At 69.2% G+C, this 114,777-nt stretch carries 101 protein-coding genes (2 of these 101 running past the window's edge); 47 read left to right on the top strand and 54 right to left on the bottom strand.

The features are described from left to right. Positions 1–661, bottom strand: partial view of a glycosyl hydrolase family 18 protein gene (locus tag AB0M24_RS01625; protein WP_363759364.1) — the 5' end (the start) only. The gene continues 3,551 nt to the left of window position 1, outside the view; only the first 661 of its 4,212 coding nucleotides appear in the window; it begins with the start codon at positions 659–661; its stop codon lies off the left edge, out of view. Between the two features lie 137 nt (positions 662–798). On the opposite strand from AB0M24_RS01625, the gene AB0M24_RS01620 reads away from it, so the two are divergent. From AB0M24_RS01620 to AB0M24_RS01605, 4 genes are all read left to right on the top strand, one after another. Next, complete coding sequence (locus tag AB0M24_RS01620; protein ID WP_363759361.1) at positions 799–1,794, top strand: BtrH N-terminal domain-containing protein; 996 nt, start codon at positions 799–801, stop codon at positions 1,792–1,794. Positions 1,795–1,857: 63 nt separating this feature from the next. Continuing rightward, entirely contained in the window at positions 1,858–2,736 is an 879-nt protein-coding gene (locus tag AB0M24_RS01615) for a hypothetical protein (protein WP_363759358.1), read from the top strand. A gap of 51 nt (positions 2,737–2,787) precedes the next feature. After that, complete coding sequence (locus AB0M24_RS01610) at positions 2,788–3,114, top strand: helix-turn-helix domain-containing protein (protein ID WP_363759355.1); 327 nt, start codon at positions 2,788–2,790, stop codon at positions 3,112–3,114. Positions 3,115–3,162: 48 nt separating this feature from the next. Further along, complete coding sequence (locus AB0M24_RS01605) at positions 3,163–4,146, top strand: zinc-dependent alcohol dehydrogenase family protein (protein ID WP_363759352.1); 984 nt, start codon at positions 3,163–3,165, stop codon at positions 4,144–4,146. Here the strand turns inward: AB0M24_RS01605 and AB0M24_RS01600 are convergent. The 11 genes from AB0M24_RS01600 to AB0M24_RS01550 form a co-directional block, all read right to left on the bottom strand. Then, positions 4,143–5,480 carry an FAD-binding oxidoreductase gene (locus tag AB0M24_RS01600; RefSeq protein WP_363759349.1) on the bottom strand — a complete coding sequence of 446 codons (1,338 nt, stop codon included), beginning with the start codon at positions 5,478–5,480 and terminating at the stop codon, positions 4,143–4,145. The two genes, AB0M24_RS01605 and AB0M24_RS01600, sit on opposite strands and share 4 nt — an antisense overlap. Next, positions 5,477–7,162: a tryptophan 2-C-methyltransferase gene (tsrT, locus tag AB0M24_RS01595; protein WP_363759346.1), complete on the bottom strand. Its 1,686-nt coding sequence runs from the start codon at positions 7,160–7,162 to the stop codon at positions 5,477–5,479. The genes AB0M24_RS01600 and tsrT overlap by 4 nt, the downstream gene beginning before the upstream one ends. 23 nt (positions 7,163–7,185) lie before the next feature. Further along, positions 7,186–8,385, bottom strand: coding sequence for an acyl-CoA dehydrogenase family protein (locus AB0M24_RS01590; protein WP_363759343.1), 1,200 nt, complete (start codon positions 8,383–8,385; stop codon positions 7,186–7,188). An 11-nt stretch (positions 8,386–8,396) separates the two neighbouring features. Then, on the bottom strand, positions 8,397–9,596 hold the full coding sequence (locus AB0M24_RS01585; protein ID WP_363759340.1) for an acyl-CoA dehydrogenase family protein: 1,200 nt from the start codon (positions 9,594–9,596) through the stop codon (positions 8,397–8,399). After that, positions 9,593–10,882: an ATP-grasp domain-containing protein gene (locus AB0M24_RS01580; protein WP_363759337.1), complete on the bottom strand. Its 1,290-nt coding sequence runs from the start codon at positions 10,880–10,882 to the stop codon at positions 9,593–9,595. Before AB0M24_RS01580 ends, AB0M24_RS01585 begins: the two co-directional genes overlap by 4 nt. Then, positions 10,879–12,147 (bottom strand): SidA/IucD/PvdA family monooxygenase, encoded by a 1,269-nt coding sequence (locus AB0M24_RS01575; RefSeq protein WP_363759334.1) that lies wholly within the window; start codon positions 12,145–12,147, stop codon positions 10,879–10,881. Before AB0M24_RS01575 ends, AB0M24_RS01580 begins: the two co-directional genes overlap by 4 nt. Before the next feature lie 90 nt (positions 12,148–12,237). Further along, on the bottom strand, positions 12,238–13,476 hold the full coding sequence (locus tag AB0M24_RS01570; RefSeq protein WP_363759331.1) for an ATP-grasp domain-containing protein: 1,239 nt from the start codon (positions 13,474–13,476) through the stop codon (positions 12,238–12,240). Further along, the gene (locus AB0M24_RS01565; RefSeq protein ID WP_363759328.1) at positions 13,473–14,690 is read right to left on the bottom strand and encodes an MFS transporter; all 1,218 of its coding nucleotides are present in this window, start codon (positions 14,688–14,690) and stop codon (positions 13,473–13,475) included. The genes AB0M24_RS01570 and AB0M24_RS01565 overlap by 4 nt, the downstream gene beginning before the upstream one ends. 37 nt (positions 14,691–14,727) lie before the next feature. Then, positions 14,728–15,771: an FAD-binding oxidoreductase gene (locus AB0M24_RS01560; RefSeq protein ID WP_363759325.1), complete on the bottom strand. Its 1,044-nt coding sequence runs from the start codon at positions 15,769–15,771 to the stop codon at positions 14,728–14,730. Next, complete coding sequence (locus AB0M24_RS01555; protein ID WP_363759322.1) at positions 15,771–17,288, bottom strand: class I tRNA ligase family protein; 1,518 nt, start codon at positions 17,286–17,288, stop codon at positions 15,771–15,773. The genes AB0M24_RS01560 and AB0M24_RS01555 overlap by 1 nt, the downstream gene beginning before the upstream one ends. Beyond that, positions 17,288–18,562, bottom strand: a complete 1,275-nt coding sequence (locus tag AB0M24_RS01550) for a SidA/IucD/PvdA family monooxygenase (RefSeq protein WP_363759319.1) — start codon at positions 18,560–18,562, stop codon at positions 17,288–17,290. The genes AB0M24_RS01555 and AB0M24_RS01550 overlap by 1 nt, the downstream gene beginning before the upstream one ends. Positions 18,563–18,971: 409 nt before the next feature. Here AB0M24_RS01550 and AB0M24_RS01545 point away from each other — a divergent pair, with 409 nt between their 5' ends. The 3 genes from AB0M24_RS01545 (at position 18,972) to AB0M24_RS01535 (ending at position 20,519) form a co-directional block, all read left to right on the top strand. After that, positions 18,972–19,685: a response regulator transcription factor gene (locus AB0M24_RS01545; protein ID WP_363759316.1), complete on the top strand. Its 714-nt coding sequence runs from the start codon at positions 18,972–18,974 to the stop codon at positions 19,683–19,685. 166 nt (positions 19,686–19,851) lie between these two features. Next, positions 19,852–20,199 carry a cupin domain-containing protein gene (locus AB0M24_RS01540; RefSeq protein WP_363759313.1) on the top strand — a complete coding sequence of 116 codons (348 nt, stop codon included), beginning with the start codon at positions 19,852–19,854 and terminating at the stop codon, positions 20,197–20,199. Beyond that, positions 20,196–20,519, top strand: coding sequence for a hypothetical protein (locus AB0M24_RS01535; protein WP_363759310.1), 324 nt, complete (start codon positions 20,196–20,198; stop codon positions 20,517–20,519). Before AB0M24_RS01540 ends, AB0M24_RS01535 begins: the two co-directional genes overlap by 4 nt. Before the next feature lie 60 nt (positions 20,520–20,579). Here the strand turns inward: AB0M24_RS01535 and AB0M24_RS01530 are convergent, their stop codons facing one another. Then, the gene (locus tag AB0M24_RS01530) at positions 20,580–21,278 is read right to left on the bottom strand and encodes a trypsin-like serine protease (protein WP_363759307.1); all 699 of its coding nucleotides are present in this window, start codon (positions 21,276–21,278) and stop codon (positions 20,580–20,582) included. Positions 21,279–21,429: 151 nt separating this feature from the next. Here AB0M24_RS01530 and AB0M24_RS01525 point away from each other — a divergent pair, with 151 nt between their 5' ends. From AB0M24_RS01525 to rph, 5 genes are all read left to right on the top strand, one after another. Beyond that, a complete protein-coding gene (locus tag AB0M24_RS01525) occupies positions 21,430–21,762 on the top strand; it encodes a hypothetical protein (protein ID WP_363759304.1) in 333 nt (110 codons plus the stop codon). A gap of 106 nt (positions 21,763–21,868) precedes the next feature. Beyond that, positions 21,869–22,954: a hypothetical protein gene (locus tag AB0M24_RS01520; RefSeq protein WP_363759301.1), complete on the top strand. Its 1,086-nt coding sequence runs from the start codon at positions 21,869–21,871 to the stop codon at positions 22,952–22,954. Between the two features lie 59 nt (positions 22,955–23,013). Continuing rightward, positions 23,014–23,961, top strand: a complete 948-nt coding sequence (locus AB0M24_RS01515; RefSeq protein ID WP_363759298.1) for a LuxR C-terminal-related transcriptional regulator — start codon at positions 23,014–23,016, stop codon at positions 23,959–23,961. A gap of 187 nt (positions 23,962–24,148) precedes the next feature. Continuing rightward, complete coding sequence (locus tag AB0M24_RS01510; RefSeq protein ID WP_363759295.1) at positions 24,149–27,736, top strand: discoidin domain-containing protein; 3,588 nt, start codon at positions 24,149–24,151, stop codon at positions 27,734–27,736. A 102-nt stretch (positions 27,737–27,838) separates the two neighbouring features. Then, a complete protein-coding gene (gene rph / locus AB0M24_RS01505; protein WP_363759292.1) occupies positions 27,839–30,262 on the top strand; it encodes a rifamycin-inactivating phosphotransferase in 2,424 nt (807 codons plus the stop codon). On the opposite strand, the gene AB0M24_RS01500 is transcribed toward rph, so the two are convergent. From AB0M24_RS01500 to AB0M24_RS01485, 4 genes are all read right to left on the bottom strand, one after another. Further along, the gene (locus AB0M24_RS01500) at positions 30,259–30,681 is read right to left on the bottom strand and encodes a nucleoside deaminase (RefSeq protein ID WP_363761538.1); all 423 of its coding nucleotides are present in this window, start codon (positions 30,679–30,681) and stop codon (positions 30,259–30,261) included. The two genes, rph and AB0M24_RS01500, sit on opposite strands and share 4 nt — an antisense overlap. Before the next feature lie 57 nt (positions 30,682–30,738). Further along, positions 30,739–31,566, bottom strand: coding sequence for an LLM class flavin-dependent oxidoreductase (locus tag AB0M24_RS01495; RefSeq protein WP_363759289.1), 828 nt, complete (start codon positions 31,564–31,566; stop codon positions 30,739–30,741). 215 nt (positions 31,567–31,781) lie between these two features. Beyond that, positions 31,782–32,006, bottom strand: a complete 225-nt coding sequence (locus AB0M24_RS01490; protein WP_363759286.1) for a LuxR C-terminal-related transcriptional regulator — start codon at positions 32,004–32,006, stop codon at positions 31,782–31,784. 142 nt (positions 32,007–32,148) lie between these two features. After that, entirely contained in the window at positions 32,149–32,688 is a 540-nt protein-coding gene (locus AB0M24_RS01485; protein ID WP_363759283.1) for a M15 family metallopeptidase, read from the bottom strand. Between the two features lie 100 nt (positions 32,689–32,788). Here AB0M24_RS01485 and AB0M24_RS01480 point away from each other — a divergent pair, with 100 nt between their 5' ends. Further along, on the top strand, positions 32,789–33,598 hold the full coding sequence (locus AB0M24_RS01480) for a hypothetical protein (protein WP_363759280.1): 810 nt from the start codon (positions 32,789–32,791) through the stop codon (positions 33,596–33,598). Here the strand turns inward: AB0M24_RS01480 and AB0M24_RS01475 are convergent. Further along, positions 33,564–34,586, bottom strand: coding sequence for an LLM class flavin-dependent oxidoreductase (locus tag AB0M24_RS01475; protein WP_363759277.1), 1,023 nt, complete (start codon positions 34,584–34,586; stop codon positions 33,564–33,566). The two genes, AB0M24_RS01480 and AB0M24_RS01475, sit on opposite strands and share 35 nt — an antisense overlap. A 37-nt stretch (positions 34,587–34,623) precedes the next feature. Continuing rightward, complete coding sequence (locus tag AB0M24_RS01470) at positions 34,624–35,817, bottom strand: PucR family transcriptional regulator (RefSeq protein ID WP_363759274.1); 1,194 nt, start codon at positions 35,815–35,817, stop codon at positions 34,624–34,626. A gap of 80 nt (positions 35,818–35,897) precedes the next feature. Between AB0M24_RS01470 and AB0M24_RS01465 the strand changes: the two genes are divergently transcribed. Continuing rightward, positions 35,898–37,472: an NAD(P)/FAD-dependent oxidoreductase gene (locus AB0M24_RS01465; RefSeq protein WP_363759271.1), complete on the top strand. Its 1,575-nt coding sequence runs from the start codon at positions 35,898–35,900 to the stop codon at positions 37,470–37,472. Further along, the gene (locus AB0M24_RS01460) at positions 37,372–38,844 is read left to right on the top strand and encodes an alpha/beta hydrolase (protein ID WP_363759268.1); all 1,473 of its coding nucleotides are present in this window, start codon (positions 37,372–37,374) and stop codon (positions 38,842–38,844) included. Before AB0M24_RS01465 ends, AB0M24_RS01460 begins: the two co-directional genes overlap by 101 nt. Position 38,845: 1 nt before the next feature. On the opposite strand, the gene AB0M24_RS01455 is transcribed toward AB0M24_RS01460, so the two are convergent. Both AB0M24_RS01455 and AB0M24_RS01450 read right to left on the bottom strand, forming a co-directional pair. Next, positions 38,846–40,882 carry a phosphocholine-specific phospholipase C gene (locus tag AB0M24_RS01455; RefSeq protein ID WP_363759265.1) on the bottom strand — a complete coding sequence of 679 codons (2,037 nt, stop codon included), beginning with the start codon at positions 40,880–40,882 and terminating at the stop codon, positions 38,846–38,848. A 74-nt stretch (positions 40,883–40,956) separates the two neighbouring features. Then, positions 40,957–41,274, bottom strand: coding sequence for a transcriptional regulator (locus tag AB0M24_RS01450; protein ID WP_363759261.1), 318 nt, complete (start codon positions 41,272–41,274; stop codon positions 40,957–40,959). 70 nt (positions 41,275–41,344) lie between these two features. On the opposite strand from AB0M24_RS01450, the gene AB0M24_RS01445 reads away from it, so the two are divergent. The 4 genes from AB0M24_RS01445 to AB0M24_RS01430 all read left to right on the top strand — a co-directional run bounded on the left by AB0M24_RS01445 (position 41,345) and on the right by AB0M24_RS01430 (position 44,342). Next, positions 41,345–42,502: an MFS transporter gene (locus AB0M24_RS01445; protein WP_363761536.1), complete on the top strand. Its 1,158-nt coding sequence runs from the start codon at positions 41,345–41,347 to the stop codon at positions 42,500–42,502. 144 nt (positions 42,503–42,646) lie between these two features. Next, positions 42,647–43,276, top strand: coding sequence for an RNA polymerase sigma factor (locus AB0M24_RS01440; protein ID WP_363759258.1), 630 nt, complete (start codon positions 42,647–42,649; stop codon positions 43,274–43,276). A 34-nt stretch (positions 43,277–43,310) separates the two neighbouring features. Then, positions 43,311–43,922 (top strand): hypothetical protein, encoded by a 612-nt coding sequence (locus AB0M24_RS01435; RefSeq protein WP_363759255.1) that lies wholly within the window; start codon positions 43,311–43,313, stop codon positions 43,920–43,922. Between the two features lie 135 nt (positions 43,923–44,057). After that, positions 44,058–44,342: a hypothetical protein gene (locus AB0M24_RS01430; RefSeq protein WP_363759252.1), complete on the top strand. Its 285-nt coding sequence runs from the start codon at positions 44,058–44,060 to the stop codon at positions 44,340–44,342. Here AB0M24_RS01430 and AB0M24_RS01425 read toward each other — a convergent pair. The 3 genes from AB0M24_RS01425 to AB0M24_RS01415 form a co-directional block, all read right to left on the bottom strand. Continuing rightward, the gene (locus AB0M24_RS01425; RefSeq protein WP_363759249.1) at positions 44,327–44,734 is read right to left on the bottom strand and encodes a hypothetical protein; all 408 of its coding nucleotides are present in this window, start codon (positions 44,732–44,734) and stop codon (positions 44,327–44,329) included. The genes AB0M24_RS01430 and AB0M24_RS01425 overlap by 16 nt on opposite strands. Then, positions 44,734–50,661, bottom strand: a complete 5,928-nt coding sequence (locus AB0M24_RS01420) for a hypothetical protein (RefSeq protein ID WP_363759246.1) — start codon at positions 50,659–50,661, stop codon at positions 44,734–44,736. The genes AB0M24_RS01425 and AB0M24_RS01420 overlap by 1 nt, the downstream gene beginning before the upstream one ends. Positions 50,662–50,847: 186 nt before the next feature. Next, the gene (locus tag AB0M24_RS01415; protein WP_363759243.1) at positions 50,848–51,399 is read right to left on the bottom strand and encodes a CGNR zinc finger domain-containing protein; all 552 of its coding nucleotides are present in this window, start codon (positions 51,397–51,399) and stop codon (positions 50,848–50,850) included. An 83-nt stretch (positions 51,400–51,482) separates the two neighbouring features. On the opposite strand from AB0M24_RS01415, the gene AB0M24_RS01410 reads away from it, so the two are divergent. After that, complete coding sequence (locus tag AB0M24_RS01410) at positions 51,483–52,427, top strand: EamA family transporter (RefSeq protein ID WP_363759240.1); 945 nt, start codon at positions 51,483–51,485, stop codon at positions 52,425–52,427. Here AB0M24_RS01410 and AB0M24_RS01405 read toward each other — a convergent pair. Continuing rightward, positions 52,418–52,864: a VOC family protein gene (locus AB0M24_RS01405; RefSeq protein WP_363759237.1), complete on the bottom strand. Its 447-nt coding sequence runs from the start codon at positions 52,862–52,864 to the stop codon at positions 52,418–52,420. The two genes, AB0M24_RS01410 and AB0M24_RS01405, sit on opposite strands and share 10 nt — an antisense overlap. A 62-nt stretch (positions 52,865–52,926) precedes the next feature. On the opposite strand from AB0M24_RS01405, the gene AB0M24_RS01400 reads away from it, so the two are divergent. Beyond that, on the top strand, positions 52,927–53,907 hold the full coding sequence (locus AB0M24_RS01400) for a WYL domain-containing protein (protein ID WP_363759234.1): 981 nt from the start codon (positions 52,927–52,929) through the stop codon (positions 53,905–53,907). Here AB0M24_RS01400 and AB0M24_RS01395 read toward each other — a convergent pair. Further along, positions 53,879–54,376 carry a hypothetical protein gene (locus AB0M24_RS01395; protein WP_363759231.1) on the bottom strand — a complete coding sequence of 166 codons (498 nt, stop codon included), beginning with the start codon at positions 54,374–54,376 and terminating at the stop codon, positions 53,879–53,881. The two genes, AB0M24_RS01400 and AB0M24_RS01395, sit on opposite strands and share 29 nt — an antisense overlap. Positions 54,377–54,505: 129 nt before the next feature. Here AB0M24_RS01395 and AB0M24_RS01390 point away from each other — a divergent pair, with 129 nt between their 5' ends. Continuing rightward, on the top strand, positions 54,506–56,221 hold the full coding sequence (locus AB0M24_RS01390) for a glycosyltransferase family 39 protein (protein WP_363759228.1): 1,716 nt from the start codon (positions 54,506–54,508) through the stop codon (positions 56,219–56,221). Here AB0M24_RS01390 and AB0M24_RS01385 read toward each other — a convergent pair. From AB0M24_RS01385 to AB0M24_RS01375, 3 genes are read right to left on the bottom strand one after another with little or no spacing between them, the layout of a single operon-like run. Beyond that, a complete protein-coding gene (locus AB0M24_RS01385; RefSeq protein ID WP_363759225.1) occupies positions 56,216–57,586 on the bottom strand; it encodes an NAD-dependent succinate-semialdehyde dehydrogenase in 1,371 nt (456 codons plus the stop codon). The two genes, AB0M24_RS01390 and AB0M24_RS01385, sit on opposite strands and share 6 nt — an antisense overlap. Before the next feature lie 10 nt (positions 57,587–57,596). Next, positions 57,597–58,007: a GFA family protein gene (locus tag AB0M24_RS01380; protein WP_363759222.1), complete on the bottom strand. Its 411-nt coding sequence runs from the start codon at positions 58,005–58,007 to the stop codon at positions 57,597–57,599. Then, entirely contained in the window at positions 58,004–59,158 is a 1,155-nt protein-coding gene (locus AB0M24_RS01375; RefSeq protein WP_363759219.1) for an MFS transporter, read from the bottom strand. Before AB0M24_RS01375 ends, AB0M24_RS01380 begins: the two co-directional genes overlap by 4 nt. A gap of 118 nt (positions 59,159–59,276) precedes the next feature. Between AB0M24_RS01375 and AB0M24_RS01370 the strand changes: the two genes are divergently transcribed. Continuing rightward, positions 59,277–60,137: a helix-turn-helix transcriptional regulator gene (locus tag AB0M24_RS01370; protein ID WP_363759216.1), complete on the top strand. Its 861-nt coding sequence runs from the start codon at positions 59,277–59,279 to the stop codon at positions 60,135–60,137. A 153-nt stretch (positions 60,138–60,290) separates the two neighbouring features. On the opposite strand, the gene AB0M24_RS01365 is transcribed toward AB0M24_RS01370, so the two are convergent. After that, positions 60,291–60,824: a hypothetical protein gene (locus AB0M24_RS01365; protein ID WP_363759213.1), complete on the bottom strand. Its 534-nt coding sequence runs from the start codon at positions 60,822–60,824 to the stop codon at positions 60,291–60,293. A 112-nt stretch (positions 60,825–60,936) separates the two neighbouring features. Here AB0M24_RS01365 and AB0M24_RS01360 point away from each other — a divergent pair, with 112 nt between their 5' ends. Further along, positions 60,937–61,515 carry a TetR family transcriptional regulator gene (locus tag AB0M24_RS01360; protein ID WP_363759210.1) on the top strand — a complete coding sequence of 193 codons (579 nt, stop codon included), beginning with the start codon at positions 60,937–60,939 and terminating at the stop codon, positions 61,513–61,515. A gap of 74 nt (positions 61,516–61,589) precedes the next feature. After that, a complete protein-coding gene (locus AB0M24_RS01355; protein WP_363759207.1) occupies positions 61,590–62,075 on the top strand; it encodes a glutathione peroxidase in 486 nt (161 codons plus the stop codon). Here AB0M24_RS01355 and AB0M24_RS01350 read toward each other — a convergent pair whose 3' ends face one another. Genes AB0M24_RS01350 through AB0M24_RS01340 form a run of 3 tightly spaced genes read right to left on the bottom strand, consistent with a single transcriptional unit; the run spans position 62,076 to position 65,963 of the window. Beyond that, positions 62,076–63,275 carry a hypothetical protein gene (locus tag AB0M24_RS01350; RefSeq protein ID WP_363759204.1) on the bottom strand — a complete coding sequence of 400 codons (1,200 nt, stop codon included), beginning with the start codon at positions 63,273–63,275 and terminating at the stop codon, positions 62,076–62,078. 60 nt (positions 63,276–63,335) lie between these two features. Continuing rightward, positions 63,336–64,202 (bottom strand): hypothetical protein, encoded by an 867-nt coding sequence (locus AB0M24_RS01345; protein WP_363759201.1) that lies wholly within the window; start codon positions 64,200–64,202, stop codon positions 63,336–63,338. 12 nt (positions 64,203–64,214) lie between these two features. Further along, positions 64,215–65,963, bottom strand: coding sequence for a lipoxygenase family protein (locus tag AB0M24_RS01340; RefSeq protein WP_363759198.1), 1,749 nt, complete (start codon positions 65,961–65,963; stop codon positions 64,215–64,217). 111 nt (positions 65,964–66,074) lie between these two features. Between AB0M24_RS01340 and AB0M24_RS01335 the strand changes: the two genes are divergently transcribed. Both AB0M24_RS01335 and AB0M24_RS01330 read left to right on the top strand, forming a co-directional pair. After that, positions 66,075–66,413 carry an antibiotic biosynthesis monooxygenase gene (locus tag AB0M24_RS01335; protein ID WP_363759195.1) on the top strand — a complete coding sequence of 113 codons (339 nt, stop codon included), beginning with the start codon at positions 66,075–66,077 and terminating at the stop codon, positions 66,411–66,413. Positions 66,414–66,422: 9 nt separating this feature from the next. Continuing rightward, the gene (locus AB0M24_RS01330) at positions 66,423–67,379 is read left to right on the top strand and encodes a threonine/serine dehydratase (protein ID WP_363759192.1); all 957 of its coding nucleotides are present in this window, start codon (positions 66,423–66,425) and stop codon (positions 67,377–67,379) included. Positions 67,380–67,382: 3 nt separating this feature from the next. Here AB0M24_RS01330 and AB0M24_RS01325 read toward each other — a convergent pair whose 3' ends face one another. Together AB0M24_RS01325 and AB0M24_RS01320 are read right to left on the bottom strand one after the other, a co-directional pair. After that, positions 67,383–69,137 (bottom strand): fatty acyl-AMP ligase, encoded by a 1,755-nt coding sequence (locus tag AB0M24_RS01325; protein WP_363759189.1) that lies wholly within the window; start codon positions 69,135–69,137, stop codon positions 67,383–67,385. Next, positions 69,137–70,819 (bottom strand): fatty acyl-AMP ligase, encoded by a 1,683-nt coding sequence (locus tag AB0M24_RS01320; protein ID WP_363759186.1) that lies wholly within the window; start codon positions 70,817–70,819, stop codon positions 69,137–69,139. Before AB0M24_RS01320 ends, AB0M24_RS01325 begins: the two co-directional genes overlap by 1 nt. A gap of 135 nt (positions 70,820–70,954) precedes the next feature. Between AB0M24_RS01320 and AB0M24_RS01315 the strand changes: the two genes are divergently transcribed. After that, entirely contained in the window at positions 70,955–72,235 is a 1,281-nt protein-coding gene (locus AB0M24_RS01315) for a beta-ketoacyl-[acyl-carrier-protein] synthase family protein (RefSeq protein WP_363759184.1), read from the top strand. 274 nt (positions 72,236–72,509) lie between these two features. Here AB0M24_RS01315 and AB0M24_RS01310 read toward each other — a convergent pair whose 3' ends face one another. Together AB0M24_RS01310 and fabG are read right to left on the bottom strand one after the other, a co-directional pair. Further along, positions 72,510–73,130 carry a response regulator transcription factor gene (locus tag AB0M24_RS01310; protein WP_363759181.1) on the bottom strand — a complete coding sequence of 207 codons (621 nt, stop codon included), beginning with the start codon at positions 73,128–73,130 and terminating at the stop codon, positions 72,510–72,512. Continuing rightward, positions 73,130–73,834, bottom strand: a complete 705-nt coding sequence (fabG, locus tag AB0M24_RS01305; RefSeq protein ID WP_363759178.1) for a 3-oxoacyl-ACP reductase FabG — start codon at positions 73,832–73,834, stop codon at positions 73,130–73,132. The genes AB0M24_RS01310 and fabG overlap by 1 nt, the downstream gene beginning before the upstream one ends. Positions 73,835–73,958: 124 nt before the next feature. On the opposite strand from fabG, the gene AB0M24_RS01300 reads away from it, so the two are divergent. Continuing rightward, positions 73,959–74,987, top strand: coding sequence for an AraC family transcriptional regulator (locus AB0M24_RS01300; protein ID WP_363759175.1), 1,029 nt, complete (start codon positions 73,959–73,961; stop codon positions 74,985–74,987). Here the strand turns inward: AB0M24_RS01300 and AB0M24_RS01295 are convergent. Next, on the bottom strand, positions 74,972–75,805 hold the full coding sequence (locus AB0M24_RS01295; protein WP_363759172.1) for a class II glutamine amidotransferase: 834 nt from the start codon (positions 75,803–75,805) through the stop codon (positions 74,972–74,974). The genes AB0M24_RS01300 and AB0M24_RS01295 overlap by 16 nt on opposite strands. A 34-nt stretch (positions 75,806–75,839) precedes the next feature. Further along, a complete protein-coding gene (locus tag AB0M24_RS01290; RefSeq protein ID WP_363759169.1) occupies positions 75,840–77,135 on the bottom strand; it encodes a diacylglycerol kinase family protein in 1,296 nt (431 codons plus the stop codon). Between the two features lie 149 nt (positions 77,136–77,284). Between AB0M24_RS01290 and AB0M24_RS01285 the strand changes: the two genes are divergently transcribed. Next, the gene (locus AB0M24_RS01285; RefSeq protein WP_363759166.1) at positions 77,285–78,118 is read left to right on the top strand and encodes a glutaminyl-peptide cyclotransferase; all 834 of its coding nucleotides are present in this window, start codon (positions 77,285–77,287) and stop codon (positions 78,116–78,118) included. Between the two features lie 86 nt (positions 78,119–78,204). Then, positions 78,205–80,922 carry a BTAD domain-containing putative transcriptional regulator gene (locus AB0M24_RS01280; RefSeq protein WP_363761534.1) on the top strand — a complete coding sequence of 906 codons (2,718 nt, stop codon included), beginning with the start codon at positions 78,205–78,207 and terminating at the stop codon, positions 80,920–80,922. On the opposite strand, the gene AB0M24_RS01275 is transcribed toward AB0M24_RS01280, so the two are convergent. Further along, the gene (locus AB0M24_RS01275; protein ID WP_363759163.1) at positions 80,889–81,407 is read right to left on the bottom strand and encodes a hypothetical protein; all 519 of its coding nucleotides are present in this window, start codon (positions 81,405–81,407) and stop codon (positions 80,889–80,891) included. The genes AB0M24_RS01280 and AB0M24_RS01275 overlap by 34 nt on opposite strands. Positions 81,408–81,591: 184 nt before the next feature. Between AB0M24_RS01275 and AB0M24_RS01270 the strand changes: the two genes are divergently transcribed. Beyond that, on the top strand, positions 81,592–81,957 hold the full coding sequence (locus AB0M24_RS01270; protein WP_363759160.1) for a cupin domain-containing protein: 366 nt from the start codon (positions 81,592–81,594) through the stop codon (positions 81,955–81,957). Between the two features lie 2 nt (positions 81,958–81,959). On the opposite strand, the gene AB0M24_RS01265 is transcribed toward AB0M24_RS01270, so the two are convergent. Further along, positions 81,960–82,664, bottom strand: coding sequence for a TetR/AcrR family transcriptional regulator (locus AB0M24_RS01265; protein ID WP_363759157.1), 705 nt, complete (start codon positions 82,662–82,664; stop codon positions 81,960–81,962). Positions 82,665–82,717: 53 nt separating this feature from the next. On the opposite strand from AB0M24_RS01265, the gene AB0M24_RS01260 reads away from it, so the two are divergent. Next, on the top strand, positions 82,718–84,172 hold the full coding sequence (locus AB0M24_RS01260; protein ID WP_363759154.1) for an MFS transporter: 1,455 nt from the start codon (positions 82,718–82,720) through the stop codon (positions 84,170–84,172). Here the strand turns inward: AB0M24_RS01260 and AB0M24_RS01255 are convergent. Together AB0M24_RS01255 and AB0M24_RS01250 are read right to left on the bottom strand one after the other, a co-directional pair. Continuing rightward, positions 84,114–85,106, bottom strand: a complete 993-nt coding sequence (locus AB0M24_RS01255; RefSeq protein ID WP_363759152.1) for a ferritin-like protein — start codon at positions 85,104–85,106, stop codon at positions 84,114–84,116. The two genes, AB0M24_RS01260 and AB0M24_RS01255, sit on opposite strands and share 59 nt — an antisense overlap. Before the next feature lie 73 nt (positions 85,107–85,179). Further along, positions 85,180–86,553 (bottom strand): hypothetical protein, encoded by a 1,374-nt coding sequence (locus AB0M24_RS01250; RefSeq protein WP_363759149.1) that lies wholly within the window; start codon positions 86,551–86,553, stop codon positions 85,180–85,182. A gap of 169 nt (positions 86,554–86,722) precedes the next feature. On the opposite strand from AB0M24_RS01250, the gene AB0M24_RS01245 reads away from it, so the two are divergent. From AB0M24_RS01245 to AB0M24_RS01230, 4 genes are all read left to right on the top strand, one after another. Beyond that, entirely contained in the window at positions 86,723–86,905 is a 183-nt protein-coding gene (locus tag AB0M24_RS01245; RefSeq protein WP_363759146.1) for a hypothetical protein, read from the top strand. 171 nt (positions 86,906–87,076) lie between these two features. Next, positions 87,077–88,285, top strand: a complete 1,209-nt coding sequence (locus AB0M24_RS01240) for a glycosyl hydrolase family 8 (protein WP_363759143.1) — start codon at positions 87,077–87,079, stop codon at positions 88,283–88,285. Positions 88,286–88,319: 34 nt separating this feature from the next. Beyond that, positions 88,320–89,357: a right-handed parallel beta-helix repeat-containing protein gene (locus AB0M24_RS01235; protein WP_363759140.1), complete on the top strand. Its 1,038-nt coding sequence runs from the start codon at positions 88,320–88,322 to the stop codon at positions 89,355–89,357. A 121-nt stretch (positions 89,358–89,478) separates the two neighbouring features. Next, positions 89,479–90,597, top strand: a complete 1,119-nt coding sequence (locus AB0M24_RS01230) for a VanZ family protein (RefSeq protein WP_363759137.1) — start codon at positions 89,479–89,481, stop codon at positions 90,595–90,597. On the opposite strand, the gene AB0M24_RS01225 is transcribed toward AB0M24_RS01230, so the two are convergent. Next, positions 90,491–91,153 (bottom strand): hypothetical protein, encoded by a 663-nt coding sequence (locus AB0M24_RS01225; protein ID WP_363759134.1) that lies wholly within the window; start codon positions 91,151–91,153, stop codon positions 90,491–90,493. The genes AB0M24_RS01230 and AB0M24_RS01225 overlap by 107 nt on opposite strands. Before the next feature lie 183 nt (positions 91,154–91,336). Here AB0M24_RS01225 and AB0M24_RS01220 point away from each other — a divergent pair, with 183 nt between their 5' ends. Beyond that, complete coding sequence (locus AB0M24_RS01220; protein ID WP_363759131.1) at positions 91,337–93,274, top strand: histidine kinase; 1,938 nt, start codon at positions 91,337–91,339, stop codon at positions 93,272–93,274. Next, positions 93,262–93,894, top strand: coding sequence for a response regulator transcription factor (locus AB0M24_RS01215; RefSeq protein WP_363759128.1), 633 nt, complete (start codon positions 93,262–93,264; stop codon positions 93,892–93,894). Before AB0M24_RS01220 ends, AB0M24_RS01215 begins: the two co-directional genes overlap by 13 nt. Here the strand turns inward: AB0M24_RS01215 and AB0M24_RS01210 are convergent. The 6 genes from AB0M24_RS01210 to AB0M24_RS01185 are packed head-to-tail and all read right to left on the bottom strand — an operon-like array spanning position 93,887 to position 100,719. After that, on the bottom strand, positions 93,887–94,714 hold the full coding sequence (locus tag AB0M24_RS01210) for a pentapeptide repeat-containing protein (protein ID WP_363759125.1): 828 nt from the start codon (positions 94,712–94,714) through the stop codon (positions 93,887–93,889). The genes AB0M24_RS01215 and AB0M24_RS01210 overlap by 8 nt on opposite strands. Before the next feature lie 16 nt (positions 94,715–94,730). Continuing rightward, positions 94,731–95,348, bottom strand: a complete 618-nt coding sequence (locus AB0M24_RS01205) for a glyoxalase (RefSeq protein WP_363759122.1) — start codon at positions 95,346–95,348, stop codon at positions 94,731–94,733. 10 nt (positions 95,349–95,358) lie between these two features. Next, the gene (locus tag AB0M24_RS01200) at positions 95,359–97,740 is read right to left on the bottom strand and encodes a bifunctional salicylyl-CoA 5-hydroxylase/oxidoreductase (RefSeq protein ID WP_363759119.1); all 2,382 of its coding nucleotides are present in this window, start codon (positions 97,738–97,740) and stop codon (positions 95,359–95,361) included. Then, positions 97,737–99,311, bottom strand: a complete 1,575-nt coding sequence (locus tag AB0M24_RS01195) for an AMP-binding protein (protein WP_363759116.1) — start codon at positions 99,309–99,311, stop codon at positions 97,737–97,739. The genes AB0M24_RS01200 and AB0M24_RS01195 overlap by 4 nt, the downstream gene beginning before the upstream one ends. A 29-nt stretch (positions 99,312–99,340) precedes the next feature. After that, positions 99,341–100,228, bottom strand: coding sequence for an acyl-CoA thioesterase domain-containing protein (locus AB0M24_RS01190; protein ID WP_363759113.1), 888 nt, complete (start codon positions 100,226–100,228; stop codon positions 99,341–99,343). An 8-nt stretch (positions 100,229–100,236) separates the two neighbouring features. Then, positions 100,237–100,719 (bottom strand): cupin domain-containing protein, encoded by a 483-nt coding sequence (locus tag AB0M24_RS01185; protein WP_363759110.1) that lies wholly within the window; start codon positions 100,717–100,719, stop codon positions 100,237–100,239. A 40-nt stretch (positions 100,720–100,759) separates the two neighbouring features. Here AB0M24_RS01185 and AB0M24_RS01180 point away from each other — a divergent pair, with 40 nt between their 5' ends. The 6 genes from AB0M24_RS01180 to AB0M24_RS01155 all read left to right on the top strand — a co-directional run bounded on the left by AB0M24_RS01180 (position 100,760) and on the right by AB0M24_RS01155 (position 107,453). After that, complete coding sequence (locus AB0M24_RS01180) at positions 100,760–101,182, top strand: RidA family protein (RefSeq protein ID WP_363759107.1); 423 nt, start codon at positions 100,760–100,762, stop codon at positions 101,180–101,182. 33 nt (positions 101,183–101,215) lie between these two features. Next, positions 101,216–102,055, top strand: a complete 840-nt coding sequence (locus tag AB0M24_RS01175; RefSeq protein WP_363759104.1) for a fumarylacetoacetate hydrolase family protein — start codon at positions 101,216–101,218, stop codon at positions 102,053–102,055. A 13-nt stretch (positions 102,056–102,068) separates the two neighbouring features. After that, positions 102,069–102,908 carry a PaaX family transcriptional regulator C-terminal domain-containing protein gene (locus AB0M24_RS01170; RefSeq protein WP_363761532.1) on the top strand — a complete coding sequence of 280 codons (840 nt, stop codon included), beginning with the start codon at positions 102,069–102,071 and terminating at the stop codon, positions 102,906–102,908. Positions 102,909–102,974: 66 nt separating this feature from the next. Continuing rightward, a complete protein-coding gene (locus tag AB0M24_RS01165; protein ID WP_363759101.1) occupies positions 102,975–103,856 on the top strand; it encodes a hypothetical protein in 882 nt (293 codons plus the stop codon). Then, positions 103,843–106,644 carry a CHAT domain-containing protein gene (locus AB0M24_RS01160; protein ID WP_363759098.1) on the top strand — a complete coding sequence of 934 codons (2,802 nt, stop codon included), beginning with the start codon at positions 103,843–103,845 and terminating at the stop codon, positions 106,642–106,644. Before AB0M24_RS01165 ends, AB0M24_RS01160 begins: the two co-directional genes overlap by 14 nt. Beyond that, positions 106,644–107,453: a hypothetical protein gene (locus AB0M24_RS01155; protein ID WP_363759095.1), complete on the top strand. Its 810-nt coding sequence runs from the start codon at positions 106,644–106,646 to the stop codon at positions 107,451–107,453. The genes AB0M24_RS01160 and AB0M24_RS01155 overlap by 1 nt, the downstream gene beginning before the upstream one ends. A gap of 4 nt (positions 107,454–107,457) precedes the next feature. On the opposite strand, the gene AB0M24_RS01150 is transcribed toward AB0M24_RS01155, so the two are convergent. Genes AB0M24_RS01150 through AB0M24_RS01135 form a run of 4 tightly spaced genes read right to left on the bottom strand, consistent with a single transcriptional unit; the run spans position 107,458 to position 113,141 of the window. Further along, entirely contained in the window at positions 107,458–108,261 is an 804-nt protein-coding gene (locus AB0M24_RS01150) for an HD domain-containing protein (RefSeq protein ID WP_363759092.1), read from the bottom strand. A 46-nt stretch (positions 108,262–108,307) separates the two neighbouring features. Further along, positions 108,308–110,185 carry a hypothetical protein gene (locus AB0M24_RS01145; RefSeq protein ID WP_363759089.1) on the bottom strand — a complete coding sequence of 626 codons (1,878 nt, stop codon included), beginning with the start codon at positions 110,183–110,185 and terminating at the stop codon, positions 108,308–108,310. Positions 110,186–110,229: 44 nt separating this feature from the next. Beyond that, complete coding sequence (locus AB0M24_RS01140) at positions 110,230–112,584, bottom strand: VIT domain-containing protein (protein ID WP_363759086.1); 2,355 nt, start codon at positions 112,582–112,584, stop codon at positions 110,230–110,232. Beyond that, positions 112,581–113,141: a MerR family transcriptional regulator gene (locus AB0M24_RS01135; RefSeq protein WP_363759083.1), complete on the bottom strand. Its 561-nt coding sequence runs from the start codon at positions 113,139–113,141 to the stop codon at positions 112,581–112,583. Before AB0M24_RS01135 ends, AB0M24_RS01140 begins: the two co-directional genes overlap by 4 nt. Positions 113,142–113,243: 102 nt before the next feature. On the opposite strand from AB0M24_RS01135, the gene AB0M24_RS01130 reads away from it, so the two are divergent. Both AB0M24_RS01130 and AB0M24_RS01125 read left to right on the top strand, forming a co-directional pair. Continuing rightward, positions 113,244–114,470: a lysyl oxidase family protein gene (locus tag AB0M24_RS01130; protein WP_363759080.1), complete on the top strand. Its 1,227-nt coding sequence runs from the start codon at positions 113,244–113,246 to the stop codon at positions 114,468–114,470. Positions 114,471–114,635: 165 nt separating this feature from the next. Beyond that, a protein-coding gene (locus AB0M24_RS01125) for an Asp23/Gls24 family envelope stress response protein (protein WP_363759077.1) crosses the window boundary here: on the top strand, positions 114,636–114,777 show its start. 1,340 nt of this gene lie beyond the right edge of the window; the window shows 142 of its 1,482 coding nt (coding positions 1–142); the start codon lies at positions 114,636–114,638; the stop codon falls past the right edge of the window.

Raw genomic sequence — 114,777 nt, 5'->3', positions numbered from 1 at the left:
GGTTCGGGAACGCGAGCCCGTCGTCGGCCTGGTCCTCGGTGTTGTGCATCGAGTTGTGCGTCGTCAGGAACGTGACGTCGTCGAGCTTCGGATCGTTCGGCATCGGCCCGCGCGGCGGGTCGATCGGCGTCACGTACCACGCGTCGTTGGCGATCGAGTCCTCGGTGATCTTGACCTGCATCGCCGAGTTCATGATCGGCTCACCCCAGAGCCGCCGCTGCGTACCCGGCACGAAGATCCGGTAGACGTCACCGGCGTCGTGGCGGAACTCCCAGTTCGTCTTGGGTTCGTCGCACGAGCCGACCACGAGCCGCGGGTCGCCCTCGGGGTTGTTCTGCTCGGTGAGGCACTCGCTGTCCAGCTGGACGTTCTTGACCTTGTAGGTGCCGTCGCCGGTGCGGGAGACCTCCCACTGCTGGTAGTTCTCGTCCCCCTTCGGCCGCCCCATGGCGACCCACTTCAGGTCCGGGTTCCGCGAGGCCTGCATGTTGTAACCGCTGATACGGCTTTGGAGGTAGAACTTGCCTCCATCAGGCGGACTCTCGTCCGACAACGTTGTCACCTGATCAGACCGCTCCGGTGCTGCCACAGCTGGCACGCTCGGTGCCGTGCTCAGCACCAGAACGGCCGCGAGCAGGCCGGATGGCGTCTTGATGCGCATGTTCCCCCTCAAGAACATTGCTTTTCCCGGCGTTTGGACCGGTACGGCCGATGCTGCCAGCCGCTCGGGAGACGCAGAACCGACGAACGGGTGTGAGATCGTTCTCACCGCTCGGTTGACCCTCTCACCGTGTGAGGGTGCAGCCTGAGCACGTGATCATCGAGAACGTCGCGTTCCCCGCGGGTCAGCACTGCGAGACCACCGCGCTCGGCGCCCTGCTGCGGCACGAGGGCGTCGAGTTCTCCGAGCCGATGCTGTTCGGGCTCGGCGAAGGCCTGGGCTTCGTCTACTGGGACGCCAAGAACCTGGACTTCCCGTTCCTCGGCGGTCGCGTCAAACCGTTCGAGCTCACCAGAACAGCCGCCCGCCACCTGGGCCTCACACTGGACGTCCAGGAGACGTCCTCGGCGCGCAAGGCCTGGCAGAACGTGGAGAGCGCTCTCGGATCAGGACGTCCGGTCGGCCTGCAGCTGGACTCGTACCACCTCGAGTACTTCACGGCGAAGGTCCACTTCGGGGGCCACTTCGTCGCGATGCGCGGCTACGACGACACGAACGCCCATCTCGTCGACACCGCCCAGCAGGGCGGCGCTGTGACAACGACGCTGGAGAGCCTGGAACGGGCCCGTGGTGAACGCGGTCCCATGACGGCCCGCAACCTGTCCTACACGATCACCGGATCGGAAAGGACTGATCTGGGTGCAGCCATCCGGAGAGCGATCTCCAACAACGCGGCCACGTTCCTCACCCCGCCGATCGCCAACCTCGGCCACCGCGGCATCGGCAAGGCCGCGAAGCAGGTGCCGAAGTGGCTCGACCGCTCCCGCGACCCGTCCCACGACCTCACACTGGCCGCCACGCTGATGGAACGCGGCGGCACCGGCGGCTCACTGTTCCGCGCGCTCTACCGCGACTTCCTCGCGGAGGCCGCCACAATCGTCGACGACGACAACCTCGTGCGAGGCCATCAGCTCTACGCCGAGATCGCTCCACTGTGGACCGAGGTCGCACAGCACATCGCCAAGGCAGGCGAAACCGGTGAAACCGGCCATCTGACACAAGCCTCGACACTCCTCACCGACCTCGCCGACCGCGAGCACCACGCGATGCAGGTCCTTTCCGGACTCCGCTGACCTTTCAGGCAAACGACCTCCGGCGTGCTGGCCGGAAACGCGTTCCTGTGCCACGTTGGGAAGATGTCGTCCCGATCTTCGGTGCTCGCGAGCCTGCTCGCCGTCACCGCGGCCCTCGTCCCGTCGGCCGCCCACGCCCACACCGACCAGTGGCAGCGGGTCGGCACCGGGATCACCGAAGGCGTCAGCGGGCTCGCCGTGCTCAGCCAGCGCGGCGACCACGTCGAGGCGCTCTCCGTCATCGACAACAAGAAGCCGGGCCAGGAACGCGTCCGCAGGATCGTCCTCGACGACGGCCTGGTCACGGCGGTACGTCCGCTGACGTGGCAGGGCGAGACCCCGGTCGACCTGGAAGCGGTCACCCGCGTGCCGAACCGGCCCGGTGAGTACGTCGCGCTGGCCAGCGGCGCCCGTGCCTTCCACGTGCGCGTCCAGCACGACGTCGTCACGGTCGTCGCCGCGTTCGACCTGCCACCCCACGATCCGGCCGACGACATGGAGAGCTTCGCGCTGAAAGCGGTCGGCTCCCGGCTCGCCGCGGTGTGGGCCGACCGAGGCAAGGGCACTCGACCGGCCACGCTGTACTCGGCGTACTTCTCGTTGCAGAAGCACGAGTTCGGCCCCGTCAGCACCGTCGAGTACGACACCGGCGCACACGACAAGACCGTCCGGCACGCGTCGGACATCGCGATCAAACCGAACGGGGAGCTGCTCGTGTCCTCCGCGACCGACCCCGGCGACGACGGCCCGTTCTCGTCGTCGTTGCGCGAGATCGGCAGGCTCACGCCGCGCAAGGACACCGTCGGCGTCAGCCTGACGACACCGCGGCTGCTCGGGGTGTTCGACGGGTACAAGGTCGAGGCGGTGACCCTCCTGCGCGGCGGCGACGTCCTCCTCGGCACCGACGACGAGAACAACGGCGGCCAGGTCGCGGAGCGCTGAAAGTTCGACGGCGACCGTAGTATCGACGGCGTCGAACCGTGAGGAGTCACCGTGGCACGCCCCCGCACCACCCCGCGCACCGTGGAGCACCCCGAGCTGTCCGAGGTCTCGCTGCAGCAGGCCATGGAGGCGCTCGCGGACCCGGTGCGGCGCATGGTCGTGCGTCAGCTGGCCCGCGACGGCGTGAAGGGCTGCGGCTCGTTCGACACCCCGGTGTCGGACTCGACCCTCACCCACCACTTCAACGTCCTGCGCGAGGCGGGCGTGATCCGGCAGCACTACCGAGGTACGACCAAGCTGAACGAGCTGCGCGAGGCCGACCTTGAGTCCCGGTTCCCCGGCCTGCTCACCGCCGTGGTGACCGCACCTGAAGTTTGATGGGCGTCAAAGTTTGACACTCATCAAAGTTTAGGTCATCGTGACGGCATGGCGAAACACGTGCTGTTCGACCGTCTCGGCGGTCCCGAGGTGCTCACCCTTCGCGACGTCGAGGTCGGCGATCCGGGACCGGGAGAAGTGCGGATCCGCGTCGAGGCCATCGGCCTGAACCGGGCCGAGATCATGTTCCGCGAGGGCGCCTACTACGAGCAGCCGGTGTTCCCGTCCACGCTCGGCTACGAGGCCGCGGGCGTGGTCGAGGTCGTCGGCGAGGGCGTGGAGCACGTCCGGGAAGGCGACCCGATCGCCGTCGTGCCGGCGTTCTCACTGACCAAGTACGGCACCTACGGCGACCAGGTGATCGTGCCCGCCCACGCGGTCTTCCCGCGCCCGGCGAACACCGATCCGGTCGAGGCGGCGGCCGTGTGGATGGCCTACATCACCGCGTACGGCCCACTTTTCGAGTCCGGCGAGGTGCGCCCCGGCGATCACGTGCTGATCACCGCCGCCGCGAGCAGCGTCGGCCTGGCGGCCATCCAGGTCGCCCGCCACATCGGAGCCATCCCGATCGCCACCACCCGTGACGCCGCCAAGAAGCAACGCCTGCTGGACGCGGGCGCCGCCGACGTCATCACGGGCGACGAGGACCTGCCCACCCGCGTCAAGGAGATCACCGGCGGCGAGGGTGTCCGCCTGGCGTTCGACCCGGTCGCCGGCCCCGGTGTGGACACGATCGCGCAGGCCATCGCACCCGACGGACACCTGGTGGTCTACGGCGCACTGGACCCGCGTCCCACCCCGCTGCCCAACGCGAGCAGCTACCCGCGCCTGACCAGCCGGACGTACTCGATGCACTCGATCACGTCCGATCCGGAACGCCTGCGCCGCGCGGTCGCCTTCGTCAACGCGGGACTCGCCACCGGGTCGTTCACGCCGATCGTCGACCGCACGTTCGACCTCACCGAGATCGTGGACGCCCACCGGTACATGGAGGCGAGCGGCCACCTCGGCAAGATCGTCGTCACCGTCTAGACAGCTTGGGAGAACGTGAAGAAACGGTCCGGGTCGTACCGCTTCTTCACCTCGCCCAGCCGGGCCAGGTTCGGACCGTGATAAGCCTGGCGCCAGTCCGCCAGGTCCGGGTCGGTGAAGTTCAGGTACGACGCGTCGTCGGTGTGCTCGCCGATGTCCTCGTGCAACGCCGTGAGCCATTCCAGGTTGTCGCGCACGACCTGCGGGCCGTCCGAGGACGTCCACGACGTGTCCAGCGACACCAGGAACAACGCCTCCCGGTGCGGGAAAGCGCTCTCCGTCGCATCCAGCGCGTTGATCGCGCCACCCCAGCCGAAGAGCGCGGCGCCACCACCGTCCGGGTTGCTGCTGCCGGGCCACTTGGACACGGCCGTGACGAGCGTCCGCACCCCTTCTTCGGGCAGCGGAACGGAAGTCGTGCGAGTACGACCCGCGAAGGCGCCGCCAGCCGTCTCGTGGTGCACGTACTCGACGGCCTCCCAGTACGTCCGGTCCGCGATGTCACACCGCATCGGATTGCTGACCAGCAACGGGGCGAGCAACACGCGCAGCTCGTCCGCCGAACCCAGGTGCCAGCCGATCAAGGACACCATGCCGTTGCTGGTGAGCCCGATCCGCAACGACAGCGCGTCCGGTGCGGTGCGTTGGATCTCCTGCGCCACCAGCACGACGTCGATCGCGTCCGACCACTCCCAGAGCATCAGGCAGGTAGCACTGGCCACCACGGGACGCGCCTGGAACGTGAACGAGGTGTTGACGCCGAAGTTGCCGCCACCGCCACCCCGGCACGCCCAGAACAGATCCGCGTTCTCCGTGGCGGAACACGTGACCGAAGAGCCGTCCGCGAGCACGACGTCGGTGCTGACGAGCGAGTCGCAGGTCAGGCCGAACGCCCGCGACACCGCTGCCACTCCCCCGCCGAGCGTGAGGCCACCGATGGCGACCTCGTCGGAGTTGCCCAGCGGGAACGTCACATCGTGCGGCCGCAACGCCTCGTACAAAGCTTTCATCCGCGTTCCGCCGCCGACCGTGACCAGGGCCGTGTCGGGATCGACGTGCACGGAGTCGAGGCCTTGCAGGTCCAGGACCAGCCCTGTGTTCACGGATGTTCCCGCGTAGCTGTGACCGCCACCGCGCGCCACGAGCGGAACGGAGTTCTCCCGCGCCCACGTGATCGCCGTGGCGACGTCCTCAACGCCGACCGCGGACACCACCGCCGCCGGGACCGTGGACGCATAGCGTTCGTTGAACGGCTTGCTGCGCGCGGTGAAGCCGTCATCACCGGGCAGGAACACCCGCCCGGCGACTCTGGCCGCGAGACTTTCGAACGTCACCGCACGACTCCCGCCAGCTGAGCCTCGCGCAGGATCTCCTCGCGTTCCCGCCAGTGCGACCAGAACGCGCCCTTGTAGCCGAGACTGGTCAGGCCGATGAGGAACGGGTTGTCGGCGTAGTTGTTCTCCGACTCGCTCATGCCCGCGAGCGTCGGCAGCATCACCCGGTGGTAGTCCGCCGGGTCCACCAGCGACCACAGGTACTCCACCGTGCGCGACCAGCGGCCGTTCGGGTCGGTGTTCGTGCCCGCGTCCTCCAGCAGGTCCGGCGAGAAGTAGCAGACGAGCCGGAACTCACCGCGCTCGTCCCACATGAACTGCTTCTCGTACTCGACCAGCCCGGAGCACATCGACAACGGCTTCAGGACGATCGGGCCATTGGCCGTGTTGGACTGCAGGCCCGGCATCGTGCGGACGCCGGCGCACTGCTCGGCGATCGAGATGCCGAGCGGGTGGTGCGGGAACAGCCGCAGCCCCAGCGAGAACGCGGTGACCGTCGCGTCGAGCGCCATGAACGCCTGCACGCAGTCGCGCATGGTCTCCCAGGTCTCACCGGGCATCGCGAACAACGCCTCGACCATGGTCTTGATGCCGCGCTCGTTGCACAGCCGCACGAGCCGTTCGGTGTCCTCGAACGTGTAGTAGGTCTTGCCCTTGCCGGTGACCTTCCACCCGGAGAGCACGTCCTGGCGGATGTGGTCGCTGCCGACGTTCACACCCTGACACCCCGCCGCGGACAGCAGATCCGCGAACTCCTCGTCGAACGGCGAAGGCTGGCAGTACACCCACAGGCGCAGGTCGTTCAACGGGTTCGCGGCGCTCGCGTGCTTACGGCGCACGATCTCGCGCAGCACGTTCTTGGCGTGCTGGATCGAGAGGTTGAACTCGCTGTCCGTGGTGTGCTGGTCGAGAATCCCTTGAGCAGCAAGCGACTGCATCTCGTCCACGACGACGGCGACGTCACGACGGGCGACAGCGCCACCCTTCGCGTCCGGCTCGACGCAGTGCGCGCACCGGTAGACGCACCCGGACTTGGTCAGAATGCCCGCGAGACCACCACGCTTGTAGTACTCGCCGTTGTCCACCTTGTACTTGTCACCCGAGCGACGCACATACGTGCCCTCGCCGTCGACCTGCCAGGTCTTCACGACCGTGGGCCCGACCTGCAGCAGAGGCGTCAGCGCACTCGACGTCCGCACGATCCCGTCCGGCGTGTTGCGCAGCAGCCCGTCCACAGTGGACACGTCGCGTCCGGTCGCCAGCGCGTCGGCGAGGTCGACGACGATCTTCTCGCCCGGCCCCTTCACGCCGTAGTCGACCCCGAAGTAGTCGACCAGGGCGAACGGCATCGTGGAGAAGCCGATGCCGCCCGCGACCAGGGGCGCCTCCGTGAGCCGGGTGATCTCGGTGATGATCTCCTTGTGCTCACCGACGAAAGGGCGCTGCTCGAACGCGTACACGGTGTCGGTGTTGCGGACCGTGATGCCGACCAGCATCGGTTCCCGCGTGGTGAAGTACTCGGTCAGGAACGTCTTCCAGTCGTCGCGGTGGAACGTCAGGTCCACCACCTCGACCTCGAACCCGGCGCCCTCCAACGAGGTCGTGAGCACGTCGAGCGCGTACGGCGCGATCGGCGGGTGCACCTTGTTCGGGTTGACGAGTGTTACCAGGCCTCTGCTCATCGGTTGATCCCCCGCTGCTAGAACTAGACGATGCCGAGGGCGATGCCGAACTCGGGCTTGGCGTTCAGGAGGTACGCGCCGGCGGACTGGAGAATCCGGTCCTGCGCGGCGAGGTGCTGGCAGATCGTGGCGGTGTCGCGCATCCAGCGGTCCATCGGCGAGGACTTGTGGATCGACCACGTCTGCAGCAGGTCGAACAGCCGGTTCACGATCGACCGCGACATCCGGAACGCGTGCACCCAAGACAGCGGGCAGGCCGCGCGGTCGATCGGGTCGAGGTCGTCCAGCACGCCACCGGCGGCCAGCACTTCCCACTGCTTCTCCAGTGCGCCGTAAACCCCGGCACGAGAAGCGTTGAAGTCCGCCTCGCACTGAGCCAGCGTCACCTGCACGCGCCAGATGTCCGCCCAGTCCGTGCCGGTCATGCGGTCGACGCGCTTCAAAACGCTTTCACGGGCGTAGTCCAAGGCAGCACGCGCGACACCGAGCGAGACACCGCACATCGTGCGCGTGAAAGCGTCCGGCTGGGCCAAAGGACCACTTCGGCCGCGCACGTTGTCGAAGCTGAACGAGTGCTCCTCGGGCACGAACACCTCGGTCATCGTGTAGTCGCAGGAGCCACTGCCGCACAGCCCTGTCGTGTACCAGTTGTCGATGACCTGGACCTGGTCGCGCGGCACGAGGAACTGGCGCGACTCGTGCGGGTTGCTGCCGTCCGGGCTCGCGTACTTCTTGCCGTCCTGGTAGACGAACCCGCCGGAGATCACCCAGTCGGCGTGGTCGATGCCGCTGCCGAACGGCCAGCGACCGCTCAACCTGTAACCACCGGGCACCTTCTCGGCACGCCCGGACGGTTGCAGCAGACCGGCGACGATCTGGTCCGGGTTCGGGAACATCTCCTTGGCCACGACCGGATCGATGAACTCCGCGTAGATGCCGGTGTTCGACCCGATCATCGAGCACCAGCCGACGGAAGCGTCCCCGTAGGACAGCGTCTCGACGACCTCCATCTGTTCCATGGAGGTCAGTTCCAGGCCACCCCAGTGCTTTCCGAAGCACATCCGGAACACACCGTTGTCCCGCAACGTGTCCACGACGTCCTCAGGCAGGTTGCGCAGCGCCTCGATCTCCGCGGCCCGTTCCCGCAGCACGGGCGCCAGCGCCTGGCAGCGCTCGATCAGCTCCGCCGCGGTCGTCGCGGGGGTCACCGTCACAGCAGTCATGTTCAATCCCCCTACTTCACGATGCCGAGGCAGATGCGGAACTTGGGCCGGCGACCGAGCAGGTACGCGCCCACGGACTCGAGAATCGCGTCCTGCGCCGAGAGGTTCTGGCACATGGTCGCGGTGTCGCGCATCCAGCGGTCCATCGGCGAGGACTTGTGGATCGACCACGTCTGCAGCAGGTCGAAGAGCCGGTTCACGATCGACCGCGAGGTGCGGAACGCGTGCAGCCACGCGATCGGCGACGCGGCCCGCTCGTTCATCGTGAGGTCGTCCAGAGTGCCGCCGGACGAGAGAACTTCCCACTGCCGCGTCATCGCGGTGTAGACGCCGTTGCGCGTGGCGTTGAAGTCCGCCTCGCACTCGGCCAAAGTCACCTGCACGCGCCAGATGTCCGCCCAGTCCGTGCCGGTCATCCGGTCCACACGCTGCAAAACGCACTCGCGGGCGTAATCCAGAGCAGCACGCGCAACACCGAGCGGCACACCGCAAAGGCTGCGCATGAACGACTCCGGCTGTGCCAACGGGTGCGGCTCGCAACGCGGGTTGTCGAACGTAAGCGTGTGCTCCTCCGGCACGAACACGTCCGTGATCCGGTAGTCCGAGCTGCCGGTGCCGCGCAAGCCGGTCGTGTCCCAGTTGTCCAGGATCTCGACCGCGCTCTGCGGCACCAGGAACTGGCGGGACTCGTGCGGGTTGCTGCCGTCCGGGCTCGCGTAGGGCTCGCCGTTCTCGAACACGAACGCACCGGACATCACCCAGTCCGCGTGGTGGATCGTGCTGCCGAACGACCACTGGCCGCTCAACCGGAACCCGCCCGGCACCTTGTCGGCGCGCCCGGCAGGGGCGAGCACGCCGGCCGTGACCATGTCGAGCCGCGGGTAGACCTCGCGGGCGACGTCGGGTTCGAGGAAGTTGGCCAGCAGACCGGTGTTCGCGCCGATGATGCCGCACCACGCGGCGGACGCGTCACCGTACGCGAGGGCTTCGGCGACCTGCGTCTGCTCCATCGACGTGAGCTCGGGGCCACCGAACTCACGGCGGAAGCACATGCGGTGCACACCCGTGCCGCGCAACAGCTCCACGACATCGGCAGGAAGCTTTCCGTTGGCTTCGATCTCGGCGGACCGTTCCCGCAGCACCGGCGCGAGTGCGCGAGCTCGGGCGATGATCTCGGTCGCCGTCAGGGTCTCGTTCTTCAGGCTCGTCACTCGTCCACATCCAGAAGTCCAGCGGGCATCGCGAAAGGTGCGTCGGGGTCGGCGGGTCCGACCGGTTCGGTCTCCAGCTCCACCAGAGCGGCGGCAGCGGCCAGCCGTTCGTCACAGGTCTTCACGTCCTCGGCCTCGCACACCACGAACGAATGCCGTGCCAGGTAGCCACCGGGCGGCAGGCGCAACGTCGTGCCGGGCTCGCACATCGGCGAGGTCGCGACCAGGCCGGGCGCCTCGGCGGGCAGCGTGATCGACTTCAGCAGGCAGTCCTGCTCCGGGATGCCGAAGCGGATCCCGGCGACACGGCGGTGCGTCGGCGTGATGTCCGGTCGCTGCCCGGTCGTGACGTCGAACAGCACCTCGCCCGGCTCGATGCCGGTGGCGGTGCGGCCGAGGAACGGGATCAGGTCGCCGCCCAGACGCCCGTTGATCTCGATGATCAGCGGGCCGCGGTCGGTCAGCCGCACCTCGGCGTGCGTGATGCCGTTCTCGATGCCCAACGCCTGATGCGCCTTCGCCAGGTGGTCCATCAGTTCCTGGTCGTCGAGCAACGGGTCGTTGGCGTCGACGACGTGCCCGACCTCCTCGAAGTACGGGTGGTCGCTGGAGTGCTTGCGCGCCAGGAACATCGGCAGGTACTCGCCCTTGTGGACGGCGCCGTCGATGCTGATCTCAGGACCGGGCGCGTACCGTTCGACGATCGCGCTCGCCCGGTACGGCCCCGGATCGACCTCACTCGCCGCGAGTGCCGTGTGGAACGCCTCGTCGAGCTCCGCCTGGTTGGTGGCGAAGACGACACCGATGCTGGCGCCCATCGCACGAGGCTTGATCACGACCGGGTAGCCGATGCGCTCAGCCGCGGTACGAGCCTGTTCAACGGTCGTCGTGAGCTCGAAGCCGGGCTGGTGCAGGCCAGCGGCGGTCAACACCGCACGAGTGCGTTCCTTGTCGCGGCAGCCGCGCACACCCGCCGCGGACAGACCGGGCACACCGAACTCGGCGGCGAGCAGGCCCGCGTCGAGCACCAACGGCTCGTCCCAGCACATCAGGCCGATGACGTTGCGCCGGGCGACGACCTCGCGGGCCGCCTCGCCCATCACGTCCGAGTCGAAGACGTTCGCGTGGATGATCTCGTCGAAGTACTGGCGCTGCCACGTGGGCTTGAGGTTGTTGATGAGGACCAGGTCGATGCCCGCGGCCTTGGCACGACGGGCGATCGGCGCGACGAGGTACTCGCGGTAGACCTTGAGTCCGCTGCCGATGACGAGGATCGCGGGGTTCATGCGCTAACTCCCGTTCTGCGCGTGAGCAGGTCGGTGAGAATGTCCTGCGAGCGGTGGGCGATGACGCTGATCAGCGAGTCCGCGATGCCGTGCGTCTCCTCGTTCACGCCCTGCAGGTACAGGGCACCCCAGGCGGACTCGCCGAGGTCGAGGCGATAGCTGCGGCTGACGTTGATCTCGTCCAGGCCTGCGCGGTCGGCCAGGTCGCGGACGAGCCACGGCATGCGCGGGTCGTAGCCGGTGCCCAGCAGCACGAGATCGCAGTGCAACGGCTCGACCTTGCCGCTCATCCGGTCGCGGAGATCCAGCACCACTTCGTCGTTCTCCACGCGAGCGGCGACGACCTCGGTCATCGGGCGCACCCACGACCGCTGCGGGCCGAGCGTCTTCTGCTGGTACAGCATCGTGTAGAGCTGGTCGAGGAACTCCGGCGCGAGACCCGCGTAGTTCGTCAGGCGCATCTCGCCGAGAATCTGCGACCGCACCTCGGGCGGGCTGTCGTAGAACTCGTCGACGAACGACGGGTAGAACAGCTCGTTCACGAACTTGCTGTGCTGGTAGTTCTGCAGCCCGATCGACCGGACGACCATCGTCACCTGGCTCTCGGGCAGGTTCTGGTGCAGCGCGTAGAACATCTCCGCCGCGCTCTGCGCCCCACCCACGACCACGGCCCGCAACGGCTTGTCCCTGGGAATCTGCGCGATCCGCGTCCGGTACTGGGCGCTGTGCACGATCCGCTCGGCCGGCAGCTCGCCGAACACGTCCGGAATGCGCGGGTCGCGGCCACCGCCGACGACGAGGTCGCGGCACCGGATCCGGTCACCGTCCACGAGGGACACTTCCCAGCCCGTGATCGAGCCGTCTGACGAACGCGTCGGCTCGATGCTCTGCGCCCGGGAGTCGTAGCGGATCTGCACCCGCTCCAGCTCCTTCGCGGCCCACTGCAGGTAGTCCGACAGCTCCCAGCGGAACGGGCTGAACGTGCCGAGGTTGCAGAACTCGTCGAGCCTTCCCTGGGAGTGCAGGAAGTTGAGGAACGAGAAGCGGCTGCGCGGGTTGCGCAACGTCACCAGGTCCTTGAGGAACGAGACCTGGCTGCGCGCCCACGGCATGAGCAGGTTGCGCTGCCACTTGACGTCCGGGCTCTGTTCCAGCAGAAGCGTGTTCTCGGCCAGGTCCGACTCGGACTCCTCGATCGCGACGGCGAGCGCCAGGTTCGCCGGCCCCGCCCCGATCGCCAGAACCCCGACTTCTCGGTCAGTCACAGTGCCCCCTCGATGGTTTCGCAGCCAGAATTGAAGCTAGACAACGAAGTTCCCCGACATGAAGAGGAACCGTTCCCGACCGGTCGGGAATTACCGGACTTCGATGTGGACGGCCTCGGCCGCGTTTTCCGCACGCCGCAACGCTTCCGCCGCCGTGTCGCCGGTGGCCATGACGATGCCCGCTCGGTCCCAGGAACTTCTGAGCCCGTCGAACTTCTCCCCCGGCGCGACCGTCACCTGCAACAAGTGCACACCGTCGAGCTGCCGGGCCTCCTCGACGCCGTCAACGCTCTCGACCACACCCGGTTCGATCGTCAGAAACCGCACAGCCGCACCGGATTTCGCTCGCGACGGCAGCTCACACGGCGGATCCTCGCCCTTGAGCACGGCGTAGTAGCACCGCAGCAGTTCGACCGGGTAGGCGAGCTGGATGACGTCCAGAATCCCGTCCCCTGCCAGTCTTCCCGCGCACTCGACGAGGTGCGGGACGCCGTCGGACACGATCCACTCGCAGTGCACGATGCCGTCGCGGAAACCGGCGGCGTCGATCACCCGTGCGGTCTCCTCCTTGAGCAGTTCGTCCAGCGCGGAAGGGATGTCCGCAGGCACGATGTGCGCGAGCTCGACCGGCAGTGGACCGGGCACGAGCTGTTTGCCGGTGGTGTTGGCCCACAACGGTGTCCCGTCGCGCACCAGCATCTCGACGCTGAACTCCTCGCCCTCGACGAACTCCTCGGCGAGCATCGACAGCTCCATCGGCCGGTCCGGCACGAAGATGCCCTCGTCCTGAGCCGTGCAGTGCGCCCACGCCTGCTCGATGTCGTCCGGGTCGTGGATCACCTGCGTGCCCACCGCGGCCTGGCGGTTCGACGGCTTGAGCACGATCGACTCGTGGCCGCCCATGAACTCCAGCACCTCCGCCGGACTGGTCACCCGCCGGCTTTCCGGGTTCCGGATGCCGGCGGCCGCGGTGACCTGACGCAGCAACGCCTTGTCCCGCATGATCTGCGCCGCGCCGAACGTCGCGCCGGGCAGGCCGTAGCGTTCGGCGAGCCGGGCGGCGAACGGCGTCGCGTACTCGATCGCCGGGACGACCGCGGCGGGGTCGAGGTCGCGGTGCGCGTGGAAGAACTCGTCCGCCCTGCCCGGCGTCAGGTACTCCCACTCGATCAGGCCGCGGACGAACCCGACGTTCTCGATCTGCTCGCGCACGTGCCGCTTGCGGATCACGTCCGGTTCCTCGACGTAGATCACCGAGTCGTCCGGCTGGAAGTCCGCGACCAGGCCGATCGTGACGCCGACGAACCCGACGACGAGGACGGGCCTCATGCGACACCTGCCTCGACCGGCTCCTTCGCGACCCGCACGCCGTACACCGCGAGCAGCCCGGCCACGCCGTTGACCAGCGCGATGACGATCCAGAACGCGCCGCCGAGCGAGTTGAACGTGAACACGCCGAACAGCGGGCCGATCGCGGACGCGAGCCCGACGACCGCCTGCATCGTGCCGATGTAGCGGGACTTGTACTCGGCGGGGAACTTCGCCGGGTGCGCGAACATCGTCGGTCCGGCGATCATCAGGCCGCTCACCGCGAACACCGCGCCGAGGATCACGAACGTCCCGGACTGCACCGCGAGGGCGTAGAGGGCGAACCCGAGCGAGTTCACCAGGTGCCCGGCCAGCACGGCGATGTGCTGCGGGATCTTCACGATGTACGAAGTGATCTTCAGCTCGCACGTGATGAGCACGATCGACGACACCGTGAGCACCGCGCTGTACAACGAAGTCGGGTACTTGTCGGCGACGATCTCCAACGGCAGCGCGGTGACGGACTGCGCGTACGCGATCGTGCCGAGGAAGACCGCGGCGAGGTAGGCGAGGTACTTCCGGTCACCCGCCATCCGCACGTAGGCCGCACGGGCGTCGACAGTGGGCTTCTTCTCCTCGTCCTCCTTGGGCGCCTCGACGCGCGGCAGCAGCAGGTACGCCAGCAGGCCGTAGAGCAGCGCCGTCACGCCGTCGAGGTAGAAGAGCAGGTCCCAGTCGACGAGGATGAGTCCGGCGGCGATCAGCGGAGCCACCGCCGCACCGGTGTTCAGCGCGATTCTCATCATCGAGAACGCCATCACCTGGTGCTCTTCGGGCATCAGGTCGCTGAGCAGCACCGCTGCGGCCGGCCGATAAGCCTGCGTGACGAGCCCGGCGAGGCCGACGACCAGGAACAGCACCACCGGGATCGTTGCCACGAACGGGATCGAGGCCACCAGCGGCGCGGACGCCAGCATGGCCATCGTGATCGTCGTGCGCGGGCCGAACCGCGAGGTGAGCTCACCGCCGAGCAGCGTGCCGAAGATCGACCCGACGCTGTACGCGGCGAGCGACAGACCGGCGATGCCGAGCGCGTCGCCGCGGAAGGTCAGGTACAGCAGGATGAAGGTCTGGACGAACGCGCCGAGCTGGTTGATCAGCACGCCGCCGAGGAGGTAGCGGACGGGTGTGGGGGTTGCTCGCAACGTGGCGAGAACTCCGCTGTCACTGGACATCAGGCTGCCTCCTCAGGGGCATCGAGAGCATCGGTCATCACGCCGCCGCCTCCAGAGCGTCGAGCGCCCCGACGATCCGCCCGGCGACCAGCGGTGCCGTGGCGAAACCGGAGCCACCGCAGGCCGCGCGCGCCCAAACTGCGGGAGCAACCTCGGTGAGCAGCGCGCCGCCCGTGACGGCGTCGGTGGTGTAGTGGCAGTGCTTGACCGCGACCACGGTGTATCTGTCCACATCGGACACGACCGACGCGGCCAGCAGGCGATCGACCCAACGGTGGTCGAGCTCGTCGCTGTCGACGGACGGAACCTCGCGGCACACGGCGTCCGAGCTGATCTTCAGCAGCGTGCCGTCACCCGGCGGCAGCAGCCACGCCCGGCCGTCGCGGCCGAGCCGTCCGGCACCGGGAGCGTTCTCCCACCAGCGCATGAGCCGCTCGGGCGGGCGGAGGTAGACCATCGTCTGGCGGTGCACCCGCACCGGGACGTCGACCAGCTCGCCGGTCCACGGGCCCTCGGCGACGAGCACCAGATCCGCGTGGATCGTGACGCCGCCCTCGACCTGGACCCGCCCGGTGTCGACCGCGACGACGCGGCTGTTGGGGCGCAACGACACCTGCGGGTGCTCGACCAGCCAGCGCACGGCCGCGACCAGCACCCGTTCGGCGAGCAGCACCCCGGCGTCGCTCTCCAGCACGCCGGTCGCGTCGTCGGCGAACACCAGGTGCGGCAGCTTCTCCGGCTCCACGGTCTCGACCGGCAACCCGCACCTCGCCGCCTGCTCGGCCATCACCGCGGCCTCGGCGCGCGGCCACGCCGTGACGATGCCGACGCGGCGGTAGAACCTGGTGTCCAGCAACTGTTCCAGCTCGAGCCAGCGCCGATGGGCGGCGACGCGGGCGAGGGTGGCGTCCACGTCGCCCGGGACGAACGTCCGGAGCGCGCGGTGCTGGTCGAACGACGTGGACACCGGACTGGGGATGCTGCGCCGGTCGAGCACCGTCACGCGGTGCCCGGCGAGCGCGCACTCCACGGCCGTCAGCAGACCTGTGACACCCGCTCCGACGATGACGACTCTGGCCATCACTCGGAGAGTTCCGGCAGCGGGCGGGGCGTGAACTCCTGAGCGTCGAACGTCGACGGGATCGCGGTGTCCCCCAACGCCCGCGTGGCGAGGTCGGTCAGGATCGGGCCGGCGCAGCGCAGGAACACATCGACCTCGTGGCAGAAGTCGCCCGCGTTCTCGGCGGTGAGCGGGAAGGAGTCGAGGCGGGCGAGCTGCTCGGTGAGCGTGAACGCGGCCGCCGTGACGCTGAACCTGCGCACGTCGTAGGCACCGGCGAAGCGTTCGGCCATCAGCCGGGCCGCGACGCGGGAGCGTTCCGAGACGGGCAGCGCGACCGGGTCGAGTGCGTTGACCTTGGCCGCGATCCGGTTCCACGGCGCGACCAGGCGCGACGACGTCACCTCGTGCATCGCGGCACGGGTGAAGTTGGTGCGCTGGAACTCCGGGCTGGTCGAGGCGAGGTAGAACCGGATCAGGTCGCGCGGGACACCCTGCTCCAGCAGCTCCTGCCCGGTGACGAGGTGGCCGCGGCTGGTGGAGAACTTGTCGTTCTCCAGCTCGTAGAACTCGTTGGTGACGAACTGCTCCGGCAGCACGTACTCCCCGAGTGCGAGCAGCATCGCGACACCGGCGACGGCGAACGCGAAGCCCGCGTCGGAACCGAAGAAGTACACGACCTCGGTGTCGCCGAACCACAGCTGGTCGTCGCTCTCCAGCACCTCGCCACGGGCCTGCGCGGCCAGAGCAGAAGCGTGGATGCTCCAGGTGATCGTCTCCGTGTCGGAGTAGAACACCTGGCCGTCGACCTCGGGGAACGGCGCCGGGATGCCCCAGGAGATCGGCAGCGTGACCGGGTAGTCCGGCAACGGCCGCGCCAGCATCTCCTCGATCATCCGGGCAAGGCGAGGCCGCAACGTCGGCGCGTGCCTCGCGAAGAACTCCTCCAGGCCCGCCCGGTACTCCTCGACCGGCAGCACGAGCACCTTCTCCTCGCGCAGTTCCACCGGATCGCTCGGGTCCAATGTGGACTGCGGGTTGACGAGCTCGCCGGACGCGATCCAGTGCCCGCAGCCCTCGCACAGCCCGGCGCAGCCATCGGTCAGGCACACTGGGCAACCACCGCGGACGTACGCGTCGGTGAGGAAGCCGTTGCGGGCCGAGTACGGGAACTTCACCGCGCGCAGCCGCAGCTTGCCCGCGCTGTGCAGGCGGTCGAAGAACGTGACGACGGTCTTGACGTACCGCTCGTCGAACCGCACGAAGCCGTCCGGTTCGATGTCCATGGCCGCGAGCGACTTCTCGACCTTCGCCGCCGACTGCTCACGCAGGTCCTCGGGCTTCACCCCGAGCCGGCGCGCGGTCGTCACGATGTAGTTCTGCGTCGAGTGGATGCCGGTGCCGAACAGCACGTCGCACCCGGCGGCACGGGCGTACCGCGCGCAGATGTCGGCCGCGAGGAACGGGCCGGCGAGGTGGCCGAGGTGCAGGTCGCCGTTCGCCGTCGGGCCGGGCGCGATCACGAGAAGCTTGCTCATCAGGCGGTCCTCAGCTCGGCGGTGCGGCGGGCGAGCAGGTCGTTGACGATGTCCTGCGAGCGGTGGGCGAGGACGCTGATCAGCGAGTCGGACATGCCGTGCGTCTTCTCGTTCACGCCCTGCAGGTACAGGGCGCCCCACGCCGCGTCACCGATGTCGACCCGGTACTGGCGGCTGACGGCGATGTCGCCGAGACCCAGCTGGGACGCGAGATCCCTGGCCATCGCGGGCATCCGCTGGTCGTAGCCGGTGCCGAGGACGACGAGGTCGCAGCGCACCGGTTCGACCTTGCCGGTCTTGCGGTCGTGCAGGTCGAGCACGATCTCGTCGCCGTCCTGCCTCGCCTTGAGCACCTCGGTCATCGACCGGACGCTGGAACGCTGCGGTCCCAAGGCCTTCTGCTGGTAGAGCATCGTGTAGAGCTCGTCGAGGAACGGCGGCGCGAGGCCCGCGTAGTTCGCGAACCGCATCTCGTCGAGGATCTGCGCGCGCACCTCTTCCGGCGTGTCGTAGAACTCGTCCACATAGGACGGGAAGAACGCCTCGTTGATGAACTTGCTGGTCTGGTAGTTCTGCAGGCCGATCGACCGCACCACCATGGTGACCCGGCTGTCGGGCAGGTCGTTGTGCAGCGCGTAGAACATCTCCGCCGCACTCTGCGCGCCTCCGACGACGACCGCGTGCAACGGCCGGTCGTTCGGCACGTCACCGATGCGGTTGAGGTACTGCGAGCTGTGCACGACCTTCTCGGCGGGCAGGTCGGCGAAGATCTCGGGCACGTGCGGGTCGCGGCCACCGCCGACGACCAGGTCGCGGCACCGGATCACGTCGCCGCCGGCGAGCGTCACGGTCCAGCCGGTGATCACGCCGTTCTCGGTGATCGGCTCGATCTGCTGGGCTTTGGCGTTGTAGCGCACGTTCACCCGGTCCAAAGAGGACGCGACCCACTGCAGGTAGTCCGACATCTCCCAGCGGTACGGGTGGAAGGTGCCGAGGTTCACGAACTCGTCGAGCCTGCCCTGCTCGTACAGGAAGCTCAGGAACGAGAAGCGGCTGGTCGGGTTGCGCAGGGTCACGAGGTCCTTGAGGAACGACACCTGGCTGCGCGCCCACGGCATCAGGGTGCCGCGCTGCCACTTGATGTCCTCGTGCTGCTCCAGCACGAGCGTGTCGCCCGCGAGCTCCCGCGCACCGGACTCCTCGATCGCGACGGCGAGGGCGAGGTTCGCCGGGCCCGCTCCGATCGCCAGTACGCCAACGTCTTGGACAGTCACACGTCCCCCTCAAGTCATCGCCGAGTGGCGCTCCAGAGGCTAGGTATCCCGGTTTCCCAGCAGATAGGGGAACTGTTCCCGCAGGCATGGGCAAAAGCCGATTCGCTTATGAGGCAAAACGGACCCCCACCACTTCACCGAGAGTGATCATGGAGTTGGTCACCGAGCGTCACCAATTGTCACCCGCCATTGGACTGGTTCGCCGAACGCGCGCGGCGAACGCACGAACTCCGCTACTCCGATCGTCAACGACGACCGGCAGCATGCTGGGCCGAACGAGTGAAAACCCCGTTTTCGAGATCGCGACTCACCCCGACGGGGCGATATACCCTACGGCCGGTGCCGCTCTTTGGGGGAGAACAGGTAACCGCTAGGGAATGACACCGACAGCTATTTCGGGGGAAGACCGATGACCCAGGTGGAACACTCGCCGCTCCCACCTCTGCGCCGCGGGCTCGACATCGCGGTACTGCACAGACCTGCGACTCTGACCGTTGTCCTGGCCGACACACAGCCCGCCATCAGGCACGGAGTGCGTTCCGTGCTCGAACGCGTGGACGGCATCTCCGTGATTGGTGAAGCTTCCACTTCTGCGGAGACCGTGGCCGAGACAATGCGCTGCCAGCCCGACGTGCTGGTCGTCGACGTCGACACCATCGGAACGGCAAACTGCCTATTGGTGGAACAAATAACTCGCGCATGCCCCGAAACGGGCATTCTGGTCTTCAGTGCACGCGATTGCGACGCGACGGTCATGTCCGCCATTCGCGCGGGCGCACGAGGCTATTTGTTGAAGAACGCCGACCCGGACCAGATCGTGCGCGGCATCCAGGCAGTCGCCGCCGGAGAGTTCCTGATCGGCAAAACCATCGCCGCCCGTTTCGGCGCACTCATGCACCCGGCCGGCGATCATTCGCCGTACCCGTTCCCCCAGCTCACCGCCAAGGAGCGGGAGGTGCTCGACAGGATCGCCGCGGGCAGGTCGAACGTGGCCATCGCCCGCGAGTTCGCGCTGGCGTCCAAGACCATCAGCAACCGGGTGTCCGCGATCTTCGCGAAGCTCGGCGTGGCAGACCGGGCGCAGGCGATCGTGCTCGCCCGTGACGCGGGTCTGGGGCGGTAGTGGTGTGGTTCCCCGCTGAGCGCGGATCACCTCGCCCACCTTCCGAGACGCGTCACTAGTTCCTGAGCCAGAAGGGAAAGCGTCCTCTGTCGGCCGGGAAACCCCGCTGCCTACGCTCCGCCCCGTCGCCTCACGTCGATCGGAGTCGGGGATGCCGTCGGACAAAGTGGACTTTCGCCGGAGCGAACCGGAGAACCTGGAGCGCGAGCACGGGCTCGACCTCAAGCTGCTGCACCCGTGGCCGGGCCTCGCCACGCCGTTCCGCGGCGCCTGGTGCGTGCTGCGCCCCGGCGACGTGACGGACCGGCACCAGCACCGCGAGCAGGAGCTGTTCATCGCGATGTCCGGCCGCGCCAAGGTCGTGGTGGGCGAGGAGACCCACGTGCTGGAGGCGGGCGACCTCGCGCTGATGCCGGGCAGCGTCGACCACCACATCCTCAACCCGCACGACGAGGACTTCTCCTACTACGCGATCTGGTGGGACGGCGTCATGGCCGAGGAGTACCTGGCGTGATCGACTACAACGGCCGGAGGTTCCGCAAGCCCGACAGCGACCCGAACACCGTCGCCGAGTACCACCAGGACGGCGACCTCGTGTGGGCGGACTTCGCGGGCGGCAAGGTCCGGCGCGGCTCGATCGCGGGCACCCGCGCGCCGGACGGCACCCTCCACATGGGATACACGATGGTGCTCGAGAACGGTGACGTGATCTGCGGGCACACGGTGAACACGCCCGAGTTCACGCCGGAGGGACGCCTCAGGCTGCGCGAGGAGTGGGAGCGCTACGGCCCGCACGCGGCGGCCGGCACGTCCTACATCGACGAGGTGGGCTGACCGGGCCTCGTGCCCGTCTGCTCGACGGGCACGAGGATTTGCCGCCGGCTTTCGCGAATGTCAGTTTCCGCCGGGAGGAATTCCGGTCGTCTGCTGAATCCACGCGGCCCTGCGCGGAATGTTCTGATAGGCCACCGTCAGCTTCGACGGGTCGCCACCGCCGCCGACCGGGCCGGTGCAGGTGCCGATCTCCTGGCCGTTGTAGACCATCGGGCCGCCGGAGTCACCGAAATAGGCCTGGCCGGTGATCGGGGCTCCGTTGATCGTGTTGCCGACGGCGACCACGCGCAGGTTCGCGGTCTTGAGCGACTGGGCGAGCGGGCCGCCGGGCGCGGAGATGCCGCCCCAGCCGTAGATCTGCACGGTGGCGCCCATCGGCGGCGGCGTGGCGGCGTACGGGAGGTACTTGGCGAGGCCTGCGGACGAGGCCAGCTTCTTCAAGGCCACGTCACCGTTGGTGTAGTCGGCCACGACCCGGATGCTCCGGCCCTGGCCGAGTCGCTGGCTGCCCACGCGCACGCTGCCGCCCCGGCCGCAGTGCGCCGCGGTGAGCACCCACAGCGGGGCGATCGCGGAACCCGAGCAGAAGCCGCCGCCGACGTTCACCTGCGCGCCCCACGGGGCACCGCCTTCCGGCACGGTGCCGCCGCCGATGATGTTCGTTCCCACGTCCGGCTCGCTCGCCTGGGACTGGGGGACGGTGCCGAGGCCGGCCACGAGGGTGGCTCCGACGAGAATTCCTAACAGCTTGAGCCGCATTACCTCTCCTAAGCAAGGAATGAGGGCAGGGAAATCCCATTGTGGTGCCACGAGGATCGGTCGCGACCGATCCGAAAATCCGGAACTGACGCGGGTGACCGGCAGCACGTTCTCCCCCGATCCCGTGCCCGAGTCGGTAAGAACAACGATCATGACTGCACGGATCACCGTCTGCCGGGGCTGTTGCTGCGGCACCGAGCGCAAGCACCCCGAGGTCGACCACGACCGCCAGCTGGACGTGCTGCGTTCCCGGCTCGCCACGGTGAAGGTCGCCGACTGCCTGGACGCGTGCGAGTCGTCGAACATCGTCGTCGTGCAGCCGAGCCCGGCCGCGCGGTCGAACGGTGCGAAACCCGTGTGGGTCGGGTCCATCCTGGACGACGAGGCACTCCACGGTGTGGCCGACTGGGTCGACGCGGGTGGTCCCGGCGTGGCCGCGCCGCCACCCGCGATCGCCGCGCTGATCGTCGCCACGCCCAAGTAGCTGTCATCTTCTCGTCATGCCACTTTCTGCCAGCTCAGAGCCTCGGTCGTAGGGGCGGCGGGTGCTGATACTGGGCACCCGCTCCCCCACGGCACCGAGGAGAACCATGAGAAACACCATCGCCTCCCGCGTGGCGGTGGCCGTCACGGCACTGACCCTGCTGACGCCGCCGGGCTGGGCGCAGGCGGAGTCCACCCCGGACACCGGCACCCTGCTCGCCCTCCCCGCCGAGGCGACGGCCCACGCGAACCAGCTGCAGGCGCGGCTCGACATCGAGGCCATCGACCCCAGCGACTACGTCTGCTCGTCGTCGACCCCGATCCGGGACTGGCTCGCCGCGAGCAAGGCCGACTGGACCGCGGTCGACCACAACCTCGCGAACCTCGCCCAGCAGGTCGTACTCCTCGACACCGTCCTGTTCCCCGACGACGCGGGCACCGGCTTCGGCGCGTTCACCACGCCGGTCACGCACGCGTTCCGCGACCTCGGCAGGTTCTGGGACATCGACTCGAGCAGGATCCGCCTGCTGCCGTTGCGCAGCACGATGCTCACCGATCGAACCAAGCTGACCAGGATCTTCACCGTCGGCTGGGGCTTCCCCGAGGCGATCTCGAAGAGCCTCGCCGACCAGATGGCGACGCTGATGGACACGGACAAGTTCGACCACGGCCGGCATCCCGGGTTCACCTTCAACGCCTTCGCGATCGGCGGCCTGGAGATCCCCGGTTTCGGCACCGTGCCACCGGAGATCGTCATGGGTGACGGCGTGCTCGCGGGCATGCGGGCGGTCGGGCTCGGCGACGTCGCCCCGCAGGCGATCCTCGCGCACGAGTACGGCCACCACGTGCAGTACCAACGGGATCTGTTCAACTCGGACCTCACCGGGCCCGAGGCGAGCCGCAGGACCGAGCTGATGGCCGACGCGTTCGCCGGGTACTACCTGACGCACGCGCGTGGAGCGACCATGCAGTGGAAGCGCGTCCAGCAGTTCGTGGAAGTGTTCGCGCAGCTCGGTGACTGCTCGTTCGCCGGAGACAGCCACCACGGCACGCCGAACCAGCGGTTGCACGCCGCCGAGTGGGGTTACGGCCTGGCCAACGACGCGCAGAAGCAGGGTCACGTGCTGCCGACGCTGACGTTCGCGAGCCTGTTCGACCGGCAGCTCCCGACCCTGGTCGCACCGGACGCCTGATGCTGCGGCCGGGCAGAGCCCCTCTGCCTGACGTGGAATGCGGTGGTACAACGGCTTCCATGCAGCCGTTGCAGGCCCTCGGCTTGTCCGAGGCGGCGGAGCGCACCTACCTCGACCTGGTCGAGGTAGGTGCGTCGCCGCTCGCCGATCTCACCGCACGGCTCAAGACCGACCTCACCGCACCACTGGCCGAGCTGCAGACGATCGGCCTGGTCGAGCTGAGCGGCGACACGGTCATCCCGACGCCGCCGAGGCTCGCGATGGAAGCGCTCGCCCAGCGCCACACGCGTGAGGCCGCGCTGGCGAGGGAGAGCGCGGAGCTCCTGTCTCGCTTGTGGACACGAGGTTTGGAGCGCCGCACCGACTTCGAGCTGCTCCCGTCGCACGAGGCCGGACGGGCGGTGCTCGACAGCGTGCAGACCGACGCCCGCGAACGGGTCAGGGCCATGACGCTCGGCAACCTCTCCACCGAGGAGGGGCACAAGATCGTCGACGGCTTCTTCGAGGCACTCGCCCGCGGCGTCCAGTACCAGGTCATCTACGGCGCCCACGTGCTGCACGACGCGCACGCGCTGGACATGGTGCAGCAGTGCGTGGAAGCGGGAGAGGACGCCAGAGTGTTCCCGCACGTGCCGATGAACGTGACCATCGTGGACGACCGCTGGGCACTCGTCGCGGCACGGGCTCCGATGGCGGGCAAGCAGAACATCGCCGCGGTCGTGGTGCACGACTCGCCGTTCCTCAGTGGACTGGTCGGGTTCTTCGACGCCTTCTGGCGGATGGCCGTGCCGGTCACCAAGAGCACACAGGTCGACAGCGCACCGCAACGGGAGAACAAGCAGCTGCTCACGTACCTCTCGGCGGGGCTGACCGACGAGGCGATCGCGCGCGAGTTCGGCGTGAGTGAAAGGACGATCGCGCGGCGGATCAGCAGGCTGCAGGAGACGCTCGGCGCGCAGACGCGGTTCCAGCTGGGAGTGCAGGCATCCCGCCAGGGCTGGTTGTAAGGGCCCGTGCTTTCCCGGTCCTCGTACCGGTTTTCGGCTCGTGCATGCCATTCTGCCTGGACGTCCGGCCGTTGATGACATCGATGTCTTCGTCGCCAATTCCTGTCTCGTTTGTCTTATTGACGGTTCATGTAACTCCACCGAAGCTTCCTGGCAACGTTGTCAGGAACAGGGATCGGAGCTCGCAATGACGCAGGACTTCGGCGACGGCGTCTCGAGACGGCAGGCGCTGACCTTGGGCGGTGGGCTGCTCGCGGGCTTCGGGCTCAGTTCGGTGCTGCCCGCGTCGGCCGCGCCGGAGCAGGCACAGGCTCAAGGCCAGGCCGTCGACCTGGCGTTGTTCCGCCCGGTCTCGGTCTCCTCCACCGACTACGCGGCGACGCCGGCCGAGTTCGCTGTGGACGGTCTCGCGCAGGTCGGCGTGCAGGGCTCCGGCTGGCGGGCCGCCCAGGGCGACGGCGAGTGGATGATCGTCGACCTGCAGGGCCGCTGCGACATCAGCTCGGTCGTGCTGACGTTCGAAGCGAAGCCGGGCGACCAGGCTTTCGACGCCAACGGTTCCCGCGCCGACACCATCGGCACCGAGATCCTCTCCAGCTACGCGATCGTCTTCGACCTCGACGTGTCCGACGACGGCCGGACGTGGCGGACCGTCTACCGCACCGAGTCCGGCACCGGATCCGTCGTCACGATCCCGCTCACGCCCGCCGTCCGCGCGCGCTGGGTCCGGTTCTCCGCCGGCCGCCGCTCGACGAGCAACCCGTTGGGCCTCAACGGCTTCCAGGTGTACGGCACGAGCAGGGACAACCGGCCCGCGGTGAAGGGCTGGACCAACTGGCCCGTGCAGAACCACGAGAACCCCGCGCTGACCGTGGCGCCGGACGGGTCCGTACCGCTGGAATCGGGATGGGTCCTCACGATGCAGGACTTCGCGCCCGCCAAGGACGGCGCCGCGCTGTCCGCACCGAACGTCGACACCCGCGGCTGGGTGCCCGCGTCCGTGCCCGGCACCGTGCTCGCGTCGCTGGTCGAGCAGAAGCACCTGCCGGATCCCGTGTACGGCATGAACAACCTGAAGATCCCGGAAGCGCTCTCCCGGCACGTGTGGTGGTACCGCCGCACGTTCGGCCTGCCGAGCGGGCTCGACCGCGGCGCGGGCCGGCACGTCTGGCTCGAGTTCGACGGCATCAACCACGAGGCCGAGATCTGGCTCAACGGCAGCAAGGTCGGCGCTCTCAGCAACCCGTTCGGCCGGGCGAAGCTGGACATCACGTCGACGTTGCGCAAGAGCGGCGACCAGAACCTGGCCGTGCGGATCGCGCCGATGCCGTTCCCCGGCAGCCCCGGCGACAAGGGGCCGCGCGGTGAGGCGTGGGTCGGCGCGAACAGCACGATGTTCAAGAACTCTCCCACGTACCTGGCGGTGTCCGGCTGGGACTGGATGCCCGCCGTCCGCGACCGGGCCTCGGGCATCTGGAACCACGTCCGGCTGCGCTCCACCGGCGCCATGGTGATCGGCGACCCGCGCATCGACACCGTGCTGCCGGACAAGACGACCGCCGAGGTCACGTTCACCGTTCCGGTCCGCAACGTCGAGGCGTCCGCGCAGAACGTCACCGTGACCGCCGCGTTCGACGGCATCAAGGTCAGCAAGTCGGTCACGGTGGCGCCGAACTCCGAGTCGGCGGTCAAGTTCGCGCCGTCCGAGTTCTCCGAGCTGCGGATCAAGAACCCGAAGCTGTGGTGGCCCAACGGGTACGGCGACCCCACGCTGCACGACCTGACCCTGACCGTCGCCAAGGGCACCGCCGTCAGCGACAGGAAGACGCTCAAGTTCGGCATCCGGCAGATCACCTACCAGTACGACCTGCCGATCACGATCGTCGACGGCGCCGCGGACCAGACCGTGGACTTCCCGGCCCAGCAGGCCCGTTACGTCCGGATGCAGGGTGGCAGGCGTGCCACCAGCTGGGGCTTCTCCGTCTTCACGATGTCCGTTGTGGACAGCAGGAACCCGGACACCGACCTGGCGCGGGGCAAGACCGCGGAAGCGTCGTCGAGCGCCGATTGGACCTCACCCGGCGCCGTGACCGACGGCGACCCGAAGTCGCGGTGGACCTCGAACTACAACGACAACGAGTGGGTGCAGGTCGACCTCGGCGCCGCGACGTCGTTCGACCGCGTGAAGCTGCGCTGGGAGACGGCGTACGCGGCCACGTTCAAGATCCAGATCTCGCAGGACGGCCAGAGCTGGACCGACGTCGCGGACCAGAACAACTCCCCCAAGCCGCTGATCATCATCGTCAACGGCGTCAAGATCTTCGCCCGCGGCGGCAGCTGGGGCTGGGACGAGCTGCTGCGCCGCATGCCCGCCTCGCGCGCCGACAACGCCGTGGCACTGCACAAGGACATGAACTTCACGCTGATCCGCAACTGGGTCGGCTCGTCCTACCGCGAAGAGCTCTTCGACGCCTGCGACAAGTACGGCATCCTGCTGTGGAACGAGTTCTGGCTCGGCTGGTCCGCCGACCCCGCGAACCACGACAAGTTCTTCGAGCAGGCCAAGGACACCGTGCTGCGCTACCGCTCGCACGCCTGCTGCGCGGTGTGGTTCGGCTGCAACGAGGGCAGCCCGCCGTCCTCTGTGGACAGCGTGCTGAAGGAGATCGTCAGCACCAACACGGACCTGCTCTACCAGCCGAACTCGGCGAGCGGCGTGATCACCGGCGACGGCACGTACCGGTGGATCGACCCGACGAAGTACGTCACCGGCGAGGCGACCGGCGGGAAGTTCGGCTTCTGGAGCGAGATCGGCCTGCCGACCGTGTCCGTCGTGGACTCGATGCGCAACCTCGTCGGCCAGGGCAACGCGGGCTGGCCGATCGGCGACGCCTGGTACATGCACGACTGGTCGGAGAACAGCAACCAGCAGCCGAACGGTTACAAGGGCGCGATCGACGCCCGCCTCGCGCCGTCGAGCAGCCTGGAGGAGTTCTGCCGCAAGGCGCAGTTCGTGAACTACGAGAGCATGCGCGCGATCTTCGAGGCCTGGAACACCAAGCTCTGGAACGACGCGACCGGCGTGCTGCTGTGGATGTCGCACCCCGCGTGGCACAGCACGGTGTGGCAGACCTACGACTACGACATGGACGTCAACGGCAGCTTCTACGGTTCCCGCAAGGGCTGCGAGCAGCGGCACGTGCAGGCCAACCCGACGAACTGGCAGATCAACGCCATCAACCACACCGCGTCGGCGCTCACCGGCGTGACGGTCAAGGCGCAGCTGCACGACCTCGACGGCAAGACGATCGGGCAGGCGCAGGAGCAGAAGCTCGACGTCGGCGCGTTCTCCGCTCCCGTCTTGTTCACCGTGCCGTTCGACGCGGCGCTGCCCGCGTTCCACCTGATGCGCCTGACGCTGACGGATGCGAAGGGTGTGGTGCTCTCCGAGAACACCTACTGGCGTTACCGGACCGAAGCGTCCATGCACGCGCTCAACCAGGTCGCGTACACCCAATTGGCTACAACTCTGGTGTCCACGAAGGACGGGTACACCGCGACGGTCCGCAACACCGGCAAGACGGTCGCGGCGATGGTCCGGCTGTCGCTGCGGGAACGCAACGGAACGGACCGCGTGCTGCCGACCCTGTACAGCGACAACTACTTCTGGTTGCTGCCAGGCGAGGTTCGGACCGTGACGATCAATCCGCAGCGGACGGTTCGCACGCCGCGGCTGCTGGCGGAGGCGTACAACTCGGCGCCGAAGCTGACCTGAGAAACGACGAAAGCGAGGAGAACGCTCTCCCCGCCATGTTCAACGTATAGCGCACCGGGGGTCTTGTGGCAAGACCCCCGGTTTGCCGCACACTCTCCGGCCATGGGGAGTTATGTGCTGAACCTGACCGAGCTCGACCAGACCCAGATCGCGCTCGCCGGCGGCAAGGGGGCGAACCTCGGCGAGCTGACCCGCGTCGACGGTGTTCACGTGCCCAGCGGCTTCGTCGTCACGACCGAGGCGTTCTCGCACGTCGTGCAGGACGTGCTCGGTGAGCTGGACGAGGCGAGCCCCGCCGAGATCCGGAAGATCATCGAAGGGATCGCCGTTCCGGACGAGCTGGCCGCGGAGATCACCGCAGCGCTGGGCTCCGGTGTGTACGCGGTGCGGTCCAGCGCGACCGCCGAGGATCTGCCCGGTGCGTCCTTCGCCGGTCAGCAGGACTCGTACCTCAACGTTCAGGCTGCTGACGTGCTGCGGCACATCAGCCTGTGCTGGGCTTCGCTGTTCACCGACCGCGCGGTCACCTACCGGCAGCGCAACGGCTTCGACCAGCAGTCCGTCACCATGGCCGTCGTCGTGCAGGAGATGGTCGCCGCCGAGGCCGCCGGTGTGTTGTTCACGGCCGACCCCGTGACGTCCAACCGGAAGATCACCCGCGTGGAGGCCGTGCCCGGTCTCGGCGAGGCGTTCGTGTCCGGCCTGGTCAACGCGGACAGCTATCAGGTGCGCGACGGGGAGATCATCGACAGCGCGGTCGCCGCCTCGGTGGTGACGGACGCGCAGGTCCTGGAGCTGGTTCGGCTCGGGCGACGGATCGAGGCGCACTTCGGACGTCCTCAGGACGTCGAGTGGTGCCTGGCGGACAGTGGGTTCCAGATCGTGCAGAGCCGGCCGATCACGACGTTGTTCCCCGTGCCCGAGGTCGACGACGACGCCAACCACGTCTACGTGTCCGTCGGCCACCAGCAGATGATGACCGACGCGATGACGCCGCTCGGCCTGTCCGTGTGGCAGCTGACGACTCCGCGGCCCATGGCGGAGGCGGGCGGACGGCTGTTCGTCGACATCACCGGGGTCCTGTCCGTTCCGACGAGCCGCGACGCGTTCCTGGACGTCGCGGGAAAGTCGGATCCGCTGATCCGGGACGCACTGCAGACCGTTCTCTCCCGCGACGGTTTCGTGCCGTCGTCGGAGAACGGTCCCGGTTTGCCGATTCCCGGTGCCGCGCCGGCGACGATAGAGACCGATGCCTCGATCGTGACCGAGCTGATCCGGCAGAACGAGGATTCGGTCGCCGCTTTGAAGGTCGCGATCCGGGAGAAAACGGGCGTTGAGCTGCTCGACTTCATCCTCGACGACTTCCAGGAGCTGCGGCGGCTGCTGTTCGACCCGCGCAGCAGCCAGGTGATCATGGCCGGGATGCAGACGACGTGGTGGCTGAACGACCACCTGCAGGAGTGGCTGGGCGAGAAGAACGCGGCGGACGTGCTCACGCAGTCCGTGCCGCACAACGTCACGTCCGAGATGGGGCTGGCGCTGCTCGACGTGGCGGACGCGATCCGGCCGCACCCCTCGAAGGTCGCGTTGCTGCAGGACGCCGCGGACGAGTCCTTTGTGGACTCATTGCCCGAGTTGCGGGCTTACCTCGACAAGTACGGGATGCGCTGCGTCGGCGAGATCGACATCACCAGACCGCGGTGGAGCGAGCAGCCTTCGACGCTGATCCCGGTGCTGCTCACCAACATCCGCAACTTCGCGCAGGGTGCCGGTGCGGCGCGGTTCGAGCAGGGGCGGCAGGAGGCGTTGGCCAAGGAGCAGGAGGTGCTGGAGCGGCTGCGGGCGCTGCCGGACGGAGATGAGCTGGCCGCCGAGACCGCGCGGATGATCGAGCGCGTCCGCACGTTCACCGGCTACCGCGAGTACCCGAAGTACGGCATGGTCAGCCGCTACTTCGTCTACAAGCAGGCGTTGCTGGAGGAAGCCGGGCGACTCGTGCGGGCGGGCGTGCTCGATGAACGCGAGGACATCTACTTCCTGCGGTTCTCCGAGCTGCAGGACGTCGTGCGCACCGGCGGGGCCTCGTCGTCGCTGATCGCTCAGCGCAGGGACGCGTTCCGGTCGTACCAGTCGCTCACGCCACCTCGCGTGCTCACCTCCGACGGCGAGGCGATCTCCGGCTCGTACCACCGCGACGACCTGCCGCCCGGCGCGATCGTCGGCCTGCCGGTGTCCGCGGGCACGATCGAAGGCCGCGCCCGCGTCGTCCTCGACGTGGCGGACGCCGACCTCTCCCCCGGCGACATCCTGGTCACCGCCTACACGGACCCGAGCTGGTCACCGTTGTTCGTCGCGATCGCCGGTCTCGTGACGGAGGTCGGCGGCGTGATGACGCACGGCGCGGTGATCGCCCGCGAGTACGGCCTGCCCGCGGTCGTCGGGGTAGACCAGGCCACCCGAGTGATCAAGGACGGCCAGCGGATCCGCGTCCACGGCACCGACGGCTACATCGAGATCCTCGACTAGGGGTAGTACCCCTCGACCGGCACCTTCGCCTCGTCGTAGAGGTGCGGGCCGTCGGTGGGCACGTCGGTGAACCCGCCCGAGGTCTTCAGCCCGTCGAGCTGGCTGGACGCCAACGCGAACACCACCTGCCCGATCCCGGACCGCGCCAACGCCCCGCCGCACATGCCGCACGGCTCGCAGCTCGTGTACATCGTGGTGCCGGCGGCGGTGTCGGCGTCGAGGTTCTGAGCGGCCCACCTCGCCAGCTTCAGCTCGGGGTGGGCCGTGATGTCGTCGTCGGTCAGGCAGGTGTTGCGCTCTTCCACGAGCACCGCCCCGTCCGGCCCGACGAGCAGCGACCCGAACGGCGGGTTGCCGCTCTCCCGTGCCTCGGCGGCCAGCGCGATCGCCCGACGCAGATGTGCCTCGTTCACCAGGATTCCTTTCTCACCGGAAGGCCTTTCGCACTTCAGCCAACGCTTCCCAGGCAGCTCCGCTCACCGGAACGCCTTCCGCACCACCGCCAACGCCTCCCAAGCCACCTCCGGACGCCGCGTCTCCTCCGGATCGCCCAAGAACGGATCCAGGACCACCGCGTGCGCTCCGTCCGCCCTCAGCCCCTCCAGGTCCGCGACGATCTGCTCGATCGTGCCCTCACCCAGCCTGCGATCCGGCACCGGCTCGTCCGTCAGCCTCAACAGAATGCGCGGCGCCAGCTCGGGCAGTCTTCGATTCTCTTGAACCGCAGTGGTTTTCAGCCTTTGAAGCGACTCCTGCCACCCCTCAGGCGTCTGCCGCAACGGATGCCACGCGTCACCGAGCCGGACCACGCGCTTGAGCGCACCGTCGCTGTTCCCGCCCACCCAGATCGGGATGTCGCCAGCCCTGTACAGCTCGTCCTGCCACGCCGTCCTGAGCGTCGTGATCAGCTCGTCGGTCAGCTTTCCCCTGCGCTGGAACGGAACCCCGAGCGCCTCGAACTCCTGCCGCGCCCACCCGACCCCGACGCCGAGCACGAACCGCCCACCGCTCAGGCCCGCGAGGTTCGCCGCCATCCGCGCCGCCAGCAACGGGTGCCGGTACGCCGCGATCAGCACGGTGGTGCCGAGCGTGACCCGTTCGGTGACCCCGGCCAGCCACGCCAACGTCGTGAACGGCTCGTAGAACGGCGCCGGGTACTGCGAGGCCACGTCCGGCGTCACCACGACGTGGTCCGACATCATCAGCAAGTCGAAACCCAGGCCCTCGACCGTGCGCGCCCAGTCGCGCAGCACGCCGGGATCGGTGCCGGGGCCGAAGTTGGGGACGTTCACGCCGATCAACACGCCACCCAGGCTATGCCGCCGGGCCGGTGACCGTGTCCAACTGGCAAAGGTCGGCGATGCCGGCCAACCAGCGCGGACCGGCGAACCTGTCCAACTAGCGCGAGGCGGCTCAGATCCCCCAGCGTGCGTGCGGCAACCCTACTGGCGCGGGCCGGCTCTGCTCCCCCGTTGCAGAGCCGGCCCGTCCGATCAGCTCCCCCACCAACCGATCCACCTCAAAGCTTCGCGGCCGCACCGGGCGTGTCGCCATTGGCGGTTCCGCCACCGCGCCAGAACGCCACCGCCGCGCCGACGCGCGAGGCGACGCCGAGTTTGTGGATGATCTGGCTGACGTGGGCTCGGACGGTGCGTTCGCTGATTCCGAGCCGGGTCGCGATCTGGCGGTCGGTCCTGTCCTCGGCGAGCTCTCGCAGGACTTCGTACTCACGCGGACTGAGCATGCGCGCAACTCTCCTTCGCACGGCGAAGAAGGAGCGCCTGAACCTCCACGGCCGAGCGGGGAGGCGAGCCGATCCCCGATCACCGAAGCAGGAGCAGACGACCCTGTGGTCCGCTCCAGTGTGGCAGGTTCCGCACCACCGGTCAGCCCACCGAGTCGCCGAGGGGTTGCGGGCACTGGCCGCCGGGTGTCGTGAGCAGCTCGAAGTGCCACATCTCGTTGGCGTACTTCTGGCACAGGCCGTAGTCCGCGCCGTGCTGGATGAGCCAGTCGTCGGCGTTGGTCGGGCCGATGTCGATGGCCTTGCCCGTCACGTGGTTCGACTTGTCCGGCGGCTGCACCCACCGCCGCGCTTCCTTCTCGCTGGCGTAGCGGGTGACGGCCTCGTCGAACAGCCGCTGCTGGTACTCCTTGCTCCGCCAGCCCGACGTCACGCGGAACTCCACCCCGCGCGACGCGAGAGCGTCCACAGCGGCCTTTCGCACGGCGTCGAGCAACGCCGGGTCGAGGTTGGCGATCGCGGCGTGGGAGTTGTCGTCCAGCGAGATGCTCCCGTTCTCCGGGATGCTGCCGTCGCCCGTGGCACGCGCCGACACACCGCTGGCCGGACCCGGCCCGGGCGCTGGAGTGGCTGAGCAGGCCGCTGTCGCGAGGACGAGTGCTGCGAGGATTCCACGGATCACGGGTTCGAGCCTGCAGCGGCGATGTCCCCAGACCGCGCGCGGAATGTGCGCGTTCGGCAACGAGATGTCGACACCAGCCGTTACAAGCGAGAATCACGACGTGAAGAACCTCGACCGGCTGCTCACCACCGGAGGCACGACCTCCGCCGTGACCGACCTGGTGATCCCGGCATTGTTGCTGCGCGCACCGACTGCCGAATGGTCCGAGCTCGTGCACATCTACGTGCCGCAAAGCCCGACGGTCGCGTTCAGCGGACGTGACCTGCGCTCGCCCGGGATCACCAAGGCCACCGAGATCGCGCAGGCGGCGGGGTTCGAGACGGTTGTCAGGTCGCCGGGCGGGCGGATGGTCGCCTACGACAGCGGCGCCGTCGTGATCGACCACCTCGACCGCACCACCGGCATCCGGCACGCGGGCAGCGCGACATTCGCCGCCAACGCCGAGAGCCACGCGCGGGTGCTGCGCAGACACGTCGACGCCCGCGTCGGCGAGGTGGACGGTGAGTACTGCCCCGGCGAGTACAGCATCAACGTCGGGGGCGTCGCCAAGGTCGTGGGCTCGGCGCAGCGCGTGACGTCCACCGGGTCGCTGTTCAGCACGGTGGTGCAGGTCGACGTCTCGGACGCCGTGCGCGCGGTGATCGCGGACGTGTCGGACGCGCTCGGCTACGAACTGCGCCGCTCGAGCATCGCGGGCCTGGCCGACTACGCACCCGAACTGAGCGCCGACGAGGTAGCCGCAGCGTTCCAGCAGGACTACCGCGAACGGCTCGGCCTCGCCGACGGCCAAGTGCCCACCGAGGTGGTCGCACATGCGTCGACCGCACCCGGCGGGTCACCGTTCCACGTGGACGACTGGACGCGGGCGAACCCGCTCAGCGCCAGCCGAGAGCCGGAGCCACGTGCGTGAGGATGTTGTCCAGGACGTGCACGTTGTAGTCGACGCCGAGCTGGTTGGGCACGGTCAGCAACAGCGTGTCCGCCTCGGCGATCGCCTCGTCCTCCGCGAGCTGCTTGACCAGCACGTCGGGCTCGGCCGCGTACGAACGTCCGAAGATCGCCTGCTGCGGACCGTCGATGAAACCGACCTGGTCCCTGCTCTCGCCGTCGCCACCGAAGTACGCGTCGTCGAGGTCGTTGGTGATGGCGAAGATGCTGCGGGAAACGGAAACGCGGGGTTCCCGTTCCCAGCCGGCCTCGGTCCAGGCCTTGCGGAACGCCCGGATCTGCTCGGCCTGCTGGACGTGGAACGGCGCGCCGCCCTCGTCGAACTTCAGCGTCGAGCTCATCAGGTTCATGCCGTGCTCAGCGGCCCAGGCGGCGGTGCCGTTGGAACCGGCGCCCCACCAGATCCGGTCGCGCAGACCCGGTGCGTGCGGCTCCAGGCGCAGCAGGCCGGGCGGGTTCGGGAACATCGGGCGCGGGTTCGGGCGGGCGAAACCCTGCCCCTCCAGCACCTTCAGGAACACCTCGGCGTGCTTGCGAGCCATGTCGGCCTCGGTCTCACCCTCGGCGGGTCCGTAGCCGAAGTAGCGCCAGCCGTCGACGACCTGCTCGGGCGATCCCCGGGAGATGCCGAGCTGCAGCCTGCCGCCGGAGATCAGGTCCGCGGCGCCCGCGTCCTCGACCATGTACATCGGGTTCTCGTAGCGCATGTCGATCACGCCGGTGCCGATCTCGATGCGCGAGGTCCTGGCGCCGATGGCGGAGAGCAGCGGGAACGGCGACGCGAGCTGCTGGGCGAAGTGGTGCACGCGGAAGTAGGCGCCGTCGGCACCCAGCTCCTCGGCGGCGACGGCCAGGTCGATCGACTGCAGCAACGTGTCCGAGGCGGACCGCGTCTGCGAGTGAGCGCTCTCCGACCAATGGCCGAAGGAAAGGAAACCGATCTTCTTCACACCATCCGAAACACATGCATAGGCATGGAAATTCCGGTCACCACCGATGGACTTCCAAAGCCACCCCGACGTGCACGAGGTTGTGCTCCAGCGGCCGGGGCAGCAGCGTCGAGGCACGGGCCAGGCGGCGCAGCAATGTGTTGCGGTGCACGTAGAGGGCGGCGGCCGCCTCTGTCGCGTTGCACTGAGCCGCGATGAACGCCCGCAGCGCCTCGATCGCCTCGGGATCGCCGACCAGCGGGCCGAGGGTGCGCCGCACGAACCGGTCGGCCCGCTCGGTGTCCGTCGTGAGCAACGCGACCAGCTCGACCTCTTCGTGGGTCGCGAGCTGCTGCGGTGACGCGAGCCTGGCGAGCATGCGCTGAACGGTCAGCGCATCGAGATGGCTGAGCCGGAACCCGTCCGCCCCGACGCCGCTCGATCCCAACGCCACCCGCACGGCCGGGAACCGCGCCACACCTTCGCGGAGTTCGGCCAGGTCCGGAGCTCCGTGCACCCACACCCACCGGGTCGCGGCGCTGGCCAGCACGGTCAACGGACGTGGATCCGAGGCGGCGGCAGCGAGCACGTCCGCCACACGATCCAGATCGCCCAGCGCGTCGTCGCTCCACACGATCGCCGCCGTGTGCTCGCCGGAGAGCCGGTAGCCGAGGCGGTGCTCCGCGCGGGACACCGTGATCGGCGCGCCGTCGAGCAGCAGCGTCACGGTTTCCAGGCGTTCCGCGTGCGTGCCCCGCGTGAGCTGCTCGCGTTCCCGGGTCATCTGCACCGAGATCGCGGCCACGGTGTCGTCGACGAACGCCGCGATCGACCGGCACGACACGTCGGTCACCTCGCGCAGCTCGTCGGGATCGGACGTCAGGGAGAACACGATCCGCATCCACAACCGCAGCGCGACACCCAGCCCGGTGCGATAGGCGTCGAGCGCCGACTCGTCGAGCCCGCGCCGGATCAGGTCACGCGCGAACGCCAGCGGCGCCTCGCCCAGGTCGGCGGGAACGCGCTCTCCCGGCGCGCGGATGTTGGCCGACGCCCAACCGAGCAGGTTCGACCGGTTCGTCCGCCGCAAAGCGGCAGCCAGCACGGGATCCTCGGCAACCTGGATCCGATGCGTTCCGGACAACGTCGCCGCGTCCAGCTCGGCCAGCCACTCCTCCGGCGGATCCAGCGCGATCTCGGCGCCCTGCCTGATCAGCTCGCGCACGCGCCGGGACGGACGCTCCCACGACATGGTGCACATTGCACCACAACCAGGGCGAACAGGTGCACATCGTGCTTTCGTGACCGGCGTCACCCCGCCACTATGAGTACATGGCTGACCTCGATGTGCTCATCGTCGGCGCAGGAATCTCCGGTCTCGGCGCCGCGTACTACCTGCAGCGCGAACACCCGCGCAAGAAGTACGCGATCCTCGAGGCGCGCGGGGCCATCGGCGGCACGTGGGACCTGTTCCGCTACCCCGGCATCAGGTCGGACTCGGACCTGCACACGTTCGGCTACGAGTTCAAGCCGTGGCGCGACGAGGACTCGATCGCCGGCGCGGACAAGATCCTCGCCTACCTGCACGAGACGGCCGCGGAACACGAGATCGAGCAGCACGTCCGGTTCCACACCAAGGCCGTCGCCGCCGAGTGGTCGTCGGCCGACGCGCACTGGATCGTCGAGGTCGAGAAGAACGGCGAACGCGAGAAGCTGACGTGCTCGTGGCTGTTCTGCGCGGGCGGCTACTACCGCTACGACGAGGGCTACACACCGCACTTCGAGGGCCGGGAACGGTTCCAAGGCCAGATCCTGCACCCGCAGCACTGGCCGGAGGACCTCGACTACGCCGGCAAGCGGGTGCTGGTGATCGGCAGCGGCGCGACGGCGGTGACGATCGTGCCCGCCATGGCACCGACCGCGAGCCACGTGACCATGCTGCAGCGCACCCCGACGTACGTGCTGCCGGTGCCCGCCCAGGATCCGATCCGCAACGCGCTGCGCAAGGTGTTCAGCGAAAACCGCGCGTTCGCGATCACGCGGCGCAAGAACATCCTGCAGCAGCAACTGACCTGGCGGTTCTCCCAGCGTTTCCCGAACGCGGCGCGGAAGCTGATCCGGCGGTTCAACGCCAAGCTGCTGCCCGAGGGCTATCCCGTCGACGAGCACTTCAACCCGCCGTACAACCCCTGGGACCAACGGCTGTGCATCGTTCCGGACGGCGACCTGTTCAAGGCCATCAGCCGCGGCAAGGCGTCCGTCGTGACGGACCGGATCACGACGTTCACCGAGACCGGGGTGCGGCTGGCGTCCGGCCGCACGATCGAGGCCGACATCATCGTCACCGCGACCGGCCTCAACGTGCAGGCGTTCGGCGGCATGACACTGGCCGTCGACGGCAAGCCCGTGAACCTGCCGGACACGTTGGCGTACAAGGGGATGATGCTCTCCGGGGTGCCGAACTTCGCCTACGCCATCGGCTACACGAACTCGTCGTGGACGCTCAAGGTCGGCCTGCTGTGCGAGCACTTCTGCCGCCTGCTCGCGCACATGGACTCCCACGGCTACGACACCGCACGGCCTGTCGTCGCCGATCCCGACGCGCCCACCCGCCCGTTCCTCGACTTCGGGGCGGGCTACATCAAGCGTGCGCTGGACCAGCTGCCGCGGCAGAGCGAGAAGGCGCCGTGGCTCACGTCGACGAGCTACTTCAACGACGTGAAGCTGTTGCGCCGCCTGCCTGTCGTGGACAGGGAGCTGCGGTTCTCGCGCGGCCGATCCGCCCCTGATCTGTCATCCTCGCCGGATGGGTCGGACCGGCTCCAGACACGCGGTGGTCGCGGGACTCGCACTGGTGCTCCCGCTGCTGGGGTGCCAGCCGAGCCCTCAGGCCATCGCGTGGACTGACTGCTCCCAGCTGATCCCCGAGGGCACGGAGAAGTTCGAGGTCGGCTGCGGCACGCTCGCCGTGCCGCTCGACCACGGCACCGCGGGAAAGTCCCTCTCGCTCAAGCTGATCCGCATCCGGCACCGGGACCAGACGAGCCGGATCGGGTCGCTGGTGCTGAACCCCGGCGGGCCGGGCGTGGCCGGCGTCGAGTTCGCGGCGAGCTTCGCGACCAGGGCGTCCGAGACACTGCTCAAGAGGTTCGACGTCATCGGCTTCGACCCGCGCGGAGTCGGCGAGTCCGCGCCGATCCGCTGCTACGACGGCCCGGACCTCGACCGCGCGTTCGACGTCAACGACGACATGCGCACGCCCGCTGCCCGTGCCACGGCCGAGAGCGAGACCCGCCGGGTCACGGACTCGTGCGAGACGCGTCTGGGAGACACGGCGGAGTTCTTCTCCACCGAGGCCACGGCGCGCGACCTCGACCTCGTCCGAAGCGCGGTCGGCGACCCGAAGCTGACGTACGCGGGCTTCTCCTACGGCGCCAAGCTCGGCGCGACCTACGCGCACCTGTTTCCCGGCAACGTGCGCGCTCTGGTGCTCGACGCGCCGTCGTTCCCGCTCGTCGACGACACCTCGACGTTCGAGCGGCAGGTGCGAGGGTTCGAGGACGCCTTCGACCAGTTCGCGAAGGACTGCGCGACACGGCCGTCGTGCGCCGAACTCGGTGATCTGCGGGCGTTGGTCGCCAACATCATCGCGCAGGCGAGAACCCAGCCCCTCACCCACGAGAATCCTGACGACCGGCGCCGCACGTCGGGCGGAACCGTGCTGTTCGGCACCATCTCCGCGCTCTACGACAACACGCGGTGGCCGGTGCTCGAAGACGCGCTGCGCCTGGCTCGTCAGGGCGACGGCACGGCCTTCTTCGACCTGGCCGACGCGACCACCGGCCGGCAGCACGATGGCACCTATCCCAACGTTTTCGACGCGTCGTTCGTCATCGGCTGCAACGACGGCACCGCGGTGCTGACCGACGAGCAGCTGATCACGACCACGGCGAAGTGGACCGCGGACTTCCCACTGTTCGGCGGCTATCAGGCCCGTGGGCTGTACGGCTGCCGTTTCTGGGACGTGCCAAGACACCCGCTGGCCAAGCCCACCGCGCCGACAGCGCCACCGTCACTGGTGATCGGAACCGTCCACGACCCGGCGACGCCCTACCAGGGTGCCGTCGAGCTCACCGCCGCACTCGGCAGCGGCGTACTCCTCACCTGGGACGGCGAGGGGCACACCGCCTACCTCAGATCACCGTGCGTCGACCGGATCGTGGAGGACTACCTCGTGAACCTGGCAGTGCCCGCGAACGGACACCGCTGCGCCGCCTGAGTCAGTGCGTCCGGATCGCCGGGTCGCTGACGCCGGGCGCACCCGTCTCGACGTGACCGGCGAACCGCCGCAGCCAGCCGCTGTCCTCAGTGGACACCACCGAGACGTCGTACCAGTGCTTCGACTTCGTCAGGTCGATGATGCGCGTCACGGTCCGGCCCGGCTTCACCGTCACGCTAATGCTGCCACCGTAAGCGTTGGTGGCCTTGAGGTGCCGGTCCGAGCCAGCGGCGTTGGTGAACCGCAGCACCAGGTTGCAGCCCGAGTGCCGCGCGGACACCTCGGGACCGGCGGCGCCGCCCCGGAACTCGCGCAGGAAACCATTGGGGCCGTGGACCGTCAGGTCGTACGCGCCCGCCGAGTACACGTTGTTCCACGTGTCGGAGAGCTGCTTGCCCGCCGCCGTCGTGTAGGTCCACGGGCCGTCGGTGCGGTTCTTCGACGTGACGTAGAACTGCGCACCCGCCTTCAGACCGCCGGACCACGTCAAAGTGATCTTGCCGCCGTTCACCGACGAGTCCGCGAAAGGCGCGTACGGCAACGGCCTGGTGCGCCGCGATCCCCGTTCCTGCACCGGCATCGACCCGACCAGCGGCGGCACCGGCACGTAGTCGGGGTGCCGCTCGCGGTCCGGCGGCGCGTAGCCGTCGGTGTCGGGCAGCGTCGGAGCCTTGGTGTTCTTGGCGGTGAAGTCGAACGCCGACGTCAGGTCGCCGCAGATCGCGCGCCGCCACGGCGAGATGTTCGGCTCGTGCACGCCGAACCGCTTCTCCAGGAACCGGATGATCGACGTGTGGTCGAACACCTCCGAGCACGAGTAACCGCCGGTGCTCCACGGAGAAACGACGATCATCGGCACCCGCTGCCCCAGCCCGTAAGCACCCGGCACGTAGCCGCCGCCACCGGGGTACAGCTCACCCTTGACGTCCACACCGGACAGTCCCTGCGACGCGGACGACGGCGGGTACGGCGGCACGACGTGGTCGAAGAACCCGTCGTTCTCGTCGTAGGTGATGAACAACGCGGTCTTGGCCCACACCTTCGGGTTCGCCGTCAGCGCGTCGAGCACCTGGGCGATGTACCAGGCGCCGTAGTTCACCGGCCAGTTCGGGTGCTCGGTGTACGCCTCGGGCGCCGCGATCCACGACACCTGCGGCAGCTTGTCGTTCTTGACGTCGCGAGCCAGCTGGTCGAACAGCGTGCCGCCCGCCTTGATGTTCGTACCGGTGCGCGCCTTCTCGTACAAAGCGTCACCCGGCTTGGCGTTGCGGTAGGTGTTGAAGTACAGCAACGAGTTGTCGCCGTAGTTCCCGCGGTAGGCGTCGGAGATCCAGCCCCAGCCACCGGCGGCGTCGAGCCCGTCACCGACGTCCTGGTAGATCTTCCAGGAGACGCCGGCCTTCTCCAGCCGCTCGGGATACGTCGTCCAGCCGTAGCCCTTCTCGTCGTTGCCGAGCACCGGCCCGCCGCCCGTGCCGTCGTTGCCCGTGTATCCGGTCCACATGTAGTACCGGTTCGGGTCCGTCGCGCCGATGAACGAGCAGTGGTAGGCGTCGCAGATCGTGAACGCGTCGGCGAGCGCGTAGTGGAACGGGATGTCCTGGCGGTTCAGGTACGCCATCGTGGTCGCGGTCTTCGCGGGCACCCACTTGTCGTACCGGCCGCCGTTGAACGCGAGGTGGCCGCCGTTCCAGTCGTGGTTGAGGTCCTGCAGGAACTGCATCCCCATGTCGTCGGCCGTGGGGTGGAACGGCAGCACGTCGGTGACGCCGTTGGACTGGTGCCACACGGACTTGCCGCTCGGCAGCGTCACCGGCCGCGGGTCGCCGAACCCGCGCACGCCGCGCATCGTGCCGAAGTAGTGGTCGAAGGAGCGGTTCTCCTGCATGAGCACGACGACGTGCTCGACGTCGGAGATCGTGCCGGTCCTCGTGGCGGGCGCGATCTCGGCGGCTCGCGCGATGCTCCCCGACAACGCGGTGAACGCCGTCGTCGCGGCACCGAGCTTGAAGAACTGGCGGCGGTTGACCTCGGACATGAGGCAGATGTCACCCGCCGCCGGAAAACGTCCGGCGATCGCCAGGACACCACCGGAAGAACTCGGGGTGACCTTCAGTTCTCGGCGGACAAGATCGCGGTCAGCAGCCCCGGATACCGGGCGTCCAGGTCATCCCGCCGGACCGTGCCGATGCGCGACGTGCCCTCCTTGCGCATCCGGATCACCCCGGCCTCACGCAGCGTCCGCAGGTGATGGGTGCGGGTGGACTTGGTCACCGGCAGCTCGATCGCGCCGCACGCCACCCCGACCCCGATCCGGTCCATCTCCCTGACCAGGTGCAACCGCACCGGATCGGCGAGCGCGTGCAGCACCGCCTCGATCCGGATCTCGTCGCGCTCGGGATGCACCAGCTCGTCACTCATGGTTCCCATAGTACGAGATCTATCGTAGTTCGACGAGTTTCGTAGTACGGTGATTCTCGTACTAGCCGTCGAAGGGGTCATCTTGTCTCGCATCCACCTGCTCGCCGCCGGGGCATTCGCGGTCGGCACGAGCGGCTACATCGTCACCGGGGTCCTGCCCACCGTCAGCCGTGAGCTGCACGTCTCCGCTGCCGCCGCCGGCCAGCTCGTCACCGCGTTCGCCATCGCCTACGCGCTCACCTCGCCCGTGCTGGCGGTCGTCACAGGTCGCTGGGAACGCAGAAAACTCATGATCGCCGCGCTGCTCACCAGCGCTGTCGGCAACGCGCTGGCCGCCGTCGCCCCGACGTTCGAGCTGCTGCTCGGCGCCCGCGTGATCAGCGCGCTCGGCGCCGCCGCGTTCACGCCGGTCGCCACCGCCGTCGCCACGGTGCTCGCCCCGCCGGACCACCGCGGCCGCGCGGTCGCGATCGTCTTCGGCGGTCTCACGTTCGCGCTGATCCTGGGTGTGCCGCTGGGCAACGTGATCGGCGAGCAGCTCGGCTACCAGGGCGTCTTCGCGTCGGTGGCGGTTCTCTCGGTGCTCGGCGCAGTCGCGATCCAGTTCGGTGTGCCTCGCGTGGACGCTCCCCCGTTCGCCGGCCTGCGCGAACGGTTCGCCGCCGCCCGCGACCGCCGCGTGCTGCTCGTGCTCGGCATGACCGTGCTGGCCTGCCTCGCCGCGTTCAGCGTGTTCACCTACATCGCGCCGATCCTGACCTCTCTCGCGGACGTGCACGGCTGGACCATCAGCGTGCTGCTGCTCGTCTACGGCGTGGGCGGCGCGATCGGCAACTCGGTCGGCGGCCGCGTCACGGACCGCTTCGGCAGCCGGGTGCCGTTGCTGGTGATCTTCAGCGTGTTCATCGTGACCGTCGCCACGCTGCCGCTCACCGCGACGACGGCCCCGACCGCGGGCATCGTGCTGTTCGTGTGGGGCCTGTTCACCTGGTCGGTCAACCCGCCCATCCAGAACTGGCTGATCGAGCTGGCACCACGTGAGTCGAGCGGAATCCTGTTGTCCATCAACGCTTCCGCGATCTACTTCGGAGTGGGCCTGTCGGGCGTGTTCGGCGGCGTGATCATCAACAACGTCGGCCTGCTCGCTCTGCCTCCGATCGCCGCGCTGGTCGCGCTGGGCGCGCTCGGCCTGCTCATCGCGCACCCGAAGCCCGCGCTGGTGCCGGAAACCGTGTGACCAGGGGCACGGTTTCGCTTGTGCCCCAAGCACCACCAGCCACATCGTCCGAAGTGGACGACGTGGCCGGTGGTGCGCTTAGTACACATCCGGCTCGATGACAAGGGCTTGGCACAGCGCGGTCCTTCGTTCAGGATGCCGCGGGTGCGGAGTGCAGCGGGGTTCGGCGACGGCGGCGAGATCTCCGGCGTCGCGTGGTCACCGCGCCTTCCGAGCACCGCCGAGGAGGTCCTGACCTCGGCTCGCCGGGGTGACGAGGACGCGTTCCGAGCCCTCTACCGCGACGTCCAGCCGAAGCTGCTGCGCTACCTCCAGGTGCTGGTCGGAGCGGACGCGGACGACGTCGCCTCCGACGCCTGGCTGCAGATCGCGCGCGACCTGGGCACGTTCCGCGGCGACCTCGACGGCTTCCGCGGCTGGGCGACCACCATCGCCCGCAACCGCGCCCTCGACCACCTGCGCCGTCAGCAGCGGCGGCCGGTCGTGCTCGGAACGGTCGACGACGTGGCCGAACCCGCGAGCAGGGAGGACACCGCCCAGTCGGCCGTGGACTCCATCACCACCGACGCCGCGCTCGCGTTGATCGCCAGGCTGCCGCGCGACCAGGCAGAAGCCGTGCTGTTGCGGGCCGTCGTCGGCCTCGACTCGAAGGCCGCCGCCAAGGTCCTCGGCAAACGCCCCGGCGCGGTGCGCACAGCCGCGCACCGGGGTCTGCGCACCCTCGCCTCGTACCTCGAAGAAAGCCCTCCACCAGGGAAAACACCGCAGGAGTGACAAAAAACAGAGCCCTGACGCTGAAGGACGTGAGATGAGAAACCACGGTGACCGGAACGACCGCCTGAGCGACCTGCTCGCGGCGGCGTCCGCTCCTGCCCGCGACCACGAGCTGGCCGGCGAGCAGGCCGCCGTGGCCGCGTTCCGCGCCGCTCGTCTCACCACCGCCCCTCAGCGACGGAGACACAAGATGCTGACGATCAAGATCGCGGCTGCCGCGGCCGCCGCGTTCGGCGGAATCGCACTCGCCGCCGCGGCGGGCGCGCTGCCAGGCCAGCACCGCGAGGACCCGAAACCCGCCTCCGACACGACAGCGATCGTGTCCAGCACGAAGGCGACCACGCCCGAGCACAAGCCGGACCACAGCGCTTCGCCGTCGCCGTCGCTCAAGGGACTGTGCCAGGCCTACACCGCGGGTGCGGGATCGGAACACGGCAAGGCGCGCGAGAACCCGGCGTTCAGCGCGTTGATCACGGCCGCGGGTGGTGCCGACAAGGTGCCCGCCTACTGCTCCGACCTGCTCGCGGACAAGCCGGGCAAGTCCGGTGACGCGCCTGGCAAGAACGACACCTCGCCCGGCAACTCCGGTGAGGCGCCCGGCAAGCCCGGTGCCGCGCCAGGCAAGCCCACGCACCTGAACCGCTGACGCCCCAAGACGTTCCGGCGACCCGAGCTCTCCCGCTCCCTCACCGGGTCGCCTGTGCCAGGACGGGCGGCGGTCTGCCCCACACGCCGCCGCTCGTCCACCCCTTCCCGCTACCCCAGGACCTGGAGGAGCGCCTTGACCGACGACTGTCCGCACGCCGTCTCAGCCGGCAGCTACCTGCTCGAACTGCTCACTCCCGAGGAGACCGCCGAGTTCCGCCACCACAGCAGGCTGTGCCTGTCATGCCAGCGGGAGATCGTGTCGCTGCTGCCCGGCGCCCTGTTCCTGCAGGAACTGAGAGCCGACATCCTCGGGGCCGAGCAGCGCCTGTGCACGGATCGGCCCGTGCTGACCACCGTCGCCTCGCGGGAACCGCGCTGGATCGCGGGCTGCGACGCGTTCCCTCACCCGGACTGGTAGCGGAACGACGCCGTGGCGGGCTCGGCGCACACCGCGTCGGCCGCCTTGTCGTCGTCCTGCAGGTACCAGACCTTGGCGCGGTACTCGGTCCACCCTGACACCGCACGCCCGTTGACCGAGTCCGGGCCGATGGCGCCCTTGGACTCCAGCTTCGCCACGCCGTCCGCGCCCGCGGGGACCAGGCCGAGCACGACACCGTCCGGTCCCAGCGCCGCGAACTCGATCTTCACGCCCTGCAGCGGACCGTCACCGGTCAGCTTGGCGCTCAGGCTGAGGTCGGATCCCCGTGCCGTCACGGGTTCGACGCTCAGGTGATAGCCGCAGCCACCGCACGCGGTGACCGCGGCGGGCGACGCCAGCACGAGTGCCAGCGCCGCCGCACGGGACTTCATCAGCAAGGACCGCCTCCGCTTTCGCCTTCCGCCGGGAACGGGCTGAACGCCTGCGACACGGCGATGTCGAGCAGCTGGGCGGACTCGCCGTCCAGGTACTGCATCTGCCCGTTCACCAGCTTGCCCGGATCCATCATGCTGAACACGAACTTCCGCGTGTTCGGGTCGCCCATGTCCGGCGGCGGCAGCACCGTGATGCCGGAGATGCCGGGGTCACCCGGAATCTGGCGGCCGAGCTTGCCCGGACTCGCCTCGACCGGGTACACGAAGATCGGAACCGGGCCGAGCTGGACCTGGAACTCGGCGTTCGTCCTCTTCTTCATGTCGAACACGTGGAAGCGCAGTCCACTGTAGACGTCGTCGGGGTTCGTCTTGAACGCCCACTTGTACAACGGGAACAGCGGCTGGTCGAACTTCTCGATGCGCAGGCTCAGGTCCATGTCGAGCTGGGCGCTGATGCTCGGCGCGACCATGCTGAACCGGTCGTAGGAGCCCTCGACGCCGATCCCGACGTAGAACAGGCCAGGCCGGATCGTCATGTCCCGCACCCCGTCGACGACCACGTACACGCCGTCGATGCGCAGGTTCCTGGCCTTGATGTGGCCGTCGTTCACGTGCAGCGTGAGGATCGGGATTCCAATGCAGGCGACGATGTCCTGCTCGAACTCCTTGATGGCGCCGCCCTGTTCCTCCTTGAGCTGGAACGCTCCGCCCACCAGCACCGAGCCGGTCGGGCCCGGTTCGGACTTCAGGCGCGTGCTGAACGTGTGGAGGTCGTTCTCCGCGACGGTGACGGTCACCTTCTCGCCGAGGTCGAGGAGCTTCGCGAAGACGTCGTTGACCTGAAGCCCCTGATCACCCTCGTTGTGGTCCTCGTCGTTCTTCAGGGCGAACCTGCCCTGCACGAACGCCTCGGCGTCGAGTCCTGGAGCCGCGGACGCGACCGTGATCACCGGCACCTTCAACGCGTTGCCCTGGTCGTCGGTGCCCTTGATGTCGACGTCCACGCACGGCGCGTTCGGTCCCTGGTCGCACGCCGGAACGTCCGTCAGCCTGGCTCGCGCGGAAGCGGGTGCTCCCGCGTACATGCCGGTGACGTGGGCGTTGACCATGCTGATCGGGCTGCTCGCGGCGACCCGGACGTGGCTGTTGTCGCCGAACTTGCCCGTCACCTGCAGGCTCGCCGGCACCCCGTGCACGTCCGCCGCACCGCGCAGGGTCCCGTACTTCGTCGTCGTAGTCGCCTCGGCCCGCAGCTCCAGCACGTCGATGCCACCGGACGCGCTGTACTGGATCTGCAGGTCGTGCGCCCGCTTCGGATCGGTCTGGTCGAACCCGAACGGGCCGATGTGCAGGTCGAACGGCGACGGCAGGCCGCGCAGGGTCGCCTTCGCCGCGGCGTACGGCGCCACGTCGAACAGTCCGTCGAGCCGCACGTACGCGTTGAGCGGCACGTTGGCCGGCGGGCGGTAACCGACGACGTCGATCTTCTTCGCCGCCATGTCGACCTCGACCACCGTCGGCAGCCCCGGCAGCGACACCGTGCTCACCAGGCCGAAGCACTTGCCCAGCAACGAACAGATCGGCGACTCGTCCTTCGCGCACCCCGCACCCGAGCACGCCCTGGCCTCGGCCGCGATGCCGTGCTCGTACAACGGAACCTGCCCGATCGCGTCGAGCGCGGCCACCTTGCCGACGCGGGCCTCGGCGAGCAGGCCCACCGGGCGGTCGGTGCGGTAGCTGAGCTTCCCGTCGCCGTAGCGCACGTCGAGCGAGCTCGGCAGGCTGACCTTGCCGAACGCCGTGTACCGGTTGTCCGCGGCGAGCCGGAAGTCACCGTCGAACGCGAACGTCCCGTCGCCACTGCGCATGTCGAACCCGACGCCGTCCGGTTTCGGCGCCACCGCGACGAGCGACAGCGAGCCGACCGCGGCACTGGCGTCGAGATCACCATTGCCCTGGTTGTAGTGCGCGGCGACGTGCTGACCGCGGGGTGCGGTCGCGCCCGCGTGGTTCGTGACGGCGAACGCGGCCGACCCGATCGGTCCGGTCGTGCTCTGGAACTTGAAGTTGCCGTCGGCCCAGTCCGCCGTCATCTTCGCCGGGATGTTCAGCGCCTGGGCGAACGCCTGGTACTCGCGTCCCGCGAACGGCACCTTCGCCGCGCGGAACGTGATGCCGCCCAGTGCTGCCGACGCCGACGACTCGAAGTGCTTCGCCGGTGCGTCGACCAGCACGTCCAGATCAGCGGGCACACCGTTCGCCGACGCGGACAGGTACCCGGCGTCCACTCCGGACAGTGCGGCCGTGATCTCGTTGATGGGCGCGGAGTTGTGCACCCCCAGCGTCGTGCGGGCGTCGAACGTGCCGACGACGTGCACGGTGGCCGGGAGCTTGTCGATCGACGCCCGTGCCCGCAGCGTTCCGAACGACGTCTGCGTGTCGGCTTCGGCGGCGACCGTCAGCACACCGAGCGGTGCCGAGGCGCGGTAGCCGACGTCGACGCGGGCGGGGTTGCCGTCGACCGTGATCGGGCCCACGGTGAGGTCCACATTGGACGGCAAACCGTCCAGCGTGACCTGGCCTTCGAGCCTCGGCAGGTTCGGCAGCAGGCCGCTGATCTCGATGTACGCCTTCAGCGGCGCGGTGGCGGTGTACCCGGTGAGCTCGATCTCCTTGTTCACCAGGTCGACCGCGAGCGTGGTCGGCAGGCCGGGCAGCCGGATCGTGCCGACGAGCCCGAGGCACTTGCCGAACAGCGTGCAGATCGGCGAGTCGTCCTTCACACAGCCCGCGCCCTCCGCACAACCGCGAGCCCGCACCGCCACGCCGTTCTCGAACAGCGGCGCGCCGAGTCCGTTCAGCGCGGAGACCTTGCCGACGTGCACGTCGGCCTGGAGCGCGATCGACTTGTCACCGGTGTAGGTGAGCTTGCCGTCGGCGAGGTCGATCGTGAGCGTGAGGTTTGTCGGCAGGTGATCGATGCGCGACGTGACCGCGAGACGCGTGTCGTCGGCGCCGTTCGCCGCCAGCACCACGTCCGCGTCGACGAACACCGGTTGGCCGTCCGTGTTCAGCTGCAGGTTCGCCACCTGCTTCGCCGGGCCGCGGGCGTACTCGGCGAGCGTGAGGTTGCGGATGCTGACACTGCCGTCGAAGTCACCGCTGACCTGGCGGTAGTGGGCCGAGACGTGCTGCCCGGCCGGCATGGTCGCGCCGCCGTGGTTCGTGACGGAGAACCGTGCCGCGCCAAGTGCTCCGGACAGGCCGCGGAACCGCATCAGGCCGTCGGCGAAGTCGGCGTCGTACTTCGCCGGAACGCCGGTGAGCTCACCGATCGCGAGGAAGTCGCGGCCGGAGAACGGAACCCTGGCGACCGCCGCGATGGAGCCGATCGGCGCCGACGACGTGCCGTCCAGGTGCCGCTTGGGCAGGTCGACCAGCACGTCGACCTCGGTCGGCAGGTCGGTCAGCGCCGCGGACAGGTAGTGGTTGCCGGTCGGGTCGAGTCGCTCGACCCCTTGCGGGCTCACGAAGAGCTCGGCCCTCGGCACCGCGCTGGACGCCCGGTAGCTCACCTTCGGCACGTCGCCGAGGTCGTACCGCACGTCCACGGTCTGCGGCAGCCCGTTGATCGCGGCTACCGCACTCGGCCCGTTCGCCGTGTCGACGTACGCGGCCTTCACCCGTTGCACCACGGAGCTCGCGTTGAACTGCACCCGACGCGCGACGGTGTCGAGGTCGAATCCCAGCGTGGCGGGCAGGTTCGACACGTCGAGGCGCGTCTTCTGCCTGCCGTCGACGATCCCGGCCGCGACGAACGGCTGCCCGCCCGGCGTGAACTCGGTGCCACCGCGGGGGTGCTGGTCGAAGTACACGTCGATCTTGCGCAGGCCCTTCACGCGGGCGCTCGCGCCGAGCTTGGTCCCGGTCAGCACCGCGGTGGCGTGGTCGCCGTCGAGCGGCGCGTAGTCGCCGAGTTCCTTCGACACGAACACTTCCGCCGAGCCGAGCGGGGTGTTGGCGTCGAACAGGACGTGCCTGCCGGGCAGGTTCGCGTCCACGTTGACGATCGTCGGCAGCTCGCGCAACGCACCGCGCAGCACGATCGCCGGATCACGGTCGAAGAACGAGACGTCCAAACTGGACAGTGCGGACGCGGCGTCGTAGTCGAGCGTCACCCGGTCGTTCGCCGAGTTGAGCGCGCCACGCCACTGCGTCGGCAGGTTCTTCGCGGCGGCGCGGACGGAAGCGTCGAGCCTCTCCCCCGCGTAGACGAAGTCGGCGAACAGCACGTCGTCGATCGCGTCACTGGCGTTGTAGTCGACGATGTCGTCACCGCCGTCGCGCGGGCGGGTCAGCGCGGCCGACACCTGGTTCGGCAGCTGGTCGACGACGAGCTGGTCGAACCTGTTGGTGCCACCGGAGTTCGACAGCACCTGCACGTCGAGCTTGGTGCGCTTGGTGACCGTGGCGTCGACCGTCGCCTTCTGGTCGCGGTCACTCGCGCCGGGGTCGATGAACGCGTGGGCGGTGAACACGTTCGGCACGGGCGCGAACTGCGCACTCGCCACCGTCGGGTCATAGGCCAGGCCTTGGTCGTCGTCCGTGACGTTCGCGAGGCCTGCGGTGATCGCGAGCGAACCCGCAGCGCCGACCTGCAGCACGTTCGCCTTGATGTCGAAGATTCCGCGCAACGCCTGCAACGGCGCGAAGGTGTAGAGCCCGACAGCGGCCGTCGGAAGTCCCGCTCCGCGCCGGAAACCGTCGAAGCCGACCGAGAGCCGCTTGTGCGTCGGCAGGTCGTAGACGGCCCACACGTGCGCGGGCAGGTCGCGCCCGGCGAACTCGCTGGTGGGCAGGCGGAGGTTGACCACACCGAGGCCGAGGTGGATGAGGTTGAGCAGCGCCTCGGTCTTGGCCTTGAGCGTGTTCCCCAGGTCTTCCAGCAGCTTCTCGAGGTTCAGCCGCTCGATCAGCAGCTCCGGGTGCAGGATGACGTTGAGCGGGTCCTTCAGCAGCTCGTTGACGATGTTGAGCCGATCGCGGGCGATCGCGATCTCGCGGTCGAGGTTCGTGAGGTCCCTGACCACCGCGGCGATGTCACCGGGTGCGGCGACCGGCACGAGGTCGGTCAGCACGTCCGGTGTGCGGTCGCCGGTGACGTCGACGATCGCGGGCACACCCAGCGGCAGCGTGAGCGAGCACGACACGGCCTTGGTCTGCGACTCGGAGCAGACGCGGTAGGTGATCCTGGGGATGCCGTCGGGCAGCTGTTGCAGCAACGCGAGCGGGTCGACGGGCAGTGGCGGCGGCAGGTTGCCGGACGTCAGCGCGTCGATCAGCTCCTGCAACGTGGCGGGCCTGCTCGGGTCGACGACCTGGGCGGAGCGGACCTGCGGTTGCAACGCGTTCGCGTCCAGCGCAGGTTTGCCGTCCTTCGTGCGGCCGGCCTTGTCCAACGTGGCCAGTGCCTCCGCGCTCGTGGCGTCGACGAGCTCCTGACCCGGCCGGAGCGGGAGGTCCAATGTGGACGGCGTGACCGGAGGGTTCGGCGTGATCGGCACCCGGTCGACCGGCACGCGGCCGTCGGGTCCAGGATCGAGCGCGGGCAACGGCGCGATGGGTTGCGCCTTGGACGCCTCGTTCTCGATGTTCGGCGAACCGTCCTTGCCGGGGTCGATCGCACCCAGGTCACCCGGCGCCGCGGGAGGTGTCGCCGTGGCCTGCGCACCGAGTCTGTTCTCGGCCGCCGCAGGGTTCTGGGGCAGTTGCGGCGGTAGCTGCGGTGGCTCCGATGTGGGCGGTTGTTGCGTGGTCGGTGGTGGTGCCGGTGTCGGCTCCGCTTGAGCGGGAGTGACGGCGAGGGTGGTCACCAACGCGGTGATCACACCTAATGTGCCGATGCGCAGACGTGCTGAAGCCACAACGACTCCCCCGGTCGGTAGAGCATTCCCCCTAGCTCTACGGCAAGCGGAGCGAAGCACACGGTGCGAATGGACCACAGTCCACATTCACCAACACCACTCGAACGGCCTAGCGAGACCGGGTCGATGACCAGCCAAAACAGAGTGATCGTCACAATTTTTGGTTGCTACAAAGGAGAATACGAACTACTGGCGCCCTTGCCGCTCCCGGAACGCGATCATGTTCATCCGGTTGCCGCACCGGACGCTGCAGAACCGCTTCTGCCCGTTGCGGGAGAGGTCGAGCAGCAGCCCCGTGCAGTCGTCGGCCGCGCAGATCCGCAGGCGGCCCATCTCGTCCATGCGGATCACGTCGATGAGCGCGAGCGCGGCCTCCACCTGGAGCCGTTCGGCGAGCGGCGAGTCCAGCTCGGTGGCGTGGATGTGCCAGTCGAGCGAGTCGTGTCGCACCAGGTACGGCAGGGCCTTGGCGTCGCGGAGCATCTTGTTCACGACTTCGACGGCGTCGTCGCGGCTCAGGGTCCACACGTGCCGGAGCAGCGTGCGCGTCTCGTGCACCTCGCGCAGCTCCGCCTCGTCGCGGTCGAAGCGGCCGGAGAACGGGTAGCGGTGGACCAGGTCCGCCAGCTGCTCGACCGTCGCCAGCTCGTCGGTGCCGCTGCGGGACGCCTCGGGCTCCGTGTTGCACAGCGCGACCATGAACACGAGCGCGTCCACCGTGTCAGGGGCAAAAAGCAAATTGACTCCTTACTCGGACCGGCCTACCGTCAGGGGTATCAAACAGGTTAGGCCATGACACGGTTCCGGAGTGGGAGGCAGACGTGGGTGCGTCGAAGTCGACCGGTCTGATCGCGGCGGCGATCTCGTTCATCTCGTTCGGCACCTCCGGAGCGTTCGTCAAACCGCTGCTGGAGGCAGGCTGGTCTCCGGCCGCCGCGGTCACGGTGAGAGCCCTGTTAGCGGGCCTCGTGCTGCTCCCGTTCGTCGTGTACTCGTTGCGCGGCAAGTGGGAGCTGCTCTGGCACGCGCGCTGGCCCGTGCTCGGCATGGGCGTGGTCGGAGTCGCGGTGACGCAGGTCCTCTACTTCGCCGCGATCAGCCGCATCCCGGTGGCGACGGCGTTGCTGATCGAGTTCCTCGCGCCGCTGATCCTGGTCGGGTTCACCTGGGCGGTCAGCAGGCGCACACCCGCCCCCGTAGTGCTGATCGGTTCCGTGCTCGCGGTCGGCGGCCTGGTGCTCGTGATCGGACCAGGCGCGATCCAGGCCGTCGACCCGATCGGTCTCATCGCCGCTTTCGGCGCCGCCATCGCGTGCGCCGTGTACTTCGCGATCGCCGGGCGTCCCAACAACGGTCTGCCGCCGGTCGCGCTCGCCGGAGCGGGCATGCTGCTCGCCGCACCCGTGCTGGCGATCGTCGGAGCGACCGGGCTGCTGCCGTTCAAGGCCGAGTTCGTGGACGTGCCGTTGCTGGACGGCGACACCACCGTCGCCTGGTGGGTGCCGTTGCTCATCGTTGCTGTCGTCGGCACCGCACTGGCTTACGCGACCGGCATCACCGCCTCCGGAATTCTCGGGTCGCGGCTCGGGTCGTTCATCGCTCTGATGGAGGTCGTGTCGGCCTCCGTGTTCGCGTGGCTGCTGCTGGGTGAGGGGCTCACGCCGGTGCAGCTGCTCGGTGGCCTGCTGATCGTCGGTGGCATCGCGGCGGTGCGGGCGGAGCGGCCGGCCGAGGAGCCGGCCGCCCCCGTCCTCGCTCAGACCTGAACGTCGACGATCCAGGTGACGCCGAACCGGTCGGCGAGCATCCCGAACGCCGGCGCCCACTGCGCCGGGCCGAACTTCTCGATCACGTTGGCGCCGTCGGCGAGGCCTTCCCAGATCGGGGTGACCTCGTCGACGGACTCGCCGCGCACGGACAGGAAGAACGGTTCGTCGGTGATCGTCGTGCCGTTCTCGCGACGAGTGGTGGACTCGGCGATCGGGGCCTCCGGACCGGGCACGTCGTAGGCCATGACGCGGAAGCCGTTGTCCGCCTTGACCTCGCCGAACACGACGTTCGTCGCGCCGGGGAGCTCGGCGGGCATGCCGAAGTCGGCGTAGGTGATGACGGTGAGCTGCCCGCCGAAGACCGAGCGGTAGAACTCCAGGGCCTCCCTGGCCTGGCCGCGGAAGTTCAGGTGAGGGACTGCGTTGAGTGACATGAGAGGGACTTTGTCAGCAGTAGCGGACAGGGAACGTCCGCTACTTGTGCCAAGCTGAAAACATGCCCATCGCCACGTCGACGACCACGTCAGGCCGCCTGCTGTCGTTGCTGTCGCTGTTGCAGGTCCGGCGTGACTGGCCGGGGTTGACGCTGGCCCAGCGGCTCGGGGTCAGCGAACGCACGGTGCGCCGCGACGTCGACCGGCTGCGCGAGCTCGGGTACGTCGTGCACGCGGTCAAAGGGCCTGATGGCGGGTATCGGCTCGAAGCGGGCAGCCAGGTGCCGCCGCTGCTGTTCGACGAGGACCAGGCGGTCGCGCTCGCCGTGGCGTTGCGGATCGCGGTCGGCACCGGGGCGGGCATCGAGGAAGCGGCGGCCCGTGCGTTGGCCACGGTGCGTCAGGTGATGCCGTCCCGGTTGCGGCAGCGGATCGACGCGCTGGAGATCGAACCGGCGGGCGTCGGCACGCAGGTGGACACGGAGTCGTTGCTGGCGATCAGCACCGCCATTCGTGCCCGCGAGGAACTGCGGTTCGACTACCACTCCCCAGGACGGCCGGAACAGCGTCGCCGCGTGCAGCCGCACCACCTCGTGGTCCGGTCGGGCCGCTGGTACCTCGTCGGGTGGAGTCCGGAACGCGAGGACTGGCGGACCTACCGCGCCGACCGGATGACGCTCCGGGTGCCCAACGGACCTCGGTTCACCCCGCGGCAGGTGCCGGGCGATGACGTGGCGGCGTTCCTCGACGCCCGGTTCAAGGGATCGGACACCAACGCCTGGCCCTGCCGCGGTGAGGTCGTGCTCGGACTGCCTCTCGCCGACGTCGCTCCGTTCGCCGGCGGCGACACGGCGGAGGAGGTCAGTCCTCAAAGGACCCGGCTGGTCACCGGGTCGTGGTCGTGGGCTTCCTTGGCCGCGCGGCTCCTGCGGTTCGACGCGGAGATCGAGGTGGTCGGGCCGCAGGAGCTGCGTGACGCGTTCGCCGACCTGTCCCGCCGCGCCGCGCGGGCCGCTACCTCGTCGGCTGGGTCTGCTGGTTAGGTTGTGCCTGCTGGTTTCGCTCCGACACGCTCGACGCGACGGTCTTGCCGTCCTCGGTCTCGGCGATCACGGTCACGGTGTCGCCCTGTTCGACGGCCTCGATCACGGTGTCGCTGTCGATGACGTAGGTCTTCGTGTAGCCGTCGGTGGACTTCACCTCGACGGACGTGTCGCTGATCGAGGTGACCTCGCCGGTCTGGAACTCGCCGTGCGTCGCGGTGCCGAAGCCCGGCCCACCCCGCACACCGCCGCCGTCGGGCGGGGTTCCGCCGTTGCCACCGGGACCGCCCATCCCGCCGGGTCCGCCCATGGCGTTGGTCTGATCGCCGGTGCCGGTGGTGGCCGCGTAGATCGCGACACCTCCCGCCGCCGCGATGCCGAGCGCGATCGCCGCGGCGGCCACGGTCTTCTTCACGTTCCAGCCCGACTTGCGGGGCTGTTCTTCCGGTTGCGCTTCGGGTTCGGTCATGGCACCCACCATCACGATCGTTTCTGTGCTGGGCCTGTGTGTGACGTCAGCACGGGCTGTGGGTGGCGCACAGGTGGTTCACAGCGGACGCACACGACCTCCCCAGCCTGAGCCGCGAAGGTCGTCCGCATGAGACGAGAACGCCTGGCACTGGCAGCCCTGCTGATCGCGACGGCCGCGCTGTACCTGTGGCGGCTGGGCGACTCCGGCTGGGCCAACGCCTACTACTCCGCCGCCGCGCAGGCCGGTGCGACGAGCTGGAAGGCGTGGTTCTTCGGTTCGTCCGACGCCGGCAACGCGATCACCGTCGACAAGACGCCCGCGTCGTTGTGGGTGATGGGCCTGTCCGCGCGCCTCTTCGGGGTCAACGCGTGGAGCATCCTGGTGCCGCAGGCGTTGATGGGCGTCGGCAGTGTGTGGTTGCTCTACGCGACGGTGCGGCGGTGGTTCTCGCCCGCTGCCGCGCTGATCTCGGGTGCGGTGCTCGCCCTGACGCCGGTCGCGGTGCTGATGTTCCGCTTCAACAACCCGGATGCGTTGCTGGTGCTGCTGCTGATCGCGGGCGCGTACTGCGTGACGCGGGCGGTCGAGAACGCCAGTCCGTTCTGGCTCGCGCTCGCTGGAGCGGCGATCGGGTTCGGGTTCCTCACCAAGATGCTGCAGGCTTTCCTGGTGCTGCCGGCGTTCGCGCTGGTCTACCTGTTCGCCGCACCAACGTCTCTGGGCAAGCGAGTGCTGCACCTGTTCGGGGCGCTGGGGGCGATGATCGTCGCGGGCGGGTGGTGGATCGCCGCCGTGGAGCTGACGCCGGACCGGCCGTACATCGGCGGCTCGCAGACGAACAGCGTGCTGGAGCTCGCGTTGGGCTACAACGGTCTCGGGCGGATCACCGGGGACGAGGTCGGCAGCGTGGGCGGCGGTCGCGGCTGGGGCACGCCGGGCTGGAGCCGGCTGCTGGGCTCGGAGATGGGCAGTCAGATCGCGTGGCTGCTGCCGGCCGCGGTGGTGCTGCTGCTCGCCGGGCTGTGGCTGGTCAAGGGCAGGGGTCGCACCGCGCTCGCGTTGTGGGGCGGCTGGCTCGTCGTCACGGCCGCGGTGTTCAGCTTCATGAACGGGATCATCCACTCCTACTACACGGTGGCGCTGGCTCCCGCGATCGCCGCGATCATCGGCATCGCGAGCACCGAGCTGTGGCGACGCAAGGACGAACCCGCCGCGGCAGCGGTGCTGTCCGGCTCCCTCGCGTTGGCCGCACTGCAGGCGTACGTGCTGATCAACTCGTTCTCGACGCCGGTGGCGGTGATCGTGCTGATGAGCGGGCTGATCGCGGCGGTCGGGCTGGTGATGTCGATGCGCTGGGCGATTCCGGTCGCCTTGGTCGCCGCGCTGGTCGGCCCGACCACCTACTCGTTCGCCACCGTGATCACCCCGCACACCGGCGCGTTGCCGGTCGCGGGCCCGTCGTCGATGCGAATGGGCGGCGGTGGCTTGCTCGACGCGACCACCGCGGACACGGAGCTCGTTTCGCTGTTGCAGGCCGACGCTGATCGTTACCGCTGGGCCGCGGCGACGGTCGGATCCAACAACGCGGCGGGACTCCAGCTGTCGAGCGGGCAGGCGGTGATGGCGATCGGCGGGTTCAACGGCACCGATCCTTCGCCGACGCTCGCCGAGTTCCAGGAGATGGTCCGCAATGGACAGATCCACTACTTCATCGCTTCCAACGGCAGGATGATGGGTGGCGGCAACAGCGGTGCGGCTCAGGAGATCGCCGAGTGGGTCACCGTGAACTACACCGCCACCACCGTCGCGGGCACTACCGTCTACGCGCTCGACGCCTCATGACGCGACCCGCACCAGCTTGCGGTTGAGGAACTCGCCGATGCCCAGCTCGGCGAGTTCCCGCCCGAAGCCCGAGTTCTTCACGCCGCCGAACGGCAACCGCGGCGAGTCGGCGAAGCAGGAGTTGATGTAGACCATGCCCGCCTCGATGCGCTTCGCCACTTCCTGGGCGTGGTCCACGTCGGCGTCGAAGACATAGCTGCCCAGGCCGTACCTGGTGGCGTTGGCCAGGCTGATCGCTTCCTCCTCGGTGTCGACGACGTAGAACGACAGCACCGGACCGAAGGCTTCCTCGCCGAACAGCGGGTTGTCCGCGGTGATGTCGGTGATGATCGTCGGTTCGAGGTAGAAGCCGGGACGGTCGACGCGGTGGCCGCCTTGCACGATCCGGGCACCTGCCGCCTCCGCCGCGGCGATCTGGCTCAGCAGGACTTCCAGCGCGCGTTCACTGGCGACCGGGCCGAGGTCGGTGGTCTCGTCGGCCGGGTCGCCCACGGTGATCGCGGCGAAGCGTTCCTTCAACGCTGCCAGCATTTCCGCGCCACGTTCACGGCCGACCACGATCACGCGCTTGATGTTCACGCAGCCCTGACCGGAGTTGTAGGTGCGACCCATCACGACCTGGTCGACCGCGTGGTCCAGGGGTGCGCCGGGCAGGATCAGCGCGGGATCGCTACCGCCCAGTTCCAGCACCGCCTTCTTGAGGTTGCGCCCCGCCCGTTCGCCCACGGCGGCACCGGCCCGTTCGCTGCCGGTCAGCGTGACGCCGCGGACCCGGAAGTCGTCGATCAGCGCGGCGATCTGGCCGGTGTCGCAGAAGAGATTGGTGTAGGCGCCTTCCGGGGCTCCGGCCTCTTCGAAGAGCCGTGCGAACGCCAGCGCTGACTGCGGCACGCTCTCCGCGTGTTTCACCATGACGACGTTGCCGGCCACCAGCTGGGACGCGGCGACGCGCGCCACTTGGTAGAACGGGAAGTTCCACGGCTCGATCGCGAGGATCACGCCGATGGGCTCGCTGACGAGCTTCGCGCCGGGCTCGCCGGGCAGGTCCTGGTCGGCCAGAAACCGCTCTCCGTGATCTGCGTAGTAGTCCAGGATGTCGGCCACCAGATCCACCTCGAAGTAGCCGAACTTGGTCACCTTGCCCATTTCCAGGGTCAGGAGGTCGACGTACTCGTCCCGCTTCTCGCGCAGGATCGCCGCGGCACGGGTGACGATCCGGGCCCGTTCGGCGATCGGCCGGTGTTTCCAGTCCTCGCGGTAGGTCCTGTCCGCAGTGGACAGTGCCGCGACGATCTCGTCGTCCGACTGCGTCCCGAACTCCTTCACGAGCTCGCCGGTGGCCGGGTTGATGGTGCGGAAGGTCATGGCCTGCTCCTCACTTCGCGTCGCCGTCGAACCGCACGCGGTCCGGGCTCGGTTCGATCCAGTCCTGGGCGCGGCGCCACCACACCTCGGCGGACGGCTTCAGGCCCTGCGGGTCGTCGAGGGTGCCCGCCTTCACGATCACCAGCTCGGGACGTTCACGCATGGTCGTGAAGATCGGGGTGCCGCAGTCGCCGCAGAAGAGCCGGTCGCGCAGTTGGCCGTTCTCGGTGCCCACGGTCTGGTAGGACCTCGGCGTGCCAACGACTTTCAAGGAGTCGGCGGCGATGAGAACGTTCACCGAGAACGCCGAACCGCTGTGGCGCTGGCAGTCTCCGCAGTGGCACAGGACGACGAGATCCGGGGCGGCGGTGAACTCGTAGCTGATCGCACCGCAGAGGCAGTGTCCTGTTCGGACGGTCATCGGACGGCCTTTCCCACGGTGATGGCGGAGACGACGAGCAGCGCCAGCGCGGCCCAGGTGATCGAGGCGGTGCCGAAGCCCAGGATCAGCAGGCCGCCGACCAGACCGCCGAACGCGATGGAGCCCGAGTAGACGGTGATCGTGATGGACTGCGCGACGTCGGCCGCGTCGCCGGCGGTGTTGATCACCGCTCCGATGAAGAGACTGGGCGAGCTGCCGAACACGAAGCCCCACACCGCGACCGCCGTGTAGATCAGCACCGGCGAGCCGGTGAAGACGGCCAGCACGAGCACACAGGCGGCGAACACCGCGGTGCTGGCGATGGTGAGCACGCGCAGGTGCTCGTCGATGTACGCGCCGACCACGACAACGCTGAGGACCGACGTGACCCCGAACGTGAACAGGATCCAGCCCGTCTGGCCGCTCATCCCCGCGTACGCCAGGAAGTCCGTGATGTAGGTGTAGAGGATGTTGTGCGCCACCACGTACGTGGCGACCGCGAGCAGAATGGGTCGCAGGCCGGGGATCACGAACACCTTCGAGATCCTCGCCTCGGACCGCTGACCAGGCAGGTTCGGCAGCATCGCGAGAATCCACACCATCGTCGCGGCCGTCACCGCGGCCGAGGCGTGGAACGCGGTCTGCCAGCCGCCCAGCGACCCCAGCCAGGTGCCCAGCGGGACGCCGAGCGCGAGACCCACCGGCGTGCCGGCCAGTGCGATCGTGATGGCGCGGCCGTGGTGTCCTTCCGGGGCGAGGCGGGCCGCGTACCCGCCGAGCAGCGGCCAGATCAGACCCGTGCCGAGGCCCGCCGCGAACCGGAGCACCAACGTGAGCGCGTAGTCGGTGGAGAACGCGGTGAGGACGTTCGTGATCGCGACGACGGCGAGTGCGAGTTGCAGGACGTGCTTGCGCGGCCAGGCGGCCGTGAGCCGGGCGAGCGGGATGGCGCCGAGCGCGGTGGCGAAGGCGTAGATGGTGACGGTCTGGCCGGTCAGCGAGACGCTCGTGCCGAGCGTGCGGCTCATCTCCGGGAGCAGGCCGGCGGGCAGGCATTCGGTGAGGATGCCGACGAAACCGGCGAGGAACAGTCCGAGCAACGCCTTGCCGGGAAGGCGCTGCTTCGTTGGTGCGGTGAGTGTTTCGTTCACGGGTCCGAGCGTGCGGTCGCCCGGTCTCGCTAACCAGACACCCCGTTCAGCTACGTTTCGGCGTGGTACCACTCGCAGGGACAGGCTGAACCGCCCGGTCGGCGCGATACTCGACCCCATGGACACCAAGCTCGACCGGAAGGCGGAGCTGAGCGAGTTCCTGCGCACCCGCCGGGCCCGCCTCACGCCGGCCGACGTCGGTCTCCCCGACTACAGCACGCGCCGCCGCGTACCGGGCCTGCGCCGCGAGGAACTGGCCCAGCTCGCCGGTGTCTCCGCCGCCTACTACACGCGGTTCGAACAGGGAAACGCCGGCAACGTCTCCCCCGAGATCCTGGACGCGATCTCCCGCGCTCTCCGGCTGTCCGAAGCCGAGCACGCCCACCTCGCTCGTCTGGCGCAGCCCCAACGGAAACGCCGCGCCGCCCCTCGCCCGCAACAGGTTCGTCCCGCACTCGCCGACCTGCTCCGGACGCTGGAGGGCGTGCCCGCCTACGTGTGGGGCCGTCGCACCGATGTGCTGGCGTGGAACGACACCGCGTCCGCTCTGTTCGGCGACTGGGCCGCCCGCGCGCCCCAGGACCGCAACTGGGCCCGGATCGCGTTCCTCGACCCGGCCGCGCGGACGTTGTTCGCGGACTGGGAGTCCAAGGCCTACGACGTGGTGGGCCAGCTGCGGTTCAGCGCCGCGGGCAACTCCGACGACCCGCTGCTCGCGTCGCTGATCGGCGAGCTTTCCTTGAAGAGCACCGAGTTCCGCACCTTGTGGGCCGCGCACGACGTCAAGAAGAAGACGCACGGCACCATGCGGCTCTCGCATCCGCTGGTCGGCGATCTGTCCTTGCGCTACGAGACTCTCGTGCTCCCCGACGACGCGGAGCAGGCGCTGACCGTCTACCACGCGACGCCGGGCTCCTCGTCGGCGGAAGCGTTGCGGTTGCTCGCGAGCTGGGGTGCGGACGCGGCACTAGTGCCGTAACCGGCAGCCTTCGCCCCGTATTTCGGTGTCCAGACGGGTGCATCGTGGTGCCGGCCCCGCGTCCTCATCCTGGTTGGCTGTGGGCGTGGGGCCGGTGCCGCGAGGCGCCCTGCTGGGCGCCGGAAGACGCGGCGAAGGTTGCCGGTTGCGGCACTAGCTCCGACGCAGACGCAGCGCTGACACCAGGAAGAAGATGCCACCGATCGTCGCGTAGCCCGCGAGGTTCGCGAACGTCGGGTTCGCTGCGGACGCCATCACGATGAACGACGAGCCCGCGAGCACCGAGATGCCGCCGCTCAGGATCATCGGCCACTGCCCGCCCATCTTGCGGCGCGTGAGCGCGACCGCGAGCTGCACCAGCCCGGCGACGATCGCCCACGCACCCCACACGCGCAGCACCGCGGGAATGCCTGAGGTGGCGGCGAGGGCGAGACCGACGGCGGCGAGCAGGCTGATCGCGATGTTCACGTACAGGCCGGTGGCGCGGGACGACCGGGCGTCGACCACGGCCGCGGCCACGTCGAACAGCGGGTACAGGACCAGCAGGGCGATGGCGAGCGGCCCGAGCTCCTGCCTCGACACGAACAGCAGCGCGGCCCACACGACGGCGAACCCGAACCGGAAGAGGTAGAGCCGGCGCAGTGCCGAGGCGGTGTCGTTTCCGGTGGGTGAGGCAACGGCGGTCACGGAGAGGTCCTCTCGAACGGTGTAGGTAGACCGAACGTTCTACCTCTTTCGAGAGTGACGGGTCGGGCCGCGCTCGTCAAGACCGAACGTTCTATCGAGTAGAGTCGGCGGCATGGCGCGCACCGACACGACGCGGCCGTCCGAAGCGCGGACCCGGCTGCTCAACACGGCCCTGCGGATCTTCTACGCCGAGGGCATCCACGCCGTGGGCATCGACCGGATCGTCGAAGAAGCCCAGGTCACGCGCGCCACGCTGTACCGGCACTTCCTGGGCAAGGAAGAGCTCGTCGTCGCGTACCTGAACGAGGTCGACGCGGCGATGCGCGGCCAAGCGTCGGCCGCCGCCGAGCGGGGCAACTCCCCCGCCGAGACCCTGCGAGGGCTCGGCGAGGCCATCGCGGCGGGAATCCGCTCTCCCGAGTTCCGAGGCTGCGCGTTCCTCAACGCCGCCGCCGAGTACCCCGACCCCGCCCACCCGGTGCACCGGACCGTGCTCGCCCACCGCCAGTGGTTCCACGACACGGTGGAGGCGCTGTTCACCGAGCTCGGCACGCCGTCCGCGGAGCCGGCAGCGCGCCACTTCGTGATGCTGCGCGACGGCGCGATGGCGGCGGGCTGCCTGTCCGACGCCTCACTCGTGTGCGAGACGTTCCTGCGCGGTGTCGACGGTCTCCTGCGAGTGCACGGCTAGGACCACCGGGAACGGTGTTGCGGGACACACCTGGTCTGTGCCGACGCTCAAGTGCCGTGAACTACGTTGGGAGTATGGAGATCCTCGACATCCCGGTCGCCACGCTCGCGGGCGAGCCCGGTGACCTGAGCCCGTTGCGCGGCAAGGTGCTGCTGATCGTCAACGTCGCCTCGCGCTGCGGCCTGACCCCGCAGTACGCCGGCCTGGAGCGGCTCCAGGAGAAGTACGGCGCGGAAGGCTTCTCGGTCGTCGGCTTCCCCTGCAACCAGTTCATGGGCCAGGAGCCGGGCACGTCCGAGGAGATCGCCACGTTCTGCTCGACGACGTACGGGGTGTCGTTCCCCCTGTACGAGAAGATCGAGGTCAACGGGGCCGACGCGCACCCGATCTACCAGCAGCTGACCCAGCAGGCCGACGTCGACGGCACCGCGGGCGACGTGCAGTGGAACTTCGAGAAGTTCCTGGTGTCGCGCGACGGTGCGGTCATCAGCCGGTTCCGGCCGAGCGTCGAGCCCGAGGACGCCAAGATCACCGCGGCGATCGAGGCAGCGCTCCGGTAGTCACCAGCGGCGGTCCTTGACGAGCAGCAACCGGGAGAACTGGTCGATGCTCCCGGTGGTGCCGCCTTCGTCGAAGTCGGCGTCCATCATCGCGTGGTGCCGGTCGGTGCGGAACTCTGCCAGCAGCAGCCAGCCCGCCCTGATGTAGGTCGTCGGCCCGGAGTTGCCCGAGCCGTCGGTGCCGTCGACCTTGCCGGAGTACTTGGTCGCGCTCTTCGTCATGATGTCGCAGAACGTGTTGGCGAGCGGGGTCATCATCGCGGCGGTGATCCCGTACCGGCCGGAGACGTACAGCCGGTGCAGGCCTGCCACGTCGAGGCTGCCGTGGCTGTTGTCCTCACGGGTGCCGCTCGTGGGTCCGTAGCCCCAGCTGTAGGCGGGCCTTCCCGCCGGTGACGTGACAGGGGTGACGGTCGCGAAGAACCAGTCGACACTCGCCTTCACGATCGCTTCGTAGCGGGTGACCCTGGCGGGCGCGTCGCCGAGGATCCGGTGGGCGGCGGCCAGGTTGTGGAAGCCGTAGTTGAACATCATCTGCTGGTTCCACGGCACCTGGTTGCCGGGCTGGTAGGCGGAGTCCGCGGCGAAGTACTGGCGGTTGCCGCGGGAGAGGTCGAGCAGCCGCGACAGCACGTGCCCGTCCAGTGCGCGGTCGCCGCCGGCCACGAACGTCCGAGCACGGGCGAGATACGTGGCACCGTGGCCGAACGGGTCGGAGAGGGTCCGGGACCAGAGCGCCGGCGTTTCCAGGATCAGCCTGGCGCAGTTGCCGAGATGCCCGATGGGATCACCCTGCTCCCCGCCCGTTCCGATCGGCGCGGTGCGGCTGTTCGGCCAGGCCGGGTCGATCCCGCCGGTCCAGAGCCGGTACTGGCCGACGGGCGCCGCCGCCAGGTCGTTGCGCTGCGACAACACGGCGTCGCAGAAGCCGATCATCCGGTCGAGGATCGCGGTGTCCTTCGAGATCTCGTAGACGATCCCCATGGCCTTGACCTGCTCACCGCTGCGACCCTGCGCCCAGTCGTTGCCGACGTTGTCCGGCGCGGGTGTGAGACCGGCGATGTGCGCCTTGAACGAGCTGATCTCGTTCTGCGTCACCGCGAGCTCGAAGTCGTCGACCTTCATCAGCGTGGCGGCACGGGCTTCGGGCGCCCCGTTCATCAAGAGCAGCACGATCCCGGCCATGATCCACGTGCGCATGCCAGCCTCCCGGAAGGGTGTCGGCGGCGTCGTCAACGTAGCCGCGCGCCGAGCCGGGAGTCACGCCGTGGGCCAACCACGAGCCGCCGGAACCATCCGGTGGATCACCGGGATCAGCCGGGATCGCGGCGGGCTCCAGACGTGCCGGTACTCGTACGGCCAGGCGTAGGTCAGGGCGCCGTCGCGCACGCAGTCGAGCAGGCCGGGCGCGTTGAGCTCCTGGGCCGACCACTCGTAGAGCTGCCGCAACCGAGGCGCGATCATGCCGAAGTCGACGAGCCGCGCGAACCCGTGCTCCTGGGCGAGGTAGTACGGCACCTCGTCGCTCAACGGGTACCGATCCGGCAGCACGCGCGAGAGCTGCAGGAAGATCCCGGTCATACCGAGCCTCGGGTCGCCGAGCAGCGGTGCCAGCGGACGCAGCCAGCCGAGGGAGATCCGCGGCGCCGCGACCAGGGCGTGCGTGTAGAGCACCCGGCACAGGATCACGTTCATGAAGAACCGCTCCGGCTCGTTCTCCGCCTCGGCCAGGTCGCGGTGCTCCAGGTAGGCGGCGACCACGCTGCCGTTGTGCGCCCGGTACCAGGCCTGAGCGGTCGGCTTCGAAGCGAAGGCGAACCACTGCGCGGCCGGGTGCGACGACGGCGGGCCGGACAGCCCACCGCTCAACGCCACCGCCTCGCACCCGTCGCGCAGGATCCGTTCGTTCACCGCGCGCCACCACGGGCTGCCGATCGCCGGCGTCAGCACACCCCGGCGCAGCTGCCAGCGCATGAACGACACGGCGGCCCGGCGGAACGGCAGGTGCCGGGGCGCGGTGCCGAACGGGCCGTGGTAGCAGCGTTCCATCAACGCCAACCGGCCCGCCGGGTCGTCGCGCACCTCGTCGACCTGCCGCCGCGCCCTGGCAGCGGCCGTGTCCGTCACGCGGACATGCTGTCAGATGTTGGTGCTGTTGGGGATCAACGAAGGCCGCAGGTACTGGTACGGCACGGCACGGCGGCGGTTCCTCGCGACGATCTCGGCGTCGATGCTGACGAGGTCGTTCTGGAACCGCGAGTGCCCGGCCGCCACCGGCGTGGCCTTGAAGTCGTCCTCGTAGTCGCCGAGCACCGTGTGGTGGATCGAGCCGAGGAAGTGCATCACGCAGAACTGCTGCACGGCGACATCGAGCGGCGGCAGGTTGTCGAGCCAGTCCGCCTCCGTGTGTCCCTTGCCGGTCGGCTCGGGCGTGTAGCCGGCCAGCGGGTTCGCGGGCAGGAACGCCAGGTGGTCCTTCTGCGCGAAGTTCACCGCCGCGTGCTGCGGACCCGCCGTCCAGATCACCATCGTCAGGATCTCGGCCAGGTCGTGCAGGTCGGCGACGTGGCCGGGCGTGGCACCGAAGTCGCGGACCTGACCGCCTTCCGGTGACGCGACCTCCGCGGCCCACGCCTGCAGTTCGTGGTCACCGAGCACCTCTGCGTCGCTGCGGTAGTACGTGGACACGAACGTGCCGACCCACTCCGAGATCGCCTGCCACACCAGCAGACCGTCGTCGCGGTACGGGAAGTGCGGCAGCTCGCGACTGCCCCGCGTGCCCGTCGACTCGAGCACGGTAGGCAGGTAGTTGCCGCGGAACGACCGCTGCGCGCGGTGCTTCGCGAGCCACGGGTAGGTGCTCGCGAGGTCGGAGCCGATCAGGTACTCGACCGCCTTGCCCGGCTGGATCAGCAGCTCGACCGCGAGCTTGTTGATCGAGAACGTGCCCTCGAAGTGCCTCCGGAGCAGCACGGCGACCGGGTGGTTGGCGGCGAGGTTGCGCACCGCGGCGAGCAGCACCGGTTCGCTCATCAGGTGCGTGAAACCCAAGTGCGTCAACACTTCGTGGTACGTGTTGTGCGCCGAGAGCACGCAGTTCTTGGCGAGCTTCCACGAGTAGCCGTCGGCCGGCGTGTAGATCTCGCGGCCCGCCGGGTCCTGGCCGCACTGGATCGCGAACGGCCGCAGCGCACCCCCTCGCCGTGGCACGCAGAACGCGGCCATCGGCGCGTACATGTACTTCGGTGCTTGCGGGTGCTTGCCGTTATCCAGTTCGGACATGGCCTCGTAGTCCACCCAGTACACGCGGCCCTCGGCGATGGCGGTCGCCAGGTCATCAGTCCCGAACTCGGGCAGCTTCGTCAGGTGCTCGTTCGTGATCGGGAACTTTCCGGGGACGGCGGTCATGCGGTTCAGCCGGGTCGGGTCCGGTCCCGCGACGAAGCACTCGGCGAAGTACTCGTCGGTCTCGAACCGCTCGACAACGGACGGCGGCTGCGCCAATGCGAAAACGTCTCGGAAGTCCTGAAGGCTCTTTTGTCTCAATTCGCCCGTGGTGCCGCCGGGAACGGGCATGAAGTAGTCGACGAGCCCTGCCATGTCGTCGGCCCGGATCATCTGCGCGAGCTTCACCGGCGCGAGCGGCTGCAGTTCGTTGACGAAGTTCCACCGGCCCCTGCGCTTGAGCACGCGCAGGTTCATCCGCAGCTTTTCCTGGGCTTCGAGGGACTTGAGCTGCCAGCGCTTCCCCGGTCCGTCCTCGCCGGTCGTACCGGCGGCGACGGGGAATCCCATCTCCATGTCGTACCGGTACGCGGACCGGACCGCGCCGACCTGTTCCGCGCGTTCTTCCCTGCTGTCGTGCTGCGAAATGAGATACTCCGCCACAAACCCTCCACGTTGCTTCACAATTCGCCACGCGCCCGTGGAAAGGCTCTCACGGGATTCGGGGCGAAAATTCGTGAGGGTTGGTTCACGTCCGTGAACTACGGTCACCGCATGAGCGAACAGCCCGTCGAGGCCTTCGAGCCCCCGTACTACGTGACTGTCTTCACTTCCGTGAAAACGCCGGACCAGGACGGCTACGCCGAGACCGCCGACCGCATGGAGGAGCTCGTCCAGAGCATCCCGGGCTACCTGGGCATGGAGCACGCGCAGAACCCCGGCGGGATCGGCATCACGGTCGGGTACTTCCGCGACGGCGAAGCGTTGGCGCAGTGGCGGGCGAACGAGGAGCACCGCGCGGCGCAGAAACGCGGGATCGCGGAGTGGTACGAGAGCTACTCGCTGCACATCGCGAAGGTCGAGCGCAGCTACGGGTTCACGCGCCCGGACTAGGGTTTGGTCATGGCTGACCTGCTGACCATCTCCGACGTCCGTGCCGCGGCCAAAGTGCTCGACGGACGGGTGCTGCGCACGCCGACGCTGCCGTCGCCGGGACTGTCCGCACTGCTGGGCGTCCCGACGACGGTGAAGCTGGAGCTGTTGCAGCGCACTGGTTCGTTCAAGATCCGCGGCGCGACGGCGAAGATCCTCTCGTTGTCCGACGAGGCACGAGCGGCGGGTGTCGTCGGGGTCAGCGGCGGCAACCACGGGATCTCGCTGGCGGACGCGGCACAGTCGCTGGGAGTCGCCGCCACGGTCGTGATGCCGTCGACGGCACCCGCGCGGTCGGTGGAGCTTGCTCGCGCGTCGGGTGCGGACGTGCGGCTCACGGACGGTTTGCAGGCCGCGTTCTCGTTGCTGAACGAACTGGTCGAGGCGGGTGCGACGCTCGTGCACCCGTACGACGACCCGATCGTGGCGGCAGCGCAGGGAACCGCGGGTCTGGAGTTCGCCACCGACGCGCCCGACGTCACCGATGTGCTGGTCAGCATCGGCGGCGGCGGGTTCATCGCGGGTGTCGCGACAGCGTTCCACGCGCTCGTGCCCGGCGTGCGGGTGTGGGGTGTCGAGGTGGAGGGTGCCGAGACGATGACCCGTGCGCTGGCCGCGGGCGGGCCGGTGGAGATCACGCCGACGTCGATCGTCTCGACCCTCTCGGCGCCGCACGTCTCGCAGCTGACCTACGACCACGCCGTCGCGCTGCTGGAGGACGTGCTGGTGGTGTCGGACGCCGAGGCCGTGCAGGGCTCGATCACGCTCGCCGAACGGCAGAAGGTGTGGGCCGAGCCCGCCGCCGGGTGTCTCGTCCCGGCGGCGCGGACCGTGCTGGAGCGGGTCGGGCCCGGCGCGCGCCTCGGCATCCTGGTGTGCGGCGGGAACACCACGGTCGCGGACATGGTCCGATGGGCGAACGCCTGACCGTCACGCGCGCGGCACCTGCCGACGGAGCTTTCCCTCCGTGTAGGCGTCGCGGCACCCCGCTCGCAGCAGCTTGCCGCTGGAGCTGCGCGGCAACGTGCCCGGTGCGAGCGGCACCACGTCGTCCACCCGCACCCCGTGTCCGGTGTGGACGGTGCGGCGGACGGCCATCGCGACCTCGTCGGGGTCGCCGTCCCCGATGACCTCCACCAGCACCACGACCAGCTCGCGCTGACCGTCCTCCACGCCGAGCACGCAGCAACCCAGCACCGCTCGGTGAGCGCTCTCCGCGGTGGCCTCCAGGTCGTGCGGGTGGTGGTTCGCGCCGGCCACGATGATCACCTCCTTGGCCCTGCCGGTCACGAAGAGCTCACCGTCCCACCGGAAACCCGTGTCCCCGGTGCGCAGGAACGGGCCGTGCCTGCCGGGCAGCTTCGCGTGGAACACCTCGTCGGGACGGTTCCAGTAACCGGTTCCCACGCTCGGTCCCTGCACGAAGATCTCGCCGACCTCGCCCTCCACGCACTCGTGCAGCTCCTGGTCCGCGACCACGACCGTGATCGACGGCGGCACGGGACCGCAGCTCACCAGCCGCCTCCCGCCGGGAGGGCCGACCGGGCGGACGCGGCCCTGGGTCAACGCCTCCGAGTCGCAGCGGAGGGTCAGCGGTCCCTCCCCCACGACCGCGCTGGTGACCATCACGGTCGACTCCGCGAGGCCGTAGCCCGGCACGAGCGCGCCGCGGTGGAACCCGGCGGGCTCGAACACCTCGCAGAACCGGTCCAGGGTGTGCGCCCTGACCGGTTCTCCGCCGATCAGCGCCATCTCCCAGCCGCTCAGGTCGAGACCGGCCAGCTGGACCTCGGCGACGCGCCGCACGCACAGGTCGAGCGCGAAGTTCGGCGCGCAGCTGTCGGCGCGGCCGACCTGCGAGATCAGCCGCAGCCAGCTCACCGGGCTGCGGACGAACACGCCTGCCGGGAACAGGAGCGCGGACCTGCCCGCGTACAACGGGTCGAGCACGCCGCCGATCAACCCCATGTTGTAGTGCGACGGCAGCCACGACACGCTCGTCGGCCGCCGCGCTCCGTCCTCATCGGACGCTCGGTACAGGTTGTCGTGGATCAGCGCGAGGTTGTGCAGGACGTTGCCGTGGCTCAGCGTCACGCCTTTGGGCTCGCCCGTGGATCCCGAGGAGTACTGCAGGTACGCGGGCGTGTTGATGCCGATCTGCGGTGGCGTCCAGCGGTCCGCGGCCGCCGGGTCGGTCTCGTCGACCGCGAGCCGCACCAGCCCGGCGAGCGCCGGCGACTCCTCGATCACCGCGAAGCACTTGGCGAACGTCAGACCGGTGGAGAGCAGCAGATCCGGCTGACAGCTCGCGACGATCGACTCGACGCGGCTCACCTTCACGCTGGTGCGCGTGCCGTCGAGCGGCGCGACCGGCACGGCGATCAGTCCGGCGTACAGGCAGCCGAGGAACGCGACGTGGAAGTCGAGGCCGGGTTCGAAGCTCAGCAACGCGCGGGTGCCGGGCTGGGCGAGCGCGGTGAGGTGCACCGCCAGGGCTCGCGCCCTGCGGTCGAGGTCGGACAGCGTCAGCGCGTCCCACTCGGTGCGCCCGTCGGCGTAGAACGAGTACGCCCGCAGCTCCGGTTCGGCCGCGGCACGGGCCTGGCACAGGTCGACCAGCGTGGTGAACTTGCGCCTGCCGCCGGCGACGCCCTTCGGCAGCCGTACTCCGTCGCGGATCTGCATCACTTCTCTCCCAACATGAGCGTCCGGCACGCGGCCCGGCGCAGCTTCCCGCTCGTGGTGAGCGGCAACGTGCCGGGCGCGAGCAGCACGACCCGGCCGAGCACGACTCCGTGTTCCGCCTGCACCGCGGCCGCGACGGCGGTGCGGATCTCGTCGCGGGGCGTGCCGCGGTAGCGGTGGTCGACCTCGGCGAGCACCACCACGTCCTCCCCGTCCATCACCGCGCACGCGGCCCGCAGTCCTTCGTGGCTGCCCACGGCGGTCGCTTCCACGTCGTACGGGTAGAGCTGGCGGCCGTCGACGTCGAGCAGGTCCGGGATGCGGCAGGTGACGAAGAGCTGGCCCTCGAACAGGAATCCCAGGTTTCCGGTGCGCAGGAACCTCCGTCCTGCCACCTGGGCGCCGAAGGTCCGTTCGGTGCCGGCGGGATCGTCCCAGTAGCCCGCTCCGATGCTCGGCCCGGACACGAGGATCTCGCCGACCTCGTCGTCGCCCAGCGGCTCGCGGCTCTCCGGATCCACGATCACGACCTCCAGCGACGGATCCGGTTCGCCGCACCCGACCAGGCTGCGCGCGCCGGCACCGCTCGCGGCACGGGCGACTCTCCCGCGTTCCAACGCGGTCGTGTCGAACGGGCGCACCACCGGTTGCCCCTCGAGCGGACCACCGCTGATCAGCACCGTCGACTCCGCCATGCCGTAGCTGGGGAAGAACGCCTGGCGGCGGAACCCTGCCGGGGCGAAGCGCGCCGCGAACCGGTCGATCGTCGACGCGCGCAACGGCTCGTCGCTGATCGCGGCGATGCGCCAGCGGCTCAGGTCGAGGTCGTCGCGCTGGTCGTCGGAGACGCGGCGCAGGCACAGCTCGTAGCCGAGACTGGGCGCGGCGGCGATCTCCGCGCCGTAGTGGGAGATCGCCCGCAGCCAGTTGGCGGGCACCCGTGCGAAGGCCTGTGCGGACATCAGCACCGACAGCTGGCCGAGGAACAACGGTTGCAGCACACCACCGACGAGCCCCATGTCGTGGAACACCGGCAGCCACGACACGGTCGGCGCGAGCCGTTGCCCGTAGTCCTCGTCCGGCCGCGAACCGCCGCGCACGATGAGCGCAAGGTTGTGCAGCACGCCCGCGTGCGTCAGGACGACGCCTTTCGGCCGGCCCGTCGTGCCGGAGGTGTACTGCAGGTACGCGACCTCGTCCGGCCCGTTCGAGGCGAGGAACTCGAAGTCCCCGTCCACCTCGTCGGTGGCGAGCGGGGTGACCGGCCGGTCGCCGAGAATCGCGTGCACGCCTTTGACGGTGTCCTTTGTGGACAGCAGCAGGGCCGGTCGGCAGTCGTCGGCGATCGCGGTCAGCCTGCTGTGCCGAGCATCGTTCGCCGCCCGGCGCACGGGAGGAGCCGGCACGGCGATGATCCCGGCGTACAGACAGCCGAGGAATGCCGCCACGAACTCGATTCCGGGCGGATGGCACAGCAGCGCGCGGGATCCCGGCGTGGCCAGCTCGCGCAGCTTGGTGGCGATCGCGCGCGCCCGGCGATCCAGTTCCGCGTAGGTGATCGTGGCCGATTCCACGACACCGCTCTCCAGGAACGCGAACGCGCGCTCCTCTCCCCTCGACGCCACCTGCCGGCGACACAGGTCCGCCAGGTTCGCCACATCCGCCGTCACTTCCACAGCCATGTCCGCTCCCGTCCGTTTCCCTTGCGGGGCGGACGTTACGGAGATCCGGCGGCGCTGTGATCAGTCGCGCGACGGAGGGCGTTCTCCGTCGCGCGACCGCTGCCGCCGCGGCGCGCGCGGTGATCTCCTCGTTGCATGGCATACGAAAGCACCTTCCTCGACTTCTCCCTGATGCACCCGTCACTGCCTCCGTTGCCGGGAGGAGAGGAGGAGATCGTCGTCACCGGCCTCGGCATGTCGACTCCCCAGGGCGGTGACGTCCAGTCCACTTGGGACGGGCTGCTGGCCGGCTCGTCGGGCACGCGCCTGCTCGACGAGCCGTGGGCCGCCGATCTTCCGGTACGACTCGGCGCGCCGGTGCACTCCGATCCCGGCCAGTCACTGGATCGCGTGGCCCGCCGCCGGATGGACCGCTGCCAGCAGCTCGCCGTCGTCGCGGCGCGGCAGGCGTGGTCCGACGCCGGTGCGCCTTTGGTGGAACCCGAACGACTCGCCGTCGTCTTCGGCACCGGCCTGGGTGGCGGTGGCACGTTGGTCGAGCAGTACGAACGGTGCCAATCACTCGGCCCCGACCGCGTCTCGCCGTTCACCGTCACGATGCTCATGCCGAACGGCCCCGCGGCCGCCGTAAGCATGGACCTCGGTGCACGCGGAGGCGCGCACGCCCCCACCAGCGCGTGCGCGTCCGGGGCGGAGGCGATCGCGTTGGGTGCCGCGTTGTTGCGTCGTGGGGTGGCGGACATCGTCGTCGCGGGCGGCACCGAGGCGTGCCTGGGCAGGTTGTCGATCGCGGCCTTCGCACGGATGGGTGCGTTGTCCCGCAGGCATTCCGACCCCGCCGCCGCCTCTCGCCCGTTCGACTCGGGCCGGGACGGGTTCGTCATGGCCGAGGGCTCGGGCGCGCTGGTGCTGGAACGAGGTTCGTTCGCGCGCGGGAGAGGCGCGAAGATCGCCGCGAAACTCGCGGGCATCGGCATGACCTCCGACGCGCACGACATGACCGCGCCGTCCCCGGACGGCCAGATCCGCGCCATCCGGCACGCCCTGCGCTCGGCGGGCCTGAGCCCGTACGACGTCACCCACGTCAACGCCCACGCCCCCGGCACCCAGGTAGGCGACCGCGTGGAAGCGGCCGCCGTCCTCGAAGCCCTGGGCCCGCACCCGCTCGTCACGGCGACGAAGTCCGTGACCGGCCACCTCATCGGCGGCGCGGGCGCGGTAGAGGCGATCTTCACCGTGCTCGCCGTGCGCGACGGCGTCGTCCCGCCGACGCGCAACCTCGACGACCAGGACTCCGACGTGAAGCTGGAGATCGTCGCGGACCGGCCGCGGCACGCGCGGATCGGGGCGGCGATCTCCAACTCGTTCGGGTTCGGGGGTCACAACGTGGTGCTGGCGTTCACGCGGTCGAGCTGAGCACGCGGAGGGAGGCAGGCGGCCACAACGTCGTGCCCGCGCCCACCCCGCCCGGCCGGAGCCGCTCGATGGGGCAGGTGGCAACCGCAGGTCGTGCCCACCCAGCCCGGCCAAACCACCCGATACGGCAAGCGACAACCGCAGCCCGCGCCGACCCAGCCCCGCCAAACCACCCGACAACGCAAGCGACAACCGCAGCCCGCGCCCACCCAGCCCCGCCAAGCACCCGATACGGCGAGCAACAACTACAGCCCGCGCCGACTCCCAGCCGCCCTCACCCCGTCCGGCTCAACAACCCCAACCGCTGCGCGAACAACGCCGCGTGCATCCGGTTGGGCTGCCCGAGCTTCGCGAGGATGTGCGACACGTGCGACTTCACCGTCGCACAGGTCAGGTAGAGCTCGCGCGCGATCTCGTCGTTGCTGCGCCCCCGCGCCATCCGCGCGAGCACCTGCCGTTCCCGCTCGCTCAGCAACCCAAGCCCGCGATCCACCTCCTCGGGCGGGGGCAGGATCTCGAACCGGTCGAGCAGCCGTCCCGTCACCTCGGCGCAGAGGTACGCGTGCCCCCGAGCGACCGCCCGCACCGCGGCGAGCAGTTCCTCGTGACTGGCCCGCTTCAACAGAAAGCCGCGAGCACCGTCGGTCAGCACCTGGTGCAGCCAGGCGTCACTGCCTTCCCCTGCCAGCGCGATCACGCCCCCGGCGCACGCCCGCAACCGCGCGAGACCGGTGACGTCGGAGGTGATCACCACCCGAGGCTGACGCAGCTGCGCCAGCCGCAGCCCTTCGACGAGCCCGGCCGCCTCCCCCACCACGGCCAGACCGGCTTCCTCCAGCGCGTGCCGGAACCCCCTGCGCACCAGGACCTCGTCGTCGATCAACAGGACGGACATCAGTGCCCCATCCCGAGGCCACCGTCGACCGGGATCACCGCGCCCGTCACGTACCGGGCCCCCTCGCTCGCGAGCCACACCACCGTCGCGGCCACTTCCGAGGGTTCAGCGAAGCGGCGCAACGGGATCGCGTCGCGGTACTGCTTGCCGTACTGCTCGGGCAGCGCGGCGGTCATGTCGGTGTTGACGTAGCCCGGCGCGACGACGTTCGCCGTGACGCCGCGGCCGCCGAGCTCGCGGGCGAGCGAGCGGGCCAGCCCGATCAGGCCCGCCTTGCTGGCGGCGTAGTTCGTCAGGCCGGCACTGCCGTACATGCCGACCACCGAGGACATGAAGATCATGCGACCGTGCCGCGCGCGCACCATCGGCGTTGCGGCACGGCGCGCACACCGCCATGCCCCGGTGAGGTTCGTGTCCACCACCGAGCTGAACCTGTCCTCGGTCATGCGGGTGATCAGCGTGCTGTCGGTGACGCCGGCGTTGGCCACCAGCACGGTCACCGGCCCCAGCTCCGCCTCCACCGCGGTGAACGCCGCGTCCACCTGCTCGCGGTCTCTGACGTCGCACTTCACCCCGAACGCGCCGTCCGGGCAGTCGCCGCCGCGATGCGTCACGGCGACCTGCGCGCCCTCGCCGAGGAACGCCTCCGCGATCGACCGGCCGATGCCCCTGTTGCCGCCTGTCACCAGAACTGTGCGGGTCATGATGCTCCTTCTGGATCATCGGCGTCCGGGTGATGCCGCTGGTCGGTGACCCGGCCGCCCCTATCGTGGGATCGGCTTCGGGCACCGGCGCCCTCAACCTGGTTCGACGGTAGGGAGAAAGACGGTGTCGCCTGATGGCCCGCGCGGCCGACGTGTTGACCTTTCCGGCCAACCACCCGAGTTCCGCCGAGGCACGGCCGGCGTGCGCGCGATGGTCGAGGTGGGCGCGCAGCACGGGGTGGGCGCACGGGAATGCCTGCACAGCACGGGAATCTCACCTGAGATGTTGCACGACGGCTCTGTGGTGAGCGGTGCGCAGGAACTGGCCGTGGCGGCGAACCTGGTCACCGCGACCGGCCACGCGCCCGGTGTGGGCTTCGCGGTCGGGGAACGGCTTTCGTTGCGCGCCTACGGGGTCTGGGGGTTCGCGCTGCTGACGTGCCCGACCGTGCGGGGTGCCGTCGAGTTCGGTCTGCGCTACCTGCCGCTCACCTACGCGGTGACCGGCCTGAGCATGCGGGTGCGGGGCGACGAGGCCGCGCTGATCGTGGACGACGGGCCCGGCCAGGAGGAGCTGGGGCCGTTCCTCGTCGAACGGGAGATCGCCGTCACGACCGGAATCCTGCGCACCATCCTCGACGAGTCACCGCCGTCCATGCGCGTCGAACTTCGCTCCTCCCCCGTGTCCGCCGACTACGGCCAGGCCCTCGGCGCACCGGTGGAGTTCGACGCGCCGCACAACGCGATCGTCACCGACACAGCGGTGCTCGATCTCCCGCTGCCCCAGGCGGATCCGCTCACCACGACGGTCTGCGAACGGGCGTGCCGCTCGCTGCTGCTCGAACGTCGCTCGCCGCGGGTGGCGCGCGACGTTCGAGCGGTCATCGCGGACGGGGTGACCGACGCCGGCCTGATCGCCGCGCGCCTGCACCTGTCGCCCCGCACCTTGCGCCGGCACCTCGCCGTCGAAGGGACGTCCCTGCGGCAGCTCGTCGACGAAGCCCGGCGGTTCCAGGCGATCGAGCTCATGACGCAGCACCGGCTGAGCGTCGAGCAGGTAGCGCTGCGGCTCGGCTACGCGGACGCGGCCACGTTCATCCGCGCGTTCCGCAGGTGGACCGGCACCACGCCCACCGCCTACGTGGCACGGTGAGGTTTGAACGCGCGCATCTCCTGCATGTCTCCGTTGATGGTGAGACAGGAGGACTCCGGCACCTCGCGCCACGCACCGCGCAGGTCTCCCAGCGGTTCCGACACCACCAGCCTCGTGTCGGTGGACAACCCGTGCAGCCTCGGGTTGTCCGGGTACTGCTCGCGCAGCGTCGCGATGTCGGTGCTGTGGAACAGACTTCGCGACTGACGCTGACTGGAGTAGCGGAACGCCCAGGTGGTCTCGCCGTCGGTCGTCGCGACCGTCATCTGGATCGGGTGCGCGATCCCGTGGCCCTCGCCGACCGCTTCGACGTAGCCGACCGCGCGGGCCACAGCCGCCGGCGGATCCGTTTCCAGTCCGAACGTGAGGGCGAGGTGGAAGAGGATCTCGGAGTCCGTCGACCCCTCGATCGCGGGGTAGAACAACGGGTCGACCAGGAACGCGAGCTCCCTGCGCACCAACGGAAAATCGGTGATGAGGCCGTTGTGCATCCACAGCCACCGCCCGTACCGGAACGGATGGCAGTTGGTCTGCTGCACCGCGCTCCCGGTCGACGCGCGGACGTGCGCGAACACCCGTTCCGAGGCGATCTGCGCGGACAGCTCGCGCAGGTTCCGGTTGTTCCAGGCGGGTTCGGTGCTGAGGAACAGACCCGGTGCGTCCGCGGTCGCGTACCAGCCGACGCCGAACCCGTCACCGTTGGTCGCCTCCACGCCGAGCCGGGAGTGCCTGCTCTGGGTGACGAGCGAGTTCTCCGGTTTGTAGAGCAGCTCCTCCAGCAGCACGGGGGAACCCGAGTACGCGAGCCATCTGCACATGCCGTCCTCCTGGGGTTTCGTCGGCTCACCCGGATCAGGTGAGATCGGCGGTGAAGGCGAGCCGGTGCAGCCGCGCCCAGTCCACCGCCGGACGCGGCGCCGCGATCGGGTCTCGGTGGCGCGGTACCCGCACGCGCAGGGCTCCCGGCCGGGTGCTGCAGCGGACCGGGGTGGGCATCGTGACTGCCTCGCCGTCGATGCCGACTGCCAGCAACGGCGTGTCGGCGGTGATCACGACCTCGGGCGCGGTCCGTTCGAGCAACGCGGCGGAGCCTCGCCGTCCGCGCATCAGGCCGACGGCCTCGGCGGCGTTGTGCACGGTGACCGCCAGCACGCCGAGCTGACCTCCGTCCAGGCACGGCCTGCGTCCCCAGCCGGCCAGGTCGCCGGTCCCGTACGGGTTGTTGCTGACCAGCACGGCCTGCGGCCCGTCGACCTCCACCTCGCCGGCCTGGACGTGCAGCCGCCGCTCGGGTTCCTCCTGGGCGAGCAGCTCCGGCAGCAGGTCGAGCATCGTGCCCATCTTGTCGTCGCGGTAAGCGGGGCTGCGCACCAAATCCGCGTAGGCACCGAACGACGCGTTGTTGACGAACGTGCGGTCACCGATCACTCCGAGGTCGACGCGCAGCTCCACGCCGTCGCTGAGGGCGTCGAGACAGCCGACGGGATCGTCGCGGTCCAGGCCGAGGTCGAGGGCGAAGTGGTTGCGGGTCCCGGCAGGGATCACCAGGAACGGCACCCCGTGCGCCGCCGCGACCTCCGCCACGAGCGCCTGGGTGCCGTCGCCACCGGCCACGCCCAGCAGGTCGGCGCCGTCGCGCACGGCCTGGCGGGCGATCTCGGCGACGTCCTGCTCACCGTCGAGCAGGTACACCCGCGCACCCAGCAGCCACGCGCGTTCCGCCAGACCGAACTTCCCCACCTTCCCGCCGCCCGAACGCGGGTTCATGATCAGATACGGGTGCCGTGGCGGCGCGACCTCCTCCTCGTCCGGATCACCCGGGACGCCGAGCGCACGTCGTCCGCAGGCCAGCGCGATCATCCACAGCACCGCGCACACCCCGACCAGCCACACCAACCCGGCCTGGGCGTACACGACCGCCACCGCGACCGGCGCGAACACCACGACGAACCCCGCCAGCCACTGCAGGACGCCTCGCCGGGTGAGGAACCACCAGACACCGGCGAGCGTCAGCGCCGTCCCCGCCACACCGATCGCCACCAGGCCCACACCCGCGCGCAGTCCGGCGACCGCGAGCACCAGCACCACTGCCGCTCCTGCCGCGAGCAAGGCGAACCGGGCCAGCCAGCGTCGTCTCGTGTCAGCCATGTCCTCGTCCCCTTCGTTCGTGCTGTGTCCCTGCGAAGATTCGTGCCTCGTCACCACCCCCGGCCTCCTCCGCGAGGGATGAGCACCTCTCCGAAGGTCATCCGCGATGGGCGAGGTGGGCGTGGCCGGCCCTGCGCACGATCGATCTCGTGACTTCGTTGTGCGTCAACGACTTGCTGAACCGACTGGCACTCGTCGCGGTGCTGGCGTGCGCAACCGCGTGCGCCCCGGCCACCCCGGCTCCGCAGAACATGGCCCACCCGGTCTCGGTCACCACGAGTCGGGCAGGACCGGCGTCGCACACCTTCCGCGTGCGGGTGCTCGAACGCCTGCCCACCGACCGGGCCGACGCCCGTGGCCTGGAGCTGGCCGGAGAGGTCCTGGTGGAGAACACCGGCAGGACGATCCGCGCGGTGACTCCGGCCACCGGTGCGATCCGCGCCCAGCAACCGGTGCCGCCGGAACCCGCCACGAGCGGCATCGCGCTCACCCCCGCAGGGCTGTGGCACCTCAGCGCGGGCTTCGCGGTGCTGCACGATCCCGGCACGCTGGCGGAACGGCGGCGCGGCCCCGCGTCGCACGAGACCTGGGGCCTCTGCCACGACGGCACCCACCTCGTCCAGTCCGACGGCACGACCCGGCTGCTGCTGCGCGACCCCGACACCGCCGCGCTGGTCGGCGAGGTCTCGGTCGTCACGCGCGAATGGGGCACCGCACGGCTCGGCGAGCTGCACTGCGTGAGCGTCGACGGGGATCCACAGGCGTGGGCGGTCGTCACCGGAACGGATTGGATGATCCGGGTCGACCTCTCCACCGGCCTCGTGACGGCGGTCGCCGACCTGACCGCCGTCACGGTGGCTGAACAGCCGACCGGCGCGGACGAGGTGATCGGCGGAGTCGCCGGGGTGCGCGGAGCCGCGGACGAGCTGTGGCTCACCGGGCGCCACTACGGGCACCGGTACCGGATCAAGCTCCAGCCGTGACCTACTTCGGCGAACACCTGCGTTGAGCCGTCCGGTCGCACTATCCTCCGGCGCTGGAGAGCGGAGGAGCCATCGGCGGGTTGAGCGTGCGGGTGCTGGGTCCGCTCGAGGTCTGGCGGGACGATCGCCGGGAGAGTCTCGGCGGCGTCAAGCAACGGTCTCTGCTCGCGCACCTCGCGCTGCACGTGAACACCGGCGTCTCGCTCGACCAACTCGTCGAGGCGTTGTGGCCCGTGTCCCGGCCGCGCTCGGTGGTCCAGAACGTCCGCACGTACGTCTGGCAGTTGCGGCACCTGCTCGACGAACGGCTCCGCACCCACGGCACCGGCTACGTGCTGGAGCTGACTGCTCCCGAACTCGACATCTCCCTGTTCGACTCGTTGGTCGCCGACGCCCGCCAACGGCCTGACGCGGCGCTGGAGTTGTTGCGGCAGGCCGAATCCCTCTGGCGCGGACGTCCGCTCGAAGACCTGCCGGACCACGACGCCTGGACGCCGGCCATCGCACGCCTGGACGAGGCTCGTCTCGGGGCGACCGAACAGCGGCTCGCGTTGCAGGTGTCTGCTGGCGAGTGCGCCACAGCGATCCCGGAACTGCGGGCGCTGCTCGACTCGCACCCGTATCGCGAGAGTGTGTGCGGACAGCTCGTGTTGGCGTTGCAGCAGGACAACCGGCGCGCGGAGGCGTTGCAGGTCTACGCGGACATGCGCGCACGACTCGCCGATGAGCTCGGTCTGGAGCCCGGACCGGCGTTGCGCGAAGCCCAGCTCGCGGTGCTCCGCGACGAGTCAGGCCCCGCACCCGTCCGCCAGCTACCGCCCTCGGTGTCCGATTTTTGCGGCCGTGCAACGGAAACCGGGCTCCTGGTAGCGGCGTTGCGACGCGGTTCGGTGTCCGCGCCGGTCGCCGGGGTGACCGGACCGCCGGGTGTCGGCAAGTCGACGCTCGCGATCCGGGTGGCGCACCAGGTCAGCGATCACTTCCCGGACGGCCAGCTGCACGTCGACCTCGGCGGCACCGCGGAACACCCGCGCGAGGTGAGCGAGGTGCTCACGGAACTGTTGCACGCCTTGGGAGTCACGGGCGCCGCGCTGCCGTCGCAGACCACGGCCCGTGCCGCGCTCTACCGCTCACGCCTCGCCGGACGACGGGTGCTCGTGGTGCTCGACGACGCCGCCTCGGTGAGCCAGGTCGTGCCGCTGCTCCCGGCCGACGCGGGCTGCGCGGTCCTGGTGACCAGCAGGCGCAGGCTGTCGGAGCTGCCGGGCGCGCTGCAGGTCGAGCTGCAGCCGTTCGCGCCCGAGGAAGCCGCGGAACTGCTGGCGGGCATCGCGGGCGCCGACCGGGTCAGCGCCCAGCCGGACGAGGCCGCGGCGATCGCTGCGGCGTGCGGGCACCTGCCGTTGGCGATCCGGGTGGCGGGTGCTCGGTTGGCCGGTCGTGGTGGCTGGTCGATGCAGGTGTTGCGCGAACGGTTGGTCGACGAGTCGACGCGACTGCGCGAGCTCAGTTCTGGAGAGCTGGCGGTGCGGGCGAGCTTCGATCTCAGCGTCCGGCAGCTGTCCGAACCGGAGTTCCAGGCGTTCGTGCGGCTGGCGTTGCTCGGCCCGCACGACTTCCCCGGCTGGGTGGTCGAGACGTTGCTCGACTCGCCTGGCACCGAACATCTCGTCGACGGCCTGGTCGACGCTCATCTGCTCGAGTCCTGTGGTGCCGACGGCATCGGCCAGCCGCGCTACCGCCTCCACGACCTGCTGCGCTGCCACGCCTTGGACCTGGCCTCGTCGTCGGACGGGCTGGAACGGACGTTGCGGGCGTGGTTGTGGCTCGCGGTCACGGCAGCGCGCCGCCTGCCCGTCACGTTCGGCACGACGATCGCGTCCGCGGATCCCGTTCGCGCCCCGGAACACCTGCTTGCCGAGCCGGTCGCGTGGTTCGAGGCGGAACGGCGAACGCTGTGCGGTGCGGTCGACATCGCGGCAGCAGCAGGTCTCGACGAGGTGGCGTGGCAGCTCGCGGCGGCGTGTGTGCCGTTCTTCGACCTGCACAGCCACTACGAGGACTGGGCTCGCACCCACGCGCGGGCGCTGCAATGTGTTCGCGCGGCGGGCAATCGCGCCGGCGAAGCGGCGTTGTTGCGAGGCCTGTCCCAGGTGCACATCTACCGCGACGAGTTCGCCGAGGCCGAGCAGGGAATGCTTGCGGCACAAGAACTTTACCGCTCGGTCGGTGACGAGCGCGGCGAGGGCACGGCGGTCGCGGGCATCGGTGTCGTGTACCGGCTGCGGGCGGAGTACGAGCGCTCGCTGGAGTTCTACGTGGAAGCGTTGCGGCTGCTGGAATCCGCGGACGATCTGCACTCCGTCGCGCACGTGCGGGCGTCGATCGGGGGCGTCCACGGCTCGCTCGGAAACCTCGACGAGGCAAGGGAATGGCTCACGAACGCCCGGCAGCTGGCCGCCGATCTCGGTGACGCACACCGGGAAGCGCTGGTGCTGGTCCGGCTTTCGGCGCTGTACCGCTCGACCGGCGAGCACGCGGAGGAGCTGGCCAGCGCGCGTCGGGCCGTGACGATCCTGATGGACCTCACCGACGAGCGCTGCACGGCGTTCGCCCAGGTCGAGCTGGCCGAGGCGCTGATCTCCAACGGCCACCCACAGGAAGCGCACGACCTCGTGCAGCAAGCGCTGGACACGTATCGAAGGACAGGCAACAGAGAAGGCGAACCCGCCGCGCTGCGCACTTTGGCGCGCGCGGCGGATTCCGCGAATCAGTTGCTGTTGCCGTACTTCCAGCCGAGGTAGTTGCGGAAGTACCCCGTCGAGCTGCCGTGGCCGATCTTGCCGCCGACGCTGGTCGACCAGAAGCCGCCCGCACCGTCCGCGATGCCCACGTGGCCGTACTGGCTCGTGTTCCAGAAGACGAACGCGCCCTTGGGCGGCGTGCCCGTGGTGTGGCGGGCGCCGTCACTCGACCGCCAGTGGTCGATGGCCGACGCGTGGTGCGTCGAACGGGCCCACGCCAGGCGCACCGCGCGCTCGCAGTAGCCCTCGTAGGCGGTGCTGCCGCGGCGGTCGGACATCCACTTGATGGCGCCGGCCGCCGTCTGCTGGATGGTGATGTCGCCGTCGACCGCCGAGACGGTCGCCGTGTCGTCGAGCCACGGCTGCGCGATCTCGACGTTCGGGCTGAACGCCTCCCCGCTGACCGCACCCGCCGGCGCGGCGGTGCCGATCAGGGCCGCGCCGATCAGGCCGACGACCGCGGCCGTGACTTTGGTGAACCGCATGAGATCCCCTTTTCGCTGTCTGCACTGCCCGCACAGCGTCTGGGGGCCTCATCCACGGCCGATACACCACCGATACACGGAGGAGGAGGTGCGTCCATTCGGCCCTATCGGACAGGTCCTGTGCCACGCGCGCACAGGGCCTTTCGCGTGGTGTCCTCGATGGACAGTTTCCGAGGAGGTGGCCATGTCCGGTCTGCTGGTCAAGAGCTTCGACACGCCCGAGGAGACCCGCCCCTTCGAACAGGGCATGGGTCAGCTGGATCTGCTCAACGTCGAGTCCGGCGCGGTCGGCCGTGCCGTGTTCCAGCCGGGTTGGCGCTGGTCGGACCACGTCAAGCCGATCGCCCAGACCGACAGCTGCATGGTCGCGCACCGCGGCTACTGCATCTCCGGGCGCATGCACATCGTGATGGACGACGGTCAGGAGGAGGACATCAAGCCCGGCGACTACATGATCGCCGAGCCCGGCCACGACGCGTGGGTCGTCGGCGAAGAACCGTGCGTGCTGGTCGACTGGGCCGGGTACGACAACTACGCCAAACGGACCTGACGTCACAACCCCTTGAGCATCAGCTGAAGCGCGAACTCGAACCGCTCGTGCCCCTCGCCCGAGTTGAGCTTGTCCGCGTGCTCGACCGTGTGCGGGAACCGGCTGATGGGCAGCATCCGCAACCGGGCGAGGATCTCGTCGCGGTCCACGACCCGCGAATCCTCGTCCCGGTCCGGGTGCCTGCGCAGTGACGCCTCCACGGTGTAGGCGCTGACGTACAGGAGCGCGGCGTCGATCGTCCACGCCGCCGGTTCGGGCTCCACCCCGCCCTTGAGCAGGATCGCGAGCAGGCCCTCGGTGATCCGCAGCGTGTCGAGGTTCGCCGGAGCCGCCGCGAGGGCCGCCTGCGCGATGCCCGGATAGTGGAGGAACTGGTCGCGCAGCTGCCCGCAGACGTCGACGAACTGGGCACGCCACCTTCCCGCGTGCGGGGCCGGCAGCGACACGTTGCGGCTCAGCGTGCCGATCAGCAGGTCGTCGAGCTCGGCCTTGTTCCGCACGTGCGCGTAGAGCGAGGCCGGGCCGGTGCCGAGCGCGGCGGCCACCCGACGCATGGTCAGCGCGGCGAACCCCTCGGCTTCCACCAGCGCGAGCGCCGTCGTGACGATGCGGTCGACCGTGATCGGCTCCTTGCGCGCCGGGGGCACGTCTTCCAGGGCCGCGATCTGGGCCGCCCACTCTTCCCGCGACGAGCTCTTGCGCTTCATGTCACCTACCCTACCAGTTGACACGAACAGTGTTCGTCCGTAGAACGGTGTTCGTGACTACTTCCCAACTCACCGGACCGCGGTCGCTGCGCGAGGCGTGGGTCGCCCTCGCCGGGCTGTCCGCGGTGTTCCTGTTCGAAATGCTCGACAACTCGATCCTCAACGTCGCCCTGCCCACGATCGGGCGCGACCTCCAGGCCTCGACAACCGCGCTGCAGTGGGTGTCGAACTCCTACGCCGTCGTGTTCGGCGGACTGATGCTGGTGTTCGGCGCCGTGGCCGACCGGTTCGGACGCCGGCGCGTGATGCTCGTCGGCCTGGCGTTGCTCGGTCTCGCGAGCCTGGCGACCGTGTTCGTGACGTCCGTGGGCGAGCTCATCGCCGTGCGGTCGCTGATGGGTGTCGCGGCGGCCATGACCACGCCAGGCTCGATCGCGCTCGCGTTCCGGTTGTTCTCCGGCGACGACCTGCGCGTCCGTGCCATGACGTTCATCTCGACCGTGGGCCTGGTCGGCCTGGCGATCGGACCACCTCTGGGCGGCTTCGTGCTGACCGTCGCGCCGTGGCAGGTGCTGCTGCTGATCAACGTGCCGATCTCGGTGCTCGCGTTCGTCGGCATCGCGCGCGGCATCGGTGCCGACACCGACCTGCACCGCGACCCCGCGGACTTCCTCGGCGGCGTCCTCGGCACCGCGACGATCGTGCTCGCGCTGGTCGTGCCGACGTTCTTCGTCGAGCAAGGCGCTCAGTCGTGGCTACCGTGGGCCGCTACGGCTTTGACGGTCGTGATCGGTGTCCTCTTCGTCGTACGCGCGCGCTCAGCAAGTCATCCGCTGCTCGACCTGAAGCTCCTCGCCCGGCCGTTGGTCGCCACGGGCCTCGCGTACAAGGCCGCGACCGGTCTCGCCGCGGCCGGGCTCACCTATCTCGTCACGCTCCAGCTGCAGCTCGACTGGCAGTGGTCGCCCGCCCTCGCCGCCGCGGGCATGCTGCCGCAGGTCGTCGTGCTGATCGCCGGTGGTCCGTTCGTGAACCGGTTCGTGCGGTGGGCAGGTCTCGACCGGGCCGCGTGGCTCGGCGGCGCGGTGACCGTGGCCGGACTCGCCGTCTACGCGCTGTTCGGCCGTCTCGGATACCTGCCGGTCGCTCTCGCTCTGGTGCTGGTCGCCATCGGCATCCGCGTGGTCGGTGCGGTCGCGGGCGTCAACGTGCTGAAAGGCCTGCCGGAGAACAGGACCTCGATCGGTGCCGCGCTCGTCGACACCGCCTCGCAGGTCACCTCGGCCGCCGGTGTCGCCGTCAGCGGCACGGTTCTCGCGCTGATGTTCACCGGCGGCATCGCCCAGCCGAACTGGACGGCGCACCAGGCCGCCCAGTTCGAGAACGCGGTCACTGTCGGCGGCCTGCTGCTCACGTTCGTCGCGACCGCGCTCGTCGGCTGGGCCTACCTCAAGACCGCTCCTCGACGGGCACGTACTCGAACGTCGGACCCGCACCTTGCTTCATGAGGTCCTGGGCCAGTGCTTTCAGTTGATACATCGTGCCGACGGTCGCGCCGAGCCCCGACGGGTTGCCGTTGAAGACCTCCTCGAGCTGGAACAGCAGCAGGCAGTAGGCGTTGTTGAACTTCTCCTGCCCGGCGCGGATCTCCAAGTCGTCGGACATCCGGGGATTGGTAGGCGTCGGCAGGACACCGTCGTAGTCGACGACGATCTCCTCCCCGGTCGGCCCGGACTGCGGGGTGTCGCCGGCCTGGTAGCGGCGGCCGTGCTTGAGCTCCTGGAACCGGTAGTAGTGCGCGACCTCCTCGCGTGACGGGTGGAAGACGTCGTGGTCGCCGTCCCACACGTCCGTCCGCGCAGCTCCCTCGCCTTGTTCGACGATCTCGCCCAGCGCGGCCAGTGCGGACTTCAGGTCGTGCACCGGAATCACCGAGCCGCCCGCGTTGCGCAGGTGGAACTCTCCGACCTGCTTCGCCGGGTCGCCGCTGAAGACCTTCTCCTCACCGAGCTCGTCGCACAGCGCGCGGATGCCCGCCTCGATCGCCGCGTAGAACTGCCCGATCGTCTCGTACTGGTCCGACTCCGGCGGCGCGTCGGCCGACGCGGGCTGCTCGATGCGCAGGAACAGTTCCAGCGCTTCCTCGCCGAACGGAGCGAGGTGCACGTGCACCGATTTGTCGCCGTGCGGCAACGGATGCGGGTACGGCGGCAACATCTCCGGGTTGTCGAGCCTCGGCTCGCCACCGACGGCGTTGAGCAGGTTCGCCGCCAGGGCGAGGTGCAGCATCTCCTCCGCGACCACGCCGATGATCACCTCGGCGGCCTCGGCGTTGCGGCCGGGGTCGAGCGAGTACAGCGCGCACAGGTACGGCGGGATGGTCGCGTGTTCGAGCTCGATCGCCCACTGCAGGTGGCGGCGGAGATCCTCGATGGTGTCCATTGTGGAGCCTCGTCTTCGTGGTCGGCAGGTGTCGACAACCAAGACAAGACGGGGCTCCCCGTTGTGACAGACCTCAGGCGTTCTCCCGCGCCGCGAGCCACGCGGGCTGCGTGATCGTCCACCCCGGCTCTCTGTTGCCGAGCACGTCGCACGGCTGCCACGGCGCGTCCGGGTGCTCGCGCGTCGCCTCGCTCGTGGGCGTGCGCCGGACGAACTTCATGAAGCCGGGTTCGCCGTTGGTGATCTGGAAGTACCGGGTCTCGGTCTCGAGCCTGACCGAGATCGCCCGCACGTCGTCCGCCCCGATCGGCAACGTGACGAGCGTCAACGGCCCTGCCGTCGGCACCCACTCCCCCTGGCGCAGGAACATCTCCCACACCGGCTCGCGGTCAGCCGCGCACCGGACGAGCGAGAACGCCTTGCCGGGCTCCGCGGCGTCCCTCAGCGAATCCAGGACGGCGAAGTAGTAATAGCTGCCAACGGGCTTCGCGTTGCGTCGCGCAGCCCGCACGGTCAGCCGAAGGTAGAGGCGGTAGGCCTCTGCGTCACTCAACGGCAGCGCGACCGGATCGTCCGGCCCCGGCTCGCGCACCAGCCCGTAGGCCGAGTCGAGGTCCAGCACGTCGACCTGACGCCGGAACACCGCGTACCCGCCGGTCAGCTCGGCCTTCTTCTGCCCGCGGTGAAAGCAGACCAGCGCGGCCATGATCGCGACCGCGTAGTCGTAGCTCACCTCGTCGGCACCCACCCCGGGCTGACCCTCGACCTGACTCAGCAGATCACCGGGCACGAACTCGCCGTCGCTCGTGAACATGATCCGGCCGACCGACGAGTTCGGGTTGCGCGGCACCCCGACCACCGAGAACGGGTTGCCGTTGATCGTGACGACGAAGTGCCGCAGGATGTCGTTCGCCCAGATGTGGTCGATCTTTTGCCTGAGTTCATCAGCCTCGTCCGCGCTGATCGCGACGTACTCCCGGCGCATGTCCTCGCCGCGGTCGATGTCGTGCAGCGTGTCGCACGCCTCCCACGTGTTGTGGCCCGCGTAGTCCTCGTCGCCGTAGAACTCAGGCCGGCGCACCAACGCGTGCGCCTTCGAGAAGTCGAGGACGTCCATCGTCTCGCGGAACACCGCGAAGTACTTGTAGTCGGCGAACTCCGACAGGTGCTGGCGCGCGCGGATCGTCCGCACCATCTCGACGAGGAAACCGTTGGCGTATCCGACGCTCGCCGGTTTCGCGGTCCACGTGGGTTCGGTCGCTGCCCGGCTGAGCAGGTCGGACGGTTCCCAGCGCAGGGTGTGGGTGAAGGCTTCCTCGACGGTGCCGGTCTGCCTGACGACGGCGAGCGGAAGTTGTTCTCCCGCAACAAGAATGATCGTGTAGCTGACGTTCGGGTCCTCGACGCCGGCGTAGAAGTCGCGCAGGCCCCAGTCTTCGTTGATCATGCGATCGCCCCCCAGCGGATCTTTTGGACAGCGTAGTGCACGCGACCACCTGCAGACTCCCCAACGTGGACGAAGGCACCTCGTCTGCTGTTGAAGCCGAATGGAGCTACGTCGGGGGCGCTTCGCGACGGGTGGAGTCAGCCGTTCGTGATCTCCCGGCGCGAGCGGCATGCAGGACGCGAGCGGCAACGTGGAAGCGTTCGACGTCTGGCGAATCAAGTTCTTCCTCTCCGGCAACGGACACGCCCATCCGACGGACGAGGAACTCCTCGCCGCGTGCGAGCAGCTTGCCACCCGCGGCGAACTGCGGGTGGTCCAGCCCGGCCGATGGTTCGCACTGCCCTGCAAATGATGAACGCGTTCCCATCCATGAATTCGCAGTAGCGGTCAAACCCACCACATCAGACATTTCACATTAAGTATGTAAAGTTTCCTATCATATTGACCAGAGGTCTAGACGTATGCGACTCTCACCGAAATCGCCGCCCTGCAACGAGATCCGGTCTCACCGAGTGAGGGGCTCATGCGCAAAACCCTGCAAGCACTGGCATTGGCGGCTGTCGCGGCCACCAGTCTGATCACCACGCATTCGGCGATCGCGGCCCAGGCCGCCTCCCCCTACGTCCCCGGCACGCTGCGCCCGTCCGCGGACCAGGCCACGCAGGACGCGGCGCTGATGAAGTACTGGAACTTCTGGAAGACCAACTTCCTCACCACCAAGTGCGGTTCCGGTACTTATGCCGTGCTTTCCAAGGACGCCGACCACTCCTTCGTCGCCGAGGGCGAGGGGTACGGCATGACGATCGCGGCGATGATGGGCGGCAAGGACCCGCAGGCGCGGGCGATCTTCGACGGCATCCTGAAGTTCGTGAAGGCGCACCCGTCGGTCAACAACAAGGACCTGCACGCGGCCGAGCAGGACGCGAACTGCAAGAGCGTCAACGGAAGCGACTCCGCGACCGACGGCGACCTGGAGATCGCGTACGGGTTGCTGATCGCGGACAAGGTGTGGGGCAGCTCCGGCGGGGTGAACTACCTGGCGGAGGCCAAGCGGGTCATCAACGCCATCAAGAAGTCCGAGCTCAACTCCAGCACCAAGTTCCTGCTGCTGGGCGACTGGGGCAACGACGCGCAGTACAAGAACAGCTCGCGGTCGTCGGACTGGATGCCGGGCCACTTCCGGGCGTTCGCCAAGGCGACCGGCGACTCCACGTGGTCGAGCGTGCTGAGCACCTCGGAGAACGCGGTCACCAAGCTGCAGTCGCAGTACGCGAGCACGACCGGTCTGCTGCCCGACTTCGTGGTGAACACCAACAGCACCCCGAAGCCCGCGCCGGCGAACTTCCTCGAGGGCGCGTACGACGGCGCCTACAGCTGGAACGCGTGCCGCGACCCGTGGCGGCTCGGGGCGGACGCGATCACCGCCGAGGGCAGCGCGGCGAAGGCCCAGGTGCGCAGGATGAACACGTGGATACAGTCCAAGACCGGCGGTGACCCGGCCAAGATCGGCTCCGGCTACAAGCTCAACGGCACCGCGACCGAGACGGGTGAGCACCCGTGCTTCACCGCGCCGTTCGCCGTGGCCGCGATGACCGACCCCGGCAGCCAGGCGTGGCTGGACAAGCTGTTCACGCAGATCACCAAGTTCACCCCGGACAAGAACGACTACTACGGCACGGGGATCACGCTGCAGGTGCTGATCATCCTGTCCGGCAACTTCGTCGCTCCCTGACCTCCGTTCCCTCTACCCAGCCTCGGAGGTTCTCTTGTCCTACAACAAAACGTGGGCGGTACTGGCCGCTGTGGCCCTCGCCGCGCAGTGGACACCAGCACTCGCCGCGGACACCGTCAACGTCTCGACCGCGGCACAGCTCAAAGCAGCACTCACAGCGGCAACGCCCGGCCAGACGATCCAGCTCGCGGCCGGCACGTACCGCGGCGCGTTCCTGACGCAGAAGGGCGGAACGGCGGCCAAGCCGATCACGCTGACCGGCCCGGCGAGCGCGGTGCTGATCAACGACGGCCCCGCCGGTGACCCGCCGGACTGCCCGGCCCCGGCGCCGGGATTCGACTCCGGCTACGGACTCTGGCTGGTAAACGCTCCTTACTGGAACCTCACCGGCTTCACGGTCGCGGAGTCCAAGAAGGGCATCGTCGCGGACAACTCCCACCACACGGTGATCGACAAGGTCACCGTGCACCACGTCGACGAGGAGGGCGTGCACTTCCGGAAGTCCTCCGCCGACAGCATCATCCGCAACTCGAAGGTCACCGACACCGGACTCGTGCAGATCGGGTACGGCGAAGGTGTCTACATCGGATCGGCCGAGTCCAACTGGGAGTGTCACGGCAACAGCGGTGGCGTCGACAAGTCGGACCGCGTTCAGGTGCTCAACAACACCATCGGCCCGAACGTCACCGGTGAGCACATCGACATCAAGGAAGGCACCGTCAACGGCGTGATCCGGGGCAACACCTTCAACGGCACCGGGATCTCGGGTCAGCACTCCGCCGACTCGTGGGTGGACGTGAAGGGATCCGGATACCTGCTGGAGAACAACACCGGCACGTTCCGCAAGCCCGGCACGCTCGCCAACGGCTACGAGACGCACCAGATCACCGGCAGCGCGAGCGGGTGCGGCAACACCTGGAAGAACAACAGGTCCGACGTCGGCGGTTCCGGCGAGTACGCCATCAGGATCACCACGGTGTCGCAGTGCACGAGCAAGCCCAACGTCGTGTACGCGTCCAACACCGTGACGGGCGCGAAGAAGGGGCTGACCAACGCGAAGGTCACGCCGTAGGTGACACCGGTCAGTCCTCGCGTGCCTGTGGGGACTGACCGGCCGCACCCGATGCGTCCGTCCGACGCATCTTCGTCCTCGGTGGTTTGAGCGCCTGGATGCAACGGGCATTGGATCGCTCATGATGGCGTCGTACTGGGAGACCGCACGCACCGGCTTCCTGGCGTTCGTGGGCATCGGGCTGATGGTGCTCATCCCCTTGGTGGCGTTGCACTACTGGCGTTTCGGCCGCGTGGAGCCGCGCCGGGCGTTCGTGCTGTACGGCCTGCTCCTCTACGGCCTGGTCGCGCTGGCGTTGATCTTCCTGCCGTTCCCGGACCGGTCGCAGGTGTGTCAGGGCGACCAGATGCTGTCCACGGTCCCGTTCCAGTGGGTCACCGACATGAACAACAACATGGCGGCCTACGGGCGTTCCGGCATCGTCGCCATGGTGCGGTCGCAGGCGTTCCTGCAGCAGCTGTTCAACGTCGTGCTGTTCGTGCCGCTGGGAATCGTGCTGCGCAAGGCGTACGGCAAGGGCCCGCTCGCCGCCATCGCCCTCGGTCTCGGCGTTTCGCTCGTGGTGGAAGTCGTCCAGTACACCGGGAACTTCGGCTACTACCCGTGCCCGTACCGGATCGCCGACGTGGACGACCTGATCTCCAACACCTTCGGCTCGCTGCTGGGCTGGATGGTGGCACCGGTCGCGCTCGTCGTGCCCAGGGTGCCGTCGTCCGAGGACTCGACCGCGCCCGACGGGACGGTGTCGGTGCCCCGCAGGCTGCTCGGCCTGATCGCCGAGCTCGTGCTGGTGGTCGTGATCGCCCGGATGCTCCCTGATCCGCGCTGGGCCATCGGGGCTCTCGTGCTGTTCCGGATCGTTCTCCCGGTCGCGGCCAACGGCATGACCGTCGGCGGCGTGTTGCTGGACTACCGGATCCGCCGGGAGAACGGTTCCCGCGCCAACCCGGCCCAGTTGGTGGTGCGGGAACTGCTCGGCGTCACCGGATTCCTCACTTACGCGGTCGTGGTGTCGCCGTGGCTCGGGCTGGGCCGGTTCGACCTGGCCGTCGTCGCGGTGTTCGTGACCGGGGCCTTCGTGGTGCCGGTGTTCCGGCGGGACCAGCGGGGCTGGCACGAGTACGCGGCCGGGGTCACCTCGCGGCTCGCCAGGCGTGGTAGCCGAGACCGATCGCCCCTGCCGCCATCGGAAGGCTCGTCAGCAGGCCGGCGAGCCCGTTCCCGGGAATCACGAACGTGAGCACGACGGTGAGCAGCGCGATCGGCACCCACTTGGGCACGGCGTGCGAGCGGAACAGTCCGACGCACTGCAGCACCGTGCCGACCAGCGTCAGCGCCGCGCCCGGGATCATCAGCGCGAACAGGTGAGCGTCGTTGTTGGCGGCCCGGATCACGGCGTCGCCCGCCGCTGCGCCGACCGCGGGATCGGTCGGGAAGTAGTAGGCCGTGGCCCAGCCCGCGACGCCCACGGTCTGCAGTGCGGTGCCGAGCCACATCAGCACGCCTCCCCAGGTGGCCCAGGTGCTGCCGCGGCCCTGGACCAGGAACATCGTGGCAAGGGCCTGGAACGGCACGTTGACCACGGCCATGGTCGCCAGGCCGGTGAGCAACGACCACCAAAGGCCGCGGTTCGCCGCGATGTCGGAGTACGCGTAGGTCTCGCCGCCTGCCGCTGGTTCCGGCCAGAGCAGTCCGCCGGCGACCGCGACGACTGAGGTGATGGCCAGGACCGCGGCGAGGAGGGTGACGCGACCGCGGGTCGAGGTCGGGGTCAAGGTGAGGGATTCGACGGACATGGTTCCGGCCTTCCGGTGACGTTGGTGCCGCTGGTCTCGTGATCCGCGCGCCGACCTGATCGGCCAACCCGCGGGCCTCAAGAAGACCCGCGGAAGGCGACCCCGCACATCGGTACCGCCCCCGGACCTGACCTCCGTACTGGCACGGAGGCCAAGCCGCGACACCGGCCTTACCCTGGGCCGATGAGGTCGCTGGGACTCGTTCTGCTGGGCATCGCCGTCGTCATGACGGCCGGTGCCGGCTGGCTCCGGCCGACTCTCACCTTCGCGGGCCTCGCGACTCTCGGACTCGCCATCACCGCGCTCGGCGTCGTGATCGCGTTCCGGGTGCGCGCCAACCCCGTCGGCGCGCTGCTCGCGTGGGTCGGATCGATCGTGGTCTTCCTGGCCGCACGCGACGCCTACTACCGGGCCTGGATCGACGACCCCACCGAGGTGCCACTCGACCCCCGCGTGGTCGCGTTTCTCAACGAGAGCGGCTGGTGGCTGCTGGCCGCCGTCGCACTGCTGCTGCTCCACTTCCCCGACGGCACACTGCCCAGCCGCCGGTGGAGGCCGATGCCGTCGTTGATCGTCGTCCTCGCCCTCGCTCAGCAGGGCCTCGGGATGGTGCCGCGAGAGCCGTTCACCGAGCCGATGCAGGACATCCCGCACCCCTGGGGACCACCGTCCGATGTGGTCAACGCGCTCAGCTACGTCGTCACCATCGCGCTCGTCGCGGCGTTCCTGTCGTGCGGTGTCTCGCTAGTGCTGCGCTTCCGCCGCGCCTCGGATCCGGTCCGGGCCCAGCTGAAATGGCTCGCGTTCGCGGGGCTGGCCACGACCGCGTACCCGGTGGTCTGCCTCGCGGAGATCGTCGTCACCGGCCGCAGCGGGATCGTGGCGACGGTGTGGGGCGTCGTCACGATCATCGCGCTGTTCTGCTCGGTCGGGGTGGCCATGCTGCGCCACGACCTCTACGACGTCGACCGCGTGCTCGCCGACGCCATCAGCTACACGATCGTGCTGCTCGTCCTCATCGGGGCGTACGCGCTCGCGGCTCTCGGCCTCGGGCTGGTGGTGGGCCAGGACTCCCCCGCCGCCGCGGCCGGTGCCACCGCGGTGTGCGCCGTTCTGCTGGCACCGTTGAAGAAACGCCTGCACCGCGTGGTGGACCGGCGGCTGTTCCCACGCACGAAGGCCGCGCTGCAAGCGATCGACGACCTGCAACACCGCGTGCACACCCAGGCCGCCCAACCGGAAGAGCTCGAAGACGCTCTGCGCACGGCGTTGAAGGACCCGACGCTGAGAGTCGGACTCCTGATCCCCGCGTCCACGGGTTTCGTCGACGCGAAGGGCGTGCCGGTGGCCGACACCGGCCTCGTCCCGATCACCCTCGGCGGTACCCAGATCGGCGTTCTCTCGTCCAGCACAACAACTCCAGCCGTGCTCCGCGTCGTCGCCACCGCGGCGGCCAGCCTGGTCGAGGTGTCCCGGCTGCGCGGCGAACTCGCTGCGGCACTGAGAGAAGTCGAAGCCAGCCGAGCGCGGTTGGTGCAGGCCGGTGACGCCGAACGCAAGCGGCTGGAACGCGACCTCCACGACGGCGCCCAGCAGCGGCTCGTCTCGCTGGGCATGGCGATGCGGCTGGCCCAACGACAGTTGCCCACGGGAGAAATCGACGTGCACGCGGTGCTGGACCAGGGTGTCGCCGAGCTGGCCACCGCCATCGCGGAGCTGCGGCAGATCGCGCACGGCCTGCGTCCCACGAGCCTCGACGACGGCCTGCACAGCGCCTTGGCCGCTCTCACCACCAAGCTGCCCGTGCCGGTGACGCTGGAGATCATGGACGAGCCGTTGGCCGACGACATCACGGTCACGGCCTACTTCGTCGCCGCGGAGGCGATCACCAACGCCGCCAAGCACGCCCGCGCCAGTGCGATCACGGTTCGCGTCACGCACCAAGAGGACGCGGTGAACGTGGTCGTGAAGGACGACGGCTGCGGCGGCGCCGACCCGAGCGCGGGCTCCGGGCTCTCCGGCCTGGCCGACCGCGTCGCGGCACTGGGAGGTTCGCTGAGGTTGCACAGCAAGCCGGGACTGGGCACGACGATCCAGGCGGTGCTGCCGTGCGCATCGTGATCGGGGAGGACTCGGCGCTGTTCCGCGAGGGCCTGGCGAGCCTGCTCTCCCACGCGGGCCACGACATCGTGGGACGCGCCGCCGACGCGGACACCCTCGTGGCCGTGGTGGCGCAAGCGGAACCGGACCTGGCCATCGTCGACGTCAGGATGCCGCCCGGCCTGGCCGACGACGGCGCACGGGCCGCCCGCAAGATCCGCGCGGCGCAGCCCGGCGTCGCGATTCTGCTGCTCTCCCAGCACATCGAGACGCGGCACTCGGTCGAGCTCGTCAGCCAGGGCGGCTTCGGCTACCTGCTCAAGGACCGCGTGCTCGACGTCGACGACTTCCTGGAGTCCATCGCCCGCGTCGCCGCAGGAGGCTCCGCGCTCGATCCCGAAGTGGTGGGCCGACTCCTCGGCCGTCCGGCGACCGCCGCGCTCACGCCGCGAGAACGCGAGGTGCTCGGGCTGATGGCCGAGGGCTGCACGAACGTCGCGATCGCGCGACGACTGTTCCTCACCGAACGCACGGTGGAGACCCACGTCGGCAGCATCATGGCCAAGCTCGGCCTCGCCACCAACGTGGAGGAGCACCGCCGCGTGCTGGCAGTCCTCGCGTATCTGGCCGAGCTCAGCTGACCGGTGGTCCGTCCGGTCCTGGCCACACCGTCTTCTCGTTCCACACCGCGTCCTTGAGCACGATGCCGGTCAGGTCCGCGTGGTCGAGCCTGGCACCGCTCAGATCGACCCCGGTGAAATCGGCGTCGACGAGCTGCGCGTGGGTCAGGTCGGCGTCCGACAGGTCGCTGCCGGTGAAGTCGACGCGGCTGAGGTCGGCTCCTTCGAACGTCGCCCACGCGAACTTCGAGCGCGGCAGCCGCGACCCGGACAGGTTCGCGCCGTCGAGGTCGATCGACACGCTCCACCAGTGCTCGTCGTCGCGCCGATGGGCGTGCAGGATGCGCAACGCGGTGATCCGCACCTGAGCCTCCTCGCGGTCGTCCACGAACGGCATGCGCAGGTAGGCGCAGATGACGTTGACGATCGTGCGCCGCTGTTCGGCGTTGGCCACGCCGAGCCGTTCGAGGGCGTAGAGACCGGCGAGACGGACGGGTGCCCTGTCGCTGCCGAGCTGATCGGCTGCCTTCGTGTACAGCTCGGTGATGCGGCGTTCGATCGCGTCGTGCTCGGCCTGGCGCGCGGTCTCCTGCTGGTGTTTCAACGTCAGTTCGGCCGACCGCTGCCGGCGCGCGGCCAGCAGCAACGCCACCGCGCCCCCGGTGCCCACCACGATCGTCCCCGCGGTGCGGACGGCGTCCAGGTGAGCCTGGTCCTGCGGTGACCCGCCGCCGTACAGGGTGAGCAGGAGGGTCAGCATCAGGCCACCCACCGCCAGCACCGCGAGGCCACCGATCACGATCGCCCGCGTGGTGAGCGGCTTGGGTCCGGGGTCCGCCATGGCGGTCATTATCGGGCTACGAGAGTGCCGCTGTGCGCGCTTCCCAGGAGAACCCGTCCGGGTCGGTGAACTGGGCGGCACCGTTCACGGCGATCCGGTGCGAGCCGGAACCCTCGGGCGCCACCCCGGCGTCCTTGGCGAGTGCCTTCCGCCGGTACAGCGCCAGCTTCACGTCGCCACCGGAAGCGAACTCGACGTACATGCGGCCGAAGCTCTTCGCCACGGTGAAACCCTGGCCCAGGTAGCACTTCTTGCTCGCGGCGACGTCCGCGACGCCCAGCAGCAGCACGATCGAGTCGATCTGCCCGGTAGCGGGGCCGGTGTCCTTCTTGGCCGAGGTCGCGACCTTCCAGATCGTGCCGTCCGGTGCCTGCACCACGCCGCCGTAGCCCCACATGGACTTCGTGGCGGGCTTCAGCACGGTCGCGCCGGCGTCGATCGCGGCGTCGAGCAGGGTGTTGACGTCGGCGGGCTGCGACACCGTGAGGTTCAGGGTGAAGCCGCGGAAGCCGGTGGTGGAGTCGTGCGCCTCCCGCAGGCGGAGACGGGAGCCGAGGCCGAAAGCCTTGGCGTAGAAGCGTTCCGCGGCCGCGAGGACGGCCACTTCGAGGGTGATCGCGTCGAGTGAGGTCATGCCGGAAACGCTATTCGCCACTCAGGGCCCGCTGCTTCTCGATTCCTGACCACCTGGCGCGGGGCGTCCAGCGCAGGTGCACGTCGCGGTCCGGCGCGTCCGCCCGCAGCAACGACAACCGCGGCCTGATCGCGTCCGTGCGCGCTGAAGGTGGTTTCCGGCTGCCTGCCCGGAACTGCACCGGCCACTCGACGCGGTGGTCCTGCTCGGCCGCCGCGTGCAGGGTCCAGTGCGGGTCGTAGAGGTGGGTGCGGCCGATCGCGCACAGGTCGGCGCGGCCCGCCAGCAGGATCGAGTTCACGTCGTCGTAGGAGGCGATGGCGCCGACGGCGATGACGGCCGCGCCCGGCACCTCGTGGCGGATCCGGTCGGCGAACGGGGTTTGGTACGAGCGCCCGAACGCCGGACGTTCCTGAGCCGTGACCTGGCCGGTGGAAACGTCGATCGCGTTGGCGCCGTGGGCGACGAACGCTCGGGCGATCTCCACGGCGTCGTGCTCGGTGTTGCCGTCCGGTGCCCAGTCGGTCGCGGAGATGCGCACGATCATCGGGCGCGCGGCAGGCCACACCGCGCGGACGGCGTCGAACACCTCCAACGGGTAGCGCAGGCGGTTCTCCAGGGAGCCGCCGTACTCGTCGGTGCGCTGGTTGGAGATCGGCGAGAGGAACGACGACAGCAGATAGCCGTGCGCGCAGTGCAGTTCGACCAGGTCGAAACCGGCGGCCGCACCTCGTTCGGCGGTCGCCACGAACTCGGCGGTGATCCGGTCCATCTCCTCGCGACCGAGCGAACGCGGCACCGGTGAGCCCGATCCGTACGGGAGCGCGGACGGGCCGACGGTCTCCCAGTTGCCGTCCGGCAGCGGTTCGTCCATGCCCTCCCACATCAGCCTGGTCGAGCCCTTGCGGCCGGAGTGACCGATCTGCAGACCGATCCGGGCGGTGCTGCGCTCGTGCACGAACGACACGATCCGCTCCCAGGAGTCGCGTTGCTCGTCGTTCCACAAACCCGTGCAGCCCGGCGTGATGCGACCCTCGGGCGAGACGCACACCATCTCGGTCATCACCAGGCCCGCTCCACCCATGGCCTTGGAACCCAGGTGCACCAGGTGGAAGTCGCCCGGCACACCGTCGACCGCCGAGTACATGTCCATCGGCGAGACGATCACGCGGTTCTTCAGTTCCAGCTCTCCCAGGCGGAACGGCTGGAACATCGCCGGCGCCTTGCCAGGAAGTCCTTGGGAGGAAGCGAAAGCGGCGTCTACCCGGTCCGCGAACTCCGAGTCGCGCGTGCGCAGGTTGTCGTAGGTGATGCGGCGGGAGCGGGTCAGCAGGTTGAAGCAGAACCGGGTCGGCTCCTGCACCGAGTACATGCCGATGTTCTCGAACCACTCCAGCGACGCCTGCGCGGCCCGTTGCGTCGACTCCACGACCGGACGCCGTTCGGCTTCATAGGCCTTCAACGCGGTCTGGACGTCGGCGTGTTCGTGCAGGCACGCGGCGAGGGCGAGCGAGTCCTCCATCGCGAGCTTCGTGCCGGAGCCGATCGAGAAGTGCGCGGTGTGGGCCGCGTCGCCGACGAGCACGAGGTTGCCGTGGCTCCAGCGCTCGTTGCGGACGGTCGTGAAGCTCAGCCATTTCGAGTTGTTCGCGAACACCTCGTGGCCGGCCAGTTCCTCGGCGAACAGGTCGCGGATCCGTTCGACGGCACGTTCGTCGGACCGGCCCGGCGCGAACTCCTCGCCGGTGTCGAAACCGGCTCGGCGCCAGACGTCCTCGTGCATCTCGACGATGAACGTGGAACCGGTGTCGGAGTAGGGATACCCGTGGACCTGCATGGTGCCCCAGGGCGTGTCCTTGATGAAGAACTGGAAAGCCTCGAACACCAGATCCGTGCCGAGCCACATGTACTTGTTGTGCCGCCGGTCGAGCTTCGGCCCGAAAACGTCCTCGAAGGACTGCCGGATCGACGAGTTGACGCCGTCCGCGCCGACCACGAGGTCGTAGGACCCGCGCAGCAGCTCGGCATCCGGGGCAGGCGTCGAGAAGCGCACGACCACGCCGAGATCAAGGCACCGCTGCTGCAGCAGGCCGAGCAGCTCCTTGCGGCTCATCGCGGCAAACCCCTGCCCGCCAACGGTGTGACTCTCGCCGCGGTAGTGGATGTCGATGTCGGTCCACCGGGCGAACCGGCGTGCCATCGTGTCGGCGAACTCCGGATCGGCGTTCTCGATGCCGCCGAGCGTCTCGTCGGAGAACACCACGCCGAAGCCGAACGTCACGTCCGCGGCGTCGCGTTCCCAGATGGTGATGTCGTGCGCCGGGTCGAGCTGCTTCATCAGCGCGGCGAAGTAGAGCCCACCGGGTCCGCCGCCGACGACAGCGATCTTCATGCGAGCACCTCGTCCTCGACGATCTTGCGGAGCGTGAACCGCTGCAGCTTGCCGCTCGCGTTGCGCGGCAACGAGGTGCGGAACCGCACGTCGCGCGGGTACTTGTACGGCGCGATCGTCTGCTTCACGTGGTCCTGGATCTCCTTGGCCTTCGCCGCGTCGCCCTCCACGCCCTCTCGCAGCACGACGAACGCGCACACGACCGAGCCGCGCTCCTCGTCGGGCTTGGCGACGACGGCGGACTCCAGCACGTCCGGGTGGGTGTCGATGGCTTCCTCGACCTCCGGCCCGCCGATGTTGTAGCCCGACGAGACGATCATGTGGTCGCTGCGGGCGTGGTAGTGGAAGTATCCGTCCTCGTCGCGGTGGAAGACGTCGCCGGTGACGTTCCAGCCGCCCACGACGTAGTCCTTCTGGCGCGCGTCGTCGAGGTAGCGGCAGCCGACGGGGCCGATCACGCCCAGCCGTCCCGGTTCGCCGGGCCCGAGCTCTTCGCCGTCGAGGCCGAGGACGGTGGCGCGGTAGCCGGGCACGGGTTTTCCCGTGGAGCCGGGACGGATGTCGTCGCCGGCCGCGGAGATGAAGATGTGCAACAACTCCGTGGCGCCGATGCCGTCGATCACCCGCAGTCCCAGCCGATCGCGCAGCCGTTGCCAGGTCTCCTGCGGGATGTGCTCGCCGGCCGACACCGCGGTCCTGAGGCCGCTGAGCTTCCCCTCCGCGCCGGCCCGCAAGATCGCCTTGTAGGCCGTCGGTGCCGTCGCGAGCACCGTGACTCCGTGCTGCTGAACGAGATCCGCGACCTGGGCGGGCGTCGCGGCTTCCGTGAGCAACGCCGCTGCCCCAGCCCTCAACGGGAACACGACGAGCATGCCCAGGCCGAACGTGAACGCGAACGGCGCCGTGCACGCCACGAGGTCGTCCTGGTTCAGCTGCAACACATGACGGCCGAACGTGTTGTCGATCGACAGGACGTCGCGGTGGAAGTGCACGGTGATCTTGGGCGTGCCGGTGCTGCCGGACGTCGGCGCGAGCAACGCCACGTCGTCGGCAGCGGTGTCCACGGCGGTGAACTCCCCCGACTTGGACTCCGCACGTGCCGCCAGGTCGTCGTACGTCACGACCTCGAGCGGTAGGTCATCGACGAACCTGTTGTCCACCAACGCGATCGACGGCTCAGTGCGTTCGATGATCGGCAGGAGGTCGCGGGCGCGCAGTGCGGCCATCGTGGTCACCACGACACCACCGGCCTTGAGCACGCCGAGCCAGGCGGCGACCGTCCACGGGTTGTTGGGCGAGCGCAGCAGAACCCGTTGTCCCGGAACGAGTCCGACGTCCTCGGTCAGCACCTGGGCGACCTGGTTCGAGCGGGTCAGCAACTCGCCGTAGGTCCACACGTCGCCGGACGGGGTGCGCAACGCCGGACGATCGGCGCCGAAACGGGACACCGGCACGTCGATCAGTTCGGTCGCGGCGTTGAGGCGGTCCGGGTAAGTCAGCTCCGGCGTCGTGAACTCGATGGTCGGCCACAGCGCCGTCGGAGGTAAGTGATCGCGAGCGAAGGTGTCCATTGATCAAGGTCCTTCCCGTGGCGGCGGGGTCAGGCAGCGCGGATCATGCCCTCCTGGGCAACGGTGGCGAGGTGCTGGTGGTCGCGGGTGAAGAAACGCCCGTACCCCAGTCCGCGGCCGGAGTCAGCGGCGACCGCCTCCTGCACGTACAGCAGCCAGTCGTCGACCGGCGCCGTGCGGTGGAACCACATCGAGTGGTCGAGGCTCGCGGTCACCAGTCCTGGCCGCGCCCACGGCAGGTCGAGCACCCGCAGGATCGGTTCGAGGATCGTGTAGTCGCACATGTACGCCAGCGCGGCGAGGTCGCGTTGGGCATCGGTCAGCCCTTCGACGGGGCGCAGCGGGTCGAACGGCTTGAGCCACACCGCCTGGTGCGGCGCCTTCTCGCCCTCGACCTCCAGGTACACCGGGCCCGGCACGTGCCGCATGTCGAAGCTGCGCCCGCCGGACCAGTAGGCCTTCGACTCCTCGGTCATCGTGCCGCCGCCGCGTTCGGCGATGTACTCCGCCGAACTGGGCAGTGCCTCCGGATCAGGCAGGCCGTCCACGAACTCCGCGGAGAAGCTGCCACCGGGTTCTCCGGCGGCGAAGTTGGCCAGGCAGACGTAGAGCGGTTTCCCGTTCTGGTAACCGCGGACCTGCCGGGTGCTGTAGCCCCTGCCGTCGCGCAACAGCTCCACCTCGTAGCGCACGGCGGCGCCGATGTCGGCCGGCCGCAGGAAGTAGCTGTGCATCGAGTGCAGTGTCTTCCCGTCGGTCACCGACCGCATGGCCGCAGCAGCCGCCGCGGCCACGAGATCGCCGCCGTAGGCCTTGGGCCACGGGCACGGCTGCGTGACGGCTGTGAACGCCAGGTCGAAGTGCTCGGGATCCGCCTTCTCCAGCGTGATCGCGTCCGTGAAAATCCCAGAAGTCATCATCGGCGTCATCGCGTCAGCCAGTCGCGCAGGTCCTCGTCCGGGACGTCCTGCAGGTTCACCACGATGTTCTCCGGCGTGCGCGTCGTCATCCACGTCAGGGACTTGTTGCGGTCGAGGTTGCACTCGATGTGCGGCATGAACGGCGGCACGAACACCCAGTCGCCCTCCTCCATGTCGACGTAGTCCTCGAACTTCTCGCCGAAGTAGATCCGCGCCCGCCCGGACAGCACGTAGCCGCCGGTCTCGGCCTCGCCGTGGTGGTGCGTGACGGACCGGTAGCCGGGCTCGTTCGTGACCTTGCCGAACCACAGCCGCGTGGCCGGGGTGTGCTGGATGCTCACGCCGGAGACGCGGATCGCGCCACCGGAGTTCGCGGTGTCCGGGTTCTCCGTGCCGCCGCGCGTCACCACCGGCGCGACCAGGCCGCTGGGCAGCCGGTACATCGAGTTGTCGCCTTCGAGCTGGTACCTGCTCAGGTCGGGCTCCATATCTCGTATTCTTCACGACCGTCAGATAGTGTCAATACTCATGAGCCCTGTCGCAGTGAACCCGGCCGACCTCCCGGCACCGAGCGGCTACTCGCACGGCACGCTCGCGGGCAACGTCCTCCACCTGGGCGGGCAGACCGCCACCGATGCCGAGATGAAGATCGTCCCCGGCGGCATCGTCGAGCAGTTCCGCCAGTCGTTCAGCAACGTGCTGACGACGTTGCGCGAGGCCGGCGGCGTGCCGGGAGACCTGGTCAGCATCACGATCTACCTCACCGACATCCCGGACTACCAGGCGCACGGCCGCGAGATCGGCAAGGTCTGGCGCGAGCTGGCCGGCCCCGTCTACCCGGCGATGGCGGGCATCGGCTGCACCGCGCTGTGGCAGCCGGAGGCCATGATCGAGATCCTCGGCGTCGCGGTGATCCCCGAAGACCGCCTGGTCGCGCCGATTCAGAAGTAGCGTTTCCATGATCAGCGAAACAGGAGCGCAATAGTGAAACTCGCTGCTGCGACCGTGAGCGGTATCCGTCGTGCCGGACTGGTGGACGGGGAGTCGATCACGCTGCTGTCCACCACCGTCGACGACATCGTGCGCGGCGGCCTGCTGGGTGAGCGCGGCGAAACGGTGCCGTTGTCCGAGGTGCGGCTGGAGTCGCCGGTGCACCGCTTCAACCGCGACATCCTGTGCACCGGCTGGAACTACCTCGACCACTTCCTGGAGTCGAAGGGCAAGCGCGAGGGTCCCGCCGAGATGCCGTCGCGCCCGACCTTCTTCACCAAGGGCCCGGACACCGTCATCGGCCCGACGGACGACATCGCGTACGACCCGGAGATCTCCTCGATGTGGGACTACGAGGCCGAAATCGCGATGGTCATCGGACGCGACGGCCGCTCGATCCCGGAGGAGAAGGCGCTGGACCACGTCTTCGGCTTCCTCGTCGCCAACGACGTGTCGCAACGCGATCTCCAACGCGCGCACGGCGGCCAGTGGCTGAAGGGCAAGAGCCTCGACGCCACCATGCCGCTCGGCCCGTGGATCACCACACCGGACTCCCTGGACCTCACCGATCTCCAGGTCCAGTGCGAGGTCAACGGCGTGCTGCTGCAGAACGCCTCCAGCTCGCAGATGGCGTTCCCGTTCGCCCGGATCATCGCGGAACTGAGCCACGGCATGACGTTGCGCGCCGGCGACGTGATCCTCACCGGCACCCCGAGCGGCATCGGCAGCGCCCGAGACCCGCAGCTCTTCCTGCGCGACGGCGACGTGGTGGTGACTCGCGTCAGCGGCCTGGGCGAGCTGCGCAACACTGTCACCCTGACGGATCTCAGCTGACGAGGAGAGGGCCCTGAACGTCGCGCTGTCCACCGAACCCACGGCTGCCACCGGGCGCGACCGGCTGGGCCCGCTCATCGTCACGCTCTTCGGCCTCTACGCACGAGGCGAGGACAACTGGCTCTCCGTCGCCTCCGTGGTGCAGCTCATGGCAGACCTCGGCGTCGAAGGCCAGGCCGTCCGATCCTCGATCTCCCGCCTGAAGCGCCGCGGCGTCGTGCTCAGCGACCGCCGCGACGGCGCCGCCGGCTACGCCCTGGCCGAGCAGACCCTGGAAATGCTCGCGGAGGGCGACGCCAGGATCTTCGAACGCCGCCGCGCCACCACCGAGGACGGCTGGCTCGTGGTCGTCTTCTCCGTCCCCGAGTCCGAACGCGAGAAGCGCCACGCCCTGCGCACCAGCCTGACCCAGCTCGGCTTCGGCACCACCGCGCCCGGCGTCTGGGTCGCGCCGGGCAACCTGGCCACGGAAACCCGCCGCACCCTGGAACGCCGCGGCCTGGCCGAGTACGTCGACATCTTCACGGGCCAGCACTTCGCGTTCGGCGACCTGCGCTCCAAAGTCCGGTCCTGGTGGGACCTCGACGAGCTGGCCGACCTGTACGCGGACTTCCTGCGCCGCCACCGCCCGGAGCTCGACCTCGGCGTCACAACGCCCTCGCAGGCGTTCGGTCTGTACGTGCCGATGCTCACCCAGTGGCGGCGCCTGCCCTACAGCGATCCCGGGCTCCCGTTGGCGCTGCTGCCGCCGGGGTGGAACGGCGTGACGGCGGAGGCGTTGTTCGAGCGGCTCAACACGACGCTGAGCGCACCGGCCCGCGAGCACGCGCTGACCGTGATCCACCGGAGCTGAAGCCCTGTAACAGAGTGTGCACAGCCCGCGAAGAACCGGGCGAACCCGGCAAGGCGGGAGTGCACCATGAGCCAGCACTCGGATGAGAACGACGTCGTCTACCAGACCATGGTGGAATTCCGGGACCGGCTGGAATCGCTGGTCGTTTCTCGCGGCGACGGCACCCAGGAGATCGACTCGCAGGCCCTGCGCGAGCTCGTGCGGTCGGATCCCGAACGGATCGTCGCGGCGTGCCAGGCATACGCGGAAGTGGCCACGTCGGGCGTCGGCAAGTGGCACGGCACGGCACAGTTCGCCTACCTGCTGGCGCTCACGTACCAGGCCGAGTTCGACGACGACTCGCTCACCCTGTGGCTCGCGGAGACGTTCGCCTCCGCGGGCCTCGAGGTGCGGATACCGGTGGTGCGGAACCCGTCGCCGCCCGAGCCGCCGAAACTGCGCGTCGAGGTCAGCACCGAGATGCTGGCGAACCGGGACATCTACCCGTTCGTGCTCGCCTTCTCCCACCACGAGCGCGGTACCGGCGGATCTCGGCGCGACGAGCTCCTGGCGCGGCGTGGCCGGGTGATGTGGTCGTTCGACATACCGCTGAGCGACCCGCGGCACGTGTGGGAAGTGCCCGAGGTCCGCGAGTACATGACGTTGCTCAGCCAGCGACTGCCTTACCTGCCGTACTTCCTGGACCCGGATCCGGAGGCCCGGTCGTTGTTCGTGTGGCTCGCCTGCCTCGCGCCACCGCACGCCTTCCACGGCAACGACCTCCAGCTGGTCGACGACGACGTGCTGGTGGTGGCGGCGCAGACGCGGCACAGCGTCAGGGTTCTCGCCGGAGCCCTCGGTGAGGATCCGGACGAGGTGGCCGCCGCCGTGTTCGGTGTGCTGCCCGAGGCCTACGTCGAGATGGTCGACGCTGTCATCGCCGAGGCCTACGACGATGACGACTCCTGAGGTCCGGGTCTCGGAGATCGTCGACTCCGTGCTGGACGGGCGACTGGCGTCGTCGCGCGCATGTGAGCTCCTCACCGAGATTCCGGACGACGTCGACGTGGAGTTCGTCCGCGACCGGGACACCGAGATCAGGAAGCTGATCCAGCGGATCTACGCGGACGGGTCCGCGCTGCGCGTGCACAAGATGACCGAGCTGGCCGTGGCGGCCGCCGAACTGCTCGGCGACGACTGGATCGCCCACGTGTTGCTCGCAGGCGCGTCGTCGTTGATCGATCTGGGGTCCGGCTCTGACGCTCTGTCCCTCCTCGACCGCGCCGAACCGCTCCTCGGCGACAACCCCGGTTTGACCGTGTTCTCTCGACGGATGCGTCTGCACGTGCTGGCGAACAACGGTGCACACGAAGAGTTCGACGCGTTGTGCCCTGCCGTGATCGCCGACGCCGAACAGCTGGCCGCGCACATCGACCTCGCCGCGGTGCTGTCGGACAAGGCGGCATCGCTCGCAGAACGCGGGCTCGTCGTCGACGCGCTGCACAGCGCGCGTGCCGCACTCTCGGCCAGAAGGCGGGCCGAGTCCGACCCGCCGCACAAGCATCTCACCGAGTCGAGATTGACGTATCACCTCGCTCAGGTCGCCGACCAGGCCGGTCAGCTCGAGGAAGCGTTGTCAGCACTCGAAAACGCTCGTCTGCTGGCCCTGAGCGAGCAGGACGCGGAGTTCGCCGCGTGGATGCTGAGCGAGATCGGGTTCCTGTGGGACAAGATGCAGGACCGGGAGCGCGCCGAGGGGATCCTGGAGCGCGCCGCGCGCGAAGCCGACCAGGTGGGCAGGAAGGACTGGGCGGCCCACTGGCGGCGTGAGGTCCGCGACGACGGCGACCTGCGGCAGGCCGGCGAGGAGACCAGGCCGACGAAATGGGCGCGTGCACTCGCGATCCTGCGGCGGCAGCCGGAGCGGCTCGACGAGGCGATCAAGCTCTTCCGCGAGTGCGTCGCCGACGCCAGGAAGAACCACGACCCGGTCAACGAGGCCGATGCCCGCTGCAACCTGGGGTTCGCCCTGTCGCGGGCCGGACAGTCGATGCAGGCCGAGATGGCCGTACGTGGTGCGATCCTCGTCGCGCAGCGGATCAACGACCCGCTGCGCGAAATGACCTACCGGACGAACCTCAGCAGGATGATCTTCGACCGCCTCCACCTGGAGGAGGCCCGCGAGGAGATCGAGTCCGCACTCGCGATCGGAGAGAAGCTGCGGGCCCAGGTGGTGTCGACCGAGATGCGGCAGTCGGTCGCGGCGAGCCTGGCGAACGCCTACGACGTCGCCGTCGTCGCGGCGGCGGTCTCCTACCGCCCTGGCAAGTGGATGATCGCCGCCGGCAGCGATCCCGACGGCAGCGAACCGCGGCCGGACCTCCTGTTCGACCTCGGCCAGCGGTCGCGGGCGGCCAACCTCGTCGAGGCGCTGCGCATCGGTGCCGCGGTCGAACGATCAGGGGAACCCCGCCTGGTCCAAGCGATGCTGGCGTTGCGGGCCGCGGACATCACGGTGGAGCTGGCAGCCGCCGAGCACACGAACCTCACCGAGCCGATCGCGGCGCGCACCCGTGCCGCGGAGGAACTGCACACCTCGGCGCGCGCCCTGGGAGTCGACCTCGGGCGGAAGGCGGAACTGGCGGGTGTCACCGAGCTGGCGTCGATGCTGGGTGACGGCGAGGTGCTCGTCGACCTGCTGACCGTCCCCGAGGGAGTCGCGGTGTGCTGCCTCACCGGGGACCACCGCACGAGCGCGGGCCTGCTCGGCTGGCCGATCAAAGACCGCCACCGGCTGCTGCGCCGCCTGGTGCGCACGCGCCGCAACCACCTGGGAACGTCGGCGGAGGATCTCGACGACACGCACGCCGAGCTGGAAAGCGCTCTCCAGGCACTCGACGACGCCCTGCTGCACGACATCGCGAGGATGGTGCGCGAGGCCGCCGGGGACGACGTCGTGCGCAAGCTGGTGGTGAGCCCGGAGAACGAGCTCTTCCAGCTGCCGTTCTGGCGCCTCGCCGCCCTGCTCGGTGACGCCACGGTGAGCGTGCTGCCCACGTCCGCGGCGCTGCCGGTGTTGCGGGAGCGCACGAGGTCCGGAGCGAAGCCGTGGCTGTCGGTCGCCGAACCCACCGGTTCACTGCGGTACACCGGGATCGACGTGCCGGCCGACCTCGGCTACGCGGACTGCCCACCTCGTGCGGACGAGCTGCTCGCCGCTCTTCCCGGGGCGGGGCGCGTCCACTTCGCCACCCACGGCCACTTCCAGTCGCAGAGCGCCTACCGTTCCGGCCTCGAGGTGTCAGCGTCCGACGCGACGGATCCGCTCGCGGCGCCGGACACGCGCGGCCGGACGGACGTCGAGCTGTTCACCGCGGCTCAGGTGGCCGGCCGCCTGCACCTCCCGCACTGCGAGCTCGCCGTGTTGTCGGCGTGTGAGTCGGGTCTGCCCCGCCAGCACGATGCCAGCGAGTTCACCGGTCTGCCCGGCGCGTTCCTGATCGCGGGTGCCAGGAACGTGGTGGCGTCGTTGTGGCCGGCTCACGACGGCGCGGCGGCCATCCTGATGCAGGACTTCTACCGTCACGCCCGGACCGAGCCGTTCAGCTCCGCGCTCGCCAAAGCCCGCGCACAGCTGGCCGCGATGTCAAGGGCCGAGGTCGTGCGCAGGCTCGGCGACCTGGACGTCCCGGTGGGCGACCAGCCGTTCGCCTGCAGCGTGTTCACCGATTGCTTCCAGCACTTTGGAGTCGACTGATGGCTGACACCCCGCGCTCGTTCGTCCGGGCCATGAGCTCGTTGTGGGGCCGCGGTTACTGGGTCACCTGGCACCCGTCCACCAGGCTTCGTCTCGGCGAGGTCGGCACGGCCGGTGAAGGGGAGTTCGTCGGCATCTCCTCCCTCCAGGAGCTGGAGATCACCGCTCCGTCGACGCTCGCGGAGACCAGGGACGACCTCACGTGGCGCAGCGAGGGTGGCGTGAACGTCACCACCAAGGCGTCCGGCCAGACCTCTCCCCTGTTCCAAGGGCTCGCCGACGCGCAGGCCGGCATGCTGGTGGAGTTCACGCAGGGCAACGCGATCCTGGTCGCCTACAAGGGGTTGTCCGAGACTCGGCTCGCGAGCCAGCCCGCCCTCGCCGTCGAGATGCTCCGCCGCTACTGGCTCGGCACGTGGTCGCTGGACTGGTACGTCGTCAGCCACGTCGTGACCGCCGAGTCCGGCACCGTGCTCATGTCGCGGGACGGGCGGACAGCGGTCGAGCTCGCCGCGAGTGCCTCCGTCCTCGGAGGAGCGATCGGGCTCGCCGACCTGGCGGCGGGCGTCCAGGTGGCGAGGTCAAGCGGTCTGGCGCTCGAGCTCATCGGAACCGAGATGACCCCGTTCTTCCGGGTGGTGCGGCTGCGCAAGCGGTTCCTGCGCGGTGTCGAAGCCACCTACGGCGAACCGGGCCGCCTGCGTTCCGCCGCGGGACGCCCGGCCGAACTGCCGGCCGAGCTGGTGGAGGAGGCGCGCGAGGACACCGACAGCGTGCTGGAACTGCCCGACCAAGCCGCCGACGACTGAGGTCTCAGCCGCAGTAGGTGCGCCGCAGCAACCGGTGGATGCGCCGCACCGACGACAGCCGGTCGTCCAGGTTGACCGCGAGTGCCCGGACCACCGGATCGTCCGGCCCGCGGCGCCCGCGGATCTCGGCGATCCGCTCCTCCACCGTGATGGGGTGGCCTTCGGGACTCGTCGTCATGTCGGAGTACCACAGCGCGTCGCGGAGCCTGCCGCGTTCGTCGTCGAACTCCGCCAGCTGCTCGCCCAGCCCGGTCAACGCGGCCACGGCCGACGCGCCGGAGTGGTGCGCCACCAGCCCGCACACGCGCATCGACATGCCGGCTCGCTGCAGGAACCGCGCCCCGTCGAGGGAGTGCAGACCGGTGTCGGCGAGCTCGGAGGCGTACCCGATGTCGTGCACCCAGGCCGCCGCGACCAGCACGTCGCGCTGCGCTTCCGGCAGCACGCGCGCCACCTGCTCGGCCCGGCGAGCGACCCCGGCGGTGTGGGCCCACCGGCGCGGCAGCTCGACGGCGAGCAGTCGGCGTGCGGTGTTGCGGGCCCAGTCGGACAGCCATGTTCCGGACATCTCCGACACGACGGACGTGTAGCGGACGGCCTCGGCTCGCACCGCCCGTTCCACCAGCAGCGGCACGAAGTCCTGCACCGGGGCGTCGCAGAAACGGGAGCGGGCGCGTTCGATCCACTCGCGCACCAGGCTGGGAGGCACCTCGTCGTGTTCCCGCACGAGCCGGGACGCCAGGCGCCTGCCCCGCGGGTCTGCCTGTACCGGCGTGGTCGTCAGCACGTCGTCCACCTTCCGCCACATCCGTCGCGCCACCGTAACCCGCCGCCCGCGCCGAGCGAAGAGCCCCTCACGGTTCCACGCCTCGCAGCCGCAGGTGGGCGAGCAACGGCTGGGAGTGGCTGTGCAGGTTGGCGACCGGATACGCCTGCATGGCCACCCCGGAGTCCGGCAGCGCCCAGGTCTCGCCGGGCCTGTCGCTCTCCGGTCCGAGGTAGCAGTCGGGGCCGGACAGCGTGCCGGTCCACGTCGCGGGGTAAGCGGTGGTGTGCGCGTGCAGGGTCATCCGCCGCCACTCGTCCCACGCGAGGTCCGGGTCGTACCTCGCCGCCGCCCAGATCAGGGTCGCGTTGACGGAGAACCAGACCTGGCTCGGCGTGCTGAACGGCCAGCGGTGCCGCGCGCCGAGTGGTGAGCCCGTGCGGCATTTCTCGTCGATCGTCCTGAGCAACGCGCGGGCCTGGTCCGGGGTCGCGGCGCCGCAGAGGATCGCCCAGGGCTGCACTTCCAGCCACAGGTCGTTCTCCCCGACCGGTTTTCCGCCGGGTGCGTGGGCGCGGCGGAACCAGCGGCCGTTCCACTCGTCCGCGACGCGTTGCCTCAGGTCGTCCGCGCGATCTCGGGCTTCTGCCGCGGTGGCGTGGTCGCCGAGGCGTTCGGCCAGGCGTGCGTAGACCGGGAGCACCCAGGCCGCCATCGCGGAGTTCAGCACGGACTCGCCGCGTTCGATCATCAGGTCGCGGTCCACTCCGGACTCTCTGATGGCGAGGTCGTTCCAGTCGGCGTTGAAGATGCGGACGTGGCCGTGCTCGCCCACGCCCACCTCGTCGGCGAAGAACCTGAACTGGCGCCTCAGGTTCTCGGCCAGCGGCACCGGGTCGGCGTGGTGGACCGGGTGGTACGGCACCGGCTCGCCGAACGCCGCGAGGTCGTCGGTCGCCGCGGCGTACTCGGCGGCCAGCCACAGGGCCCAGAGGTTCTGGTCCGACGGGCGGAACAGCTGGGTCCAGGGCTGCTTGCGGCCGTCGAGCGCGTACGGGAGGTCGCCGTCGGGGCTGCCCCACGCGCAGGTGTTGCGCAGGACCGACAGGGCGAGGTCGGGTTCGAGGTGGACCAGCGGCAGGGCGTGTTGCAGCGGATCCCTTGCGGCGCCGTTGAAACCGTGCCGGAACGCGTAGGCGGAGCCCTGGTTCAGGGTGTGGCCGCCGAGCACGCCGTCCGTGCACGCGGCGCCGGTGAGCAGGGCCGCGTGCCAGCGGATCTCGTCCGGGCCCGTGGGCAGTCGCTCGCGCAGGGCGGCCAGGCTCTCGGTGTACACGGCCGCGGGATCGACGGGGTGGTCCAGAAAGCCGAACCGGAACCAGAAAGTCGTCCGCTCGCCCGGTTCGAGCTCGACGGGGACGGAGATCGACAGGGGCCCGAGAGTGGTCTCGGCGCGCTCGCCGCCCACCTGCTCCAGCGCTACTACGCGCAGATCCACCGGAGTTTCGTTCCGAGAGGGACCGAACTCCAGGTCGACAAGCCGCGGTCGCACCTCCCATTCCTCGCTCAGGCTTCCGCGCAGCACCTCCGAGCCGTCGTTGACCACGTCGACCTTGATCAGCAGCCACGGCGCTTCGCCCTCGGGACACAACACCGTGCGTTCGATCTCCGCGACCTTCAGCCGGAAGAACGTGGGGCCGAACAGCTTGTGTCGAGCGGTCTCGGTGGAGGTCTCGCCGAACCGCGCGATGCCGGTGCGTTCGGCGATCCACCGGCCGTCGACGTGCTCGTCCCACACGCTGACCAGCCCGTCGCTGCCAGCGGCCAACGTGATCCGGCGGTTGCCGACGTGCACGACGTGCCGGTTCGACGGCAGGTCGATGATCGGATCCCACGACCGAGGGCCTGCCCGGTAGTCGAACGCGGGCAGGCCCTCTGCTGTCGTCCACTCCCCGAACTCGCTCACCCTGCAAAGAGTTCCGGCAGAACACCAGGGCGGGCTAGGTCCGTTCAGCGCCAGAAGCTCCGGCGACGTTGTTTCGCCGCGGGCTGGGAGAACTCCTTCAGCACCTCACGAGCCCGTGCCCACAGCTGGTCGACGTCACCGCCGGCGGTGAGCTCGGTGACGAGTTGCCGCAGCGCCTCGTACTCCGCACCCTGCTTGCCCTGCAGGAGGGTGTTCAGCCTGCTGGCGAGGTCGGCGAGCAGGTCGCGACGTTCCCAGGCGGGCAGAGCGGCGTCCTTCTCCAACCGCTGCACCTCGGTCGCGGCGATCTGCCGCAGTTCCGCCAGGTTGTCCGGCGCGGCGCCACCTCCGCCACCGAAACCGCGCGATCGCTTCGGTGCCGCGGGACGGGCCTGCGGCGCTCCTGGCAGCGCGATGGACCTGGCCAGTGGTGCGGGTGGTGGCATCGCTCCCGGTGCCGCGGTGGGCGTCGGGAACGCTCCTGGTGCCGCCGCGAACATCGGCGCCGGAGCGGGCGGGCCGGCGTAACCCCCTGCTTGCGCGGCGAACATCGGCACCTGCGGCTGCCAGCCCGATGGCAGTTCGACCGGCTGCACCACGCGGTGCACGGTGCCGTCGGAGACGACCTTCTCGTCGACCGCGACGAACGCGGTGAAGCGGCACAGCACGCCGAACTTCAGCGAGGTCTGCACGATCGTCGGCTCGACGGCCCTGTCGCCCGTCGCGTACCGGTCCTCGAGATCACGCAGCGCGGCACGAGCCCACTGCGCGGTGACCGCGGGAGAAGCCTGTTCCCGCACCGCCACCGTCTGGTGCCACTCGGCGCCATCGCGGGTGCGGCCGCTGATGGAGAACGAGTCCGGCATCGTGCCGCGGTATCGGCCGAACGCGACGAGCGGCACGCCCGGATAGATCGCCGACGGCTGCTTGGGCAACGACGACTCCGGCGTCACCACCACGTCGGTGATGAGCGGCGCGCCGATGCGGCGCTGGATGTGCGTCATCGCCTCGTCCAGCCTGTCCTCGCTCTCGACGAGCTCGCACCGGCCCGCGCCCGCCGCGGCGAGCCTGCCGAGGAAGCCCGCGTTCACGGCCGTGTCGATGCCGACGGCGTGCACGCGGGTCCGGTTGAGCACCGGGGCGATGTCGCGGAGCAGTTGATCCTCGTTACCGACCTGTCCGTCGGTAACGAGAACGAGCACGGGATCCCGTTCCTCGCTCACCTTGGAAACGAGGATCAGGCCATGCTTCAACGGCTGGAACATCTCCGTTCCGCCACGAGCCTGCACGGCCGCCAGGTGTTCGACGGCTCGGAAACGGTTCCGATCGGTGGCCGCGACGAGGCCGTCGCCGAGCTCGGTCGGCCGTTCCAGGCGGTCGTCGAACGTGATCACCGAGAACCTGTCGTCGGCAGTGAGCGTGTCGATGATGCGGGCGGCCGCTCGCCGGGCCGCGACCATCTTCCAGCCGCCCATGCTGCCGGAACGGTCGAGCAGCAGCACGACGTCACGCGGACGGACCGGGGTGTCGAGGTCCGGCGGCAGGACCGTGACCTGGTACGTGCCCTCGTCGGAGTCGGCGTCCGGCACGCACACGCCAGCGGAACTGTTTCCCGCGTACGTCAAGCGCAGCACGAAGTCGCGGTCGACCCGCTCGCCCGGCTCGACGGAAACCGTGTTCCCTTCGGTTGTGACGGTGTGCAGGCTCGACCGCACCTCGCCCAGCTCCAGGCCGGCCGGGTCGATCTCCACGCCGATCGACAACCGCACGGGGTTCGGGAAACCCGGCAGCAGCACCGGCGGCGTGATCCGGGAGGCGTCCGGCACGACGTCCGTGTCCAGCGCGGATCCGTCGCCGACCGACGGACCCTCCAGCGGCGAGCCCGGCACGTAGCGCGGCGCCACGACGAGCGGGAACCGGAACGTTCCCGCGCCGTCCTCGAACACCAGCGGCCCGACGAGGCTCAGCTCGACCGTGACCCGTTCTCCCGCCGGGATGTTGCCGACCCGCATGGTGAAGACGTCGGGCCGTTCCTCCTCGACGATCGACGCCTGTCTGCCCGCCGCGATCGCGTCGTCATAGGTCTGGCGCGCTTGAGCGCGTTCCTGCAGCTCGGCTTCGACAACGCGGTCGCCCGCCGTCATCTTCATGCCCGTCACGGCGGCGCGATCGGGCAACGGGAAGAGGTAGGTGGCTTCGAGAGCGGTGTCGTGGGTGTTCACGAAACCGGTCGTCAGCACGACGCGGCCGACCAGACCGGTGATCGTCGCCCGCACGTCGAGGCGCTCCAGCGGCAGGTTGCCGCGTTCGGTGCGCAGCGCGCCGACACCCGCGTCCTCGCGCACCAGGCCGATGCGGTCCAGCTCGGGGGCGGGCATCGGGGCGACGGTGAAGGTCATGACTGTTCCCTTTCGTTGAGCAGACCACGGGCGGCGAGCAGGTCGAGCAGGGGCTGGGCGGCGGCGGCGATGTCCGCGAGGTCGGCCGGCGTCGGAGTACCCGGTACGAGGACGACCGCACCTCCGGAGAGCGCTACCCCGTTCAGCGGAACAGCGGGTGCTTGCGGCGTTTGAGCTGGTGCGGCAACGGGTTCGGCCCAGAAACGCGGCCTGGCGGCTTCCTGTGGTGCTGCCTCGGTCTCGAGCAGCCCGTCGGGCACCTTGGCGATGGCCGCGAGCTTCCTGTCGGTGACGCCCGCGAGCGCGGCCTGGATCTCGGAGAGCGTTCTCCCTTCCGACTGCAGTCTTTTCACGGCCACGAGCTGAAGCAGGTGCCGTCGTTCGTAAAGCGCTGTGCGGCCGCGCATCGCCGACGGCCGGTCGACCAGCCCCGTCGTCGCGTACCAGCGGACTGCCCTGCGGTCGGGCACGTCGCGCACCCGTCCGTTGGGCGCGCCGGAGTACTCCGCCGTCAGCGCGGAGGAAACCCGTTCCAGCAACTCGTCGAGCGTCCACACCCCACGATAGTGACACTGCAATCGTGACAGTGTCAACGTTGCAGTCACGAGTAGCGTGAGCTGTTGCTGAGCGTGACCAAACGTGCACTGAGGGGGCATGGAATGAGAGGCTTGGCAATCCTGGCAACGCTTTTGCTGGTTCTGACCCCATCCGCCGTCGCTTCCGCGCTGACCGTCGACTCGAACCGCGCGGTGTTCTGGAACGGCTCCGTCCGCAAGTCCGATCCACGGCTGCGCGACGTGCCCGAGTGCCGCGAGAACGGCTGCGACCGCGCGTTCTTCGCCGTCCGGCTGCCTGCGGGCCTGCGCGCGAAACCCGGCGGCGTCGAGCTGGCGATCCGGGCGGTCGGCGCGACCCCGGACGACAGCCTCGGTTTCGCCGTCTACCAGGGCTCACGACGAGTGGCCCTGGCCGACGCGCAGATCGGCCCGGCCCGGTCGGTCTGGTTGCCCAAGAGTTCCACCGCGTACACCGTCTACGTCTTCTACAACCCGTTCGTCCCGGAGCTGGGATCGGACGTCGTCCGCTACGAAGGCTTGCTGGAGAACGAGAACTCACCCCGGCCGTCGTCGCGCGAGCTGCTGCCGGACCTGGAGGCACTCCCCCAGCGGTACGCGACGTTCGAGACCCCGCCACCGTTCTTCGACGACGTCGCCGCGCCGGGCTCGTCGTGCTTCCGCAGCGAGGTCGAGGAACAGCACGCCCGCACGTGCCTGCGCTTCGGCCAGGCCATGGCCAACGTCGGCGAGGGCCCGGTCGACGTCCGCTACCAGACCCCGGCAGGCCAGCGCCCGCCGGAAGTGCCCGGCTCGCAACGCATCTACCGCGCCGACGGCACCTTCCGCGACATCCCGTCCGTCGGCACGATGCATTACCACCCGATCCACAGCCACTACCACTTCGAGGACTTCTCGGTCTCCGTGCTCGAGAACTCCTCCGGCACCGTCGTCGCCACCGGCAAGAAGAACGGCTTCTGCATGGCCGACACCGAGATGCCCTGGTGGGCGCGCAAGGGCAACGCACCGCAGAGCTACCCCGCACCGCGCTGCCTCGACCGCGAACCGACGTCACCGCCCGGCGTCGACGCGTTCAAGAACGGCATCTCCCGCGGCTGGGCCGACGAGTACTGGTGGGCACTGCCGGACCAGATGATCGAAGTCAGCGCACTGACCGACGGCACCTACACCTTGGTCACGCGAGTCGACCCGACCGACAAGATCCGCGAGACCACCGACCGCAACAACTGCGTGCGCATCCCGATCACGCTCGCCGGACTAGGCGGCTCAACACCCCGCGCGACCCTCGGAAGCACCCATACACCCTGCTGACCGCTCATGGGGAAATTGTCACGTCACGAACTGAACATTGTTGGGACACAGCGAGTTCTCGAAGCGGGGCCGGTGATCTGCGTCACGGGCCCCGTGCCTATTCTGACGCCCGTCGACTCGACTTCTCCCCCCTGCACACTTCGCTCGCGAGACGGGAAAACCCCCATGACCGACATCATCAGCAACCTCTTCGGCCGTCCCCGCCAGGACGTCGCCAACTCCCGCGACGACATCACCAAGCCCATCTCCCTCCGGACCGAGCCCGCCCAGCCGGACGCGGTCACCACCGACGAAACCGTTGCGCCAG

The sequence above is a fragment of the Lentzea sp. NPDC051838 genome (assembly GCF_040681245.1).
In the GTDB taxonomy this organism is placed as follows: Bacteria; Actinomycetota; Actinomycetes; order Mycobacteriales; family Pseudonocardiaceae; genus Lentzea.
The sequence above is the reverse complement of the archived record's forward strand: the minus strand, read 5'-3'. Positions and strand labels throughout refer to the sequence as shown.

Coding starts and splice junctions, on each gene's coding strand:
- AB0M24_RS01395 (WP_363759231.1), bottom strand. CDS start 54,376: ATGACCGAACCCGAAGCGCAACCGGAAGAACAGCCCCGCAAGTCGGGC.
- AB0M24_RS01360 (WP_363759210.1), top strand. CDS start 60,937: ATGGCGCGCACCGACACGACGCGGCCGTCCGAAGCGCGGACCCGGCTG.
- AB0M24_RS01225 (WP_363759134.1), bottom strand. CDS start 91,153: ATGTCCGTCGAATCCCTCACCTTGACCCCGACCTCGACCCGCGGTCGC.
- AB0M24_RS01510 (WP_363759295.1), top strand. CDS start 24,149: ATGACGCAGGACTTCGGCGACGGCGTCTCGAGACGGCAGGCGCTGACC.
- AB0M24_RS01455 (WP_363759265.1), bottom strand. CDS start 40,882: ATGTCCGAGGTCAACCGCCGCCAGTTCTTCAAGCTCGGTGCCGCGACG.
- tsrT (WP_363759346.1), bottom strand. CDS start 7,162: ATGAGCAGAGGCCTGGTAACACTCGTCAACCCGAACAAGGTGCACCCG.
- AB0M24_RS01195 (WP_363759116.1), bottom strand. CDS start 99,311: ATGGACACCTTCGCTCGCGATCACTTACCTCCGACGGCGCTGTGGCCG.
- AB0M24_RS01490 (WP_363759286.1), bottom strand. CDS start 32,006: ATGCTCAGTCCGCGTGAGTACGAAGTCCTGCGAGAGCTCGCCGAGGAC.
- AB0M24_RS01160 (WP_363759098.1), top strand. CDS start 103,843: ATGACGACTCCTGAGGTCCGGGTCTCGGAGATCGTCGACTCCGTGCTG.
- AB0M24_RS01380 (WP_363759222.1), bottom strand. CDS start 58,007: ATGACCGTCCGAACAGGACACTGCCTCTGCGGTGCGATCAGCTACGAG.
- AB0M24_RS01425 (WP_363759249.1), bottom strand. CDS start 44,734: ATGAAGTCCCGTGCGGCGGCGCTGGCACTCGTGCTGGCGTCGCCCGCC.
- AB0M24_RS01155 (WP_363759095.1), top strand. CDS start 106,644: ATGGCTGACACCCCGCGCTCGTTCGTCCGGGCCATGAGCTCGTTGTGG.
- AB0M24_RS01320 (WP_363759186.1), bottom strand. CDS start 70,819: ATGGCTGTGGAAGTGACGGCGGATGTGGCGAACCTGGCGGACCTGTGT.
- AB0M24_RS01470 (WP_363759274.1), bottom strand. CDS start 35,817: ATGTCGTGGGAGCGTCCGTCCCGGCGCGTGCGCGAGCTGATCAGGCAG.
- AB0M24_RS01385 (WP_363759225.1), bottom strand. CDS start 57,586: ATGACCTTCCGCACCATCAACCCGGCCACCGGCGAGCTCGTGAAGGAG.
- AB0M24_RS01130 (WP_363759080.1), top strand. CDS start 113,244: ATGAGAGGCTTGGCAATCCTGGCAACGCTTTTGCTGGTTCTGACCCCA.
- AB0M24_RS01220 (WP_363759131.1), top strand. CDS start 91,337: ATGAGGTCGCTGGGACTCGTTCTGCTGGGCATCGCCGTCGTCATGACG.
- AB0M24_RS01330 (WP_363759192.1), top strand. CDS start 66,423: ATGGCTGACCTGCTGACCATCTCCGACGTCCGTGCCGCGGCCAAAGTG.
- AB0M24_RS01590 (WP_363759343.1), bottom strand. CDS start 8,385: ATGACTGCTGTGACGGTGACCCCCGCGACGACCGCGGCGGAGCTGATC.
- AB0M24_RS01355 (WP_363759207.1), top strand. CDS start 61,590: ATGGAGATCCTCGACATCCCGGTCGCCACGCTCGCGGGCGAGCCCGGT.
- AB0M24_RS01530 (WP_363759307.1), bottom strand. CDS start 21,278: ATGCGGCTCAAGCTGTTAGGAATTCTCGTCGGAGCCACCCTCGTGGCC.
- AB0M24_RS01165 (WP_363759101.1), top strand. CDS start 102,975: ATGAGCCAGCACTCGGATGAGAACGACGTCGTCTACCAGACCATGGTG.
- AB0M24_RS01460 (WP_363759268.1), top strand. CDS start 37,372: ATGGGTCGGACCGGCTCCAGACACGCGGTGGTCGCGGGACTCGCACTG.
- AB0M24_RS01275 (WP_363759163.1), bottom strand. CDS start 81,407: ATGCGGTTCACCAAAGTCACGGCCGCGGTCGTCGGCCTGATCGGCGCG.
- AB0M24_RS01390 (WP_363759228.1), top strand. CDS start 54,506: ATGAGACGAGAACGCCTGGCACTGGCAGCCCTGCTGATCGCGACGGCC.
- AB0M24_RS01325 (WP_363759189.1), bottom strand. CDS start 69,137: ATGCAGATCCGCGACGGAGTACGGCTGCCGAAGGGCGTCGCCGGCGGC.
- AB0M24_RS01140 (WP_363759086.1), bottom strand. CDS start 112,584: ATGACCTTCACCGTCGCCCCGATGCCCGCCCCCGAGCTGGACCGCATC.
- AB0M24_RS01250 (WP_363759149.1), bottom strand. CDS start 86,553: ATGATCAACGAAGACTGGGGCCTGCGCGACTTCTACGCCGGCGTCGAG.
- AB0M24_RS01350 (WP_363759204.1), bottom strand. CDS start 63,275: ATGCGCACGTGGATCATGGCCGGGATCGTGCTGCTCTTGATGAACGGG.
- fabG (WP_363759178.1), bottom strand. CDS start 73,834: ATGACCCGCACAGTTCTGGTGACAGGCGGCAACAGGGGCATCGGCCGG.
- AB0M24_RS01525 (WP_363759304.1), top strand. CDS start 21,430: ATGACTGCACGGATCACCGTCTGCCGGGGCTGTTGCTGCGGCACCGAG.
- AB0M24_RS01265 (WP_363759157.1), bottom strand. CDS start 82,664: ATGAAGCGCAAGAGCTCGTCGCGGGAAGAGTGGGCGGCCCAGATCGCG.
- AB0M24_RS01255 (WP_363759152.1), bottom strand. CDS start 85,106: ATGGACACCATCGAGGATCTCCGCCGCCACCTGCAGTGGGCGATCGAG.
- AB0M24_RS01450 (WP_363759261.1), bottom strand. CDS start 41,274: ATGGGAACCATGAGTGACGAGCTGGTGCATCCCGAGCGCGACGAGATC.
- AB0M24_RS01210 (WP_363759125.1), bottom strand. CDS start 94,714: ATGGCGGACCCCGGACCCAAGCCGCTCACCACGCGGGCGATCGTGATC.
- AB0M24_RS01205 (WP_363759122.1), bottom strand. CDS start 95,348: ATGACCTCACTCGACGCGATCACCCTCGAAGTGGCCGTCCTCGCGGCC.
- AB0M24_RS01465 (WP_363759271.1), top strand. CDS start 35,898: ATGGCTGACCTCGATGTGCTCATCGTCGGCGCAGGAATCTCCGGTCTC.
- AB0M24_RS01240 (WP_363759143.1), top strand. CDS start 87,077: ATGCGCAAAACCCTGCAAGCACTGGCATTGGCGGCTGTCGCGGCCACC.
- AB0M24_RS01520 (WP_363759301.1), top strand. CDS start 21,869: ATGAGAAACACCATCGCCTCCCGCGTGGCGGTGGCCGTCACGGCACTG.
- AB0M24_RS01515 (WP_363759298.1), top strand. CDS start 23,014: ATGCAGCCGTTGCAGGCCCTCGGCTTGTCCGAGGCGGCGGAGCGCACC.
- AB0M24_RS01190 (WP_363759113.1), bottom strand. CDS start 100,228: ATGACTTCTGGGATTTTCACGGACGCGATCACGCTGGAGAAGGCGGAT.
- AB0M24_RS01270 (WP_363759160.1), top strand. CDS start 81,592: ATGTCCGGTCTGCTGGTCAAGAGCTTCGACACGCCCGAGGAGACCCGC.
- AB0M24_RS01290 (WP_363759169.1), bottom strand. CDS start 77,135: ATGGCTGACACGAGACGACGCTGGCTGGCCCGGTTCGCCTTGCTCGCG.
- AB0M24_RS01315 (WP_363759184.1), top strand. CDS start 70,955: ATGGCATACGAAAGCACCTTCCTCGACTTCTCCCTGATGCACCCGTCA.
- rph (WP_363759292.1), top strand. CDS start 27,839: ATGGGGAGTTATGTGCTGAACCTGACCGAGCTCGACCAGACCCAGATC.
- AB0M24_RS01180 (WP_363759107.1), top strand. CDS start 100,760: ATGAGCCCTGTCGCAGTGAACCCGGCCGACCTCCCGGCACCGAGCGGC.
- AB0M24_RS01295 (WP_363759172.1), bottom strand. CDS start 75,805: ATGTGCAGATGGCTCGCGTACTCGGGTTCCCCCGTGCTGCTGGAGGAG.
- AB0M24_RS01435 (WP_363759255.1), top strand. CDS start 43,311: ATGAGAAACCACGGTGACCGGAACGACCGCCTGAGCGACCTGCTCGCG.
- AB0M24_RS01545 (WP_363759316.1), top strand. CDS start 18,972: ATGACCCAGGTGGAACACTCGCCGCTCCCACCTCTGCGCCGCGGGCTC.
- AB0M24_RS01560 (WP_363759325.1), bottom strand. CDS start 15,771: ATGGCCAGAGTCGTCATCGTCGGAGCGGGTGTCACAGGTCTGCTGACG.
- AB0M24_RS01150 (WP_363759092.1), bottom strand. CDS start 108,261: ATGTGGCGGAAGGTGGACGACGTGCTGACGACCACGCCGGTACAGGCA.
- AB0M24_RS01400 (WP_363759234.1), top strand. CDS start 52,927: ATGCCCATCGCCACGTCGACGACCACGTCAGGCCGCCTGCTGTCGTTG.
- AB0M24_RS01580 (WP_363759337.1), bottom strand. CDS start 10,882: ATGAACCCCGCGATCCTCGTCATCGGCAGCGGACTCAAGGTCTACCGC.
- AB0M24_RS01405 (WP_363759237.1), bottom strand. CDS start 52,864: ATGTCACTCAACGCAGTCCCTCACCTGAACTTCCGCGGCCAGGCCAGG.
- AB0M24_RS01200 (WP_363759119.1), bottom strand. CDS start 97,740: ATGAAGATCGCTGTCGTCGGCGGCGGACCCGGTGGGCTCTACTTCGCC.
- AB0M24_RS01555 (WP_363759322.1), bottom strand. CDS start 17,288: ATGAGCAAGCTTCTCGTGATCGCGCCCGGCCCGACGGCGAACGGCGAC.
- AB0M24_RS01370 (WP_363759216.1), top strand. CDS start 59,277: ATGGACACCAAGCTCGACCGGAAGGCGGAGCTGAGCGAGTTCCTGCGC.
- AB0M24_RS01335 (WP_363759195.1), top strand. CDS start 66,075: ATGAGCGAACAGCCCGTCGAGGCCTTCGAGCCCCCGTACTACGTGACT.
- AB0M24_RS01245 (WP_363759146.1), top strand. CDS start 86,723: ATGCAGGACGCGAGCGGCAACGTGGAAGCGTTCGACGTCTGGCGAATC.
- AB0M24_RS01185 (WP_363759110.1), bottom strand. CDS start 100,719: ATGGAGCCCGACCTGAGCAGGTACCAGCTCGAAGGCGACAACTCGATG.
- AB0M24_RS01570 (WP_363759331.1), bottom strand. CDS start 13,476: ATGAGGCCCGTCCTCGTCGTCGGGTTCGTCGGCGTCACGATCGGCCTG.
- AB0M24_RS01605 (WP_363759352.1), top strand. CDS start 3,163: ATGGCGAAACACGTGCTGTTCGACCGTCTCGGCGGTCCCGAGGTGCTC.
- AB0M24_RS01565 (WP_363759328.1), bottom strand. CDS start 14,690: ATGTCCAGTGACAGCGGAGTTCTCGCCACGTTGCGAGCAACCCCCACA.
- AB0M24_RS01615 (WP_363759358.1), top strand. CDS start 1,858: ATGTCGTCCCGATCTTCGGTGCTCGCGAGCCTGCTCGCCGTCACCGCG.
- AB0M24_RS01230 (WP_363759137.1), top strand. CDS start 89,479: ATGATGGCGTCGTACTGGGAGACCGCACGCACCGGCTTCCTGGCGTTC.
- AB0M24_RS01310 (WP_363759181.1), bottom strand. CDS start 73,130: ATGTCCGTCCTGTTGATCGACGACGAGGTCCTGGTGCGCAGGGGGTTC.